Raw genomic sequence first — 115,343 nt, 5'->3', positions numbered from 1 at the left:
CCCGGCTGGCCGGGCTGCTGCGGTGCGCGGCCGAGTCGATGGTGCGCCGCCGCGGCCTGCCCGGCTCCGAGCGGCACACCGCGTTGCGCCGGGGCCAGGCCGAGCAGGCCGCGCTGCCCTCGCACCACGCGCTGGCCCGGCTGCTGCTGACCCGGCTCGCCGGACTGCCCCGGCACGACGGGCTGGCCGATCCCGCGAGCGTGCTCGCCCCGGCCGGCCCGGCCGAGGCGCGGCAGTACGGCGTCCCGGTCGGCACGGCGTTCCCGGCCGAGCTGCGCAGGCCGGTGCTGGCCGCCACCAGCGCCCCGGTCGAGACCCTGGTCGACCTCGGCCTGGTGCCCTCGGCCGAGGTACTGGCCGAGCTGGCACCGCAGTTGGCCTCGGCCGCGGAGGCGGACGCCTACCGGGACGGGGCGCTGGGCGCCCTCGCGGCGGCCAACCACCGCGCCTTCGCCGGGCGGCGCTCGCTCCTGCTGCTCGGCTACGCGCGCCAGGTGCGGTCCGAGGAGCTCCCCTGGGTGCGGGCCGCCGAGGCGCACCGGGACGCGGGCGGGGGCGAACTCGCCCTGCTGCGGCGGCTGGGCGGCCTCGCGGTCAACGCCTTCCCCGGCACCATCCTGCCGAACCCGCTGGTGAGGGAGCTGGCGGCGCTGGGCCGCCGGGCCGGCCTCGACGCGCCGTTCGTGGAGGAGTTGGCGGCCGACATCTTCATGGGCGGCTTCACCCCGAAGTACCTGGCGGCCGCCGGGGTCGCCGCCGACCTGCTCGGGGGGACGCTGTACGAGCGGTACTACGGCATCGACTACGCGGCCGTCCGCGCCCTGCCGCTGGACGAGTCGGCCGGCGGCCGGCGTTCCGCCGCCTCGGCCGGCTTCTCGGCCCTGTGCCGGGAGCGGACCGGCCGCACCGGCTCCTCCAGGTCGGTGGCCGACAACGGCACGGTGATCGAGCAGGCCCAGATCCTCACCACCCACAACCTGGCCACCCTGGTCGGGCCGGTCGGCGTCACCTCCGTCGACGGCTGGGACGTGCTCGCCCTCGGCGCGTTCACGACCGCCGCCCGGCTGGTGGCCCGGGCCGAGCGGCTCCCACGCCCGCTGGCCACGGTGAAGAACGCGGCCTTCGCCTGGCGGCAGATGGTCTTCCACCTCTCGCTCTGCACGCCGCAGGACCGCCGGGCGGTGCTCGACGTGCTCGTCGCGGACCATCCCGCCCGGCTGGCCCCGGCCGTGGCCGGGCTGGCGCTGGTCGCCGCCGGCGGGGAGTTCGAGGACGACGGCACCGCCGGGAAGGGCAGCGCGCGCCGCCTGCTCGGGTGGACGGTCGGCCCGCACTGGCTGCTCCGCCGCCCGTGACGCCCGGCTCCCCCGGGCGCCGGGGCCACCGACGGAACGGCCGGGCCTAGATGTAGCCCTCGCGCAGGGCGTAGGCCACCGCGTGGGCGCGGTTGCGGAGGTGGAAGCGGGTGGTGACGGTGTGGATGATGTTCTTGATCGTCCGCTCCGAGTAGAGGAGTTTGCCGGCGATCTCCCCGGTGTCCATGCCGTCGGCGACCAGGCGCAGCACGTCGACCTCGCGGGGCTGCATGCCGTGGTCGGCGGGGGCGCCGTCCGGGCCGTCGCCGGTGCGGCGGCGGCCCATGCAGCCGATCAGCTTGCCGAGCAGGTCGGGCGGGAGGTCGCCGTGGCCGCGGACGGCGGTGCGGACGGCCTGGCGCAGGCGTTCGCCGGTGACCTCGCGGCGCCACAGGATGGTGCTGACGCCGAGCGAGACGACGTCGAGCAGTTCGGGCTCCTGGATCCGGTCCAGGACCAGTACCACGCGCGTCCGTTCGGCCTTGACCAGCCGGGTGAGTCCGGCCAGCGCGGCCTCGTCGAAGGTGTCGGCGACCAGCAGGGCCACGCCGGTGCCGGCCTGCTGGTGGTGGTCGTCGACGAGCGTGATCTCCGGGCACTGCCGCAGGTAGCTCACCACGCCGGCCCGGGAGAGCGGGTCCAGGGCGTGGACGGCGACCGGGATCGGCCGGGTGGGCTGCGGCGGGATCGTCCGGGTGGTCGATCGGGTCGTCGTACGGACGTCGTCGGCGTACTGGAGCACGGCGCTGATTCCTTTCGTTGCGCTCGGCGGTGCGCCCACCGCCCCCCACAGGCGGCGGCGCACCGTCAGAACCGGTCGGCCGGCGTCGTCCGCACGCGACGCCGTCCCTCCTCCTCCCCCGGCCGGCTGGCACCGCGGGAGTTCCCCGTGCCCGCCGGAGGTTCGGCGGACGGGATCCACGCTATCCGCCTCCGATCAATAAAAGATTGACGGATGCGCATCTGCGCCGGCGGTTCCCGTTGCGCGGGAAGTTTTTTCCCTTTCCCGCCGCCGGGAGGGCGGTCGGCGCGGCGGAATCGAATGCGCGGGGCGCTCGGATGGCAAGTCCGGCCCGGGCCGGTCGAATTGCACCCGCCCCGGCGCCGCGGTCGCAGAGACCGAACCGCTACCTTCTGACGGTGACGGAAATCGGAGAGCCCAGCGGAACGTCGGCCCCGGAACCGGACGGCGGGGAGCGGCTGCGGCTGTGTCTGCTCGGGCCGGTGCAGGCGTGGTGCGGGGAGCGCGAGTTGGAGCTCGGGCCGCCGCAGCAGCGGGCGCTGCTGACCGCGTTGGCGCTGCGGGCGCGCCGGATCGTGTCCGTCGACGAGCTGCTCGACGCGCTGTGGGAGGAGCCGCCGGCCCGGGCCGCCGCCATCGTGCGCACGTACGTGTCGCGGCTGCGGCGGGTGCTGGAGCCGGACCGGGTGCACCCGTCGGTGCTGGTGTCCTCGGGCAGCGGCTACGTGCTGCGGCTCCCGGCGGACTGCGTGGACACCGAGGTGTTCGAGGACCGGGTCGCGGCGGCGGGCCGGGCCCGGGCCCGGGGGGACGCGGCCGGGGCGCTCGGGCTGCTGCGGGAGGCGTGCGGGCTGTGGCACGGCGAGCCGCTGGCCGGGCTGCCGGGGCCGCTCGCCCAGGCGCACCGGGCCCGGCTGGTCGAGCGCCGGCTGAACGCCGTCCAGGCTTGGCTGGAGGCCGAGTTGGAGACCGGGCGGCACGCGGAGGTGATCGGCGAGCTGACCGTGTGGGTCAGCCAGTACCCGCTGCTGGAGCCGATGCGCGAGCTGCTGATGCTGGCGCTGTACCGGGGCGGCCGGCAGGCCGAGGCGCTGGGCGTGTACGCGGACGCCCGGCGCGCGCTGCTGGAGCAGCTGGGGGTGGACCCGGGGCCGCGGCTGCGCGAGCTGCACCTGGGCATCCTGTCGGGCGATCCGAAGCTGGCCGCGCCCGCCGTGCCGGTCGGGCCGGCGGCACCGGTGGCGCCGGGGTCCGGGCCGGGCGGCGAGCCGGGCGGTCCGGCGCCCGTCCCGCCGGCCCAGCTGCCCGCCGACGTCTCCGACCACACCGGCCGGGACGCGCTGTGCGCGGCGCTCGGCGCGGACCTGGCGCCCGGCGGTCCGGCGATGCCGGTGGTGGGGCTGTCGGGCCTGGGCGGGGTGGGCAAGTCGACGCTCGCGGTGCACGTCGCGCACGCGGTGGGCGGGCAGTACCCGGACGGGCAGCTGTACGTGAACCTGCGGGGGGCGGGGGCGCTGCCCGCCGACCCGGGCGAGGTGCTGGCCGGTTTCCTGGGCGCGCTGGGGGTGGCCGACGCGGCGCTCCCGTCGGGGACGGCGGAGCGGGCCGCGCTGTTCCGGTCCCGGGTGGCGGGCCTGCGGGTGCTGATCGTGCTGGACGACGCCCGGGACAGCCGGCAGGTAGGGCCGCTGCTGCCCGGCAGCCGCTCGTGCGCGGTGCTGGTGACCAGCCGGGCCTGGCTGTCGGGGCTGCCGACGACCCGGCAGGTCGCGCTGGAGCCGCTGACGCCCGGGGAGTCGGTGCGGCTGCTGGCGGTCATCGCCGGGCCGGAGCGGGTGGCGGCCGAACCGGCGGCGGCCCGGCGGCTGGTGGCGGCCTGCGGGTTCCTGCCGCTGGCGGTGCGGACGGCGGCGTCCCGGCTGGCGGCCCGTCCCGGCTGGCAGCTGTCGCACATGGCGGACCGGCTGGCCTCGGAGCGGCGGCGGCTGGCCGAGCTGGAGTCCGGGGAGCTGGCGGTCGCCGCCTCGTTCCGGCTCAGCTACGACCAGTTGGAGCCGGAGGCCGCCCGCGCGTTCCGGCTGCTGTCGCTGGCGGACGGCCCGGGGGTGTCCTCGGCGGCGGCCGCGGTGCTGCTGGGGCTGCCGGAGCCGGCGGCGGAGCGGCTGGCCGAGGCGCTGACCGACCTGGGGCTGCTGTCCTGCCCGTTCCCGGGCCGCTACCAGTACCACGACCTGCTGCGGCTGTTCGCCCGCGAGCTGGTCCGGGAGGTGGACGGGGAGGCCGCCGGGCGGGCCGCGGTGGAGCGGCTGCTGCGGCACTACCTGGCGAGGGTGGCGGGCCTGTACCGGGTGGTCCGGCCCGGCTACCCGTTCCCGGACCTGGTGGCGGCGCGGATCGCCGAGCCGGGCACCACCGGGCCGGGCACCACCGGGCCGGGCTCCGCCGAGCCGGGCTCCGCCGAGCCGGGCTCCGCCGAGCCGGAGTTCACCGGGCCGGCGTTCGCCGAGCCGGGCTTCGCCGGGCCCGCCGAGGGGCTGCGCTGGGCCCGGCAGGAGGTGCCGGCGGTGCTGGCGGTCGCCGGGCAGGCCGTCCGGGACCCGCAGGGCCCGCTGGCGCTGGTCGCCGACCTGACGCTGGTGCTGATCCAGCTGATCGACCTGGGCACGGCCGTCCCGGAGCTGTGCGAGCTGGCCGGCCGGGTGGCCGAGGCGGCCGCGGCGGCGGGCCTGGCGGAGGGCGAGGCGCGGGCCCGGTACACCCTGATGTGGGCGCAGCGGGAGTTCCAGCGCACCCGGCAGGCCCGGTCCGAGGCGGTCCGGGTGGTGGCGCTGGCCCGACGGACGGGGCAGGCGGCGCTGCTGCCCGGGGCGCTGATCGTGCTGGCGCTGACCGGCCTGCCGCACTGCACGGACGAGGAGGTCGCGGCCTGGTGCGACGAGGCGGTGGCGCTGAGCGCCGAGTCGGGCAACCGGTCCGCGCGGGCCTTCGTGGAGGGGATGGCGGCGCTGGCGGACCTGGCCGTGGACCGGCCGGAGTCGGCGCTGGACCGGGCCGAGCGCGCGCTGGCGGCGTTCAAGGGCCTCGGTGACTTCGTCGGCCAGGTGCACGTGCTGTACGCCCGGGCGACGGCGCTGCACGGGCTGGGCCGGTTCGAGGCGGCGTGCCGGGACTACGAGGAGTGCCTGGGGGCGCTGCGGGCGCTCGGTTCGCGGGACCGGATGCCGGGCGTGCTGGTGTCGCTGGCCGAGTCGCTGCGGGCGGCGGGGCGGCCGGCGCAGGCGCTGGAGGCGGCCGAGCAGGCGCTGGCGATCGCCGAGCGGGTGGGGCTGGAGCACCGCCGGGCGGACGCGCTGAGCGCGGTGGGCCGCGCGCTGTCCGACCTCGGGGAGCAGGACCGCGGCCGGGCCTGCCTGGCGTAGTGCGGCCAGGACCGCGGCCGGGCCTGCCTGGCTTAGTGCTGCGCTCCCGGGGAAGGGCGGCCGCGCACTCCCGGAACGTTTTCCCCGCAATTCCGTTATCTCGCCGAGATACTGCGCGCAGGGTGCGCAACGATCATCACGGTTCTATTTCGGGGTGAACCGGCGGGCGGCGAATGGGCGTCCCGGGGTTCATTCGGCCGGGCCGGGTTCCGGTGCGGTGGACTTCGCGGTCACGGAAGTCGGCCTGCCGGCCCGGGGGGATTCCGGGGCGGATTCCGTCCGCCCGTTCCCGGTCCGTCCGCGGGGCCCGGAGCGCACCCGGGGCGTTCCGGGCCGGCGCCCCGGCGGGGCAGCGGCCGCTGCCCCATCGGGCACTGTCGGCGGGCGGCGGGGACGGCCCTCCGGCGGCGCGTTGACACCCCCTCCGGGGCTGGACCAGGGTGAGGCGGGCCGGGCCGGGCGCCCTTCTGCTCGCTCGACTGCCGGGCGCCGCGCCGAATCCGACGATCCGACGGAGATCCCCACACCATGCAACGAGTCTGCCTCGCCCTGCCCACCATGCGGGCCTGTCCCGGCACCATCGTGGACCTCGCCGAGGAGGCGGCCTACGCCGTCGAGACCTTCGGGGCCGAGGTCCACCTCCTCGTCCTGGACACCACCGAGGGCGCCGAGTTCGCCAAGAACGCGGACGCCGTGGCCGCGCTGGTGCCGGCCCCCGGCGTGTTCGTCCACCACCTGGGCAACGCGGCGCAGCGCGCGTTCTTCCTCGACGTGGCGCGGCGCTCCGGCGGGGCCGACCCCGAGCTGCTGCTGGACCTGATGCTCCCGCAGGACGTCGCGTACGGCTCCTGCGTGAACCGGATCTTCCTGGGCGCCGCCGCGCTCGGCTGCACCTCGGCGCACCTGCGCAACGACGACTTCGACTACCAGGTGGTCGACGGCGCGAAGATGTTCCCGATCCACCACGAGCTGCTGTCGCTCGGCAAGCCGGCCGGCGAGGCGCTGGCCGGGGTGGCCCGCTCCGAGCTCGACCCGGCGGACGCGGAGAAGCCGGTGATGCTGGTCAGCGCCGCCTTCATGGGCGAACTCAACGTGGACATCGGCGAGATCAACGAGCTGGACCCGGAGGTCTACCGGGACCTGGTGCGGCTGTGGACCCCGCGGGTGTGGACCCTGGAGCAGCAGGACGAGATGGTGGACGTCTCCTTCAAGGGCGCCGAGCCCGACTCGTTCGACCCGGCCGACTCGGTGCTCGGCGTGCCGGACATCTGGGACGTCTACATGTGCAACGTCGCCATCGACCACCGGGGTTACGAGGTGCTGCCGCTGGTGCCCTCGCTGCGCACCATCGGCGCCGACTACGCGCTGCTGCACGCCCTGGTGCACGCCAAGCTGCCCGCCGTCATCCACAAGCGGCACATCGTCAACTACTACACGCCGGAGCGCCGGATCGGCGCCGGGTTCGTCTCGTACCAGCTGCGTTTCGTGAAGATGCTGCTCTCGATGCTGTACCTGTACCCGGTCTACGGTCAGATGATCGACCTCGGCACCGGGCTGCTGGACGAGCGGCACGAGCTGCGGGTGGAGCCGATCCTCGGCCTGGTGCGGAGCACCGTCGACCTGGACCGGGACGTCAACGAGACCTGCCTGGACGAGGTGGACCGCCTCTACCGCAAGCTGGGCGGCAAGTACGCCGAGCTGGCGGACGTGGTGGCCGGGCAGCGGCAGCAGCTGCTGGACGAGGCCCGGGAGGACACCCTGCGCTGGGTCGCGCTGATCGAGAACTGGGCGCCGATGGTGGCCGCCGCCCGCGAGCGGGGGCTCGCCGGGTGAGCGGGGAGTTCCTGATCCGGCAGCTGGCCGACGGGGACTGGGACGCCGTGGTCGCACTGGAGCACGCGGCCTACGCGGCCGACGGCCTGTCCGAGGGGCGGGAGGCGCTGGAGTCCCGGGTCGCCTGCTCGCCGGGGACCTGCTTCGTGCTGGAGCAGCGCGACACCGGCGCCGTCCGCGGCTACCTGCTGAGCCTGCCGTACCCGCCGCTGCGCTGCCCGGACCTCGCCGTGGCGGAGGCCGGGGCGTTCGAGTCGGACAACCTGCACGTGCACGACCTGGTGCTGGCCGAGGAGCTGCGCGGCCGGGAGCTCGCCGCGAACCTGATGGAGCACCTGCAGGAGCGGGCCGCGGCGGAGGGCTTCGCGCGGATCTCGATGGTCGCGGTGCGCGGCTCCGACATCCTGCTGCGCTTCTACGGCTACCGCGCGCACCGGGAGGTGGCCGTGCCGGCCTCCTACGGACGGCGGGCGGTCTACATGTCGCGGCCCGTGGACTGACGGCGCGTCAACAGCGTTGAGCCCGACCGGCGTGGCTGCCGGTCGGGCCCGACGTGCTTCCCGCGCAAGGGAGTTCAGGCGGTCCAGGTGCGGTGCCGGACGGTGAAGGGGCGGTCGCCGTCGGCGGCGACCGCGGCGCGGAACGGGCCCGGCACCGGGACGTCGGCCAGCCGGAGCGGGCCGGGGCCGAGCGGGGCCGGGTCGGCCAGCCGCAGCGGGGAGGGCCCGGCGAGCGGGAGACCGAGGCCCTGGGCGAGCCGGCCGCCGTACACCTTGACGCAGGCTTCGCGGCGGCACCACAGCCGGGTGAAGCGGTCGGCGCCCTCGGCGGGGGTGGGCGCGTCCAGGACCAGGGCCGCGTCGGCGGGCGGGAAGTGGCGGCGGGCGATCCGGGCGCCGGCGCCGGGCCGGACGAGCCGCTCGACGTCCGCGCCGACCCGGCGCCCGACGGCGAGGGCCAGCAGCGCGAGCGCCCCCGACCCGGACCAGTTGACCTGGATCCGCGCGGCGGCCGGGGGCAGGACGGGGGCGGGCTTGCCGTGCGGGCCGTAGCGCCACGCCAGTTCGGCGGGCGCGGCGCCGAGCCGTTCGGCCACCAGCAGCCGGACGGCGCCGCGGGCCACCACGAACCGGCCGCCCCCGACCGGGTCGCGGCTGCGGTCGGCCCGCGCCCGCTCCTCGGCGTCGAGCAGGCCGTACAGCCGGCGGACCACGGCCGGGGGCTGGTCGGTGGGGATGCTCCAGACGTAGACGACGTCGACATCGTCGGGGGCGGCGGGGGCGGCGGTCACGGCGGGGTCGGTCACGGCAGGGTCAGGGTGCTGAGCCGGCCCAGCCGGCGGTCGTGGTCGGCGACCAGCAGCGGGCCGTCCTGCCCGGGGAGGCGGTCGGCCAGCAGGCTCCAGACGCCGGTGAACGGCTGTCCGGGGCGGGCCGCCGCGATGCCGTCCGGGGTGCCGTCGGGGCGGCTGTCGGAGCGGCCGTGCGCGGCGAGGTCGGCGGCGAGCAACAGCCCGGCGCCCGGCCCGAGTCGGCGGTGCTCGTCGAGGACGGAGCGCAGCGCCGCGGCGCCGTCCGGCCGGTCCTGCCCGCGCACCCGCAGGCCCTCCCCCGGTGCCTCCTCGCAGACCAGGACGACGGCGCGGTGCTCGGCGGGCAGTTCGACCGGTTCGGGGGTCTCGTAGTGCAGGGCGCTCTGCTCGGCGAGCACGATCACGGCCCGCCGGCAGCCGCCGGTGCGGTGCTGGACGGCGGCGAGGCGCAGCGCGGTGAAGGCGGCGGCGCTGCCCTGGTCGCAGACGGCGAAGGCGGTGGGCTGCCCGGGGCAGTGGCGGCTGAGCCGGAGCGAGCTCGGCGCGGCGGGCCGGACGTCCGGGGAGGAGAAGGCGAGGATCAGCAGGTCCGCGGGTTCGCCTCCGGGCAGGGCCCGTTCGAACAGGCCGGCGGCCATCTCCGCGTAGTCGTGCCCGGCTCCCGCGGTCAGCAGGTCCTCGCGCAGCGGCAGGCCGTACGGGCGGACCAGGTCGCCGGTGAAGGTGCGCAGGTCGGGGTGGAGGGCGGCCTCGGAGTGGCCGTCGGCTCCGGCGGCGACCGCCCTGGTCACGCGCAGGCCGCGGGTCTCGGCGGGCACCGGGTCAGTCCTCGTCGACGTGGTGTCCGACCACGTAGTCGGTGAGGCTGTCGACGGTGCGGAGGTCGTCGGTGCCGAGGCGCTCGACGTCGACCTGGATGGCGAGCGTCTCCTCGATGTCCAGGACCAGTTCGACGATGCCGGAGGAGGTGAGGCCGTAGTCGTCGAAGAAGCAGGCGTTCGCGGGGACGTCGGCGAGCTCGACGCCCAGGATGCGCGGCAGGACGTCCTCGATGCCGCGCCGGATGCGGGCGCGCACCTCGGGGTCGACCGGCTCGGCGGCGGGACCGGCGGCGGGACCGGTCGGCTCGGCGGCGGGACCGGCGGCGGGCAACTCGGTTGCGGGCAGGGCGGATTCAGGCAGGGCGGATTCAGACATGGGTGGACCGTCCGGTGGTGGGTGGTGGGGCGGGCGGGGGCGTCAGTGCTGCAGGACCATGGCCGCGAAGGTGGCGCCGATGCCCGCGGCGGCGATCAGGTAGTGGTCGCCGGGCCGGAGCGCTCCGCCGGTGGTGGCGGTGCGGAGGTTGACGAAGGCGTCCGCGGCGAAGCTGTGTCCGACCGCGGGCACGTTCTCCAGGAGCACCCGCTCGACGGGGTGGCCGAGTTGGCGGCAGATCATCCGCCAGGACGCCTGGTTAACGTTGTGCGGGAGCAGCAGCGCGAGGTCGGAGAGCTCCAGGCCGGCCCGGTCGAGCGCGGCCTCGATGGTCTCGATCATGGTGGGCTGGTACTCGCGCTGGTAGCGGACCATCAGTTCCGGGTCGTCGACCGGCCGGCCGTCGAACTCCGGTCGCTGGCGCACCTCGTAGGAGAGCACGCGGTTGCGGTCGCCGTCCGGGCTGACCAGGCAGGCCGTCGACGCCTCGGCGAAGATCGTGGTGCCGGGCAGCAGTTGGGCGTCCCGGGTGAAGGTCTTCTCCCCCGCGACCACCAGGGCCAGCGCCGACGGGTCGCCGTCGTCCGCGAGCAGCCGCCCGGCCAGGTCGACGGCCAGCAGCGAGGCGGCGCAGGCCTGTTGGGTGACGGTGAACGCCTCGGCGTTGGTGAGGCCGAAGCGTTCCCTGAGCTGGTGCAGGGGGTTGAGCGGGTAGGGCGCGGCGACCGGGGTGCTGCGGGCGTGCAGCAGGTAGCGGACGCGGTGTTCGTTGCCGCGCAGTTCGGGCAGCGCCCGGACGGCGGCGTCCAGCAGGTCGAGCAGCGTCCCGTCCGGGTCCAGGCGCACCTGGTCCAGGCCGTGGAAGCGGCGGAAGAGTCGGAGTTGACGTGGGGTAAGGCCGATCCTGGCGCCCACGTCCTCGATCGGTTCGAGTCGCGGGGGGAGGTGGACGGCCACTGCCTCCAGTGCGGTCACCCCGGTTAGTATTCCCACGCTCCGCGGGTCGCACAAGCGATCACCGCCCTGGAGCCCCCTCCCTCACCCCCGTTGCCGTCGAGCCGGTGGAGCCTTCCGATGACCGATTCCCCGCATTCCTCCGTACACCCAGGAACCGCCCCCGGCCTGGCCTCCGGGCCACCCGCCGGGCTCGATCCGGGATTGCTGGCCGCGCTGGCCGAGGCCGCCGACGCTCTGCCCGAATGGGCACAGTCGCTCGCCCCCGCGGACCGACTCGACGGCGATCTCGCCCTGGACGAGCGCGAGTTCGCCGTGCTGGACGCGCTGCTGCGGGAGCGCTTCGGCGCCGACCTGGGCGCGCTGCGGGCCGGCCTGGACGTGGCCGGCCTGGCCGCGCTGACCGTCGGCGACCTGGCGGAGCTGGTGCGCCGATGAGCCGCTTCCTGCTGGTGGTGCCCCCGCTGGCCGGGCACGTCCACCCGGCCGCCGGGATCGCGGACGAGCTGGCCGCGCGCGGCCACCAGGTGGCCTGGACCGGCACCGAGACGATGTTCCGGCCGCTGCTGGGCCCGGACGCCCGGGTCTTCGGCACCGGCAACCGGATGTTCCGGGCGATGGGCGGCCACGGCCTGGCCTCGCTGCGCTCGCTCTGGGAGGGCTTCGTCGTCCCGTACGCCAAGTTCACCCTGAAGCCGCTGGACGCGGTGGTGCGGGAGTTCCGGCCGGACGCGCTGCTGGTGGACCAGCACACCCCGGCGGGCGCACTGGTCGCGCACCGGCACGGGCTGCCGTGGGCGACGCTGGCGCCGGGGGCGATGGAGCTGGGCCGCCCGTACCGGCACCTGCCGCGGGTGGAGGCGTGGACGGCGGGCCTGCTGGCGGGGCTGTGGGAGCGGGCCGGGCTGCCGGCCGGGGAGTTCACCGACCCGCGGTTCTCCCCGCACCTGGTGCTGGCCACCTCCGGGCGGGCGCTGCTCGGCGACCTGGAGCCGATGCCGCAGCTCGCCGCGGTGGGGCCGGTGCTGACGGCGCGTCCGGGGGGTCCGGCGTTCCCGTGGGAGCGGCTGGCGGGCGGCCGGCGCACCGTGCTGGTCACGATGGGGACGATGTCGGACACCGTCGGCGCGGACTTCCTGCACCGCACCGTCGAGGCGCTGGCGCTGCTCGGCGGGGAGGGCGTCCGGGCGGTGGTCGCCTCGCCCCGGGGGGCACTGCCGGCTGCCCTTCCGGACTCCGTCCTGGTGGTCGATCGGGCACCCGTGCTGGAGCTGCTGTCCGGCGGCCGGTTGGACGCGGTGCTCTGCCATGGTGGGATGAACACCGTGGTCGAGTCGCTGGCGCACGGTGTCCCCGTGCTGGCGGCGCCGATCCGCAACGACCAGCCGTTCGTGGCGCAGCGGGTCGTGGAGGCCGGGGCCGGCCTCCGGATCCCGTTCGCCCGGGTCAGTCCGCCGGTGATCGCCGAGCGGCTGCGACGGGTGCTCGACGAGCCCTCCCTGCGGACGGCCGCCGAGCTGATCGGTCGTCAACTGCTGTCCGGTGGCGGGGCGTTGGCCGCCGCCGACCGGATGGAAGCGCTGTCCGCCCCCTGACGGCGCTCCGCGTCCGCCAATTGCCGTCCCATGAGCGGTGGTTGGCGGGCGCGGCCCCCCGCACCCCACTCCAGCACGGGAGTTCCGGATTGATCGAGACCAAGGGACTTCGCAAGTCCTACCCGTCCGGGAAGCACGGCCGGACCGTGGTCGACGCCGTCCGCGGCATCGACCTGGACGTCCCGGCCGGTGAGATCTTCGGATTCCTCGGCCCCAACGGCGCCGGGAAGACCACCACCCTGCGGATGCTCGCCACGCTCATCCGCCCGGACGGCGGCGAGGCCCTGATCGCCGGCGCCGACCTGCTGGCCGACCCGGCCGCGGTCCGCCGCCGGATCGGCTACGTCGCCCAGGGCGGCGGCACCGCCGACGCGGTCACCGGGCGGGAGGAGCTGGTCATGCAGGCCCGGATGTACGGCGCCCGCAAGGCCGAGGCCCTGCAGCAGGCCGCGGACGCCCTCAAGGCGTTCGACCTGACCGAGTTCGCCGACCGCCACTGCAGCACCTACTCCGGCGGCCAGCGCCGCCGGGTGGACATCGCCCTCGGGGTGATCCACTCCCCGAAGGTGCTGTTCCTGGACGAGCCGACGGTGGGCCTCGACCCGGCCAGCCGCGGCCAGGTGTGGGCCGAGATCAAGCGGCTGCGCACCGAGGGCATGACGGTGGTGGTCACCACCCACTACCTGGACGAGGCCGACGCGCTCTGCGACCGGGTCGCCATCGTCGACCACGGGCGGATCGTGGTGGAGGGCACGCCCGAGGCGCTCAAGCGCGAGATCTCCGGCGACGTGGTGCTGCTCGGCCTCACCGCCGAGGAGACCGGGCCCGCCGCCGACGCCCTGCGCGACCGGCCGTACCTGCACCGGCTGGAGCCGGGCGAGGACGGCCTGCGGCTCTACCTGGACGACGGCGCGGCGGCGGTCCCGCAGCTGCTGAGCGTCCTGAACGGGGCGGGCATCGTCCCCGGGACGGTCCAGCTCCAGCGGCCGAGCCTGGACGACGTGTTCCTGGCCCGCACCGGCCGCTCCATCGAACAGTCCTGACGAGAAAGCCCTGGAGTCCCTTCCGTGAAGCTCGCCCGTGACACCTGGCTGGTCTTCCAGCGGCAAGTACTGCTGATGTGGCGCACCCCGATCTGGATCGTGATCGGCGTCACCCAGCCGGTGTTCTACCTGCTGCTGTTCGCCCCGCTGCTGAAGCAGGTGCTGGGGCCGATGGGCGCCACCAGCTACGCCGAGGCGTACCAGATCTACGTTCCCGGCCTGCTGGCGGTGCTCTGCATCTTCGGCGGCCTCTACACCGGGTTCAGCCTGCTCGGCGAGCTGAAGGCCGGCATCATCGAGCGCTCCCGGGTGACCCCGGTCAGCCGGCTCGCCCTGCTGCTCGGGCGGGCGCTGCGCGAGACGCTCGGGCTGATCGTCCAGGCGGTCATCATCACGCTGGTCGCGCTGCCGTTCGGCCTGCGGGTCGACCTGCCCAGCCTGCTGCTGGCCTACCTGCTGCTCGGCCTGCTGGCGCTGATGACCTCCGCCATCTCGTACGGCATCGCCCTGGCGCTGCCCAACGACGCCGCGATGGCGCCGGTGGTGAACACCATCGCCCAGCCGATCGGCCTGCTCTCCGGCACCCTGCTGCCGATGGCGCTGGCGCCGCTGTGGCTGCAGACGGCGGCCGAGTGGAACCCCTTCTACTGGGCGGTGGAGGGCATGCGGGCGCTGTTCTCCGGCCACCCCGGGGACAGCGTGGTGTGGCAGGGGCTGCTGATCGTCACGGTGCTGACCGGCGCGGCGATCGCCTACTCGGCCCGGCTGTTCTCCACCCGGATCCGGTAGTCACCCGCGGGTGCGGGAGGGGAGGGGCCTCGGCCCCTCCCCTCCCGCGTGGTGCTCAGCGCGCGGCGGCCCGGACGAAGGCGGCCAGCCGGGCCACGCCCTCCTCGATCTGCCGCCCGTCCAGGGCGCTGATCGACAGCCGCAGCCACTGCTCGCCGCCGCCCGCCGGGTAGAACGGGGCCATCGGCGTCCAGAGCACCCCGTGCTCGCGGGCGCAGCGCTCCATCGCCGCCTCGTCGGCGGTGAACGGCACCCGGAGCACCGCGAAGAAGCCGCCCTCCGGCTCGTTCCAGGACACCCCGAGGCGCTCCCGCTCGGCCGCCGGGAAGTGCCGCTCCAGTTCGCGCAGCAGGACGTCCAGGTTGGCCGCGTAGTGGGCGCGGGCGGGGGCGTTGGCGGTGCGCAGCCGGCAGCCGTGGCGCAGCAGCATGCCGCCGATCACGGCCTGGCTGAGCGCCGGGGTGTTGACCGTCGTCATGCTCTTCAGCTTGGCGAGCTCGTCGGCGAGCAGCGTGGTGCGGCCGTCGGGGGCGGTCACCCGCTGGTCGGCGACGACGTAGCCGAGCCGGGCGCCGGGGAAGCAGGTCTTGGCGAACGAGCCGAGGTGGACCACCCGCCCGCGGTTCCCGTCCAGCGCCTTCAGGGTGGGGCGTTCGCCCTCCTGGCGGCTGAAGAAGCCGTACGGGTTGTCCTCGATCACCAGCAGCCCCTCCTCGGCCGCCACCGCCAGCAGCCCGGCCCGGGCCGCCACCGGCATGCTGGTGCCGGACGGGTTGGCGAAGTCGGGGACGACGTAGAAGGCGCGCGGGCGGCGGCCGGCGGCCCGGACGGCGCGGGCGGCCGCGCGCACGGCCTCCGGGTCCGGGCCGCCGCCGGGACCCTCCGGGACGGGGACGGTCGTCAGGTCGAGCAGCCGGGCGGCGCCGGTGACGCCGACGTAGCAGGGCGAGCTGACCAGCAGCACGTCCTCGGGCGTCGCGCACAGGGCGCGCAGCACCAGCAGCATGCCCTCCTGGGCGCCGACGGTGAGCACCAGCGACTCGGGGGCGACGTCCAGGCCCTCGTCGTTGGCGAGGGTGCGGGCGAGCAGGTCGGCGATGATGCCCTTGGTGGGCCCGTACTGGAACAGCGCGGTGCGCACCGCGCTGTCGCTCAGGCCGCGCTCCTCGCGCAGGTGGCGCAGGTAGGTGTCCAGGTCGGCGTGGACGTCCCCGGGTTCGAAGAAGCCCTCGTGCGGGCGGCCGGGGGCGAAGGAGAGCGCGTCCGGGTAGCGCTCGGTGACCTCGTTGAGGAAGGTCATCGCGTCCAGCAGCGGGTCGGCGAGGCTGGCGTGCAGGTCGTCCAGCGGGATGGTGGCGGTGCCGGCTTCGGCGGTCGTGGTCATCGGAGGGCCTCGCGCAGTCGGTCGGCGGCGTACTGCTGGGCGGCGCGGCCGTCGTCCAGGACGCCGGACATCGCGAAGAAGCCGTGCGGCATGCCGTCGTAGCGGCGCAGTTCGACCGGGACGCCGGCGGCGCGCAGGGCTTCGGCGTACTGCTCGCCCTCGTCGCGCAGCGGGTCGTACTCGGCGGTGATCACGGTGGCGGGCGGCAGCCCGGCCAGCGAGGGGGCGCGCAGCGGGGAGGCCAGCGGGTCGGCGCCGTCGGCCGGGTCGGCCAGGTAGTGGCCCCAGTACCAGGCCACCGAACGGCGGTTGAACAGCGCCGGGTCGTCGTGCTCGCGGACGGACGCGGTGTCCGCGGCGTGGTCGGTGTTCGGGTAGACCAGCAGCTGGTGCCGGATCGCCGGGCCGCCGCGCTCGCGGGCCAGCAGGGTGAGCGCGGCGGCCAGGTTGCCGCCCGCGCTGTCCCCGGCGACGGCCAACCGCCCCGGGTCGGCGCCGAGTTCGGCGGCGTGCGCGGCGGCCCACTCGGCGGCGGCGAGCACGTCGTGCACGGCGGCCGGGAAGGGGTGCTCGGGGGCGAGCCGGTAGCCGGCCGCGACGGTGACGCAGCCGACGGCGTTGGTGAGGCGGCGGCAGATCGCGTCGCCGGTGTCGAGCGAGCCGAGCGTCCAGCCGCCGCCGAACAGGTAGAGCAGAACCGGGAGTTCGGCCTCCGCCCCGGCGCCGTCCGCCGGGCGGTAGACCCGCAGCGGCAGCGGGCCGCCGGGGCCGTCGACGGTGAACTCCTCGACCGCGCCGACGGGTTCCGGGTTCCCGGCGGCCGCCCGGATGTCGGCGAGGTCGGCGGCGCGGGCCTCGGCGAGGGTGCGGGTGTAGAGCGGGGGCGTGCCGGCCGCGACGCGCTGCCGGCGCAGGGCCTCGGCCTGGGGGTGCAGTGGCAAGGGACGTTCCTGGGTTCGGGCCGCCGGGCGGCGGCGGGTCGGTGCGGGTCCTGGCGTACGGCGGTGGCGCGGGAGCGTGGTGGCGCGCACGAGGATACGGGGCGCGGGCGGCCCCGGGGAGGTGACTACCCGTCAACCACCGTGCGGTCGAGGTCTGTCAGTCGGGGGCGGCCCAACAGGGCGAGGGTGTCGTCGAGTTCGGCCTTCAACAGGTCGAGGACCCGGGCGACGCCGTGCTCGCCGTCGACGGCCAGGCCCCACAGCACCGGGCGGCCGATCAGGACGGCCCGGGCGCCGAGGGCGACCGCGAGGGCAACATCCGTGCCCGTCCGGACACCGCCGTCCAGGAGGACGGGCAGGCTCGGCGGTACCGCGGCGGCCACTTCGGGCAGCGCGTCGAGGGACGCCGGGGCACCGTCGAGCTGGCGGCCGCCGTGGTTGGAGACCACGACGGCGTCGACGCCGTGCTCGGCGGCGAGCCGGGCGTCCTCGGCGGTGAGGATGCCCTTGAGGACGATCGGCAGGCTGCTGCGTTCGCGCAGCCAGGCCAGGTCGGACCAGGTCAGGGTGGGGTCGAACTGCTCCCGGGCGTGGTCGGCGAGGCCCGAACTCCCTTCGTCCGCGCGGTGGCTGGCGGCCATCAGGGCCGGGTCGAGGTTGACGGCGCGGACGTGCGCGGGGATCGCGAAGCCGTTGCGGGCGTCGCGCAGCCGGCGGCCGATCCGGGGGGCGTCCACGGTCAGCACCAGGGCGCGGTAGCCGGCGGCTTCGGCGCGTTCGACCACGGCGGCCAGCGCGTCGCGGTGGCGCAGCCAGTAGAGCTGGAGCCAGAGCGGGCCGGTGGCGGCCTCCGCGATGGATTCCAGGGTGCGGCTGGCGAAGATCCCGGCGACCATGAGCGCCCCGGCGCGTCCGGCCGCGCGGGCGGTGGCGACCTCGCCCTCGGGGTGGAACAGCCGGTGGTAGGCCATCGGCGCGATGCCGACGGGGGTGCTCAGCGGGCTGCCGAGCAGAGTGAGGCCCTGGTCGGTGGCGGAGACGTCGACCATGGTGCGCGGGCGCAGCCGGTGCCGTGCGTACGCGTCCCGGTTGGCGGCGAGGGTGCGTTCGGCGCCGCTGCCGCCCTGGACGAAGTCCCAGAGCTCGGCGGGGAGCCGGCCCCGGGCCGCGCGTTCGAAGTCGGCCAGTTCGAGTGGTCCCACGGGGTTGCCTTTCCGGGCAGGCCGCGCTCGGGCCCGCTCCGGCCCGGCAGCGTAGGAGGCCGCGCGCTCAATGGTCTAGACCTTGCTTCGGTTCGATCGCCTGTGCCATCGTCAGGAAGTCGAACCGACCCCTCGGTTGCGACCGCACGACCATCCGACCTCCCCTTCGTGGAGTGGCGTTGACCGGCTCTTTCGCACCTTCCCTCCCGCCTGCCCAGGCCCCGGACGACTGGGTGGACCGCTTCCTGCTGGCCGGCCCGGACGACCAGGAGTGCCTGCGCTTCGGCACCCCCGTGGACCGCGCCGCGCTGCGCGCCCTGGTCGCCGAGCAGGCCGGCCGGCTCACCGCCGCGGGCCTCTCCCGCGGCGGCACGGCCGCCCTGCGGCTGGCGCCCTCGCTCGGCTACACCGCCGCGCTGCTGGCCTGCTGGCAACTGGGCGCCCAGGCCGTCCTGCTGGACCACCGCCTCACCGACCACGAGGTGGCGCTCGCCGTCGAACGGCTGGCCCCCCAGGTGCTGGTGGAGTCGGCGCACGGCCCCGCGGCCGCGATGCGCGGCTTCGCCGAGACCGACCCGGTGCCGGTGGCGCGGCCGGACGGCCGCCCGGCCGCGACCGGCCACGCCCTGGTCCAGCTGAGCTCGGGCTCGACCGGCCCGGCCAAGGTGATCGCCCGCACCGCCGCCGACCTGCTGCGCGAACTCGACTGCTACGCACGGCTGGAGGCGTTCCCGAAGGCCGGCGAGCGGGTCGTCCTGCTCTCCTCGGTGGTGCACGTGCTCGGCCTGGTCGGCGGGCTGCTCAACAGCCTGCACGCCCGGGTGCCACTGACCGTGCCCGCCCGGATGACCACGGCGGGCGTCCTGGCCGCGATCGGCGAGGACGACCGGCCGACCACCGTGATCGGCGTCCCGTTCCACGCCGAGCTGCTGGCCGGCGCGGCCGACCCGCCGCCGCTGCCGCAGCTGCGCCGGATGATCGTGGCCGGCGAACTGGTCCGGCCCGGGCTGCCCGCCGCCTTCACCGCCCGCTACGGCGTGCCGCTGGGCACCATGTACGGGATGACCGAGCTCGGCGTCATCGCCACCGACCTCGACGGCACCGGGCACCCCGAGGTGGTGCCCGTGCACGGCATGGACCTGCGCGAGGACGGCGGCGAACTGCACATCGCGATGGCCGCCTCCCCCTACCCGGGCCTCACCGACCCCACCCGCTGGTCGGACGGCCGCCTGCACACCAGGGACGCCGGGCGGGTCGACCCGGTGACCGGCCGGGTCACCGTGCTCGGCCGGCGCGACTCGCAGGTCTCGATCGGCGGCCTCAAGGTCGACCTCAACGAGGTCGAGCACACCCTCGCGGCCCTGCCGGAGGTCCGCGAGGCCGTGGTGGTCTTCGCGGACGGCGCCATCGAGGCGTACCTGGCCACCGAGGGCGCCGCCGCTGGCGCCAATGCCGACGCCACCGCCGATGCCGATGCCGTCCGGGCGGCGCTGGCCCGCGAGCTGGCCGCCTTCAAGCGGCCCCGGCAGCTCACCTTCCTCCCGGCGCTGCCCCGCACCGCCACCGGCAAGCTCGTCCGCGACAGCGCCGCGCTGCGCGCCGCCGCCGGCCGCTGACCGCCGGCCTGCCGACCGCTGACCGACCGCACACCCGTACCGAACCCCCGACCAGCACGAGGAGCACCACCATGCAGGAGCGCATCCAGGAGTTCGTCATCGCGGCACTCGCCGGGATGAACTACGACGTCGACGGGATCACCGGCGACACCGACCTCGGCCCGGCCGGGCTCGACCTCGAATCGCTGGCGCTCGCCGAGCTCTCGGTCCAGGTCGAGGACGAGTTCGGGATCAAGTTCGACCTGGACGAGATGGAGACCACCGCGCTGATGACCCTCGACCAGTTCACCGCCGACGTGGCCGGCCGGATCGCCACCACCACCGCCGGAACCGCCGCGTGAGCAGCACCGTGCTGCCGGACCGGGCCGCCGTGGTGGCGATGCTCGCGGCGTTCGGGCAGCGGGCCGCGGAGCAGGTGCCCGACACCCTCGGCTCGCTCGAACTCACCTGGCTGACCGCCGAGTTCGAACAGCGCTACGGCATCGAGCTGGAACTCTCGGACGAGCAGTTCGCGGCCGTCCGCACGGTGGACGACGCCGTCGCGGTGCTGCGCGCCGCCGTCCTGGCCACCGCCCCGGCCGCGCCCGGCGCCGACGCCGATGCCGCCCCCGACGCCGCCGCCGTCTCCGGTGGGGTCGCCCGGTCATGAGTTCCAGCGCACCGCCGGCCGACCGGCCGGTGTTCACCGGCCTCGGGGTGCTCAGCGCCTTCGGCCCCGGTCTCGCCCCGCTGGCGGCCGCCGCCACCCGGGGCGGGACCGGCTTCGCCGAGGTGACCCGCTTCGACGTCGGTCGGCGCGGCACCCGGCGGGCGGCCCTGCTGGCCGACCCGCCGCCGCTCGCCGACGCGGTGCTCGGCGCCGTCGCCGACGCCGGCCGACAGGCCGAACTCCCGCCCGGCGCACCGCTGTTGCTCGCCCTGCACAGCGACCTGCAGACCCGCGAGGTGGCCCGGCGGGTGTCGGAGGGCGCCGCCGCGCTCGGCCTGGCCGGGGTGCACCGGGTCTACACCGGCGCCTGCGTGGCGGCCGCCACCGCGGTGGCCGACGCCGCCGTCCTGGTCGGCTCCGGCCGGTACCCCCGGGTGGTGGTCGCGGCCGGACACCTGGTGGAGCCGGGCGTCTTCGCGGCCTTCGACGCGGGCCGGGCCCTGGCCCGCGACGGCGCACTGCGACCGTTCAGCGCCGGGCGCAGCGGCACCCTGCTCGGGGACGCCGCGGTGGCCGTGGTGGTCGAGGCGGCGGACGCCGCCGCCGCGCGCGGCGCCCGCCCGCTGGCCCGGCTGGCCGGCTGGGGCCGTTCCGGGGACGCCCACCACGTCTGCCGCCCGCGGCCCGACGGCGCGGGCGTGGCCCGGGCCGTCCGGTCCGCACTGGCCCGGGCCGGGGTCGTCCCGGCCGGGGTGGACTACGTCAACGCCAACGGCACCGGTTCGCCGATGTCCGACCTGGCGGAGGCACGGGCGCTGCGCGAGGTGTTCGGCGCGGCCCTGGCCACCCTCCCGGTGAGCTCCAGCAAGTCCGTCCACGGGCACGCCCTGGAAGCCTCCGCGCTGCTCGAACTCGCCGTCACCATCGGTGCGTTGGGCGGCGGAGGACTGCCGGTCAACGCCGGCTGGCTGGGGCCGGACCCGGAGGTCGAACTGCACCTCGTCCTGCCGGAGGGCCGGACGGACGACCGGACGGACGACCGGACGGACGACCGGACGGAGGACTCGGCGGAGGGCCGGACGGAGGACCGGGGGGAGAACTCGGCGGGGGGCCGAGCGGCCGACCTTCCGGGCACCCGGCCGCGCTGCGCGCTGAGCCTCAACTCGGCGTTCGGCGGCGCCAACACCGCGCTCCTGGTGGCCGCCGCGTGAGCCCGCTGCGCACCCTGGCCGCCGCGCACTGGCCGCCCGGCGAACCACCGCCCCCGCTGCCCGGCTTCGCCGCCTCGATCTTCAACCCGCTGGTCGCGGCCGTCGCCGAGCGCTGCCTGGCCGCCCACTACGGCGAACCCGGAGCGCCCGGAGCACCCAGCGGCCCCGGGGAATCCGGGGAATCCGGGGAGCCGCGCCGCACCGGCCTGCTGCTGGCCAGCGCCGGGGGCGACCGCGCCACCGCACTGGCCATCGACACCGCCGCCGCGGGGCACCGGATGCCGCCGCTGCTGTTCTTCCAGTCCAACCCGAACGCCGTCCTCGGGCACGTCGCCGCCCGCTGGCAGCTGACCGGCCCGGTCGTCGCGATCAGCCCGTTGGAGGCCGCCGCTCCCGGTGAACTCCCGCCGGACGCACTGGAGTCGGCCGCCCTGCTGCTGGCCGACGGCGACGCCGACCAGGTCCTGGTGATCACCGCCGAGTTGGCGGAGCGAACCGAACGGCCCGCCGGGGAGCCCGGTGCGGCCGGGGGCACCGGCCACGCCACCGCCGTCCTGGTCACCGCCGGCTGACCGCGCGCACCCCGCCTTCCCGACCGCCCGCCTTCCCGACCGTCCCGCTTTCCGACCGTCCCGCTTTCCGCGCGTCTTTCCGACCGCCCGCCTTTCCGACCGCCCGTCCGTACGCGTCCCCGGACGCCGCACCGCACCCGCACGGCCAGCGCCGTGGTCCGTGGGAGGGATCCACACCGTGAGCATCCGCAGTATCCGCAGCCTCCTGGCGAACGACCCGGACGTCGGCGCCGGGAACGTGCTGACCAGCAGGATCGCCCTGGGCCTCGGTCTCGACGTCCCGCTGCTGTCCTTCGACACCCCGGTGGACGGCCGCCCGGCCGGGCAGGCACTGACCCTGCGCGAGCTCGACCGCGCGGTGCGGGCCCGGGCCGCCGCGCTGCACGCCCTCGGGGTCGGCGAGCGGGACGCGGTGGTGGTGTACGCGACCGCCGCCGCCGACCAGGTGCTGTCCTTCCTGGCGCTGGCCCGGCTCGGCGCGATCCCGGCGCTGCTCAACCCCGGGGTCGAGGGCGAGCGCGCGGCCCGCTACATCGCCCGGCTCGGCGCCGTCGGCATCCTCACCGACCCCGCGCACCGGGCCGAACTGGCCGGGCACGACCCGGCGGCCCCGGTGCTCGCCGACGCCGCCGACCTCGGCTCCGCCGACCCGGACGCGGCGCCCGCCCCGTACCGGCACCACGCGGACGACCCGATCGCGATCACCCACTCCTCCGGCACCACCGGGATGCCCAAGGCGGTGGTGCACTCGCACGCCAGCCTGTACGCGTCGATCCGGCACCGCGCCGCGCTGCCCCGCCCGCAGGGCATCGACCGGGTGCTCAGCGCGCTGCCGGCCGCGCACGCCGCGACGCTGATCACGCTCAACCTGGCGCTCAGCTTCGACTCCCGGCTGCACCTGATCTCCCGGCAGACCGGCCCGGCCGTGCTGGACGCGATCGAGGGCTGGCGGCCGCAGAGCGTGTTCGGCTTCGCCACCACCTGGGCCGACCTGGCCCGGCAGGACCTCGCCGCCCGCGACCTGTCCTCGGTCGGCCTGTGGTGGAACACCGGCGACTGCGCGCACGAGGCGCACATCCGCCGGCTGATCGCGCAGGGCTCGCGCGAGACCGTCACCCGCGAGGGCCGCGGCCGGCTGGCGGGCTCGGTGTTCGTCGACGGCCTGGGCTCCACCGAGATGGGCCACTCGCACTTCCACATCACCCACGCCCCCGGCACCGAGAAGTACGGCCGCTGCGTGGGCCGCCCGCACACCTTCGTGGACTGCGAGGTGGTCGGCCCGGACGGCGCGCCGCTCGGCCCGGGCGAGGTCGGCGAACTCGCCACCGCCTCACCGACGTTGGCGCCCGGCTACTGGAACGACTCGGTCACCACCTACCGGACCCGGCTGCGCGGCCGCTTCCTCACCGGCGACCTGATGTACCGGGACGAGGACGGCTACTACTACCACGTCGACCGGCTGGTCGACGCGGTCGACCTGGGCGACGGGCGGCGGCTGTACACCGCGATGTCCGAGGAGCGGGTGCTGGCCGACGTCCCCGGCGTGCAGGACTGCACCGTGGTCTCCTTCCGGGACGGCGAGCGGGTGGTCACCGACGTGCTGCTGATCCTCGCGGACGGCGCCGACCGGGACGCCGACCGCACCGCCGAGGTGCTGGCGGCGCTCGACGGGCCCACCGCCGCCACCGTCCGCTCGGTCCTGGTGGTCGGCGACGAGGACCTCCCGCTCGGCCCGACCGGCAAGGTCCGCAAGGTGCTGCTGCGCGAGCGCCACCTCGCCGCGATGACCTCGGCGGGGGCCCGGTGACCCGGGCCGGACGGCCGGGCGCCGTCGTCACCGGCATCGGGATGGTCACCTCGCTCGGCCGCGAACCCGGCGAGGTCTTCGAGGCGCTGACCTCCGGGCGCAGCGGCATCACCGCCGTCCCCGAGGGCCACGTGGCGCACGGCTGGCTGCCCGCCGCCGGGATCGCCCCGCACGTCGACGGCCGGGAGGTGCTGCCGCCGACCGAGACCCGCTGCGTGGACCGCTTCGCGCTGCTGGCGATGGCCGCCGCGGACGCCGCACTGGCCGACGCCGCGCTGGTGGTCGGCCGGGACGCCGACGCCCGGCGCACCGCCGTGGTGCTGGGCACCGGCGGCGGTGGCCTGGAGACCTACGAGGAGCAGGCGCGCCGCCGCCAGGAGCGCGGCCGTCCCGGCGTCAGCCCGTACCTGCTGCCCGGGATGCTCTCCAACATGGCGACCGCCCGGATCGCGATCAAGCACGGCATCCGGGGCTTCAGCACCGCGATCGTGACGGCCTGCGCGGCCGGCGCTCAGGCGGTGGCCGAGGGGCTGCGGCTGATCCGGGCCGGTGACGCGGACGTGGTGGTGTGCGGCGGGACGGACGCCTCGCTGCACCCGACGATCGTCTCGGCCTTCACCAACGCCCGTGCGCTGTCCCAGGGTTGGGACGATCCGGCGCAGGCGTCCCGGCCGTTCGACGCCCGCCGCAACGGCTTCGTGCTGGGCGACGGCAGCGCCGTGCTGGTGCTGGAGAGCGTCGAGCACGCCGAGGCCCGCGGCGCGGCCGGGTACGCCGAACTGGTCGGCTGGGGCTCCAGCACCGACGCCCACCACCCGACCATGCCGCGCCCGGACGGCTCGGGCGCCGCCGACGCGATGCGCGCCGCCCTGGCCAACGCCGGGCTGGCCGCCGCCGACATCGGCTACGTCAACGCGCACGGCACCGGCACCAAGCTCGGCGACCTCGCCGAATCGGCCGCGCTGAACGCCGTGTTCGGCGCGCACCGGCCCGCCGTCAGCTCCACCAAGGGCGCCACCGGCCACCTGCTGGGCGCGGCCGGGGCGGTGGAGGCCGCCGTGACCGCGCTGGCGGTGGCCCGCGGCCTGCTCCCGCCGACCCTCAACCTGGACGAGCCCGACCCGGCCTGCGACCTGGACCACGTCCGCGGCGCCGCCCGGCCGGTCCGGCTGCGGGCCGCGCTCAGCAACGCGTTCGCGTTCGGCGGCCACAACACCAGCCTGGTCTTCGGACCGACGCCCACCCGCACCGCCAAGTAGGCCGACCGGACGGCCCGTTCGCCCCGGCCGGCCACTCCGCTCTCCACTCCGCTTTCAGGGAGTCACGTTGTCGATCCAGACGATCACCCATGTCGAGTACCACTGCGCGGACGCCGCGCGGACCGCCACCGAACTGCAGACCGGCTTCGGCTTCCGGCGCGACGCCGAGCAGCCGGCGTGGAAGCCCGGGGTCCGGGCCGTCCACCTCCACCAGGGCAGCATCCGGATGCGGCTGCACTCCAGCGAGAACACCGACCACCCGGTGGCCCGCTACGTCGAGCGGCACGGCGAGGGCGTGGCCGTGCTGGCGCTCGGCTGCGCCGACCCGGCGGCCGCGCTGGAGCGCGCCGAGCGGCACGGCGCCGAGGTGCTGGACCGGGACGGCGCGCTGATCGCCGGGTTCGGCGACACCGCGCTGCGCTTCGTCCCGCTGCCGGACGCCCCGGAGTCCGCCGGCGGTGAACTGCTGGACGCCCTCGACCACGTCGCGGTGTGCGTCCCCGCCGGGGAGCTGGCGCGGGCCGTGCTGTTCTGCGAGGCCGCGCTCGGCATGCACCGGATCTTCGGCGAGTACATCGCGGTCGGCGAGCAGGCGATGGACTCCAGCGTGGTGCAGAGCCCCTCCGGGGACGTCACCTTCACCCTGATCGAGCCGGACACCGGCCGCCGGGCCGGGCAGATCGACACCTTCCTGGCCGACCACGACGGCGCGGGCGTCCAGCACCTGGCCTTCCGCACCGATGACATCGCCACCGCGGTCCGCACCGCGAGCGCGCACGGCGTCGAGTTCCTCAGCACCCCGGGCGCCTACTACGACGGCCTGGCCGAGCGGCTCGGCGGCACCGCGATCCCGGTGGAGACGCTGCGCGAGCTGAACGTCCTGGTCGACCAGGACCACGGCGGCCAGCTGTTCCAGATCTTCGCCCGCTCCACCCACCCCCGGCGGACCTTCTTCCTGGAGGTGATCGAGCGCCAGGGCGCGGGCACCTTCGGCACCGCCAACATCAAGGCCCTCTACGAGGCCGTCGAGCGCCAGCGCGCCACCGCCACCGCCTCCGCCTGACCCAGCCCGACCGCCCCGACCGCCCCGACCACCCCGCCGAGGAGGCACGCCCCGTGACCACCGCCCCCGCGTTCGTCCTGACCGAGGCCGAGACCGCCCTGCTGCCCACCCCCGAGGAGGTGGCCGGCTACCGCGAGCACGGCTGGTACCTCTCCGGGAAGCTGTTCACCGACCAGGAGGTCGACACCCTCCGGGCCGCCACCGACGACTACTACGAGGGCCACCGGGACCGCACCCTGCCCGTCCGGCCGCCACGGCTGGCCGCCTGGGAGCCCGCGCACGGGCCGGTGCAACGGCACAACGACTACGTGCACTACGAGAGCGACGCGATCGCCGCGATCCTGCGCAAGCCGCTGGTCGGCGCGGTCGCCGCGGTGCTCGCCGGGGCCGAGGAGATCCGGATCTTCCAGTCGACCCTGATCCTCAAGCCGCCGGTGCCCGAGGAGCCCTCCAACCAGGTGCCGTGGCACTTCGACAAGCACTACTGGCACACCTCCTCCTCGGAGGAGATGCTGACCGCGTTCATCCCGTTCCACGACTGCGGGGTGGAGATGGGCACCATCACCATGGTCGACGGCAGCAACCGCTGGGAGGAACTGCCCTCCCGGGAGGACGCCACCCGGCACTTCGCCCAGCGCGACCGCTCCGAACTGGAGTCGATCCTGGCCGCCAACGCCGCCCACAACGGCGCCGAGGTCCGCAAGGTCCCGGTGGTCATCCCGAAGGGGCACGTCAGCTTCCACCACTGCCGGACCTACCACGGCAGCGGCGCCAACCTGGCCGACGTTCCGCGCCGGGCGATCTCGCTGCACCTGCAGGACGGCGCCAACGAGTACCGGCCCGCCACCCGCCCGGACGGCTCCCCCGCCTCCTACAACCACGACGTGCTGGTCCGGCGCACCGCCGACGGCCGCCCCGACTACGCCGACCCCGAGTTCTGCCCGGTGATCTGGCGGGGAGCCCGGTGACCCAGCACGCCCCCGCCGACCTGGACTCCCCCGCCGGGCGGTACCGGATGCTGCGGCTGATCCGCGGCTTCGAGGAGCTCGCGCTCGGCCTGGTGCGGTCCGGGGAGATCACCGGCGGCATCCACCCGTACATCGGGCAGGAGGCGGTGGCGGTCGGCGTCTGCGCGGCGCTGCGCCCGCAGGACCGGATCACCTCCACCCACCGGGGCCACGGCCACGTGCTCGCCCGGGGTGCCGCCCCGGACCGGCTGCTGGCCGAACTCCTGGGCCGCACCGGCGGGTTGAACAAGGGCCGGGGCGGCTCGATGCACGCCGCGGACTTCTCGCTGGGCATCCTGGGCGCCAACGGCATGGTCGGCGCGGGCGGCGCGATCGCGGTCGGCGCGGCCTGGTCGGCCCGGCAGGCCGGCGAGGACCGGGTCGCGGTCGCCTTCTTCGGCGACGGCGCGCTCAACCAGGGCGTCCTGCTGGAGTCCTTCAACCTGGCCGCGATGTGGCGGCTGCCGGTGCTGTTCGTCTGCGAGAACAACGGGTACGCGACCACGCTGCCCGCCGCCACCGCGGTGGCGGGCAGCGCCACCGGCCGGGCCGCCGCCTTCGGGATCCCGGCCGCCGAGGTGGACGGGATGGACACCGAGGCGGTCCGCGCGGCGGCCGCCGAGGCCGTCGAGCGGGCGGCGCACGGCGGCGGTCCCGGCTTCCTGGAGTGCCACACCTACCGCTTCGAGGGCCACCACACCATGGAACGGCTGATGAAACTGCGCTACCGCACCCCCGAGGAGGTCGCCGACCGGCGCACCCTCGACCCGCTGCCGCGCGCCGCCGCCCTCCTGCCGCCCGGCCTGGCCGGGCAGTTGGACGCCTCGGTGCAGGAACAGCTGGACGCCGCAAGGGAGTTCGCCCTCGCCTCCGAACACCCGGCACCGGAAAGGGCGTTGGACCACCTGTACGCCGACGGGCTGCGTCCGAGGGCGGGGTACGGCGGATGAGGCTCTCCTACACCAAGGCGCTCAACCGGGCGCTCGCCGACGCCCTCGCCGCGGACCCGGCGGTCTGCGTGTTCGGCGAGGACATCGGCGCCGGCCTGGCCGGCCCCACCCTCAACCTGCTCGACCGCTTCGGTCCCGGCCGGATCGTCGACACCCCGCTCTCCGAGCAGGCGTTCACCTCGATGGCGATCGGCGCCGCGCTGACCGGGCGGCGGCCGGTGATCGAGTTCCAGATCCCCTCGCTGCTGTTCCTGGTCTTCGAGCAACTCGTCAACCAGGCACACAAGTTCTCGCTGATGACCGGCGGCCAGGCCGGCGTCCCGCTGACCTGCCTGGTGCCGGGCTCCGGCTCCCGGGACGGCTGGGCCGGACAGCACTCCGACCACCCCTACGGCCTGTTCGCGCACGCCGGGGTGAAGACCGTCGTCCCGGCCACGCCCACCGACGCCTACGGGCTGCTGCGCTCGGCGATCGCCGACCCGGACCCGGTGGTGGTGTTCGCCCCGGCGGCCGCGCTGCCGGTGCGGGAGACCGTCACCTGGGAGCTGGCGCCGGTCCCGCTCGGCGAGGCCCGGATCCACCGCGCCGGCACCGACGTCACCGTGGTCGCCGTCGGCCACCTGGTGCACGACGCGCTGGCCGTCGCGGCGGAACTCGCCCCCGAGGTCTCCGTCGAGGTGTTCGACCCGCGCACCCTGTACCCCTTCGACTGGACGGCGCTGGCCGCCTCGCTGGAACGCACCGGGCGGCTGGTCGTCATCGACGACTCCAACCGCAGCTGCGGCATCGGCGCCGAGGTGCTGGCCACCGCCGCCGAGGGCATGCGCCTGGTCGCCCCGCCCCGGCGGATCACCCGGCCGGACGGCACCGTGCTGCCGTTCGCCCCCGCGCTGGACCGCGCCCTGCAACCGCACCGCGACCAACTGCGCGACGCCGTACGGGAAGTGGTGAAGCACCCGACCACGGTGACCCCGCACCGCGAGGACCGGCACCGGTGAACCTGACCGCCGAACCCGGCTCCCGCGCCGACGACACCCGCTCCCCCGGCGCCCTCAGCCCCGCGCTGCGCTCCGCGCTGGCCGGGGCCACCGACGACCGGATCTTCTACGACCTGGCCGGCATCGCCCGCGCCTACACCGCGCTGCTGGACGAACTCCCGGGCGTCGACGTCCGGTTCGCGCTGAAGGCGTGCCCGGTGGACGAGGTGCTGGCCGGCTTGGCCGCGCTCGGCGCCGGCTTCGACGCCGCCAGCCCGAACGAGATCGTCCAGGCGCTCCGCACCGGCGTGCCGGTCGACCGGGTGCACTTCGGCAACACCGTCAAGTCTGACCAGGGCATCGCCGAGGCGTACCGCCTGGGCGTCCGGGACTTCGCCACCGACAGCCTCCCGGACGTCGCCGCGATCGCCGAACACGCCCCGGGCGCCCGGGTGTTCTGCCGGATCGCGACCAGCGGCGAGGGCGCGCTCTGGGGCCTGAGCCGCAAGTTCGGCTGCTCCCCGGCGGACGCCGTCGAGGTGCTGACGGCTGCCCGGGCGGCCGGGCTGACCCCGGCCGGGCTCTCGGTGCACGTCGGCTCGCAGCAGCTGACCGCCAAGGCGTGGACGGCGGCCTTCGAGCTGATCGGCGAGGTGCTGGTGGAGCTCCGGCGGCGCGGGATCAGGCCCGACCACGTCAACCTCGGCGGCGGCCTGCCCGCCCTGGGGTACGTGGACCGGCACGGCACCGCCCTGGAACCGCCGCTCGCCGAGATCTTCCGGACCGTCCGGCAGGGCCTCGACGGGCTGCGCCGACTGCACGGCGGCGACCTCGACTTCGTGCTGGAACCCGGCCGCCACCTGGTCGCCGACCAGGGCGCGATCCGCACCCGGGTCTACCGGCTGACGGACCGCCAGCAGCCGGACGGCGAGCGGGAGCACTGGCTCTACCTGGGCTGCGGCAAGTACAACGGGCTGTACGAGATGGACCAGTTGCAGTACCGGCTGGTCTTCCCGACCCACCCGGCCCCGGAGTGCGTCCCGGCCGTGGTCGCGGGCCCGACCTGCGACAGCGACGACGCGTTCCCGCACGGGTACGCGACCGGCCGGGTGCCGGTGCCCCGGGCGGTGGCCTCCGGCGACCCGGTGTGGATCCTGTCCAGCGGCGCCTACGCGGTCAGCTACCTGACGCAGGGCTTCAACGGCTTCGACCCGCTGCCGTACACGGTGCTCCCGGCCGGGGCCCGGCTCCCGCGCCGGTGAAGCCCCGGGCCGGTGAAGTCCCGTGTCAGCGCGGCCCGTTGCCGGTGCTCGCCCGGCAGGTCAGGATCTGCTTGGGCGAGGCGCCGGTGAACGGGGAGCCGTCGTAGTCCCCCTGGCGGTGCACGACGTCCAGGCCGGCCAGCCGGCACAGGGCGAGCAGTTCCTCGGGGAAGAAGCAGCGCATGCTGACCTTCTTGGTGCGGACGCTCTCGCCCTCGCGCAGGTAGTCGAGGGTGAAGTGCAGCACCTGGGTGGCCGCGTCGTAGCGGGTGGCCGCCCGGACGTCGAGCCGGGTGCCGTCCAGGTCGGTGACCGACTTGTGGTGGTAGGGCGCGTCGGGGAGCCGGGTGAGCTTGGCCGGGGCGGGGTTGAACACGTCCAGGACCAGCGTGCCGCCGGGGCGCAGCACCTCGCGCGCGGAGGTGAGGAAGGCGAGCACGGAGTCCAGGTCGTGCAGGTGCTGCATCGCGTTGGTGGCGGAGAAGACCAGGGCGTAGCGGCGGTCGGTGCGGATGGCGCGGCAGTCCTGTTCGAGCCACTCGACGGGCAGGCCCTCTGCGGCGGAGCGGCGGCGGGCCAGCGCGAGCATGCTGGGCATCACGTCGAGGCCGGTGACGTCGACGCCCGCGCGGGCGATCGGCAGGGTGATCCGCCCGGTGCCGCAGGCGACCTCCAGCACCGGGCCGTCGGCCCGGACGGCCCGGTCGAGGAAGAACGGGACGTCGTGGCCGCGGGTGGCGAACTCGTGGTCGTAGAACTCCGCGTCGTCGTACACGGCGAGGTCCTGCAGCGGTTTCATCGGGCGTTCTCCGGAGCGGGGGCGGTGATGGCGGTGGCGGCGGGGGAAGGATCGGGATCGGGGGCGGGGGCGAAGGGGTCGGCGAGGCTGGTCAGGACGGAGCCGGTCCAGGGGGTGTCGCCGAAGACGGTGGCCGGGATCGCGAGCAGGCCGTGCTCGGCCAGCAGGATCCCGGCGGGGGTGTCCACCGGGAAGAAGTAGTTGCCCGGGCTGGTGCGGGCCGCCTCGGGGATCCCGGCCCGGACGTCGGCCGGGAGCCGCCCCAGCAGCCGTTCGGCGCGGGCGGCCAGGGCGGCGGCGACCTGCCGCGGGGTGTCCGCGTGCTCGGTCAACAGGCTCTCGGCCAGCCGGAGTCGGGCCTGGCTGGGCGGGTCGCCGCGGAACGCCTCGGCGATCGCGGTGTCGTCCGGGCCGAGCAGGACGATGCCGAAGGTGCGGGGGTGCAGCCAGCCCTTGGTGACCGAGTGCAGCAGGACGGCGCGGCCGGTGTCCAGCAGCCGCCGGGTGCCGGGGGCGAACGGGGTGTCCAGGTCGTAGACGGTGTCGATCAGCAGGCGGCGGTGCGGGGAACCGCGCAGCCAGTCGGCCAGTCCGGTGCACTCGGGCTCGGTGAGGTACCGGCCGAGCGGCTTGCTGGGGTTGGCCAGCAGCAGGTACTCGGGGCGCTCGCCGTCCGGCGGGGCCTGCGGCAGGACGGGGGCGGGCAGCGTCGGGTAGCTGTCGGGAGCCAGCCCGGCGGCGCGGGCCAGCTCGAAGTAGACCGGGTAGACGTCGGCGGGCAGCCAGAGCCGGGCCCCGACCGCGTCCAGGTGCCGGAAGACCAGGTCGAGGCCGTGCCGGACGCCGCGGCTGACCAGGGCGCGGCGCGACCACTGCTCGGGCAGGCCGTAGCGGCGCAGCCAGGTGCGGGCCAGGTCGCAGCGGTACACCGTGCGGACGGTGCCCCCGTCCGTCCCGTCCGCCGGGTCCGCTCCGTCCGCCGGATCCGCCGGTTCGGGGCGCAGCGGGGCGAGCGCCCGGTACAGGTTGGTCTCGGCGGCGTCCAACAGCGACGGGTCGGCTTGCAGCCGCTGCTGCCGGAACGCCTGGTGCTCCTGGTGGTTCACGCCGTCACGCCTTCCGCGCCGGTCCCGCCGGCGGTCCCGATGCTGGTTCCGATGGTGATCACGCTGCCGGCCACGCCACCGGTCACGGCACCGGCCATGCCGCCGCTCGCGCCGGTGACCCCGCCGCCGCTCGCGCCGGTGATCTCGCTGGCCCGGTCCTCCAGCGAGGCGTAGCAGCGGCCGTCGGCGAGCACGTTCCAGCTGCGGACGAGGCCGTGGGTGCGTTCCCAGAGCAGGCTGGGCTCGGTGTAGGCGGCGATCCGGATCGGGTGGCCGTCCCATTCGCCGGCGAAGACGGGGGCGCCCCAGGGCAGGCTGTCGGTCCGGGTGAAGCCGTGCCGCTCGGCGAAGCGGGTGACGACGGCGAGCGGGACCTGGTGGTCGCGGCTCCAGCGGTTGGCGGCGTGGTCGTGGTAGAGCGATTCGGTGCTGGTGGAGACGTACAGCTCCTTGAAGCAGACTTCCCCGACGCCGTGCGCGGCGGCCCAGGAGAGGTAGTCGGCGACGCCCACCTCGTCGGCGACGCCGCCGTGCTGGAGGACGCAGATCAGTCGCAGCCGCAGTCCGGGCCAGCGTTCGCGTCCCGCGCGCCAGGTGTCGACGACCTCGCCGACGGGGGTGCGCAGGGCCATCAGCCGTTCGCTGACCTCGTCGTCCTGGTGGTGCCGGGAGACGGCGAGGACGCTCAGGCCGGCGGCGGCGAGGTCGGCCAGCCGGTCGGCGCGCTCGGCGGGGGCGAGCTTGGCCAGGTTGTGGGCGTTGCTGATCAGGACGGTCTTGGGGAAGGCGGCGGCGCAGGCGGCGACCAGTCGCACCTGCTGGTCGAACGGGAGCAGGGTGGGTTCGCCGCCGCCGGTGATCACCGCCCGTTCGGCGCCCGCGGCGCGGCCGCGTTCCAGCCAGGCGCCGACCGTCTCCCAGGGGACGCGGGCGGGCGGCTGGTCGCTGGAGATGGAGGCGGCGGAGAAGCAGAACGCGCACTTGGCCTGGCAGGCGGCGGCGACCGGCAGGACGGAGACCGAGCGCGGCCGCAGGTCGGCGTAGTCGCCGAGCCGCGGGTGCAGGCTCAGCGAGGCGGCCATCGCGTCCTCGACGGTGGTGGGGCGCAGGGCGGGCCGCGTCCCGTCCGGTGCGGCCGGGTCGAGTTCGTGGACGGCGGTCAGCCGGATCCGGTCCTCGCGCAGTTCCGCGCCGAGGCCGGTGCCCTCGTTGGGGCGCAGCTCGGCGGGGTCGACGTCGGTCTCCAGCACCAGCAGCCGGTCGCCCGGTATCGCCAGCCGTTCCAGCAGCCGGCCGGCCTTGGCGGTGCCGATGCCCAGTTCCGCGCGGGTCAGCAGGTGGAACCGGTCCGGGAAGGTGCTCTCCGGGATGCCCGCCTTGCCGTAGCTGAGCGCGTACTTGTCGAAGCCCCGGGCGAAGTTCGACAGCACGATGACGTGGAAGCGTTGGCGGGAAAGCTGCTGGTCGGTGCGGTTCATCCGGTCATCATGCCCCCGACCCGGCGGTCGGGGGAACGGGTTTCCGCGGCGGACGCCCGAGGGGCGGCCCCCGCGGCGGGTCCGGTGCGGGTCCGGCGCGGGGCCGGTGCGGAGTCAGGAGACGTTGACGTTGACGTCGTCGAGGACGAAGGAGGTCTGCTTGGTGTAGTCCTCGGTGCCGGTGAACTTCAGCGTGACGCTCTGGCCCGCGTAGCCGGCCAGGTTGAAGGTGCGCTGCTGGTAGCCGGCGGCGGCGTTGGTGTTGTTGTAGCCGGCGAGGGTGGTGCCGTTGGCGGTGACGGTGAGGGTGTCGAAGGCGCTGGTGGTGGAGGCGGCGCTGTCGATGTGCAGCCAGAAGCTCAGCGTGTAGGCGGCGCAGCCGGCCGGGAGGGTGACGGTCTGGGCGAGGGTGTCGGTGGTGGTGGCGCCGTAGCCGTCGAGCCAGGCGTCGTAGCTGCCGCTGTGGGCGGGCTCGCTGCTGCTGGAGTTGATGGTGCTGGTGCCGTTGCTGTTGGTCTCGGTCCAGCCGGAGGTGGAGCCGGTCTCGAAGCCGGGGTTGGTGATCAGCTGGGCGGCGGTGCAGCCGGTGCCGCCGCCCGTGCCACCACCGGTGCCGCCGCCGGTGCCGGTGCCGCTGCTCTGGGCGAGCCAGGCGGTGGCGTTCAGGGCGAGGGCGGCGTCGGTGCCGGCCGGGTCGTTCCAGCCGTTGTAGAGGGTGTTGCCGGACTGGCCGGTGCCGTCGTCGATCGGGGAGGAGTCGCCCCAGATGGCGACCCGGCCGCTGCCGAAGGTGGAGGTGACGAAGGCGGCGCCGGTGTTGCCGCTGTAGCCGGTGCGGTAGAGCAGGCCCTTGACGGCGGGGTTGTCGGCGGGCTTGAGGGTGAAGGTGGTGCCGTTGCGGATGATCGAGCCGGTGACCTTGCCGAAGGAGCCGTTCAGCACCGGGTCGGTGGTGTCGGTGATCGCGCGCGGGTTGTCGGTGGTGATGTTCAGCAGGTCGACGGAGAAGCCGAACGGGTCGGTGTTGTCGACGCTGTTGGTGGTGAGCAGGTCGTTGATGATCGCCGGGGAGTCCCAGCCGTCGTTGTTGCGGTCGCTCTGGGTGTGGTCGGAGATCAGGAACAGGCCGCCGCCGTTCTGGACGAACTTCATCACGGCGGTCTTCTCGGCGTCGCTGAGCTTGACGTTGGGCTCGGGGAGCACGAACTCGTCGAAGTTGGCGAGGTCGAGCGCGCCGCCGGTGCCGTAGGTGATGGTGTTGCCGGCCGGGAGGGTCTTGAGGCTGTAGTTGCCGGTCTTCTGCAGGGCGACGCCCCAGGCGGAGACGGCGCCGGTCCAGGAGGTCTCGCCGGCGGGGTTGGCGTTCTGGACCAGCGGGTCGGGCTGGCTGGTGGAGATGATCCAGTCGGCGTTCCCGGCGGTCTCGCCCTTGCTGTTGTCGAACAGCACCCGCTTGGGCGCGGTCACGGTGGTGGCGGTGCCGGCGGTGGTGGCCGCCGAGGCGGGGTGCGGCTGGACGGTCGCGGCCGTGGCGGCGAGCACCAGGCCGGCCGCGGCGAGGGCGGCCGGGCGGACGGCCTTCGAAGCCCTGATCATCTGTCAATCTCCTCGTACCGTGGGAGGGGAGCGGCACAGACGTGCTGCGCTACGCGCGTAGGCGCACCGGCACGGTCCCATGGTGAGGTAAGCGGGGCTTGAACGGAACACGTCGACTCGGCGGAGTCCCGCCCGGTGTCGCCGCACGGAAGACGGCTGGAACATCCGCTCGATGCGCGGGACCGGCATCGTGGAACTGGTCATCGGCAACGGCCTGCGACTCCGCGCCGGTTCGCACCGGATCGAGGTGCACGGCCCCGCCGAGCTGACCACGGACCACGGGACCGTGCCCGTCGACGTCTCCACCCGGACCGACCTCGCCCGGCTGCCGCACCTGCTCGATCAGGTGATCGCCGAGGTCCACGCGTCCGATGCGGGCGGCCTGCGGGTGCGCTTCGCCAACGGCTGGCGCCTGGACGCACCGGTTCCTCCCGACGCCTCCGGCTGGAGCATCGGCCGGCCGACGCGGTGGGGGAAAGGGTGGGGTGCCCGCCGCGGCGCTCAGGCGTCGTCCGCGGCGGGCACCCCGTGGGGCGGTCCGGTCCACCAACCGGCCGCCCCCGTCAGGGGGTCGGGCTCACTGCGCGGTCAGCCGGAAGGACTGCGCGGAGCCGCCGGTGCAGGTCCACTGCTGGAGGCGGGCGCCGTCCGCGGTGGAGACGTCGGTGACGTCCAGGCACTTGCCGCTGTTCCGGTTGACCAGGGTCCAGCTGCCGTTGGCCTGCTGGACCGGCTTGAACTGCTGGTTGGCGCCCGAGGACCACTGCCAGGTCTGGAGCTTGGCCCCGTCGGCGGTGGCGGCCCCGGTCACGTCGAGCACCTGGGCGGCCGCGGCGGCGTTGCGGTTGGTGACCCGGTAGTAGCCGCTGTCGGTGGGGGTGAACTGCCACTGCTGGTTGGCGCCGGTGCCGCAGGCCCACTGCTGGACGGCGGTGCCGTTGGCGGTGCCCCAGCCGGTGGCGTCCACGCACTTGCCGGAGTTGGCGTTGGCCAGGGCGTACCAGGCCGCGGTGTCGATGCTCCCGCCCGTGCCCCCCGTGCCGCCGCCGGTGGGCGTGCCGGGCCAGGTGAAGGTGGCGACCGCGCCGGCCGGGAGGTCGTAGACCAGCGAGCGTCCGCCGTCGCTGATCGAGAAGTGCTGCGAGCCGCCGGTGGCGTTGAGCACCACCGCGCCGCGCGAGCCGTCCGGGTTCAGGAAGGCGACGTCCTGCAGGCCGCCGCTGCCCTGGCTGGTGGAGCCGATCCGGTGGGCGCCCGGCCGGACGAACTTGGAGACGTGGCCGAGCACGTAGTACTCGGCGTTCTTGCTGTACGTGCCGCCCGCGACCTCCAGCACGCCGTTGCAGGTGGTGGAGCAGTTGCCGTACTGCGGGCCGCCGTTGGCGTCCAGCGCGACGTTCCACAGCACGGCGGTGCGGCCGCCGCTGCGCAGGTTGCGGATGATCAGGTTCTCGGTCTGCCACTTCAGCGTGTTGCTGAAGGTCTGCGCCGGGGTGGCCGAGTCGGTACCGGTGCACTCGGTGAAGAACACCGCCTTCCCGGTGTTCGCGACCTGCTGCTCGGCCTCGGGCTGGCCGCCGTAGCAGTGGAACGCGGCGCCCTTGAGCCGGGCCACCGAGGCGTCCTGGGAGAGCACGCCCAGCGGGAACGAGGTGTCGTCCCAGTTGTGGTCGTACGCGTAGAGGTCGGTGGACAGGCCCGCTGCGGTCAGCTTGCCGTCCAACACCTTGATGAAGTCGGCCTGTTGGGCGGACGTCATCCCGGTCGAGGGGTAAGTGGTCTGGAACTTGGGCTCGTTGGCCACCGTCAGGTCGCTGATCGGGGCGCCCGCCGCACCGTACGCCTGGATCGCCTTGACCAGGTAGTCGGCGAAGTCCCCGTAGTTCTCCGGCTTCAGGCTGCCGCCGTTCAGCGAGTTGGAGGTCTTCATCCAGGCGGGCGGCGACCACGGGGTGCCCATGATCCGGATGTTCGGGTTGACGGCGCGGGCCTGGTTGATCGCGGGCAGGATCTCCTGCTGGTCGCGGGCGATCGAGAACGAGCCCCTGGTGTCCTCGTACGAGTAGAACGGCAGGTGGGAGACGAAGTCGGAGGCGCCGAGCGGCTGGCGCAGGTAGTTGAGGCCGATGCCGCCGCCCGCGGTGGAGAACAGGTCGTTCATCAGGTTGGCCCGGGTGGTCGCGGACAGCCCGGCCACCAGGTGGGCGGAGGACTCGGTGAACGCGGCGCCGAAGCCGACCAGCGGCTGCTGGACGTCGGCCGCGTTCACCGCGATGTCCTGCGCCTGCGGGGCGGTGGCGGAGAACGGGACGGAAGCGGCCTGCGCCAGCCGGCTGTTGCCGTCGGCGGTGGTGATCCAGACCTGGGCGGTGGTGTCGGCCGCCTGGGCGGCCGTTCCGCCGGCGGTGGCCAGGCCGGCGGCGGCCAGCGCGAGGGCCACGGCGAGGCGGACGGGACGGTGCGGTCCGTGCATGGGACTGCTCCTCGTGGGGGGGTGGGGGTGTTGGCACTACGGGGTGGAGCGGTGCGAGGTGGTGCGGTGCGGGGTGGGGCTCGCGGGGCGTCGGGTGCTGCGCGGGCCGGTGGGGGTCAGCGGTAGAGCCGGACGTCCGCGAGGCTCCACCAGCCGGGCGCGGCGGCCGTGCCGGTGATCCGCAGGTAGCGGGCCCGGGTGTCGCGCGGCAGGTCGACGGTGGTCAGCTGGCCGGTGCCGGCGCCGGTGGCGAGGGGGCGCCAGCGGGCGCCGTCCTCGCTCGCCTCGATCCGCCAACCCCGGGCGTAGTCACCGGTGTTGTCGCCGCTGTCGAGGGCGATCCGGTCGAAGGCGGTGCGCCGTCCGAGGTCGATCCGCAGGTACTGGCCGGGGGCCTGGGCCTGGCCGGTGCTCCACCGGGTGGAGGCGTCCGCGTCGATCGCCAGCCGGGCGTCGGCGGCGGCCGGCTGGGCGGTGGCGGTGGCGCCGGTGAGCGGCACCTCGCGCCGGTCCGGCTTCGGCGCACCGGACTTCGGCCAGCGGAAGGTGGCGAGCGCGCCGCCGGGCAGGGTGTACTCGAAGCTCTGCCCGCCGACCGCGACGGCGAAGTCGCGCGGCGCGTCGTTCTCGTTGTGCACCACCAGCACGGTCGACCCGTCCGGGTCGGTGAACGCGACGTCGGTCACCTGCCCGTTCCAGCCCGGCGTTCCGAAGCTGGTGCTGGCGATCCGGACGGCGCCGGGGCGGACGAACTTCGACAGGTGGCCGATGGTGTAGTACTCGGCGCCGGTGGTCACGCCGTGGTCGTCGTGCACGGTCAGCAGCGCGGTGCAGGTGCCGCAGCCGCCGTTGTGCGGGCCGTCGTGCTCGTCCAGTGCGATGTTCCAATTGAGCACGGACTTGGCCCAGTTGCGGGTCGCGCCGACGGTCAGGTTGCGGGCGTGCCAGGTGAGCGTGGACCGGAAGGTCTGCGCGGGGGTGTCGTCGGGGCCGTGCGAGCCGGAGCACTCGGTGAACCAGATGCCCTTGTCCGGGTGCGCGTCGTGCAGCGCGCTCTGCGCGGACGGGTCGCCCGCGTAGCAGTGGTAGGCCGTCCCGGCCAGCCACTCGGCGGCGTCGCCGTCCAGCAGCCGGTAGGGGTAGTCGGTCTCCGGGTCCTCGCCGGGCGGCGTGTTGCGGACGTCGTCGGGGTGGGTGGCCCAGTTGTGGTCGTACCCGAGGATCTTCGTGCGCGGGCTGGCCTTCTTCAGCAACGGCCCGAGCGCCTCGATCACCTTCTCCTCCTGCTCGGCGGTCAGGTCGGTGCCCGGGTACGCGTTGGGCTTGCGGTTCTGCGGCTCGTTCTGGACGGTCAGGTAGTCCACCGGGACGCCCGCCGCCGCGTACGCCTGCACGAACTTCACCAGGTAGCGGGCGTAGGCGTCGTAGACCGCCGGGTCGTCCTTGAGCTTGCCCTCCAGCAGTGAGTCGCCGGTCTTCATCCAGGCCGGCGGGCTCCACGGCGTCGCCACCACGGTCAGCTCCGGGTCGAGTTGCCGGGCCCGGCGCAGCAGCGGGAGGATCTGCCGTTCGTCGTGGGCGATCGAGAAGTGCGCCAGCGCGAAGTCGCTCTGCCCGGCGGGGACGTCGTCGTAGGTGTAGTGCGCGGCGGCGGCCGTGAAGTCGGAGGAGCCGATCGGCTGGCGCAGCATGCTGATGCCGATCCCGTCGGCGGGGTCGAAGAGGCGGCGCAGCGCGGCGTCCCGGTCGGCCGGGGGCAGCGAGCTCAGCACGGCGGCGGCGGAGTCGGTGACCGAGGCGCCGAAGCCGTCCATCCGCTGGAAGGTCTGGGTCGGGTCGACGGTGATGGTGGCGCGGGCGGAGGCGCCCCGGTGGAACGTCACCGAGGGGCGCTGGTGCAGCAGTTCGGCGCCGTCGGGGGTGGTGACCCAGACCTGGACCTCGGCGGTCCGGTGCGAGGGCGCGGGGGCGGCTCCCATCAGGCCCAGGGCCACGGCGGCGGCCGTGGCGGTGCCGAGCACGCGTCGGTACATCGGGTTCCTCTCGCCTTGCCTTCATGAAACAAAATGAAACGTTTCTGACATCTTTGCGTGCGTTCAGGAAACGGCACCGACTTTCCCCCTGTCAAGATTCCTGCACCCCTTGCGAATTGAGAGTTGTATGATCGCTTACATGAAACGAAACGGTGAAACACATGGGTAGACCGAAGTCGACGCGGGTCACCGTCCGGGAGATCGCCGCCGCCGCCGGGGTCTCCCCCGCCACCGTCTCCCGCGTCCTCACCGGTCAGGCCACCGTCTCCGAACGGACCGAGGCCGCCGTCCGCGACGCGATGGAACGCCTCGGCGCCCCCGGCCCCCACCCCGCCGCCGCCAAGCGGACCGCCCGGCCCGGCGCCGTCTTCGTCCGCTGCCCCTACCTGCTCACCGACTACTTCGGCACCATCGTCACCGCCGTCGCCGAGGCGCTCGACCGGCACGGCCGGGAACTGATCCTCAGCGCGGGCAGCTCCGCCCAGCACAACGGGGCCCTCGCCGGGCTCCCCCGCCGCCGCGACCTCGCCGGGGCGCTGCTCGTCCTCCCGGTCGAGGACGGCGCCGAACTGGAGCAACTGCGCCGCCAGGACTTCCCGTTCGTCGTCATCGACCCGCGCACCCCCGTCCCCCGCGACATCGCCGCCGTCTCCGCCTCCCACTTCACCGGCGCCCGCAACCTCACCGCCCACCTGGTCGCCCTCGGCCACCGCCGGATCGGCTTCATCAACGGCCCGGAGGACTGGCTCGCCTCCGCCTCCCGCTTCGCCGGCCACACCGCGGCCCTCGCCGAGGCCGGCGTCCTGATCCCGCCGGAACTCGTCACCAGCATCGAACCCACCAGCGACTGGGGCCACACCGCCGCCGGCCGCCTCCTCGACCTCCCCGACCGCCCCACCGCCCTGGTCGCCTTCAACGACAAGGCCGCCATCGGCGCCCTCCGCGCCGCCCACGTCCGCGGCCTGCGCGTCCCCCTGGACCTCTCCGTCGTCGGCTTCGACGACGAGTACCTCAGCCGCACCTCCGTCCCCGCCCTCACCACCGTCCGCCAACCCCTCGAAGAACTGGGCGGCCTGGCCGTCAGCCTCCTCCTCCGCCTCCTGGAGGGCACCGCCGTCGAAGCCCTGCACGTCGAACTCGCCACCGAACTCATCGTCCGCGACTCCACCGGCCCGGTGCCCGGCAGCTGAGAACGCCCTGCGGGCGGGCGCGGAGGAGGGGAGGAACCCGAGCCGCCGACACCGCCGGAACCCCGTCTGACGGACCGTCAGGAAGCTGCCGTGTTTGCCGATCCGCGGACGGGTCACCCGATGCCGGGAGCGAACCGAACCGGGGGCGGCCCCGGGCGGGCGCCCCTCGTGTCAGGAGGCAGAGCATGTCCAGCGGTCTGATCGTGGCGGTCGTCGTGATCGTCCTGGTGGTGGCGGCGCTCGGCGCGTTCGCCTTCCACCGCCACCAGCAGCAGCACCCCAGCCTGAGCCGCCGGTTCGGGCCCGAGTACGAGCGCACCGTCGCCCGGCACGGCGGTGACACCGCCGCGGCCGAGCGCGAGCTCGCCGAGCGGGTGGAGCGGCACCGGGAGTTGACCCTGACCCCGCTGAGCGCGGCCGAGCGTGCGCGGGCCGAGGAGCAGTGGGCGCAGGTGAAGGCGCGCTTCGTGGACGATCCCCGGCAGGCGCTGGCCAACGCGGAGGCGCTGCTGGCCCGGGTGGCCCGGGACCGCGGCTACCCGGACTCCGACGTGGACGCGCAGATCGACACCATCTCGGTCGACCACGGCGAGCACGTCGAGTCCTACCGGACGCTGCGCGCGCTCTCCCGGCCGGACGGCGCCGGAGGCTCCTCGGCGACCGAGGAGCAGCGCGCGGCCCTGGTCCGGGCCCGGGAGCTGTTCACCGCGCTGGTCGGCGGCGGCGAGCCGGAGCGCGTCCCCGCCGGCCGGACGGCCGGGGCCGGAACGCCGTCCGCCGGGCGGGTGCCGACCCAGCACGGGCACCACGCCTGAGCCCCCGCCGGAATCCCCCGCCGCCCCACCGTTCCCCGAGGAGGAGGACAGCATGACCACCAACGACCGCGCCACCGACCACACCACCGACCGCGCCCCCGGCAAGGGCCCGAACCCCGCCCGAGGCCGCTTCGTCTCCACCACCGGCCCCAACAACGGCACCGGCACCGGCCCCAACAACGGCACCGGCACCGGACAGGACCTCGGCCCGGCGCCTTCGACCGGGTCCCCCCGCCCGGCGCCCGTGCCCGCCCCGGCGCCGGCCTCCGAGCGGGCCGACGTCCTCGACTCCGCCCTCGACCCCGCCACCGCCGACCTGTCGAAGGCCGCCGTCCCCGCCCGCCCGCGCTCCACCGCCGGGATCCCGTCCGCCGGGAACCCGTCCGTCGGGAGCGACGCCGACCCGCTCCTGCCGCCGGAGCTCACCTCCCGGCTGACCGGCCGGCTCGACCACGCGGTGGGCAGCTTCGTCGACGACCCGGACCAGGCCGTACGGGAGGCGGACGAGGCCCTGGACGAGACGGTCCGCGAACTGACCGGCCGCCTGCAGGAGCGCCGTGCCTCGCTGCGCGACGCCTGGCGGACCGACGGCGACCGGTCCCCCGCCGACGCCCCCTCCCGCACCGAGGACCTGCGGCTGTCCCTGCGCGCCTACCGCGACCTGCTGCAGCACCTGCTCGCGGCCTGACCCGGCCGCCCCTCCCGGGAGCGACGGCAACGGCGAAGGGCCCGACCACCGCACGGGTGGTCGGGCCCTTCGCCGCAACGGACCAGAATCGACCAGAATCGACCGGAAGCGGCCGGAACGGCTACCCGACCGACGAGTACGCGATGATGCCGCGCCGCATGCCGTCGACCGCCTTGCGGGCGGTCTTGCGCAGGTCGGCGTTGTCGCCCGCCGCGTCCTGGATCTGGCCGAGGACGTCGATCAGCTGCTTGGTCCAGCGGACGAAGTCGCCGGCCGGCATGTCGGCGTCGCGCAGCACGGCGTCGAGGTCGTGGCCGAGCGCCCAGCGGTAGGCCGTCCAGGCGAAGCCGAGGTCGGGTTCGCGCTGGCCGACGCCCTCGGCGGTGGAGATCTTGTGCTGCTCCTCCAGGTCGTCGAGCCGGCTCCAGATCCGGACCATCTTGCCGAGCGCGTCCTTGGCGCCGCCCTCGGGGACGCGCGGGGCGGTCGCGTCGTCGGACTGGCGGGCCTCGTAGACCAGCGCGGAGGCGCAGGCGGCGAGTTCGGCGGCGGCCAGGCCGTCCCAGACGCCCTCGCGGATGCACTCGGAGGCGAGCAGGTCGAGTTCGCCGTAGAGCCGGGCGAGGCGCTTGCCGTCGGCGGTGACGGTGTCGGCGCTGAGGTAGCCGAGGTCGGCGAGCAGGCCGCAGACCCGGTCGAAGGTGCGGGCGATGGTGTGGGTGCGCGAGCGCATCCGGCGTTCGAGGAGTTCGGTGTCGCGGTGCAGGCGGTGGTAGCGCTCGGACCAGCGGGCGTGGTCCTCGCGCTCGTCGCAGCCGTGGCAGGGGTGCTGGCGCAGGGCGGTGCGCAGCCGGCTGATCTCGGGGTCGTCGGCGGCGGCGGCGCGGCCCTTGCGGTGGCGCTCGGGTTCGAGGTGGCCGGCCTTGGTGCGCAGCGCGGAGGCGAGGTCGCGGCGGGACTGCGGGCTGCGCGGGTTGAAGGACTTGGGGATCCGCATCCGGTCCACCGCGGTGACCGGGTACGGGAAGTCGATCATCGCGAGGCGCTTGACCTGGCGTTCGGCGGTGAGCACGACGGGGCGCGGCCCGTCCTGGAAGTCGGGGTGCCGGTGGTGGCCGCCGCGGCCGCTGCGGCCGTCCGGCGGGAGGCCGGGGTCGAGGACGAGCGCGAGGCCGGCGAACTTGCCGGTCGGGACGTGGATGATGTCGCCGGGCCTGAGCTGCTCGATCGCCTCGACGGCGGCGTTGCGGCGCTGGCTGGAGCCTTCCCGGGCGAGCGCGTTCTCGCGGTCCTTGAGGTCGCGGCGCAGCTGCATGTACTCGTCGAAGTCGCCGAGGTGGCAGGTCATCGACTCGCGGTAGCCCTCCAGGCCCTCCTCGTTGCGCTGCACCTGGCGGGCGATGCCGACCACCGAGCGGTCGGCCTGGAACTGCGCGAAGGAGGTCTCCAGCAGTTCCCGGGAGCGGTGCCGCCCGAACTGGCCGACCAGGTTGACGGCCATGTTGTACGAGGGGCGGAAGGAGGACTTGAGCGGGTAGGTGCGGGTGCCGGCCAGGCCGGCCAGCGCCTCCGGGTCGAGGCCGCGCTGCCACAGGACCACGGCGTGGCCCTCGACGTCGATGCCGCGGCGGCCGGCCCGGCCGGTGAGCTGGGTGTACTCGCCGGGGGTGATGTCGGCGTGGGTCTCGCCGTTCCACTTGACCAGCTTCTCCATGACCACCGAGCGGGCGGGCATGTTGATGCCGAGGGCGAGCGTCTCGGTGGCGAAGACCGCCTTGACCAGGCCCTGGACGAACAGCTCCTCGACGACCTCCTTGAACCGGGGCAGCATGCCGGCGTGGTGGGCGGCGATGCCGCGCTCCAGGCCGTCCAGCCACTCGTAGTAGCCGAGGACGTGCAGGTCCTCGTCGGGGATGTCGCGGCAGCGCTCCTCGACGAACTGGCGGACCTTGAAGCGGTCGGCGTCCCGGTTCAGCCGCAGGCCGGAGTTGAGGCACTGCTGGACGGCGGCCTCGCAGCCGGCCCGGCTGAAGATGAAGGTGATCGCGGGCAGCAGGCCCTCGGCGTCGAGCCGGTCGATCACGTCGACCCGGCTCGGCGTCCAGACCCGGCCGGGGCGGCCGGTGGGCATCGAGCGGCCGCGGCCGCGGGCGAACCGGTCGCGGCCGCGGTCGGCCTCGGAGCGGGCGAGCCGGACGAGTTCGGGGTTGACCGCCTTGGCGGGGTTCTTCAGGCTGCCCTTGGGGCGGCCGTCCCGGTCGGGGCTGGCGAACAGGTCGTACATCCGGTTGCCGGCCATCACGTGCTGCCAGAGCGGGACGGGGCGGTGCTCGGAGACGATCACCTCGGTGCCGCCGCGGACGGTGTCCAGCCAGTCGCCGAACTCCTCGGCGTTGGAGACGGTCGCGGAGAGCGACACCAGGGTCACCGACTCGGGGAGGTGGATGATGACCTCCTCCCAGACGGCGCCGCGGAACCGGTCGGCGAGGTAGTGCACCTCGTCCATCACCACGTAGCCGAGGCCGTCGAGGGCGTTGGAGCCCGCGTACAGCATGTTGCGCAGGACCTCGGTGGTCATCACGACGACCGGCGCGTCCCCGTTGACGGAGTTGTCGCCGGTGAGCAGGCCGACCTTGGCCTGGCCGTAGCGCTTGACCAGGTCTCCGTACTTCTGGTTCGACAGCGCCTTGATCGGCGTGGTGTAGAAGCACTTGCGGCCGCCGGCCAGCGCCAGGTGCACCGCGAACTCGCCGACGATGGTCTTGCCGGAGCCGGTGGGGGCGGCGACCAGGACGCCCTTGCCCTCCTCCAGCGTGCGGCAGGCGCGGAGCTGGAAGTCGTCGAGCGGGAAGTCGTACAGCTGCCGGAAGCCGTACAGGGCGGTGGCCTGCTCCTTGGCGCGCTCGCGCGAGGCGGCGTAGCGCTCGGCGGGGCTGAGCTCCTCCTCCGCGCGGTCGGCGGCGGCGCGGGCCGCGGGGTCGAGCTGCTCCTCGGGCGTGGGGCTGGTAGGCACTGGCGTCACCTGTTCTTCCCGTGAGTGTGGCCGGACGAGAACGCAGACGGCGACGCCTGCGGCTGCGGGGCCGTGGCCGCGGACGGCGACGGGGCGCAGCGGGTGCGTGGGGTGTGGTGATCGAGCATCTCAGCCTGAGATTACCCGTCTGGAGTGACATCAACATCAGACTTTTCCGGCAGTTCTCCGATGATGTGCCCACGTCAGGCGAGGGTCGGCGCCCGGCCCGCACCGCGGTCGGCACCGCGCCCCGGACCGGGTTCCCCGACGGCGGCCGCAGGAATCGTGCACGCGTGAACTGTTCACATCCTGAGTTGCAAATGTCTTCATGTGGTCAGCGAATCGGCACGGACCGATCAGAGAAGAGCCAGAAGCGGAAGATTCCGATCAACACTCGGCCGCAGTGCGATCCCGTTCCTACAGTCGTGCCGAACCGATCACGACCAGGACAGGAGACACGGCGATGGCGAACCTCGAAACCTCGCTCAAGGAAGCCATGACCATCGAAGGAGCCATCGGGGTCGCCCTGGTGGACTACGGCAGCGGCATGGCGCTGGGCACCCTCGGGGACGGCGGCGAGATCGACCTGAACGTCGCCGCGGCCGCCAACACGGACCTGGTCCGTGCCAAGATGCGGGCGATGGAAATGCTCAATCTCCACGACGACGGCATCGAGGACATCCTGGTCACCCTGACCGGCCAGTACCACCTGATCCGGCCGCTCACCACGTCCAGCGGGCGCGGCCTGTTCCTGTACCTCGCGCTCAACCGCAGCCGGTCCAACCTGGCGATGGCCCGGCACCAGTTGAAGCGGATCGAGTCGACGCTGGAGGTCTGAGCGCGGGGCGGCGGCCCGGGTGCCGCCGGAAAAGGGGAGGAAGCATGCCCGTACCGCTGTACCAGGCCAAGGCCGAGTTCTTCCGGATGCTCGGCCACCCGGTGCGAATCCGGGTCCTCGAACTGCTCCAGGCCGGACCGACCCCGGTGCGCGACCTGCTGCCCGAGCTGGACGTCGAACCGTCCAGCCTCTCCCAGCAGCTCGCCATCCTGCGCCGCTCCGGCCTGGTCACCGCCACCCGCGAGGGTTCCACCGTCGTCTACGCCCTGGCCGGCGCGGACGTCGCCGAACTGCTCCGGACGGCCCGCCGGATCCTCACCGAACTGCTCGCCGACCAGGGCATGCTGCTGGAGGAGCTCCGCGCCGCCCGCTGACCGGCCGGCTCCGGCCCCGGGGCGGCCCGCCGGCGCCCCGGGGCCGGCCCGTCGGGGGAGCTTCCGCTCGGCCCGGCGGCCCGTCAGGGGAGCTTCTGCTCGGCCCAGATGACCTTGCCGTCCTCGGTGTACCTGGTGCCCCAGCGCTGGGCGATCTGCCCGACCAGGAACAGTCCGCGCCCGCCCTCGTCGGTGGCGGCGGCGAGCCGGACCCGGGGCGAGGTGCTGCTGGCGTCCGCGACCTGGCAGATCAGGGTCCGCCCGTACAGCAGCCGCACGGCGACCGGGGCGGCCCCGTAGCGGATGGCGTTGGTGACCAGTTCGCTGAGGATCAGCTCGGTGCCGGTCTCCAGTTCCTCCAGGCCCCAGCGGCGCAGCTGGGCGGTGGCCGCGGCGCGGACGGCGGCGACCGCCGAGGGGTCGCTCGGGACGCTCCACTCGGCGGTCCGGTCCGCGGGCACCGCCCGGGTGCGAGCGACGAGCAGCGCCACGTCGTCGCCCGAGTCGGTGGGGAGCATCGCGTCCAGGACGTTCCGGCAGGTCTGCTCGGGGGTGCGCCCGGGGTGGGCGAGGGCCGCGCGCAGCCGGTCCAGGCCGACGTCGATGTCCTCGGTGCGGGACTCCACCAGCCCGTCGGTGTAGAGGACCAGCCGGCTCCCCTCGGGGATGTCGAGCTCCACGGTGGTGAACGGCAGTCCGCGCAGGCCGAGCGGCGGGCCGGTCGGGGTGTCGGGGATGTCGACCGTGCCGTCGGGGCGGACCAGGACGAGCGGGAGGTGTCCGGCGCGGGCGAGCTGGCAGCGGCGGGTGACCGGGTCGTAGATCGCGTAGAGGCAGGTCGCGCCGATGATCGCGCCCTCGCGGCCGCCGGCCGTCTCCTCCTCGTCGATCTGGGCGACGACCTCGTCGAGGTGGGTGAGGAGTTCGTCGGGCGGCAGGTCGAGCATCGCGAAGTTCCGCACGGCGGTGCGCAGTCGGCCCATGGTGGCGGCGGCGTGCAGGCCGTGGCCGACCACGTCGCCGACGACCAGGGCGACCCGGGCGCCGGAGAGCGGGATGACGTCGTACCAGTCGCCGCCGACCCCGGCGTGCGCGGGCAGGTAGCGGTGGGCGGCCTCGACGGCCTCGTGCTCGGGGAGGTCGCGGGGCAGCAGGCTGCGCTGGAGGGTGACGGCGAGCGGGTGGCCGCCGCTGATGGCGGCGGCGAGCTGTTCCTGACTGGTGTACCTGGCTTCGAACAGGCCGTTGTTGCGGCCCAGGCGGAGGACGGCGATCCGGTCGGCGACGGCCTGGACGTCGTCCAGGTTGTGGCTGACCACGATCACGGCGCGGCCCTCGTCCCGCAGCCGGCGGATCAGGCCGAGCACCCGGACGGTCTGCTCCACGGTGAGCCCGGTGGCGGGCTCGTCGAGGACGATCAGGTCAGGCTCGGTGAGCACGGCCCGGGCGATGGAGACCGCCTGCCGCTGGTCCATGGTGAACGTCCCGACCGGGGTCCGGACGCTGGGGAGGCTGATGGAGAGCCGTTTCAGCAGTGCAGAGGAACGTTTCTCCATCTCGATCTCGCGGAGCACCCCGAACCGGCGCAGCTCCCGGCCGAGGTACAGGTTGGCCACGGTGTCCAGCCGGTCGACGAGCGACTGGTCCTGGTGGACGGTGGCGATGCCGAGCCGCTGGGCGTCGGCGGGCCGGCGCAGGACGACCGGGCGGCCCTGCCACTCGGCGCGCCCCGCGTCGGCCGGGGCGGTCGCGGAGACGACCTTGACCAGGGTGCTCTTGCCCGCCCCGCTGTCGCCGACCAGACCGAGGACCTGGCCGCGCTCCACCTGGAGGTCGACCGCGTCGAGGGCCCTGACCACGCCGTAGTGCTTGGTGATCCCGCGCAGGGACAGCAGCGGCACCCGGGGCACTGGCCCACCTCCACATCCTCCGCGGCCCGCCGGTGCGGACCGGCCCGGCGCCCCCGCCCGGACGCCGGTCCGGGGGTGCCCGCGGCACGGGCTCTCCACCCTGGCACCGGCGGCCCGGACGGCACCGGCGGGACACGCCCGGGCAACCCGTTCAGCGGCACGCCGCGGTGCCCCCGGCCGGACGCCCACCGGCTGCCCGCCGCGAAGCCGCCCCACGGGAGGCGGGCGCCCGCGGCGCCGGTCCCGACCGGGCCGGCGCGGCCCCTGTGATAGCCACCGTCGGACGCCTCGTGGCAGTCGCCCCACCGCTCGACGTTCCGGGCACGGCTGTTCGCTTCGGCTTCCGGTACGACGGCCGTGGCCCCGGACGCGGACCCGGCCCCGCTACCGGGTGATCAGCCCCGCCAGTCCGTCCGCCAGCCGCAGGTACTCCTCGGGGCGGTTGTAGAGCTGGGCGCTGATCCGCAGGATGCCGCCACCCTGCCAGGGGCGGACCGCGATCCGGGTGTTCAGGCCCTTGTGGACGGCGACCATCAGGGCCTTCGCGGCGTGCTCCCGCTCGGCGACGCCGGACGGGAGGCGGACGGTGCGCATGCCCAGGCCGGGGACGTCCGGCAGGGCCCGCAGCCCGGCCCGTTCGACCAGCAGCCGCTGGCCGTGCGCGGCCAACCCGGCGTTGTGGGCGCGCAGTTGCTCGGCGCCGATCCGGTTCAGCAGCGCGAAGCCGGCCGGGGCGGCCAGCCAGGGGGTGTAGTCGAAGGTGCCGCGCCACTCGACCCGCCGGGGGAAGCCGCGGTCGTGCTCCCAGGAGAACGTCAGCGGGCGCACCCGCGGCCGCCAGGGCCGGTCGACGGCGAGGACGGCGGCGGCGCGCGGGGCGAAGGCCCACTTGTGCAGGTTGCCGACCCAGAAGTCGGCGCCGCCGGCCGCGCCGCCGAGGTCGACGGGCAGCGCGCCGGGGGCGTGCGCGGCGTCGACCACGGTGACCACGCCGCGCGAGCGCAGTGCGGCGAGCAGCGCGGGGGTGGCGACGGTGCGGGCGGTGGGCGAGGTGACCAGGTCGAGGACGGCGACCCTGGTGCGCGGGGTGACGGCGGCCAGCACGCGTTCGGCGACGGCCTCCGCGTCGGGGGCGTGCGGGGAGATCCGCACGCAGCGCACCGCGGCGCCGGCCTCGGCGGCCCGGCGTTCGGCGGCCCGGGTGACCACGCCGTAGCCGTGGTCGGTGACCAGGACCTGGTCGCGTTCGCCGAGCGGGATCGAGTCGAGGGCGACGGCGACGCCCTCGGTGACGTTGGTGACCAGGGCGAGCCGGGCGGGGTCGCCGCCGAGCGCGGTGGCGATCTCGGCGCGGGCCCGGCCGACCCGGTCGGGGGCGGTCAGGAAGAAGCCGTCGGGGTCGCGTTCCATCTCGGCGCGCAGTCTGGCCTGGTAGCGCTGGACCGGGACGGGGACGGCCCCGTACGAGCCGTGGTTGAGGTGGGCGGTTCCGGGGTCGAGGGTGAACAGGGTGCTGCTGCCGCGCAGCGGGGCGGGCCGGTCGGCGCCCCCGGCGGGCCGGTCGGCGTCGTCGGCGGGCCGGTCGGCGTCGTCGGCATGGGCGCCCGGGCGTTCCGGTGCCGTGCGCGGGTTCCCCGGATTCTTCATCTCCACCATCCAGATGCTGTGTGACATTTCACACTGCATACTTCTAGCCGAAGCGGGCCCGGCACGGCAACCATCGGCGGGTGACCCACACCGACCCCTACCTCGCGCTGAGCGCCGCCACCGGCCGCTTCAGCTACGGTGCCCCCCGCGCCGTCACCCTCTCCACCGACGCGGACCGCGCGCTGTTCCTGCGCTCGACCGGCGCCACCGACCCGGTCGAGCGCCTGTGGCTGTACGACCTGGCCACCGGCCGGGAGCGGCTGGTGGCCGACCCGGCGGCGATCGATCCGGCCCGCACCGGCGCCGCCTCGGCGCTGCCGCCGCTGGAGCGCCGGCTGCGCGAGCGGATCCGGCTCTGGGCGCCCGGCATCGGCTCGTTCGCGGCCACCGGCGACCTCGGGCGGGCCGTCTTCGCGCTGGACGGCCGGGTCTTCCGGTGTGACACCGCCACCGGCACCAGCACCGAACTCCCGGTGGTGGCACCGGCGTTCGACCCCCGCCCGAACGCCGACGGCTCGGTGGTGGCGTACGTCGCCGACGGGGCGCTGCACCTGACCCCGGGCGGCCGGATCAGCCCGGCGGACGGCGCGCTGTGGGGCGTGGCCGAGTTCGCCGCCCAGGAGGAGCTGGGCCGGCTGCGCGGCCACTGGTGGGCGCCGGACGGCACCGCCCTGCTGGCCGCCCGGGTGGACGAGTCCGCCCTCCCGCTGCGGCACTTCGCCGACCCGGCGCACCCGGAGCTGGCCCCGGAGTCCTTCGCCTACCCGCAGGCCGGCGGCCCGAACGCGGACGTCCAGCTGTGGGTGCTGCGCCCGGGCGGCACGGCGACCCGACTGCGCTGGGACACCGCCGGGTTCCCGTACCTGATGGCGGCCGGCTGGGAGGGCGGCGGCGAGATCCTGCTGACCGTCGCGGACCGGCTGCAGCAGAACGTGCTGCTGCTGACCGCCGATCCGGCCACCGGCGCGACCCGCGAACTGAGCCGCACCGAGGACGAGTTCTGGGTCGACCCGCTGCCCGGCACCCCGCTGCGACTGGCCGACGGCCGGGTGCTGACCTCCGCCGACACCCCGGCGGCCCGCGGCGTCGCGCTGGACGGCAAGATCCTCACCGACGAGCGCCTGCAGGTGCGCCGGGTGGTCGGCCCCTGGCGCGACGGCCGGCTGCTGATCGAGGCGGGCGACGGCGACCCGGCCGACCAGCACGTCTTCCTGCTCGACCCGGACACCGGCGCGCTGGAGAAGCTCACCGCGGGCGCGGGCGTGCACGCGGTGGCGGCCCACGCCGGGGACGTGCTGCTGCTCACCTCGGCCTCGCTGGACGGGATCCACCGCGAGCTGCGAACTCCGGCCGGCAGCACCGACTTTCCCGACCTGACAGCCGAACTCCCCTACCGACCAAAGCCGTTGCTGGCCCGGGTGACCGAACTCGGCCTGCCCAGCGCGGTGCTGTACCCGCGCGGCCACCGGGCGGGCCGCAAGCTGCCGGTGCTGCTGGACGTGTACGGCGGCCCGGGCTTCCAGGTGATCGCCAACGAGCCGCGCCGCTGGCAGCCCAAGCAGTGGTGGGCCGACCAGGGCTTCGCCGTGGTGACGGTGGACAACCGGGGCACCCCGTTCGTCTCGCCGGACTTCACCCGGGCGATCTTCCGCCGCTTCTCGCAGGTCGCGCTCGACGACCAGGTGGCCGCGCTCCGGGCGCTCGGCGCCGCCCACCCGGACCTGGACCTGGAGCGGGTCGGGGTGCGCGGCTGGTCGTACGGCGGCTACTTCGCGGCGCTCGCGGTGCTGCGCCGCCCGGACGTGTTCCACGCGGCCAGCGCGGGCGCCCCGCCCACCGACTTCCGGCTGTACGACACCGCGTACACCGAGCGCTACCTGGGCCTGCCGCAGGACAACCCGCAGGGGTACGCGGCGGACTGCCTGATCGGCGACGCGCCGGGGCTGAGCCGTCCGCTGCTGCTGGTCCACGGCCTGGCGGACGACAACGTGCACCCCGCGCACACCCTGCTGCTGTCCGAGGCGCTGACCCGGGCGGGCCGGGAGCACGGCCTGCTGGCGCTGCCGGGGGTGAGCCACATGGCGCCGGACGGGGTGCTGGAGCAGATCGCCGTCCAGGAACTCGCCTTCTTCAACGAAAAGTTGGGGCTGCGCCGGGAACTGGGCGCCACCCCTTCCCAGTAGTGGATGACATGTGAAATATTACTGGCCGTCCATCCGTTCACCCTGCAGAGGAGCGGGTCACTTGCGCAGACTTCCCACAGCCCTCATGGCTGCGCTGACCACCGGTGCGATAGCACTGACCACCACCCCCGCGTTCGGCCAACCCACCAAGCCCGCCGTCGAGTTGACGGCCCAGCAGGGCGCGGACGGCCGGGAGGCGCCGCCCTCCCCGGTGCCGCCGCAGGAGAGGGCCCGGCAGGCCCTCAAGGCCCGGGCCCTGGAGCAGGTCAACCAGGGCGGGGTCGCCAAGGACGGCAAGGCCGCGCCGGCCAAGGTGAAGATCGGCAACGACTACGTCCAGCTGGCCAGGCAGCGCACCGACCAGGTGTTCGTGATCCTGGCCCAGTTCGGCGACCAGGTCGACAGCACCACCCAGTACGACGGCCGGGCCCGCTACGGCGGCGCCCCCGGCCCGAAGCACAACGCCATCCCGAAGCCGGACAGGAGCGACACCCACACCTACTGGGAGAGCGACTTCGGCCGCGACTACTACCAGAAGATGTTCTTCGACGACGCGCCCGGCGCGAACTCGATGCGCAACTTCTACCGCACCCAGTCCTCCGGCCGGTACGACCTCCAGGGCACCGTCTCCGACTGGGTGACCGTGCCGTGGAACGAGGCCCGCTACGGCTCCAACAAGGGCCCGCAGGGCGGCGGCGCCTGGACGCAGGCCCAGGAGTTCGTCCGGGACGCCACCGAGGCGTGGTACGACGGCGAGCTCGCCAAGGGCCGCACCCCGGCCGACGTCAAGGCGGAGCTCGCGCAGTACGACACCGAGGACCGCTACGACCACGACAAGGACGGCGACTTCGACGAGCCGGACGGCTACCTCGACAACGTGGTCGTGGTGCACGCGGGCGTCGACGAGACCTGGGGCGGCGGCGCCCAGGGCGCCGACGCCCTGTGGGCGCACCGCAGTTGGGCCTTCCCGGACCCGACCGGCCGGACCGGCCCGGAGGGGAACAGGATCGGCGGCGCGCCGATCGGCGACTCCGGCTTCTACGCCTACGACTACGTGCAGGCGGGCGAGAACAGCGGCGTGGGCCTGTTCGCCCACGAGTTCGGCCACAACCTCGGCCTGCCCGACCTGTACCCGACCACCGGCGGCGACAACTCGGTCGGCTTCTGGTCGCTGATGTCCTCCGCCTCCTACCTGGGCAAGGGCAAGAACAGCACCGGCGAGTACCCGGGCGACCTGGACGCCTGGAGCAAGCTGCAGCTGGGCTGGCTCGACTACGACGAGGCCCGGGCGGCGACCCGCTCCAGCCACACCCTGGGCGTCAGCGGCTACCAGACCGACCAGGCGCAGGCCGTCCTGGTGCACCTGCCGCCGAGCACCACCACCACCTCGCTGGCCACCCCGTACGAGGGCGGCAAGCAGTGGTGGAGCGACACCGGCGACAACCTGGACGCCGCGCTGTCGCGCACCGTCGACCTGACCGGCGCCGCCGGCTCGGCCGCGCTGGACGCCGCCGCCTGGTGGGACACCGAGCAGGACTACGACTTCCTCTCGGTCGAGGCGTCGGCCGACGGCGGCCGGAGCTGGACGCCGCTGCACGGCACCGTCGACGGGCAGCCGATCGGCGACACCACCGCGCTGACCCCGGGCCTGAGCGGCAGCTCGGGCGGCTGGCGGCAGCTGCACGTCCCGCTGGACGCCTACCTGGGCACGAGCGTGCAGGTGCGCTTCCACGCCACCTCCGACACCAACACCCACGGCCGGGGCGTGCTGGTCGACGCGGTGAAGCTGACCGCCGACGGCGCGGTGCTGCTGAGCGACGGCGCGGAGCACGGCGGCGACGCCGGCTGGGCGCAGGCCGGCTTCTCGGTGATCGAGGGCGCGGACGCGGTCAAGCAGCACCCGCGGGCGTACCTGGTGGAGAACCGCCGCTACGCCGGTTACGGCGCCTTCCTGAAGACCGGCCCGTACAACTTCGGCTACTCGGGCGTCGCCGGGAAGAGCAACGTGATCGACACCTACCCGTACCAGGAGGGCGTGCTGGTCTGGCTGTGGGACACCGCCTACGGCGACAACAACACCGCCGACCACCCGGGCGGCGGCCTGATCCTGCCGGTGGACGCGCACCCGGCGGCGCTGCGGTTCGCCGACGGCTCGGTCACCAACGGGCGCTCGCAGCCCTACGACGCGGCCTTCTCGCGGAAGCCGACCACCTCGTTCACCCTGCACAAGGCCGGCCTGGCCACCGTGGTGCCCGCCGAGCCGGCGGTGCCGGTGTTCGACGACCGCGGCGGGGTGTACACCGACCCGGCGATCCCGCAGCTCGGGGTGAAGGTGCCGGACACCGGCACGAGGATCGAGGCCGTCCGGGAGGCCCAGGGCGGCAGGCTCACCACCATCGAGGTGGGTCCGACCGCCTGACCGGAGCGTGATCTACTGGAACCTCGCAGGTCGGCAGCTTGTAAAGACTTCTTTCTAAAGCTAGCTTTAGAACATGAGCGAAGAGCTGCCGGCCGTCCGGCTCACCGACCCGCGCGCCCTGCGCGCCTACGCCCATCCCACCCGGATGGCACTGGTGGGCCTGCTCCGTCTGCACGGGCCGCTGACCGCGACCCGGGCGGCGGAGCTGCTCGGCACCGAATCGGTGGCGAGCTGCTCCTTCCACCTGCGCCAACTGGCCAAGTACGGCCTGGTGGAGGAGGCGGGCGGCGGGCGCGGCCGGGAGAAACCCTGGCGCGCGACCGCCGCCTTCACCAGCTGGGACGCCTCCCCCGCCGACCCCGAGCAGGCCGCGGCCGCCGAGGCCCTGCAACGGGCCGTGCTGGACGGCTACTTCGCCCGCGCCGCCGACTGGCTGCTGCACCGCGGCGCCGACGCCCCCGAGTGGCGCGAGGCCGCCTCCTTCGACGACAGCGCCGTCCTGGTCACCCCGGCGGAGCTGGCCGAACTCACCGCCCGCATCGAGGAGTTGACCCGCCCCTACGTGGAACGGCTGGGCGGCTCCGGCCCGCCCCCCGAGGGCGCCCGCCCGGTCCAGCTGATCCGGCTCGCCGTCCCCTTCGGCACCCCGGAAGGACAGCGGCCGTGACCCTCCTCGACGCCCGCCCGGCCGCCGCCGTCCGCCGCCGGATACCCGAACTGCTGCGCGAACCGGCCTTCCGCCGCTACTGGACCGGCCAGACCGTCTCCTCGCTCGGCGACCAGATCACCCTGCTGGTCGTCCCGCTGATCGCGGTCTCCGCGCTGCACGCCGACGCCGCCCAGATGGGCTACCTCTCCGCCGCCGGCTACCTCCCCTACCTGCTGCTCTCGCTGCACGCGGGCAGCTGGGCCGACCGCTACGGGCGCCGCCGCCGGGTGATGATCGCCACCGACCTGGCCCGCGCCGCCGTCCTGCTGACCGTCCCGCTGGCGTACGCCGCCGGGGTGCTGACCCTGGTCCAGCTGTACGCGGCGGTGCTGGCCGTCGGCACGCTGTCGGTGTTCTTCAACGTCTGCAACCCGCCGCTGTTCGTCGCCCTGGTCCCCGCCGACCAGTACCTGCGCGGCACCGCGCTGATCAACGGCAGCCGGGCCGCGACCTACGTGGCCGGACCCGGCCTCGGCGGCCTGCTGGTCCAACTCCTCGCCGCCCCGCTGGCGCTGGTCGTCGACGCGCTCTCCTTCCTGGTCTCCGCCGCCTTCCTGCGCCGGATCGACCCGGCCGAACCGCCGCCCGCCGACCGGGAGCACGGCGGCACCGCCGAGGGCATGCGCTGGATCCGCCGCGACCCGGTGATCCGGGCCACCCTGCTCGGCACCGCCACCGTCAACCTGTTCACCTTCGTCATCGGCGCGCTGTTCGTCCTCTACGCCACCCGCGAACTGCACTTCAGCGCGGGCCTGCTGGGCGCCGTGATGGCCGCCGCGGCGGTCGGCACGCTGCTCGGCGCGGCGGTCACCGGACGGCTGTCGGCCCGGATCGGCGTCGGCCCGGCGCTGCTGTTCGGCCTGGTGCTCTTCCCCGCCCCGCTGCTGCTGTTCCCGCTGGCCGGCGGCTCGGTCACCGCTTCGGCGGCGCTGCTGTTCGGCGCCGAGTTCCTCTCCGGCGTCGGCGTGATGATCCTCGACATCACCGCCGGCGCGGTCTTCGCCGCCTGCATCCCCGACGCCCTGCGCTCCCGCGTCTCCGGCGCCTACCAGGCGGTCAACTACGGCGTCCGGCCGCTGGGTTCGCTGCTCGGCGGCCTGCTCGGCAGCGCCCTGGGCCTGCGCCCCGCGCTGTGGATCGCCGCCGTCGGCGCGGTCTGCTCCGGCCTGTGGGTGCTCTTCTCGCCCATCCCCCGGATGCGCGAACTCCCCGTCCAGGACGGGGAGGAGGGCTCGGAGGGCTGAACCGCCCGCGCCGCGCCGCCTTCACCTGAACACTTCAAAATCCGCGAACCATAGCGCATTCGTGCATATGCCCGAGGGATATGGCGGAAAGTCTCGCCCTCACGTGGCGCCACCGGTAGCGTTGCGTCCTGGTCAGACTACCGCAGGTGAAGGCGGTGACGGCGACGCACCGTGCCCCCGCACGGTGGGGAGGGAACGCGGTTCGTGCCCGGGATCGAGGAGTGCCTTGCGGAAGCCATGGGGATCGGCGGCGCCCTGGGGGTCAGCCTGGTCGACTGGACCAACGGCCTGGCCATAGGCACCGCCGGACTCGGCCCCGACGGCGACCACGAGGTCGGGGCGGCCGACGCCACCGAGCTCGCCCGCGCGGTCACCCAGACCCCCTCGTTCGCCGACCCGGACACCGGGGCGCCGCCCGCCGAGGACGTCATCGTCACCTCCGGGGGCAACTACCACCTGCTGCGCTTCATCCCCGCGTCCTTCGACGCCAACGTCTTCCTCTACCTGCGGCTGGACCGGGACCTCGCCAACCTGGCGATGGCCCGGCTGCGCCTGGCCGCCATCGCCGACCGGCTGGTGCTCTCCTGATGTGGTCCGCCGACACCCTCGCACCGACGACCCCCGCGCCGCCGCTCCCCCCCGTGCCGTCCGTGCCGCCGCTGCTGGTCGCCTCCCCGGTCTCGGTGCACCGACTGGTGCCCGCGGCCGGGCAGTTCGGGGCCGCCGCGGCCGTCCCCGGCCCGTACCTGACGAACGGACCGGTCACCGGCGAGTCCGTCCTCCCCGGGCCGGCCACCACGAGCGTCACCACCACGCCCGTCACCGCCGCGCCCGTCACCGCCGAGAGCGTCACCGCCGAGAGCGTCTCCGCGCCCCCGGCCCCCCGACCGCGGCGGGCCCACGCCGCCCCGCTCCCCCGGCGCCGGCGCTCCAGCTGCGCGCCCGCCACCACCTTCGAGGCCGCACTGACCGACCTCGCCGCGGACGGCTCCACCGGCGCCCTGCACGGCCCGGGCGGCGCGGTGCACCTGGCCGGCGGGCTGGTGGTGCACGCCGAGGCACCGGGCGCGGCGACCGTCGGCCACCTGCTGACCGGCGCCGGGCGGATCACCGTCCGCCAGTGGGAGGACGGCCTGCCGCTGGGCGCCGGGCGGCTCGCCGAGCACCTGCTGGGCAGCGGCCTGGTCGGCGCTGGCGAGCTCGAACTCGCCCGGCTGGCCGCCACCCTGGACGGCGCCCAGGAGGCGCTGGCCCAGCACGACGGGGAACTGCGCTTCGACCCGGCCGCCGTCCCGGCGTTCCGGCTGGCCCGCCCGCTGTCGGTGCTGGAGCTGCGCGGCGCGATCGGCCGCCGCCGCTCGCTGCTGGACGGCTGCTGGCCGTCCGCCGACCTGGACCGCGCCCCGCTGCTGGCCACCGGCGCCGCCCCGACCCGCCGCACCGCGGTGCCGCGCCGCCGCCGGCAGGCGCTGCTGGCCGCGGCGGACGGCACCCGCACCGCGCCCGAGCTGGCCCGGCTGCTGGGGCGCTCCACCTACGGCACGCTGCTGGACGTCCGGCAGTTGGCCGCCGCGGGGCTGCTGACCGCCCCCCGGCCGGCCGCCGTCCCCGACCCGCCCCCGGCCGCCGTGCCGCAAGCCGCGCCGCCGGACGTGCTGTTGCCGCCCGGCCCGCGCTCCTACGACTCCTCGGACCCGGAGGTGGGCCTGCTGCTCCGACTACGCGCTGCCCTGGAGGCCCTGTGACCGCCCCGCTCGCCCGCCCCGTCCCGCCGACCGAGTCATGAAGCGGACCTTTCGACAACTGACCGCGAGGAGGACCCCCGTGCTGCCGGAAGCCGAGGTGCAGGCCGAACTGCAGGGCCTGCGGGCGAGGATTCCGCACCTGACCGGTTCGCTGGTGGCGACCATCGACGGTCTGGTGGTGGCGCACGACGCGTCCGCGCTGGAGGCGGAGAGCGTGGCCGCGCTGACCGCCGCCGCGCTCGGCGTGGGCTCCCGGCTCACCGAGGCGACCGGGCAGGGCGCCTTCCGGGAGCTGATCACCCGCGGCGAGCGCGGCTACACCGCGACGTACGCGGCCGGCGCGTACACCGTGCTGACCCTGCTGGCCGGTTCGCAGGCCAACGTGGGGCGGCTGCACCTGGAGGCCCGCCGGGCCGGGGCCCGGATAGCGGCCCTGGCCGACGCCGACCTCGACCGGACGACCTTCTGACCCCCGCCCCGGCCTCCGCCCCACCCCCCGACGCTCATCTCACCATGCAACACACCCGTCGCAGCAAGGATCTGACGGGTCGTCAATTCCTTTCACGGAAGAGGTACTTGAAAAAAATGGCTGCTGTGGAAACCGCGCTGAAGGACATCATGAGCGCGATCGAGGGCACCATCGGTGTCGCCCTGGTCGACTACAACAGCGGAATGGCGCTGGGCACCATCGGCGGCGGGTCGGACCTCGACCTGAACGTCGCGGCCGCGGGCAACACCGACGTGGTGCGGGCCAAGCTGCGCGCGATGGAGCTGCTGAACCTGAACGAGGCGATCGAGGACATCCTGATCAGCCTCTCCACCCAGTACCACCTGATCCGGCCGCTGACCTCGCGCACCGGCAAGGGCCTGTTCCTGTACCTGGCGCTGGACCGGAACCGGGCCAACCTGGCGATGGCCCGGCACCAGCTGAAGAAGGTCGAGGCCGACCTGGAGGTGTGACCCTCCGGCTCGGCCCCGACCGGCTACCTGCGCAGGGTGAGCAGACCCCCGGTGGGGACGTGGACGGACAGCTCCGTCCCGCCGACCGGGGTCTGCGCCCGGGCGACCGTGCCGCCCAGGCAGTCCTGCACCAGCAGGTCGACGGTGCCGGGCGCGCGGTCGAACCCGATCCGCACCAGGGTGTCCTGGTCGGCGTTGGCGACCAGCAGCAGTTCCCACCCGCCGTCGGCCCGCAGCGGCAGCGGCGCGTAGCGGCCGAAGGCCCGCCGGGCACCGCTTTGGGCCTCGATCACCGGGTAGGCCAACTCGGGCCGGTGCGGGCGCAGTTCGCCGCGCTGGAGCAGCTCGCGGTGCTCCTTCATGACGCTCAGCCAGAACGCCAGGGCGGTCAGCTGGTCGGCGTTCTGGGCGGTGAGGTCGACGGAGACCTGGGCGGTGGCGAACAGCACCGACTGGAGCAGGACGGCGATCTGCTCGGGGCTCTCCCGCGGGTGCCAGGTCAGCGGGTCGGCGTGCACGGCGAGCGGTCCGGCGGTGAGCCGCAGGTCGGCGGTGCGGACCCGGTTCTCGACCGCGCCGTGCGGGCAGTCGGCGGCCCGGACCATGGTGGCGTAGGGCCACAGGCCGGGGCCCGTGTAGTCCTGGCGGTGCTCGACCAGGACGTCGGGGCGGGTGGCCCGCAGCCGGGCGTCGAGTGCGGCGAGCAGCTTCCGCACGCCCTCCGCGACGGTGGCGCAGTCGGCTTCCGGGGAGGCGGTGTCGGGTGCGGCGCCGGGTGCGGGCCTGCGGGCGAAGGTGTCGACGAAGTCGATCTTGAGGCCGTCCACGCCGTGCTGTTCGACGGCGGCGGCGAGCCGTTCCACCTGGTGGGCGCGGACGGTGGGGCTGCGCGGGTCGAGCAGGGAGGTCTCCAGCAGCGGCAGGTGGGCGAGGGTGTGCCCGGCCAGCCGCTGGGCGGCGGCGCTGCGGTCGCCGGCGAACGGGATCGCGTGCCAGAGCAGGTAGCTCAGGCCGAGGTCCTGGATCCGGCGGACGTGTCCGGCGAAGTCGGGGAAGTCGTGCGGGGCGGGCTGCCAGTCGCCGGTGGTGGCGTAGGAGCGGGTGCGTTCGTCGGTCTGCCAGCCGTCGTCGACGATCAGCGAGCGGAAGCCGAGCGGGGCGGCGAGTTCGGCGAGCCGTTCGACGTCGGCGGAGGTCATCGCCAGGTGCAGCGCGTACCAGGTGCAGAACACCGGCTCGAAGGCCCGGCCGGGGACGGGCCGGACGGGGGTGAGGGTGGCCCACCAGGCGGCGGACTCCCGTACGGTGTCGGCGAAGTGGCGTCCGCTGAGGTCGAGGCGGAGCGCGGCGCGCGGGCCGTCCTGTTCGATCCACCAGCTGTACCGGCCGGTCTCCTCGACGGCGCCCTCGCCGATGGTGACGGGGCGGACGGGTTCGCCGACCGCGAAGGTGCACAGGGCGGCGTCGCCGGGGCCGACCAGGCTGCCGACGGGGGCGCCCTTGGGCAGTGAGGCTTCCCGGGGTCGAGACCAACTCGGCGGCAGCCAGCGGGCGTTGGTGTTCGGCGTCCAGTAGCCGGTGGCGCCGGTGCAGGGCAGCTGCCATTCGATCCGCAGCCGGGCGTCCGGGGTGTCGGCGGTGGCTTCGACCAGCAGCACGCCGGGGCCGGCCGGTTCGGTGACGGTGACGGCGGGTTCGGTGTCGCTGCCGATGGCGGTGACCCGCAGCACGAGCGGTCCGGCGTCGACGGTGCGGGAGGTCTCGGTGCGGCCGGACGGCGGTGCGGAGCCGTCCCAGGACAGCGCGGCGTTCTCTTCCACGGGGCGGTGGTTCCTTTCACGGGGTGGACCCGCCCCGGCCGGCCGCGGAAGCGGTCGGACGGCCGGTCGGGGCGGGAGCGCGGTGGTGCTACTCCGGGAAGTGGCAGGCCGCTTGGCGGCCCGGGGCGGTGAGGGTGAGCAGCGGCGCTTCGGTCCGGCAGCGGGCCCGGGCCTTGGGGCAGCGGGGGTGGAAGGTGCAGCCGCTGGGCGGGTTGGCGGGGCTGGGCGGGTCGCCGAGCAGGACGATGCGTTCGCGGGTGCGTTCGGCGACCGGGTCGGGCAGCGGGACGGCGGACAGCAGCGCCTTGGTGTAGGGGTGCGCGGGGTGGTCGTAGACCTGCCGCTTGTCGCCGATCTCGACGATCCGGCCGAGGTACATGACGGCGACCCGGTGGCTGATGTGCTTGACCACGGCGAGGTCGTGCGCGATGAACACGTAGGCGACGCCGAGTTCGCGCTGGAGGCGTTCCATCAGGCCGACGATCTGGGCCTGGATGGAGACGTCGAGCGCGGAGACGGGTTCGTCGGCGACGACGAGTTCGGGGCGGGTGGCGAGGGCGCGGGCGATGCCGATGCGCTGGGCCTGGCCGCCGGAGAACTGGTGCGGGTAGCGCTCCAGGTGTTCGGGGGCGAGGCCGACCAGCTGGACCAGGTCGCGGACCTCGGCGCGGATCCTCGCCCTGGACTCGCCCTGGGCGCGCAGCGGTGCGGCGATGATCTGCTGGACGGTCTGCCGCGGGTTGAGCGAGGCGAACGGGTCCTGGAAGATCATCTGGAACCGGCTGCGCAGCGGCCGCAGTCGGTGCTGCGAGGTGCGGGTGATGTCCTGGCCCCGGAAGCTGACCCGGCCGGCGGTCGGGTCGAGCAGCCGGACCAGCATCCGTCCGGTGGTGGACTTGCCGCAGCCGGACTCGCCGACCAGGCCGAGCGTCTCGCCGGGGCGGACGTCGAAGGTGACGCCGTCGACGGCGCGGACGCCGGGCCGGCGGCGCAGGGTGCCGCGCGGGCCGGGGAAGGTCATGCCGAGGTCGTGGACGCTGAGCAGGGCTTCGGGCGTGCCGGAGTCCGCGGCGTCGGCGAGGGGGGCGGTCTCGGTGGTCATGCGGTCACCTCGTCGAGGACGCACGCGCTGCGGTGGCCGTCGGCGACGGTGCGCAGCGGCGGGCGGTCGCCGGTGCAGCGGGCGTCGGGTTTCGCGGCGTGGAGGGCGCAGCGCGGGTGGAAGGCGCAGCCGGCGGGCGGGGCGAGCAGGGAGGGAGGGCTGCCGGGGATGGAGCGGAGTTCGGCGCCGTCCTCGGCGTCGAGGCGGGGCAGCGAGTCGAGCAGGCCGCGGGTGTAGGGGTGCCGGGGGGTGGTGAAGAGGGTGTCGGCGGGGGCCTGTTCGACGGCGGATCCGCCGTACATGACGAGGACGTCGTCGGCGACCCGGGCGATGACGCCGAGGTCGTGGGTGATCATGACGATGCCGAGTCCGCGTTCCTGCTGCAGGCGCATCAGGAGTTCGAGCACCTGGGCCTGGACGGTGACGTCGAGGGCGGTGGTGGGTTCGTCGGCGATGACCAGGTCGGGTTCGCAGGACAGCGCGAGGGCGATCATGGCGCGTTGGCGCATGCCGCCGGAGAACTGGTGCGGGTACTCGCCGGCCCGGCGGGCGGGTCCGGGGATGCCGACGTCGCCGAGGACGTCGACGGCGCGGGCCAGGGCGGCCCTGCGGCTGCCGCCGAAGTGTTCGCGGTACGCCTCGGCGATCTGGTCGCCGACGGTGAAGTAGGGGTGCAGGGCGGTGAGGGCGTCCTGGAAGACCATCGCCATCCTGCGGCCGCGGAGCTTGCGCAGGTGTTCGTCGGGGGCGCCGATGAGTTCGGTGCCGTCGAGCCTGGCGGAGCCGGTGACGGTGGCGCCGCGGTGCAGGCCCATGACGGCGAGCGAGGTGACGGACTTGCCGGAGCCGGATTCGCCGACGATGCCGAGGGTGCGGCCGCGTTCGACGGTGAAGTCGACGCCCTTGACGGCCCGTACGGTGCCTTCCTCGGTGGTGAACTCGACCGCGAGGTCGTGCACGTCGAGCAGTGGGTGGGAGGTCATGACAGCCTCGCCCTCGGGTCGATCCAGGCGTAGACGAGGTCCACGACCAGGTTGGAGCTGATGATGAAGAAGGAGGCGAGCAGCGTGATGCCCATGATCACCGGCTGGTCGGCCTTGTTGAGCGAGTCGGCGAAGAGCTTGCCGATGCCGGGGAGGCTGAACAGCGATTCGGTGATGAGCGCACCGGCCAGCAGTCCGCCGAGGTCCATGCCGAGCATGGTGGCGACGGGGGTGAGGGCGGGTCGCAGTCCGTGCCGGCCGACGACGCGGCGTTCGCGCAGGCCCTTGGCGCGGGCGGTGCGGACGTACGGTTCGGCCATCGTCTCGATGACGGAGTTGCGGGTCATCCGGGCGTAGAGGGCGGCGTTCAGCAGGGCGAGGGTGATCCAGGGCAGGATCAGGTTGGTGACCCACTGGCCGGGGTTCTCGCCGAAGGCGATGTAGCGCGGGTAGGGGAGGATCCCGGCGACCGTGACGACCAGGTAGAGCAGGATCATCGCGGTGAAGTAGACCGGCAGGGCGGCGATGCCGATGGTGCCGATCATCAGGGTGCGGTCGAGCCAGCTGCCGCGGCGCAGCGCGGAGAGCACGCCGGCGCCGACGCCGAGGAGGAGCCAGAGCACGGCGGCGCCGAGGGCGAGCGAGACGCTGGTGGGCAGCCGGTCCGTCATCAGGTCCCAGACGGGCTGGGCGGACTGGAAGGAGTAGCCGAAGCAGGGGAAGTCGCACTGGACGGCGTACGGGCCGGTGCCGTAGGAGCGGCCGGCGAAGATCGCGGTGACGTAGTGCCAGAACTGGACGATCAGGGGGTCGGCCAGGCCGAGTTGCTGCCGGACGAGTTCGATCCGGTCGGCGGAGCAGTCCTTGCCGCAGAACTGGGCGGCGGGGTCGCTGGGCAGCAGGTAGAAGACGGCGAAGGTGAGGGCGCAGACCGCGAGCAGGGTGGCGGCCATCGCCAGGACGCGCCGGAGCAGGAATCCGATCACGTCCGGCTGCCCTTCGGGTCGAGGGCGTCCCGCAGGGCGTCGCCGACCAGGGTGAAGGCCAGGACCACCAGGAACAGGCAGGCGCTGGGCAGGATGAAGAACATCGGGTCGACCTTGTAGTAGAGCACCGCGTCGGAGATCATCTGGCCCCAGGAGGGGGTGGGCGGGCGGATGCCCACGCCGAGGAAGGACAGCGCCGCCTCGGTGCCGATCAGGCCGGGGACGGCGAGGGTGACGTAGACGATGACGGTGCCGGTGAGGTTGGGGAGGATCTCGCCGAACAGGATGCGGCGGTTGGTGGTGCCGCTGGCGCGGGCGGCCTCGACGTACTCGCGGTGCTTGAGCGAGAGGGTCTGGCCGCGGACGACGCGGGCGATGTAGGGCCAGGAGAAGAGCGACATCACGCCGATGAGCAGGAGCACCCGGTTGACGTCCCGGGCGACCGAGAGCAGCGCGATCATGAAGATCAGGCTGGGGAAGGACATCATGATGTCCATGAAGCGGCTGATCACGGCGTCGACGCGGCCGCCGAAGTAGCCGGCGGTGATGCCCAGGACGGTGCCGATCAGGGTGATCAGCAGGGCGGAGACGAAGGCGACCAGCAGGCTGATCTGGGCGCCGTACAGCAGCCGGGCGAAGATGTCGCGGCCGAGCATCGGTTCGACGCCGAGCCAGTGTTCGGGGCTGATGCCGCCGAGGGAGCCGCGGGGCAGGCCGCCGAGGTAGGGGTCGACGGCCTTCTTGTCGATGGTGTCCGGGCCGGTGCCGCTGATCGCGGTGAGGACCGGGGCGAGGACGGCCGCCAGGACGAAGAAGGCGATGATCGCGGCGCCGACGGTGGCGGTGCGCTGGCGGCGCAGGCGGTGCAGGGCGAGGGCCCGGGGGGAGGCGGGGGCGGCGGGTGCCTGGGGGGCGTCCGGGGCCCCCGCTCCCCCGGCCGGGGCCGGGGCGAGCGGGGTGGTCATGTGGGTAACTCCCGCCTTACTTCACGGACTTGAGGCCGATGGTCGCGTAGTCGATCTGCGCGGACCAGATCGGCGAGCCGAAGGCGCCGGCGATGTTGGAGCCGACCAGCAGCGGCTTCTTCTGCCAGACCAGCGGGACGGCGGGCGAGGCGTCCATGATCTTGGCGTCGAGGGCGAGCCAGGCGGCGTTGGCCTGCTGGAGGTCCGACAGGCCGGCGATCCGGTCGAGTTCGGCGTTGACCTCGGGGTCGTTGAACCGGGTCATGTTGCCGTTGTTGCCCTTGTCGCGGATCTGCCGGCCGTCGTAGATCATCGGCAGGAAGGTGCCGGCCGACGGGTAGTCCGGACACCAGCCGAGCTGGGCCAGGCCGGGCTGCTTGTCCTTGTCGCCGACGATGGAGTTGACGGCGGTGGGGTCGACGGTGGTGATGGTGACGTTCACGCCGACCCGCTTGAGGGCGGCCTGGACCGCCTCGGCCTGCTGCTTGCCGCCGGTGGAGGTGACCATCTCGGTGTCGAAGCCGTTCGGGAGGCCCGCCTCGGTGAGCAGCTGCTTGGCCTTGTCCGGGTCGCCCGCGGGCTTGATCATGAAGTGGTCGACCGGGGCGCCGTTGGTGAGCACCGGCGGCAGGTAGGTGGTGGCGATGTCGTTGAACGCCGGGCCGCCCATGGCGGCGGCGAAGGACTCCTTGTCCACCGCGTACTGCATGGCCTGGCGCACCTTGGCGTTGTCGAACGGCGCCTTGGTGGTGTTCATGTCGAGCATGGTGGTGCAGCCGCCGTTCTCGCTGATCAGGCGGCTCTTGACGTCCGGGTTGGTGAGCACCTCGGAGATCTTGGCCGGCGTCAGGTCGACGTAGGAGACGGCGTTCTTGTCGTCGCCCTGGTCGGCGATCAGGCGGTCGGCGATGCCGGTGCCCTTGAGGGTCTGGTCGACGACGATCCGGTCCGGGTACGCCTTGCGCACCGGGTCGGTGCTCGGGTCCCAGTTGGTGTTGCGGACGAGGACCATGCGCTTGCCGCGGTCGTAGCTCTCGATCTTGTAGGGGCCGGAGGAGACCGGGTGGTTGGAGTAGTTGGCGCCGGTCTCCTTGGCCTGCGGGACGGGCGAGAAGGTCGGCAGGGTGACGGTCTGGCCGAACTCGGCGACCGGGCGCTTGAGGTGGAAGACGATGGTCTTCGCGTCCGGGACCTCGATGGACTCCTTGCCCAGCCGCTTGCCGCCGAGCGGGCCCTGGTAGCCGTCGACGCCGGCCAGGTAGCGGGCCGCGTAGTCGGGGCCGCCGGCCAGTTCGGCGGAGAACGAGCGCTCGACGTTGTACTTGATGTCGTCGGCGACGATCGGGGTGCCGTCCTCGTACGTGAGGCCGTCCTTCAGGTGGAAGGTCCAGGTCCTGGCGCCGTCGCTGGGGGTGCCGAGGTCGGTGGCCAGGTCGGGCTCGACCTTGAGGCCCTCGGCGCCGGGGGCGGCCTTGAAGGTGGTCAGGGTGCGGTAGAGCATCCGGACGCCGACGTCCATGACCGGCATGGTCCAGTTGCGGGCCGGGTCGAGCTGGTCGAAGTCCTGGTTCGACAGGATGGTGAGGGTGCCGCCCTTCACCGGCGTGCCGCCGATGATGCCGTTGCCCTGGGTGGTCACGCCCTGCTGGTCGCCGCTGCCGCCGTCACCGCCGCCGCTGTCACTGCCGCACGCACCGAGGCCGAGGGTGAGGGATGCCGCGATGGCCGCCGCCAGGGCGACGTGGGAACGCCTGTTCATGTGCAACTCCGGGAATGGGGGCCGGTCTGCCGTTCAACGGGGAATCCGTGCCGCCCGGAGTCTGGCCCGCTCTGAGGTGTGACCCGTAACATAGTAATGTGAAATTGCACTGCGCAACGAGGGAGCGGGACCGTTATCGACCCGTGTCATTGCGGCGCCCGCCCCCGCGCGGCGAGTTCTTTTCCCACCAAGCACGTTGTCCCAGCTCAACCAGGTCTCAGGAGCCCAGACGATGGCCGACCAGCCCACCCTGAACACCGGCAGCCACGACCTCCCGGTCACCCCCGCGCTGGAGGCCTACATGGCCGGCCAGTGGGCCGCCACCCCGCTGCCCGCCGACGAACGCGTCCCCGGCTACGCCCACTTCCCGGCCCGGCGCGCCAAGCTCGCCGCCGCCTTCCCCGGCGAGCGCCTGCTCGTCCCCGCCGGCCGGTTGAAGGTCCGCAGCAACGACTGCGACCACCGCTTCCGCCCCCACAGCGCCTACGCCCACCTCACCGGCCTGACCGGCGAGGAGCAGGTCGGCCACGTCCTGGTGGTCGAGCCGGACGGCGAGCCGGTCCTCTACCTGCGCCCCCGCTCGGACCGCTCCGGCGGCTCCGCCGAGTTCTACCGCGACCGCCGCTACGGCGAGTTCTGGGTCGGCCGGCGCGCCGACCTCGCCGAGGCCGCCCGGCTCACCGGCCTGCGCACCGCCCACCTCGACGACCTGCCCGGGCTGTTCACCGGCTCCGTCCCCACCCGCCTGCTGGCCGGCGTCGACCCGGCCCTGGACGCGCTGGCCGGCCGACCCGGCGCCGAACACGCCCTGCCCGACGGCCGGTTCGCCGCCGCCACCGCCGAACTGCGGCTGGTCAAGGACGCCTGGGAGGTCGAGCAGCTCCAGCTCGCCGTCGACCACACCACCGCCGGCTTCCAGGACGTCGTGCGCGCGATCCCCGCCGCGCTGCGCCACCACCGCGGCGAGCGCCGACTGGAGGGCGCCTTCAACAGCCGCGCCCGCGCCGAGGGCAACGGCACCGGCTACGAGACCATCGTCGCCTCCGGCGCGCACGCCTGCGTGCTGCACTGGATCCGCAACGACGGCCCGCTCGACCCCACCGAGCTCCTCCTGCTCGACGCCGGCGTGGAGACCGACAGCCTCTACACCGCCGACATCACCCGCACCCTCCCGCTCTCCGGCACCTTCACCCCCGCCCAGCGCGACGTCTACGAACTCGTCCTGGCCGCGCAGAGCGCGGGCATCGCCACCCTCCGCCCCGGCGCCTCCTTCCGCGAGTTCCACCGGGCCGGCATGCGCGTCATCGCCGAGGGCCTCGCCGAGTGGGGCCTGCTCCCGGTCTCCGCCGAGGAGGCCCTGCACGAGGACTCCGGCCTCTACCGCCGCTACACCCTCTGCGGCAGCGGCCACATGCTCGGCCTCGACGTGCACGACTGTGCCAAGGCCCGCGCCGAGACCTACCTGGACGGCGTCCTGGAGGAGGGCATGGTGCTCACCGTCGAGCCCGGCCTCTACCTCCAGCCCGACGACCTCACCCTCCCCGCGGAGCTGCGCGGCATCGGCGTCCGGATCGAGGACGACCTGGTCATCACCGCCGACGGAGCCCGCCTGATGTCCGGCGCCCTCCCCCGCGAGGCCGCCGCCGTCGAGTCCTGGATGGGCGACCTGCTGGGCTGAGCCGCTACCCCCGCAGCGCCTCCCGCCACAACTCCCGGGTGACGTCCGCCGCCGAGCCCTCGCGGGCCGCGCGGTGGGCGGTGCCCGCCCACAGGTGCATCGCCGCCAGGTCCTCCCGGCGCCCGGCGGCCGCCCTGAGCGGCTGGGTCAGGTGGTGCACCTCCGGGTACGCCGCCGGCGCCCGCCCCTCGTGCCGCTCGGTGAACGCGTTGCGCAGCGCGCGGGCCGGGCGCCCGGTGAAGGCCCGGGTGACGGTGGTGGCGTCGAGTTCGACCAGGGCCCGGCGGTGCGCGGCCGAGGCCCCGGACTCCGCGGTGCGCAGGTACGCGGTGCCGAGCTGGGCGGCGACCGCCCCCGCGTCCAGGGCGGCGGCGACGGCCGCCCCGTCCCCCAGCCCGCCGGCGGCGATCAGCGGGAGCGGGGTCACTTCCCGCACCGCGGCCAGGAGTTGCAGCAGCGGCAGGGTCCCGGGCTCGTCCCGCGCCCGGTGGGTGGCGCGGTGCCCGCCCGCCTCGGGGCCCTGGACGACCAGCGCGTCGAGGCCGAGCGCGGTGGCGGCGCGGGCCTCCTGGGGGCTGGTGACGGTGCCGAGTTGGCGGATGCCCGCGGCCCGGAGGGCGGTGACCTCGGCGGCCCCGGGCAGCCCGAAGGTGTACGACACCCAGGCGACGCCCGGGGTGGGGCCGTGCAGCAGCGCGTCGAGTTTGGCGTCCCAGTCGTCCCGGTCCGGCGGGATCGCGGCGGGCAGCTCGACGCCCCACCGCCGGGCCTCCGGCAGCAGCCGCTCCCGGTAGGCGGCGACCGGCCCGGGATCGGCCGGCGGCCCGGGGACGAACAGGTTGACGCCGAACGGCCGGTCGGTCGACTCCCGCGTCCGGGCGATCTGTTCGACCATCCCGCCGGCGTCCCGGTAGCCCGCGGCGAGGAAGCCGAGGCCGCCCGCCCCGTTGACGGCGGCGACCAGCGCGGGCGTGCTCGCCCCGCCCGCCATCGGCGCGGCCACCAGCGGGACCGTCCACCCGAAGTCCATTGCGTGCTCCTCGAAGAAACCGTCCGGCGCTCCTGCGCGTCCACCCTATGTCCGTGCACCGGCCGCCCGCGGGAGCTCCCCCGCGCGGTGGCCCGCCGGCGGCACGGGAACACACGGGGGGTGCGGTGAGGATCGACCGCTTCGGGCGCTTCGGGCGCTTCGGGCGCTTCGGGCAGCTCGGGTCGAAGGCGCGGGCCGCGCTGGTGGGCACGGCGCTGGGGGCGGTCACGTTCCTGGAACTGTGGGTGGCGGTGCGCTCGGAGGACAGTTGCGGGGTCGATTCCTGCCTGTCGGACACCGAGCTCTGGCTCCTGCTGACCGCGCCGCCGCTGTTCCTGCTGCTCGGCGGGCTGCTGCTGCGCCTGGCCGGGCTGATCCGCCCCTGGAGCACCGCGCTCCTCGCGGGCGTGCTGGCGCTGGCCCTGCTGCGCCCGCTGGCCCTGGCCACCTTCGACCTGCCGCACGCCTGGCTGCTGGCACCCCCGTACCTGGCGGCCTGCTTCGCCCTGGCCGCCCACCTGTGCGGCCGTTCCGCCTCCCGCCGCGCCCGCCTACTGCTGACGGTCGGCCTGGCCGCAGCCGTCCTGCTGGCCTTCCGGATCCCCTTCCCCGACCGTTCGCACCCCGTCCCCGTCCCCACCCCCACCAGCGCCGAAGCCGACCCCCTCCCCCGGTGACCGCCCCCGGGCGGCTTCACCTACTCGGCGGTGTTCCGGCGCTGCACCGGCTGCGGGGAGGTTTCACTGGTGCGGGAAGGGTTCTTCGTGTGCGTCTTCTACGAGGCCGATCTGCCGGAGCACTGGAACGTCACCCCCTCGGGGGTGTGACCGGCGTCACATCCACGGCCTGTCACACCGGCGGTCGCGGCGGGGTCAACCTTTCGGAAGCGCGGAACACACCGGCGCTGAACACCAAGGAGTCACCCACCGTGAACGCTCGTCTCAACTACTTCGGCAACCCGCTCGGCGCGAAGTTCCTGAAGTACATCAACTCGGCCGGCCACGCCCTGGGCCTGTCCGCGCTGCCGGCGGCGACCCAGGAGCTGGTGAAGATCCGCGCCAGCCAGATCAACGGCTGCGGCTTCTGCACCGACATGCACACCAAGGACGCCGCGCACGCCGGGGAGACCCAGACCCGGCTGAACCTGGTCGCCGCCTGGCGCGAGGCCAACGTCTTCACCGAGGCCGAGCGGGCCGCCCTGGAGCTCACCGAGCAGGGCACCCGGATCGCGGACGCCGCGGGCGGGGTCAGCGACGCCGCCTGGGCCGAGGCCGCCAAGCACTACGACGAGGACCAGCTGGCCGCGCTGGTCAGCCTGATCGCGCTGATCAACGCGTACAACCGGATCAACGTGACCATCCAGCAGCCCGCCGGGGACTACGTCCCGGGCCAGTTCGCCTGATCCACCCCGCCGGGTCGCCGGACGCCCAGGCCCCCGCCCCTCCGGGGCCAGGGCGTCCGCCCCGCCTTCCCCGCCCAGGATTCACCGCGGCCCCGGAACCAACGGCCCTCGGGGCCGCCGTCGCCTTCGCCGTACCCCGCCCACACCGCCGTGCCGCAGCCGGCGCCCCGGTCGGACGGCGGCACCCGGCCGTCCCCGGCCCGGCGGGCCACCTCCGCGACCCGCGCCGCCCTCGGGCGCCCGGCGCCGAACAGCTCCACCGCCCCGGCCCCCTCCACCGGCCGGACCGCACCGGCCCGCTCCTCGTCCGCCGGGCCGCGCACCACCCCGACCACGTCGAGCACGCCGTACGTGCGGCCCTCCTCCTCCCGCCGGTCCAGCGCCCGCCGCGGGTCCGGGTGGTACGGCGTCGGGTGCGCCCGCAGGCTCACCCCACGCCGCTACGCCTCCCCCCGGGCCGCCGCCCCTGCGGCCGCCGACACCGCCGCCTCCAGCCCGGCACCTTCGCGCGCCGCGGCCTCCCGTCCAGCCCGGTCGCAGCCGGCCAGCCGCAGCGCCGCGTCGGCGACGGCCGCGCCGACTTCCGCGGTGTCGTAGCCGCTGCTCTCCGGTCGGCCGCGGACCACCGCGACACCGCCCTCGACCAGGCCCAGCAACAGGTCGCAGCGCAGCTCGCGGCCGGGCCCCGCCGGGTCGATCAGGTGCAGCAACTCGCCGTAGGCGGAGCGCAGTTCGGCGCGGGACCGGCGGAACCCGGCGAAGCGTTCGCCGCGCACCTCGGGGAGCTGGTAGAGCGCGCCGAGGTTGTACAGGCCGCGGTGCAGCAGCGCGGCGTCCGCGGCGGCCAGCGCCCACAGCCGGGCGGCCGGGTCGAGCGCGGGCCGGGCGAGCAGCGCGGTGGCCAGCAGCAGCGAGGGCTCGACGGTGGACTCCAGCAGGGTGGCGAGGATGTCCTCCTTGCGCGCGAAGTAGTGGTACATCGACGCCTGCCGCAGTCCGGCCTTCTCCGCCACCGCGCGGGTGGTGGTGGCGGCGTACCCGTTCTCCGTGAACAGTTCCGCCGCCGCCGCCAACACCTCTTCGCGCGGCGTCAGTTCACTCTCCGAGGGCCCCGCCACCCGGGGCCGGCCGACCCGCGCGGACGGGCGGGAATGCTGGGTGACCATGCCCCGGATCCTGTCACACGCCGGAGCCCGCCCACTCCCCCTCCCCTCACTCCCCCTCCCCTCAGACCCCCTGCCTACGCCGGGGTCCGGACCACCGGGATCCACAGCTGCGCGGTCGACTGCTCCGGGTCGTCCGGTACGGGCCGGACGCGCAGGATCTCCGGGCCGGGCCGGTACTCGTACGGGTTGGAGGGGATCCACCGGGCCGCGACCTCGGCCCACATCTGCTGCAGTGCCTGCGGGAACGGCCCGGTGTTCTCGAACACCGCCCAGCTGCCCGCCGGGCACTCCAACACGTCGAGGTCACCGGGCGGTTCGGCGGCCCCGCTCACCACCGCGTGGTAGTAGTCGAGCAGGCTGCCCTCCGCGAAGCCGTCCGGCCCGTCCGGCCCCTCCTCCGGCAGCCGGACCGTCGCCGCCACCACGCCCTCCGGCTCCTGGTCGGAGAGCGCGACGATCCGCGCCGTGGTCTCCGGCGGGACGCTCCGCACGTGCTCGACGATGTGCGGGTTGACCCCCTGGTGGATCAGCGGGACCCGGGCCTTCCTGCCCACCACCCGGAACGCTTCCTTCTCCACGATGCGGTACCGCATGGTGGCACTCCCTTCGACGACGAGACGGAAGGAGAGCCGGGGCTGCGCGTTCAGCACCGCGCCGTTGCGCCGCGCCTCCCCGGGCCCGACCCCGTGCAGGGTGCGGAACGCCCGGGCGAAGGCTTCCCCGGAGGTGTAGCCGTAGCGCACCGCGACGTCCAGCAGCGACGGCTGCCCGGCGAGCACCTCGGCCGCCGCGACGGTCAGCCGCCGGCGCCGGACGTACTCCGACAGCGGCATCCCCGCCAACGACGAGAACAGCCGCCGGAAGTGGTACTCCGACGTGGCGGTGATCCGGGCCAGCTCGGCCACGTCCAACCGCCGGTCGAGGTGCTCCTCCACGTGGTCCATCGCCTGGTTCAGCCGCTCCAGCACCCCGGCTCCCTTCCCTTTTCCTTGTCCCCGAGCCTAGGGAGGGCCGCCCCGCCCGCACCCGACGTTCCCGGCCCGCTCCGATCGGGTCCCGGCCCCGCCACCGGGCGACCCGCGCGGGGGAATCCCGGTCAGCGTTCCGCGGCGCGGATGATTCCGGCGGAGAGGCCCGCCGCGATCGCCGAGGTGCGGGAGTCGACGCCGAGTTTGTCGTAGACGTGCACCAGGTGGGTCTTGACGGTCGCCTCGCTGATGAAGAGCCGCTTGGAGATCTGCCGGTTGGGCAGGCCCTCGGCGAGGAGTTGCAGGATCTCGGCCTCGCGCGGGGAGAGCGTGGGGCGTCCGGCCCGGACCCGGCCGAGGAGGCGGGCGGCGACGGGCGGGGCGAGGACGGTCTCGCCGCGGGCGGTGGCGTGGACGGCGGCGGCGAGGTCCTCGGGCGGGGCGTCCTTGAGCAGGTAGCCGGTGGCTCCGGCTTCGACGGCGGCGAGGATGTCGGCGTCGGTGGAGTAGGTGGTGAGGACCAGGACGGCGGGCGGTTCGGGCAGCGCGGTGATCCGGCGGGTGGCTTCGACGCCGTGCATGCCGGCGCCCATCTGGAGGTCCATCAGGACGACGTGCGGGCGCCGGTCGGCGGGCAGTTCGGCGAGCAGGGCGAGTGCGGCGGCGCCGTCCGCGGCCTCGCCGACGGCGGTGACCCCGGGCAGCTCCTCGACGATGGCGCGCAGGCCGCGCCGGACCACGGGGTGGTCGTCGACCACCAGGACCCGGATCACCGCCGCACCCCGGCGAGGACGAGCGCGAACCGTCCGGCCGTCCGCCGCGCCGCCCCGGGCGGCTCCTGCCCGGGAGGCGCGGCGGTCTCCTCCGCGGCACCGGCCGCGGGCCGTTCGACGGCGCGCAGCGGGAGCGTCGCGGCGACCGCGGTGCCCTCGCCGGGGGCGGATTCGACGGTGAGGGTGCCGCCGAGGGCGGCGATCCGCTCGTGCATGCCGTGCAGGCCGAAGGAGTCGGGGGCGGGCGCGGTGGCGGGGTCGAAGCCGGTGCCGTCGTCGTAGACGTCGAGGGTGACGGCGTCGTCGAGGTAGGCGAGGGTGACGGCGATGTGCGCGGCGGCGGCGTGCCGAACGGCGTTGGCGAGGGCTTCCTGGGTGAGCCGCAGCAGGGCGACCTCGGCTTCGACGGGCAGCGGGTGGGGGTCGCCGTCGCGGTGGAAGGCGGCGCCGGCGCCGTCGGCGAGGCGGCGCAGCGCGTCGGTGAGGGTGGTGCCGTCGAGCGCGGGCGGGGTGAGGGCGTGGACGAAGCGGCGGGCCTCGGCGAGGTTGGCGGAGGCGGTGCGTTCGATCTCGTCCAGCAGCGGCACGGGGTCGGGGGCGCCGCCGGCCTCGCGGGCGAGCAGCACGATCCCGGCCAGGCCCTGGGCGAGGGTGTCGTGGATCTCCCGGGCCAGCCGCTGGCGTTCGGCGAGCCGGCCGGCCTCGCGCTGGCTGGCGGCGAGTTCGTCGCGGGTGCGGACCAGGTCGTCGATGAGCTGCTGGCGGGCGCGGCTCTCCCGGTAGAGGGCGGCGTAGCCGTACGCGGTGAGCAGGGCGACGGCGAGTCCGGCCAGCGGGCCGAGGACCTTGGCGGTGGTGAGGCCGCCGGGGGTGGTGCTCTGGGCGGCGACGACGGCGGCGGTGAGCGCGAGGACGGCGGGCAGGGCGAGCCGGGGCGGCAGGGCGTGCAGGCAGACGAAGTACAGCGGGAAGGCGAGGTAGCTGAACTCGGGGTGCTGGAGGGTGAGTCCGATCCACAGGGCGGCGACGGCGAGCAGCCAGCAGGCGCCCAGCGGCCGCGACGCGCGGATCCGCCGCAGCGCGCCCCCGGCGGCGTACACGGCGGCGAGCGCCCCGGCGGTGGCCCAGCCGCCCGGTCCGAGTGTCCCGTCGGCGGCGGCGCGGGCCAGCAGGACGGCGAGCAGGGTGAGGAACAGGCCGTGCACGGCGAGGTTGGCCAGGCGCAGCGCGGGCGTCGGGCCGGCCGGGGAGGGGTGGGGTTCGGTACGGGGCACGCTGTCCGAGGGTACGGGGCGCCGGCGCCCGCGCACGCCGCCGCGGCATCAACCGTTCGGTGGATTTCCGGGTGCACCGCCCGGCGGGTGTCCGCTCCCTCCCTCTCCCCGATGTCGGCGGGGGCCGCGCGGACCAGGCTGGGACCGTCCCGCCGTCCGTCCTGCGAAAGGTCTCCCGTGTTCGTCGCTCTGCGTGACATCCGTTTCGCCCGAGGGCGGTTCGCCCTGATGGGCGCGGTGGTCGTCCTGATCACGACCCTGGTGGTGTTCCTGTACGGCCTGACCGGGGGCCTGGCCTCGGCGGCGTCCTCGGCGATCGCGGGCCTCCCGGCGGACGGCGTGGTGTTCGGCGCCCCGGCGGGCGGGGAGGCGGAGGTGTCGTTCGCGTCCAGCACGGTCTCGCCGGGCCAGCGCGCGGCGGTGGCGGGCGCGGGGGCGGGGGCGGTGCACCCGCTGGGCGTGGCGATGTCGCGCCTGACGGCGGACGGCGGCGGCGCGGCCTCGGTGAGCGTGCTGGGCACCGACGCGGACCTGCTGCCGCCGCTGCTGCGGGGTGCGGCCCCGGTGGACGGCGAGCTGGCGGTGGGGGCCGACACGGCGGCCGCGCACCACCTCGCCCCGGGCAGCCGGGTGACGCTCGGCGCGCGGGAGTTGACGGTCTCGGCGGTCACCGCGCAGCGTTCGCTCTCGCACGCCCCGAGCGTGTGGACCACGCCGTCGACCTGGCAGTCGGTCTCCGGCCAGCGGCAGCCCACGGCGCTGGCGGTGCGCGGCGGCCTGCCGCACGGCCTGCCCGCCGACCTGGCGGCGGTGTCGCTGGACGACGCGCTGGCGGGCATCAACGGGTACGCGGCCGAGCAGGGCAGCCTGCGGCTGATCCAGGGGTTCCTGTTCGCGGTGAGCGCCCTGGTGGTGGGCGCGTTCTTCACGGTGTGGACGGTGCAGCGCCGCCCGGACATCGCGGTGCTGAAGGCGGTGGGCGCCTCCAGCGGCTACCTGGTGCGCGACGCGCTGGCCCAGGCGGCGGCGGTCCTGCTGGCGGGGGCGGTGCTGGGCGGGGCGCTGGGCGCGCTGGGCGGGGCGCTGGCCTCGGCGTCGGTGCCGTTCGACGTGGGCGCGTCGACGGTCGCCGTCCCGGTGGCGGCGATGGTGCTGCTGGGCCTGCTGGGCGCGGCCCTCGCGGTGCGCCGGATCACCGCCGTCGACCCGCTGGCCGCCCTGGGCGCCCACCGATGACCCCCCGTCCCCCTGCTCCGGAAGGCCCCGCCGTGACTGCTCCGACCACCGACACCTCCCTGCGCACCGGCCTGGCGCTGCGCGGCGTGACCCTCAGCTACCCGGACGGCGAGAACCGGCTGGTCGCCCTGGACGACGTCGAACTGTCCGTCGCCCCGGGCGAGTTCGCGGCCGTCGCGGGCCCGTCCGGCTCCGGCAAGTCCAGTCTGCTGGCGGTCGCCGCGACGCTGCTGCGCCCGGACCGCGGCGAGGTGCTGGTGGACGGGGTGGACGCGGGCGCGCTGGGCGAACGCGAACGGACCGCGCTGCGCCGCGAGCGCCTGGGCATCGTGTTCCAGCAGTCGAACCTGCTGGCCTCGCTGACCGCCGTGGAGCAGTTGCTCGTCCTGGAGTCGGTGCGCGGCCGCCGTCCGGCCCGGGCCCGCGCCCGGGCCGGGGAGTTGCTGGAGTCGGTGGGCCTGTCGGGGGCCGAGCAGCGCCGCCGCCCGCACCAGCTGTCGGGCGGCGAGCGCCAGCGGGTGAACATCGCCCGCGCCCTGTTCGGCAGCCCGTCGGTGCTGCTGGTGGACGAGCCGACCTCGGCGCTGGACCACGAACGCGGCGCCCAGGTGGTCGAGTTGCTGGCCGAGGTGACCCGGACGCACCGCACCGCCACCGTGATGGTCACCCACGACCGCGACCTGCTGGGCCGGGCCGACCGCGTCCTGGAGATGCACGACGGCCGGCTGTCCCGGGCGCGTTAGGGAATCGGGACCCGGTCGAGGAGCTTGCCGCCGTTGAAGAGCTGCTCGGCGGGCGGCTGCGCGGCCGGCACCGGCGCGTCGAACTCGCTGAACGCCACGGCGAGGGGGTCGCCGCCCACCGAGAGCAGGTGGGGTTCGGCGTCGCGGGTGACGGCGACCTCCACCGTGTCGTAGCCGTGGGTGGTGTCCAGCATGGTGAAGGTGAGGGCTTCGGTGCCGTTGACCGTCTTGGGCACCGCCGGGCCGAAGGTGCTCGCTTCGGCGCCGCTGTCCGCCAGACCGGCCTGCTCCTGGGCTTCCAGGCCGAGGTCGCAGAAATCGGCGAACTTCGCGGCGGTGGTGATGCCGTGGGCGGAGTAGGCCAGCCACTTGTCGCCGATGCGGTCGGCCGAGCCGAGCGCGATCCTGGCCTTGAGCCGGGCGTCCGGCTTCATCCACACGGTGGTGCCGCTGCGGATGATCTGCGCCCCGCCCGTGCCTTCGACGTCCAGCGTGCCGACGCAGTTGCCGTCCCGGTCCGCCGACACGCTGCCGGTGACCTGCCCGTCGCCGTGGCCGGTGTAGGTGGCCTTGACGGAGGTGAGCACGGCCCCGGCCGTCCGCGCCCTCCGCAGTAGCTCCACGGGTTCGGGAACGGCCGGGCTGCTCTTCGCGAGCGGCGAGGCGGGGGCGGCGGGAGCGGAGGCCGCGGCGTCCGACCCGCCGGACCCCTCGGGTCCGCAGGCCGTCAGGATCACCAGGGTGAGCGTGGACAGCAGGACGGCCGTGGACAGCCGGTGGGTGCGCATGGGAGATGGTTCCTGTTCGAACGGCTCGCTGACCGCGCGAGCCTGACAGGGAGTCAGCGCGCTCCGCCCGGCACCCCTGTCTTCTTTACCGTCCCTTTGCCATCGGAGTGACGGCCCGTCAGCGCCCCGACAGCCGCAGCGCGCTCTCCGGCTCGCCGGACTGCCCGGCGGGCTTGTCGCCGACCGCCCACAGGTGGCGGATGTGGCCGAGGTGCCGGGTCATGCACTCCTGGGCGGCCTCGGCGTCGCCGGTCAGCAGCACGTCGAGCAGCTCCAGGTGCTCCTCGGCGGAGCTGACCAGCTCGCCCTGCTGGTCGAGCCGGTTGAGGCCGTAGAGCCGGGAGCGCTTGCGCAGGTCGTTGACGGTCTCCACCAGCCGGGCGTTGCCCGCCAGCGCGAGCAGGTCGAGGTGGAACTGCCGGTCGGTCTCCAGGTAGCCGATCAGGTCGTGCTTGCGGGCGGCCGCGACGATCGCCCGGGCCTGCGGGCGCAGTGCTTCGAGCTGTTCGGCGGTGGCGGTCCGGGCGACCTGGCCGACGGTGGGGACCTCGATCAGGGCGCGGATCTCGGTGAACTCGTCGAGGTCCCGGTCGGAGAGCTCGGTGACCCGGAAGCCCTTGTTGCGGACGGCCTCGACCAGGCCCTCGCGGGCCAGGTCGAGCATCGCCTCGCGGACGGGGGTCGCGGAGACGCCGAAGTCGGCGGCCAGCGTCGGGGCCGAGTAGACCACCCCGGGGCGCAGTTCACCGGAGATGAGCGCCGCACGCAGGGCGTGGGCGACCTGGTCGCGCAGCCGCTCCTGGACGGAGATGAGGTTGCGGGGCTTGAGGTCGGCCATGGTGTTCCTCCGGAGGTTCAAACAGAACCCCATTGTACAATGTCACGTTGCGGAGAGTGAATGCCCTACCTGCGACTGTCGCCGTCCGTGTCCGCACCCGCGCGGCCCGCCCGGCCTACCCGCCGGTCCGCTGCCGCGCCGAGACGTACTGCGCCGCCGCCACCGCAAGATCCTGCCACGCCATGCCCACGCTCTTGAAGAGCCTGGGTCGATCATGGCGGACGACGGCCTTCCGGGTGACCAGTTCGGCCAGATTGGCGAGCCGTTCGGCCCCGGCCCCGGCCATCAGCAGGTCCCCGGCCTCGCGCAGCGCGACCTCGCGGGCCTCCACGAACAGGTCGGCGCGGTCCACCAGGCGGGCGTCCACCTCGCGGGCCGTCGGCTCGTGCGAGCCGACCGCCGCGACCACCGCCCGGTCCGGCACCAGCGCGCCGTCGAACAGCGGGGTGCGGGCGGTGGTGCAGCACACCACCGCGTCCGCGCCGGCCACCGCCCCGGGCGTGCCGACGGCCGCCGCCAGGCCCAACTCGGCCGCGCGGGCGACCAGTTCCGCGGCCGGCCCGGGCCGGCGGGCCACCACGGTGACCCGGTCCAGCCCGGGCAGCACCGCGTTCAGCGCCTCCAGGTGCCCGAGCGCCTGCGGCCCGGCGCCGAACAGCACCAGGTGCCGGGCGTCCGGCCCGGCCAGCGCCCGCAGCGCCAGCGCGGTGACCGCGGGGGTCCGCAGCGCGGTGAGCGCCGCCCCGTCCAGCAGCGCGAGCGGCCGCAGGGTCGGCCCGTCCAGCAGCAGGTACGACCCGGTGATCCGGGGCAGCCCGGCCGCCGGATTGCCCGGCGCCACCCCCGCGACCTTCACCCCGGCGTACTGGTCCGTCGCGGCCGGCATCAGCAGCAACTCCCCCGCCGGCACGGCCACGTTGGACCGCGCCGGACACGCCTCCACGTCCAGCCCCTCCACCAGCGTCCGCTCCAGCGCGGCCACGGCGGCCGGGAAGTCGAGCGTCAGCTCCAACTGCGCGGTCACAGCAGGAACCCCGCGCCGAGGGTGTCCTCGCCGTCGAGGACGAAGCGGTGCTCGCCGGTGCGGTGGGCGGTGCCGGTGACCTCGGTGATCACGCCGCCGGCCTGCGGCTCGCGGACCCGGCCGGTGAAGACGGTGCCGATGATCGAGTCGTGGCGCAGCACCCGCCCGCCGGTGAGGGCGCCCTGGTCGGCGAGCAGGGCGAGCCGGGCGGAGGTGCCGGAGCCGCACGGGGAGCGGTCGATCTGGCCGTCGGCGAAGACGGTGACGTTGCGCTGGTGCGGGCCGGTCGGCGTGTCGGGCAGTTCGTCGTGCAGGATGACGCCGTAGACGCCGTCGCGGTGCCCGGCGAGCGCCTCGTGGCCCTCCAGTGCGGCGCGGATCTCCCGCCCGGCGGCGGTGAGTTCGGCCAGCCGGTCGGGGACGACGGACAGGCCGAGCGCGGCGGCGGGCAGCGAGGCGTAGACCGCGCCGGAGTGCGCCAGGTCGACCCGGACCGTCCCGAGCGGCGTGGACAGCTCGACCCCGCGGGCCAGCACCCGGGTCGGCACGTTGCGGAAGGTCACCGCGGTGGTGCGGCCGCCGCTGCGGTGCACGGTGGCGCTGACCCGGCCGGAGGGGACGTCGATGCGCACCAGCGCGGTGCCGTCGTCGGGGGCGGCGACCAGGCCGGTGTCGACGGCCCAGGCGCCGAGCGCCATGGTGCCGTGGCCGCAGGCGGTCGAGTAGCCGTCCTTGTGCCAGAACAGGACGCCGAAGTGCGCCTCGCCGTCGTCCGCGGGCACCACGAACCCGCCGTACATGCCCGCGTGCCCGCGCGGTTCGCGGGTCAGCAGGCGGCGCACGTCGTCCAGCGCGCCGGGGCGCGGCGCGTTGGCGCTGCCGCCCGCGCCGATCGCGATCGAGCGGCGTTCGGCGACGGTGTCGCCGGGGATCGGCGGCAGCCCGGCGACGACGATCCGGAACGGTTCGCCCGCGGTGTGGTAGTCGGTGGTGGAGACCTGGTTCACCAGTGCTCCCCGCTTGGCCGGTGCTCCCCGGTCCATCGCTGCTCCCCGCTTGGTCAGTCCTTCCCGGTCCATCAGTACGCCCCGGCGGGCAGCACGCTGACGGTGCGCGAGGCGGTGTAGAAGTCGAGCGCGGTCTGACCCTGCTCGCGGGAGCCGTACGAGGCGCCCTTGGCGCCGCCGAACGGCAGGTGGAAGTCGACGCCGCTGGAGGGCGCGTTGATCCGGATCATGCCCGCGTCCAGCCGGTCGGCGGCGGCCAGCGCCACGTCCAGGCTGCGCGAGTGGACGGAGGTGGAGAGGCTGTGCCGGGTGTCGTTGGCCAGCGCGATCGCCTCGTCCAGGTCGGCGGCGGGCAGCAGCACGGCGAGCGGGCCGAAGAACTCCTCCTCCAGCAGCGGGTGCCCGGCCGGGACGTTCTCGACCAGGGTCGGCTCCAGGAACCAGCCCGCCCGGTCGGCCCGGCCGCCGCCGGCCAGCACGGTGGCGCCGCCCGCGCGGGCGGTGTCGATCGCCCCGGTCAGCCGTTCCAGCGCCTGCCGGTTGATCACCGGGCCGCAGGCGGTGGCGGGCGCGGCCGGGTCGGCGGCCGGGGTCCGCCCGAGCGCCTTCGCCAGTGCTTCGGCGAGCGGCTCGTAGGCGTCGCCGACGGCGATCACCCGGCTGGTGGCGGTGCACTTCTGGCCCGCGTAGCCGGCCACGGCGCCCGCCAGGTGGGCGGCGGCCTGCGCGATGTCGGCGTCCGGGAGGACCAGGGCGGCGTTCAGGCCGCCCATCTCGGCCTGCACCGGGATGCCGCGTTCGGTCGCCCCGGCGATCACCGAGCGGCCGACCCCGGTGGAGCCGGTGAAGGAGACGACGTCGGCGCCGCCGATCAGTGCCGTCCCCGCCTCGGCACCGCCCGGCACGATCGTCAGCACGCCCGTGGGCAGGTCCGCGAGTTCGGCCAGCCGCAGCGCCACCGCCACCGCCTCGGAGGACGGCTTGAGCACCACCGCGTTGCCGACGGCCAGCGCGGGCGCGGCCTTCCAGGTCGGGATCGCCAGCGGGAAGTTCCACGGGGTGATCAGCCCGGCCACCCCGTACGGGCGGCGGCGGGTCAGCAGCAGGCCGGGACCGGCGGCGGGCTCGTGCACCTCGCCGGCGGCGGCGAACGGCGCCTGCGCGTAGTAGCGCCAGATCGCCACCGTGCGGGCGACCTCGCCGCGCGCCTCGGCGACCGGCTTGCCGACCTCGCGGACCACCAGGGCGACCAGTTCCTCGGCGGCCGCCTCGATCGCCGCGGCGGCCCGGGTCAGCGCGAGCGACCGGCCGGCCGCCCCCAGCTCCCACCAGCCGCGCTGCGCGGCCCGCGCGCCCGCGAGTGCCGCCGCGACGCCGTCGGCCCCCGTCGACGGCACCGAGGCGACCAGGTCGTCGGGGTCGGCGGGATTGTACGAGTCGATCGTGGTCATGCTCAGGAACCTTTCACAGAAGGGGAGTTGACGGAGGCCGCCGAATCCGGGAGGGGCTGCGGACGGGTGTGGTCCGGGCACGGGCGGCGGCCGGTGCGCCCGGTTCCGCCGAACCGGGCGGGCCCCCTCTCCGCCCGTGCCCCGAACACGCCCGCCCGCGGCGCCGCTACAGCAGGAAGCCGGTCGGGAACGGGTCCGTCGGGTCGAGGAAGTACTGCGCGGTGCCGGTCACCCAGGCCCGGCCGGTGACGGTCGGGACGACGGCGGGCCGGCCGGCGACCGTGGTCTCCTCGACCAGGCGGCCGGTGAAGGTCGTCCCGATGAAGGAGTCGTTGCGGAAGTCCGCGCCGATCGCCAGCTCGCCGCGGGCGTGCAGCTGCGCCATCCGCGCGGAGGTGCCCGTCCCGCACGGCGAGCGGTCGAACCAGCCGGGGTGGATGGCCATCGCGTGCCGCGAGTGCACCGCGTCCGAGCCGGGCGCGAGCAGCTGGACGTGGTGGCAGCCGTGAATGGACGGGTCCTCGGGGTGCACCGGCCGGTCGTCGGAGGCGTTGATCGCGTCCATCAGGGCCAGCCCGGCGGCCAGGATCTCGTCTTTGCGCCCGCGCTCGAACGGCAGCCCGAACCGCTCCAGCGGCAGGATCGCGTAGAAGTTGCCGCCGTACGCGAGGTCGTAGCCGACCGTCCCGTAGCCGGGCACCGCCAGCTCCCGGTCCAGCGCGACCGCGTACGAGGGCACGTTGCGGATGGTGACGCCGACCGCGGCGCCGTTCTCCACCGCGACGTCGGCGACCACCAGTCCGGCGGGGGTGTCCAACCGGACGGTGGTGACTGGCTCGACCACCGGCACCATGCCGGTCTCCACCAGCACGGTGGCGACGCCGATGGTGCCGTGGCCGCACATCGGCAGCAGTCCGGAGACCTCGATGTACAGCACGCCGAAGTCGGCGTCCGGCCGGGTGGGCGGCTGCAGGATCGCGCCGCTCATCGCGGAGTGGCCGCGCGGTTCGTACATCAGCAGCGTGCGGAACCCGTCCAGGTGCTGCTGGAAGTGGGCGCGCCGCTCGGCCATGGTGGCGCCGGGGACGGTGCCGAAGCCGCCGGTGATCACCCGGGTGGGCATGCCCTCGGTGTGCGAGTCGACGGCGTGGAAGACGTGACGGGTCCGCATCGCGGTGCTCTCTCCAGTCGGCTGACGGCGGGTCGGGTGGTGCGGCGGTCCGGACCGGCTCCCCCGGAGCCGGTCCAGGCCGCCTCGCCGGGTGGTTACCGGTGGCCCTCGGCGAGCGCCTTCTCGGTCGCGGCGCGCACCGCGGCCTCGATCTCCGGGACGAGCGGCAGCCGCGGCGCGCGGGTCGGGCCGCCCGGGCGCCCGGCGATGTCCATGGACAGCTTGATGGACTGCACGAACTCGGTCTTGGAGTCCCAACGCAGCAGCGGGTGCAGCGACTTGTAGAGCGGGACGGCGGTGGCCAGGTCGCCGGAGACGGCGGCGTGGTACAGCGCGGAGCTGGCGGCGGGCAGCGCGTTCGGGTAGCCGGCGATCCAGCCGACCGCGCCGGCGACGGCCAGTTCCAGCAGCACGTCGTCGGCCCCGATCAGCAGGTCCAGGCCGGGGGCCAGCTCGCCGATCTCGTAGCCGCGGCGGACGTCGCCGGAGAACTCCTTGACCGCGACGATCGAGCCGTCCGCGTGCAGCCGGGCGAGCAGCGCCGGGACGAGGTCGACCTTGGTGTCGATCGGGTTGTTGTACGCGACGACCGGCACCCCGGCCTTCGCGACCTCGGCGTAGTGGGCACGCACCGCGGCGTGGTCGGCGCGGTAGGCGTTCGGCGGGAGCAGCAGCACCGAGCCGGCCCCGGCCTCGGCGGCCTGCTCGGCCCAGCGGCGGGACTCGGCGCTGCCGTAGGCGGCCACGCCGGGCATCACCCGGGCGCCGTCCCCGGCCGCCTCGACCGCGGTGGTGACGACCTTGGCGCGCTCCTCGGGGGTGAGCGTCTGGTACTCGCCGAGCGAGCCGTTCGGGACGACGCCGTCGCAGCCGTTGTCGATCAGCCAGCGGACGTGCTCGGCGTAGGCGTCGTAGTCCACCGTGAGGTCGTCACGGAAGGGCAGGGTGGTGGCGACCATGATGCCGCGCCAGGGACGGGCGGGGTCGTGGGGGGTGCGGTTCACGGGGGTCTCCCTAGATATGATGTGTGACATTTTACAAGTGGGCGAGCAGGGTCCACAAGAGCGACCCAGCCGGCCCGGCCGACGGCGCCGAACGGAACAGCGGCCAACCGCCCGGCCCGAGCCGGAGGCGACGACTCCCGCCCCGGCAACGGCCCCGGCACCGCGTCGGACAGCCCTCACCGTCGAGGAGCAGCAGGCCGCTGCGTACTCCCGACGGACCGAGACCACCCGAGCCGGAGGCGACGACTCCCGCCCCGGCACCGGCCAGACCACCGGCCCACCAACGGCCCCGGCCCCGGCGCCGCGTCGGACAGCCCTCACCGTCGAGGAGCAGCAGACCGCTGCGTACTCTCGACGGACCGAGACCACCCGACGCGACCTCAGTACCGGCCCGACCGCTCCGGCCCCGGCTCCGGCCCCGGCTCCAGCCCCGACCGCTCCGGCCGAGGTTCGGCCAGTTGCGCCAGCGGCACCGGGCAGGACAGCGGTCGGCTGTCCGGCCGCCCCGCGCCGCCACCGGACAGGCAGGCCACCGCGGGCCCGCACATCCGGCCCTGGCACCAGCCCATCCCGGCCCGGGTGAGCAGCTTGACCGTCCGGGCGTCACCGGCGCCGAGCTCCTCGACGGCCGCCCGGACCTCCCGGGCCGGGACCTCCTCGCACCGGCAGACCTCGGTGTCGTCGGTGACCCAGCCGGTCCAGTCCGGCCCGGGCACGTGCGCGGCGGCCATCAGCGCGGCGAACGCGCGCCGCCGCCGCCGGACGGCCGTCTCCCGGGCCGGGGCCGGACGCCCGGCCACCGCGTGGGCGGCCAGCACGCCCTCGGCGAGCGCCAGGTCCGCGCCGCCGACGCCGCAGGTCTCCCCCGCCGCCCACAGCCCGGGCACGCTGGTGCGCTGCTCGGCGTCGACCTTGAGGGCGACCGCGCCGTCCGGCCCGGTGACCGTCTCGGCGCCCAGCTCGGCGGCCAGTTCGATCTGCGGGACGAGTCCGTGCCCGATCGCCAGCGCGTCGCACGCGATCCGCCGCTCGCTGCCGGGCACCGGCTTCCAGCGGGCGTCCAGCCGGGCCACCGTGACGGCGGTGATCCGGTCGGTGCCGTGCGCCTCGACCACGGCGCTGCTGCGGCGCAGCCGCACGCCGTGCCGCAGCAGCCTGGCGCCGTGCGCGGCGCCCTCGGCCAGCTTCGCGGGGTTGCCGGCCAGCACCGGCAGCCCGCGGACGTAGCCGAGGTAGGAGGTGGCCTCCACGATCGCGGGGACCTCCGCGCCGGCCGAGACCAGCGAGGAGGCGGCGGCCAGCAGCAGAGGGCCGCTGCCGGACACCACGATCCGGTGGCCGGGGAGCACCAGCGAGGACTTGAGCATCGCCTGCGCGCCGCCCGCGGTCACCACTCCGGGCAGCGTCCAGCCGGGGAAGGGCAGGTGCCGCTCGTGAGCGCCGGTGGCCAGCAGGACGGCGCGGGCCAGGACGGTGGCCCGGTCGGCCGCCCCGGGGCCGCGGGTGGCGTGCAGGTGCCAGGGGCGCTCCCCGTCGCCGGGGACGCCCGCCTCGACCGCCCACACGTGGTGGCCGGCCAGGTGCTCCACCAGCGGCGAGGCCGCCAGCCGTTCGCGCAGCCGGGCGAAGACCGCCCAGCCGTGGTGCAGCTTCTCGGGGTGCGCCGCGCCCAGTTCGGGCCCGGGGTGCCGGTAGTACTGGCCGCCGAGCCGGCTGCCGGCGTCCACCAGCGCGACCCGCAGGCCGAGCCGGGCGGCGGCGTCGGCCGCGGCCAGTCCGGCGGGGCCGGCGCCGATCACCGCGAGGTCGTGGACCTCCCCGGCGCCGTCGCGCGGCTCAGACTTCGAGGTCGGCACGGCCGTGGCCCTCCTGGGTGCTGACGGTGTCGCCGTGCTCCGCGGGCAGCAGGCACAGGCGCTGGTTGGGGCGGCCGTTGACGGTGGCCAGGCAGTCGAAGCACTGGCCGATCCCGCAGAACGCCCCGCGCGGACGGCCTCCGCCGCGGGTGGTGCGCCAGGCGGCCACGCCGTCGGCCCACAGCGCGGCGGCCAGCGTCTGGCCGGGCAGCGCGGACACCGGGCGGCCGTCGAACAGGATGGTGCGGGCGGGGCCGGGTTCGGCGCCCACCAGGTCGAGCGGGTCCATCGCTACTCCTCGCTTCACGTGCTTCGTACCGCCCGACGGGAAGCCCGACCCGCCCGGCCGGCGCCCCGCCCCCGACCCGCGCGCGGGGTCCGCCCACCGGGCAGGAGAGTCCGACGCGGCCCCCGCCGAGCAGCGCGAACCGCTCCCGCCGGAACGGCCACGAGATCGAACTCCGTTTCCCCACAAGCCAGTTGTCAACCGACCAGCAGCCCGATGGCGGGCGCCGAACCGATCCCCGCACCCCCGTGCCCGCAGGCGCCGTAGCAGCCGGACACCCCGGCACCGCACCCCACCCGCCGCGACCGCCAGCCCCCACCGCCCCGCACTCACGACCCCTCCCCCGCACCCACGAACCGCTCCGGCCGAAACGGCGCAAGGTCGAACTCCAATTCCACCCCGGCCAGCTGCCAGCCGATCAGCAACCCGGTAGCGGACGCCAGACCGATCCCCGCACCCCCGTGCCCGCAGGCGCCGTAGCAGCCGGACACCCCGGCACCGCACCCCACCCGCCGCGACCGCCAGCCCCCACCGCCCCGCACTCACGACCCCTCCCCCGCACCCACGAACCGCTCCGGCCGAAACGGCGCGAGGTCGAACTCCGATTCCACCCCGGCCAGTTGGCGGCTGATCAGCAGCCCGGTGGCGGGTGCCAAGCCGATCCCCGCGCCCTCGTGCCCGCAGGCGTGGTAGAGGCCGGGCACCCGGGCGTCGCGCCCGATGGCGGGCAGGTGGTCGGGCAGGTACGGGCGGAAGCCGCGGTAGCAGCGCTGCACCTGGACGGTGCGCAGCACCGGGAAGAGGGCGGCGGCCTGGGCGGCGAGCCGGTGCAGCACCTCGGGGGCGAGGGTGCGGTCGAAGCCGACCCGTTCCCGGCTGGCGCCGATCAGCACCGGCCCGGCGGGGGTGCCCTCGACCACGGCGGAGGACTGCAGGTCGGCCGAGCCGGAGGCGACGTCGGCGACGTAGTCGGCGGCGTAGACCTTGTGCCGGACGATCCGCGGCAGCGGTTCGGTGACCAGCACGAAGCCGCGCCGGGGCAGCACCGGCAGCCGCACCCCGGCCAGCGCGGCGAGTTCGCCGCCCCAGGTGCCGGCCGCGTTGACCACGGCGGGCGCGGCGAGGGTGCCGCGTTCGGTGCGCACGCCGGTGACGGCGCCGCCGGGGCCGCGCAGCAGGCCGGTGACGGCCTCGCCTAGGTACCGGTCGGCGCCGGAGGCGCGCAGCAGGTGGGCGGCGGCCAGCGCGGGCTGCACCTGGGCGTCCTGCGGGTACAGGTAGCCGCCGGGCAGGTCCTCGGCCAGGTGCGGTTCGAGGGTGCGCAGTTCGTCGGCGGCGACCGGGACGGCCTGCACGCCGGCGGTGCGCTGCTTCGCGGCGAAGCCGTGCAGCAGGTCGAGTCCGGCGGCCCCGGTGGCGACCACCAGGCCGCCCTTGGGCTCGTACTCGACGCGGTCGCCGAGCTCCTCGGCGAGGTCGTGCCACAGCCGGGTGGAGAGCAGGGCGAGGTCGAGTTCGGGGCCGGGTTCCTTGTCGGAGACCAGCAGGTTGCCTTCGCCCGCACCGGTGGTCCCGCCGGCCACCGGGCCGCGGTCCACCACGGCGGCCTTCAGGCCGGCGCGGGCCGCGTAGTACGCGCAGGCGGCGCCGACGACGCCGGCGCCGACCACCACGACGTCGTAGGGGGTTCGCTTGAGCACGTCAGTAATATGTCACATGGCCCGAACCTCGGGCAAGCCCCCCACCAGCGCTGATCGACCCCGTCCCCACCAGCGCGGATCGGCCCCGCTCCCGGGAACGCGGACGGCCCCGGACCACAGGGGTCCGGGCCCGTCCGTCGGCGGGGCCGATCAGCGCTTCAGCGGCTCAGCGGCTCATCAGGTGATGTCGTCGTCGATCTGGTCGCGGCGCGCGGCCGGGATCGGCGCGGGGGCCTCCACCGGCTCCACCCCGCCGACGGACTCGGCGCCCGCCACGCTCTCGACCGTCAGGTCGACCTCGGAGGCTTCCTCGTCGCTCAGCCCGGCGTCGGGGTTGCGGGCCGCCTTGCGCTTGTCGTTCATCAGCGAGATGCCGACCGCGATGAAGTACAGCGCCCAGATCGGCGCGGCCAGCGCCAGCATCGACACCGGGTCGGCGGACGGGGTCGCGAACGCGGCGAACACGGTGATGCCCATCACCATGGCGCGCCACCAGCCCAGCATCCGCCGGCCGGTGAGCACCCCGACCAGGTTCAGCATCACCAGGAACAGCGGCAGTTCGAAGCCCGCGCCGAACACCAGCACCATGCGGGTGACCAGGTCGAGGTAGTCCTCCACCGGCACGATCGAGGTGACGCCGTCCGCGACGAAGCTGATCAGCATCTGCGCGGTCATCGGCATGACCAGGTAGGCGAACGCCGCCCCGGCGAGGAAGAGCGGGGTGCCGATGGCCAGGAAGGAGATCGAGTAGCGCTTCTCGTGCTGGTGCAGGCCGGGCGCCACGAACTTCCACAGCTGGTACAGCCAGACCGGGGTGGCGGCCACCACGCCGGCGGTGAGGCTGACCTTCAGCACCAGGGTGAACGGCGTCAGCAGACCGATGTTGGACACCTGGGCGCAGTGCTCGTCGCCCGGCACCGGGTGCCCGTCCGGACCGCAGGCCGGCAGCGGGGCGATCAGGAAGTCCAGCAGCCGCTTGTTGAAGAACGCCGCGATGATCGTGAAGAAGATGATCGCCAGCAGTGACTTGACCAGCCGGTTGCGCAGTTCGCGGAGATGGTCGGCGAGCGCCATCCGCCCCTCAGGGTCCTTGGCCGCTTTGGTCGTCTTGCTCAACCCGGTCCTCGAATCGTGCGCTCGTCGTAGTCGGAGTGGTGCGGGAGCCCGACGGTGGTGCTCAGGGGGAAGACCCTCAGGCCACCCGGTCGGAGCGGGAGGCGCCGGGGGCCGCCTTGACCACCCGGTCAGGTTCGGCGGCGGGCCGCGCGGCCGGGGCCACGGGGCTCGCGGGGGTCGCGCCCTCGCGGCCGGAGTCGAACTCCCGGCGCAGCGCCTTGCCCTCGCTCTTGAGGATCCGCAGGGAGCGGCCGAGCGCCCGCGCCGCGTCCGGCAGCCGCTTGCCGCCGAACAGCAGCACCGCGAACACCGTGACCAGCAGCAGCGAGCCGGGCGACAGGAGTCTCATCTCCGGGGCACCGCCTTCCTTGTCCGGGAGGCAGGGCTCCCCCTCTGCGGGCGATGGTAGCCGCTCGGGGTGTCGCGGCGGGAACCCGGTACCCAACGATCGGATACCGGTCACCCCCACCGCGCCGCACCGCACCGGTCCGCACCGCACCGGTCCGCACCGCACCGGTCCGCACCGCGCCGGTCCGCACCGCTCCCCCGGCGCGCCGCGCCACTCGGAGCCGCTCCCCCGGCGCGCCGGATCAGTCGGAGCCGCTCGCCCGCTGCAGCGCGCCGACCGCGCCGTCCACCTCGCGGGCCAGCGCCCGGGCGTCCAGCCACAGCCGCAGCGCGAGCACCCCGAGCACCAGCAGGCCCGCGGTGGACAGCAGGACGGCGCCGACCAGGGTCCAGTTCACGTGCGGGGCCTCCCCTATCCGTCCACCGGCAGCAGCCGCATGGTGTGCACGCCGGCCTCGGTGAGCGCGGCGACGATCTTCTCCCCGGCGATCTTGCGGACGACCGCTCCGCAGGCCGGGCAGGTGAAGCTGTAGAAGGTGCGTTCCTTGCTGGCGCCGAGGGCCAGCCGGAACTCGCCGGCCGGGAGTTCGACCTTCTCCCGGCACTGCGAGCAGTACACCTTGAATCTGGTGCCTTCGGTCACGTGGTTCAGACCTGTCCGTCCCGGTAGTGCTCCAGCGCGGCCAGCGCGGCGGTGCGGGCCTGTTCGGCGAGCTGGGCGGGGGCGGTGATCCGGCCGTCCCGGCCCAGGCGCAGCGCGAGGGTGCGCAGCCCGGCCGGCTCGGCGGAGCGCAGGGTGATCCGCAGGCCGCCGTCGGGGAGTTCCTCGGCGCTGTCGTGGGTGTAGTACTCGGCGACCCAGCGGCCGCCGGGGCCGACCTCGACCACCACCTGCGGGTCGTCCGCGGTGGGGGCGACCAGTCCGGCGGACAGGTCGCGGGGCTGGAGGCGGGGCGGGTTGGCGGGTTCGTCCAGCACCTTGATCTCGGCGATCCGGTCGAGCCGGAAGGTGCGCCGGTCCTCGGAGGTGCGGCACCAGCCCTCCAGGTAGGTGTGGCCCTCGGTGACCAGCCGGATCGGGTCGACCTCGCGCTCGGTCAGCTCGCCGCGGCCGTGCGACCAGTAGCGCAGCCAGATCAGCCGGCCCTCGCTGAGCGCCCGGTCGATGTCGGCGAAGACGGTGCCCTCGGCCTCGAAGGTGACGCCGATCCGGGCGGCGGACTCGGCGTTCTCGCCCGCCGCGTCCTCGATCTTGGAGACGGCCCGGGTGAGCGCCTGCCGGTCGCGCTCGCGCAGCCCGGGGAGCCCGGCGACGGCGCGGGCGGCGACCAGCAGCGCGGTGGCCTCGTCGGCGGCCAGTCGCAGCGGCTGGGCGACGTCGTCGACGTTGTGCCACCAGATCCGCTCGCCGTCGGTGTCGATGTCGAGCAGGTCGCCGCCGCGGAAGGACGTCCCGCACATCGGCAGCACGTTCAGGTCGCCGATCAGCTCCCGCTCGGTGATCCCGAACGCCCGCGCCACCTCGGCCACCTCGGCCCCGGGGCGCTCGCGCAGGTAGGTGACCAGCGACAGCATCCGCCGCGTCTGGTCGATCGCGTTACTCATGCCTGAACCTCCGCGAGACCGGCGACGGCGCGCAGCCGGTCGATGACGTCGGCCCGCAGGTCCTCGGGGCCGATCACGATGACGTCGGGGCCGTACTCGGCCAGGTCGGCGCCCAGACCGTTGCCGTAAGGGATGTCCAGCTCGTCCCAGTCGGCGTTCACCGCACGGGTCTCCAGCGCCCGCTGGCGCAGCGGGTAGGCCGCGCCGGAGCGCACCTCGACCTTCGCCACCGCGGTCGCGCCCTCGCCGGCGAACCGGGCCACCACGGCCCGGACGTCCACGTGCTCGGGCACCTCGCCGGTGAACGCGCCGGCCCGGGAGCGGACCTTTCCGGTGATCCGGGAGAGCCGGAACACCCGGGCCGAGCCGCGGTCGCGGTCGTAGCCGGCCAGGTACCAGTGGCCGCGCCAGCACTCCAGCGCCCAGGGCTCGACCGAGCGCGGCTCGGCGGTGGCGGCGCCGGCCTTGCGGTAGTCGAAGGTGACCGGGCGCCGGTCGCGGGCGGCGGTGAGCAGCGGTTCGAACGCGGCCTCCCGGCCGGGGATCCGCGGTTCCAGCGCGCCGTGCTCGGGCTCCTCGGCGAACGGGACGCCCGCGGCGCGGAGCTTCTGCAGGGCTCCGCTGGCGGCCCCGGACATCTTGGCCTGCTGCCAGACCCGGGCGGCCAGCGCCAGCGCGGCGGCCTCCTCGGCGTCCAGGGCGATCTCCGGGAGGCGGTTGCGGTCGCGGCGGGCGAGGTAGCCGATCTCGCCGTCGAGCGCGTTCTCGTCCACGTCGATGATCAGTCCGAGTTCCCGCAGGTCGTCCTTGTCGCGCTCGAACATCCGGTTGAAGGCGTCCTCGGAGCCCTGCTGCCAGGCCTCCCGGTACGCCTCGACGGACTCGCGCAGCTCTTTCTTGGAGAGCGGACGCCGGGTGTTCATCAGGCACAGGGCTAGGTTCATCAGCCGCTCTGCCTTGGCGATCGCCATCGCTGACCCTTCCTCCGATCGGGGGTGACCCGCCTGACCGTACCGGTACGGACGCGTCCAGAGAAAGCCGAACCCCCGGCTCCTGGCGGAACCGGGGGTGTCGGTGGTACGTCCGAGGTCAGACGCCCAGCAGGTCCACCACGAAGATCAGGGTGGAACCGGCCGGGATGAGCGGGCTCGGCGACTGGTTGCCGTAGGCCAGCGCGGGCGGGATGACCAGCTCGCGGCGGCCGCCGACGCGCATGCCCTCGACGCCCTGGTCCCAGCCCTTGATGACCCGTCCCTTGCCGAGCGGGAACTTGAAGGTCTGGCCGCGGTTCCAGGAGGCGTCGAACTCCTCGCCGGAGGCGAAGGTGACACCCACGTAGTGGACCTCGACGGTCGCCCCGGCCTTGGCCTCGGCGCCGTCGCCGACCACGATGTCGCGGATCTGGAGCTCGCTCGGGGCGTCGCCGCCCGGGAAGTCGATCTCCGGCTTGGTCAGGCTCACGATTGCTCTTCTCGTTCGGTTGCGTGAACGCCACTCATCCTAGGCGCACGGACGAGCCGTCAGCTGTCGCCGCCGACGCCCGCGTCCAGGATGTCCACCACGAACACCAGGGTGGAGTTGGCCGGGATGCTGTCGCTGGCCTTGTCCTTGTAGCCCAGCGAGGCGGGGATGACCAGCTCGACCCGGCTGCCGATGTTCTGGCCGGTGATGCCCTGGTCCCAGCCCTCGATGACGCTGCCGGCACCGGTGGTGAAGGTGAACGCCTGCCCGCGGTCGAGCGAGGAGTCGAACTTCTTGCCGTCCTTGTACAGCACGCCGGTGTACTGGACCAGCACCTTCTCGCCGGCCTCGACCTTGCGGCCCTTGCCCTGGATCAGCACGTGGCTCTTCAGCTCGGTCGGGTCGGCGGCGTCCTTGACCGGGGTGATCTCGGCGGCCTTGCTGCCGTTGTCCTTGACCTGCGGGAAGTCCGCGGGCGGCGGGGTCACGTCACCGGAGAGCACCGCGTTCGGGGCGGTGGACTGCCGGATGTCCAGCACGAACACCAGGCTGTCGGTGCCCGCGATGCCCAGCTGGCTGTTGCCCTGGGCGCCGAACGCGGCGGCGGGCGGGGCGACCACCAGCAGGCGGCTGCCGGCCTTGTGGCCCTCGACGGCGCTGTCCAGCGCGGGGATCAGCGAACCGGCGCCGGCCTGGTAGAGCTGCGGCTTGCCGTTCTGCTCCCCGTACGAGCCGGGGATGTCCTTGCCGGTCTGCCAGTCCATCGCCGTGTAGTCGACGGAGACCCAGTTGTTCTTGTCGACCTTCGGGCCGCTGCCCTCGGACAGCACCTTGACCACGAACGTCCCGTCGGGGGCGTCCTTGGGCAGGGTGATGCTCGCCTTGGTGCCGAAGTCGCCGGAGACCGAGGGCAGCACCTTGGCGCTGTCCTTGATCGGCGGCACCGGCTCCTGGCTGGGCGCCGCCTCCGAGGCCCCCGCGTCGGGGCTGGGGGTGACCGCGGCCGAGTCCGACTTGGCCGCGGGCTTGCTGCCGCCGTCCTTGTTGACGTAGTACATCGTCACGCCGGAGGCGACCAGCAGGACCGCGAGGACCGAGCCCAGGATGACGCCGAGCCGGCCCACCCCGCCCGGGTCCTCGTTGTACCCGGCCTCGGAGAGCGGGACCTTGCGCTGGTTGGACGCGAAGACCTGCGGCGCCTGCTCGGCCTTGGCGTCCGGGCTGACCGGGTTGGTGGGCGGCGCCCAGCCGGCCTGGGTCAGGATCTCGGCGGGGACGACGATCGACTCGCGGTCCACGACGGGCTTGTTCCCGGTGCTGTCGGCCTCGCCCGGGCTCGACGCTTTCTCAGACATGACTCCCCATTCGACTCGCCCGACGACGCGTGTACCACTGGTGCGGGGCAGCAGTATGTCAGGTCGGCATGAGAGCCGTTCAGTCCGGTCCGCGCCCCGCTGTCAGGCGCTTCTCAGACGGCTTCCAGGATGTCGATCACGAAGACCAGGGTGGAGTTGGCCGGGATCGACCCGCTGGCCTGGTCCCCGTACCCCAGCGAGGGCGGCACCACCAGCATCACCCGGCTGCCGACGTTCTTGCCGACCAGCCCCTGGTCCCATCCCTTGATCAGGCTGCCGGTGCCGACCTGGAGGGCCTGCGCGCCGCCGTGGTTCCACGAGGAGTCGAACTGCTTGCCGTCCGCCCAGGTCACGCCGGTGTACTGGACCAGCAGCGTCTGCCCGCTCTGCACCTCGGGGCCGGTGCCCTTGACCAGCACGTACTGCTGCAGGTCGGCGGGCGGCTGCTCGCCGGAGGGGACGGTGATGGTCGGCGCGGCCTTGCCGTTGTCCTTCACCTGCGGGGCGTTCGCCGGCGGCTGGGTGAGGTCCCCGGGGATGGTGGTGTCCGGCGCGACGGAGTTCATCACGTCCAGCACGAACACCACGGTGTCGTCCTTGCCGACGCCCAGCGCGGTCGACCCCTGGCTGCCGAACCCGGCCGCGGGCGGCGCCACCACCAGCACCCGGGAGCCGACCTTCTTGCCGACCACGCTCTGGTCGAAGGCGGGCACCAGCTGCCCGCTGCCCGCCTGGTACAGCTGCGGCTTGCCGCCGGAGTCGTAGGAACTGGACAGGTCCTTGCCGGTGGTCCAGTCCTTGACGGTGTAGTTGACCGTCACCCAGTCTTCCTTCTTGACCTCCGCCCCGGAGCCCTCGCTCACGGTGCTCACCACGAACTGGCCGCCGGGCTGCTCGGAGGGCAGCGTGATCGTCGCCTTCGAGCCGAACTCGCCGCTGACGGTCGGCATCGGCGAGGCGGACGCCACCGGGCTCGGCACCTCGACCGCGGAGGCCGAGGAGGCCGGGGCCGTCGTCGCGGCGGACTTCCCCGAGCCGCCCGAACTACTGCATCCGGCGATCAGCGCGACGGTCAGGGAGACGGTGAGCAGGCAGGCGGTTCGACGCATGGCGTCAGCCTATGACCCGATTCGTCCGGTCCGTCGGAGGCGCTCGGCGCGCCCCCGACGGACCGTCGGCCGCCGGTGGCTCACATGCCGGCGATCAGCTTCTCCACCCGCTCGTCGACCGAGCGGAACGGGTCCTTGCACAGCACGGTGCGCTGCGCCTGGTCATTCAGCTTGAGGTGCACCCAGTCGACGGTGAAGTCGCGGCGCTGCTCCTGGGCGCGCCGGATGAAGTCGCCGCGCAGCCGGGCCCGGGTGGTCTGCGGGGGCACCGACTTGCCCTGGAAGGTCAGCAGGTCGGTGGTGACCCGCTGGGCCTGGCCGTTCTTCTGCAGCAGGTAGAACAGGCCGCGGCGGCGGTGGATGTCGTGGTAGGCGAGGTCGATCTGGGCCACCCGCGGGTTGGACATGGTCATCTGGTGCTTGGCCCGGTACTTCTCGATCAGCTGGTACTTCATGATCCAGTCGATCTCGGTGCCGACCTTGGCCAGGTCCTCGCTGCGCACCGCCTCCAGGGTGCGGCCCCACAGGTCCAGCACCCGGGCCACGGTGCCCTCGTTGAGGCCCTTGCGGTCGGCGAACTCCAGCGCCTTGGTGTAGTACTCCTCCTGGATCTCCAGGGCGGACGCCTCCCGGCCGTTGGCGAGCCGGACCTGGTGGGTGCCGGTCAGGTCGTGGCTGACCTCGCGGATCGCCCGGATCGGGTTCTCCAGCGTCAGGTCGCGCATCACCACCCCGGCCTCGATCAGCCGCAGCACCAGGTCGGTGGCGCCGACCTTGAGCAGCGTGGTGGTCTCCGACATGTTGGAGTCGCCGACGATGACGTGCAGCCGGCGGTAGCGCTCGGCGTCGGCGTGCGGCTCGTCCCGGGTGTTGATGATCGGCCGGGAGCGGGTGGTGGCGGAGCTGACGCCCTCCCAGATGTGCTCGGCGCGCTGGCTGACGCAGTAGACCGCGCCGCGCGGGGTCTGCAGCACCTTGCCGGCGCCGCAGATCAGCTGCCGGGTCACCAGGAACGGGATCAGCACGTCCGCCAGCCGGGAGAACTCGCCGTGCCGGGCCACCAGGTAGTTCTCGTGGCAGCCGTAGGAGTTCCCGGCCGAGTCGGTGTTGTTCTTGAACAGGTAGACGTCCCCGGCGATGCCCTCCTCGTGCAGCCGCCGCTCGGCGTCCACCAGCAGCCCTTCGAGGATCCGCTCGCCGGACTTGTCGTGGGTGACCAGCTCGGTGACGTCGTCGCACTCGGGGGTCGCGTACTCGGGGTGGGAGCCGACGTCGAGGTAGAGGCGGGCGCCGTTCTTCAGGAAGACGTTGCTGCTGCGGCCCCAGGAGACGACCCGGCGGAAGAGGTAGCGGGCGACCTCGTCCGGCGAGAGCCGGCGCTGGCCCCGGAAGGTGCAGGTGACGCCGTACTCGTTCTCGATCCCGAAAATTCGACGGTCCATGGACGCCTCTTCTCTGTTCGAAGCTCGGTGGAACCCCTCGGTGGCGGTGGTGGACCGGGCGGGCGGCCCGCCGCGTTCGGCGGGCCGCCCGGGCCGGTCATTCGGTGTCGGCGCCCTCGTCGTCGCCGTCCTCGGCGGCGGCCGACTCGTCACCGCTGAGCAGCCGGGCCAGCTGGCCGCCCAGGATGCGCTTGAACTTCCGCTGCTGGGGCCGCTGGCGGTCCAGCACCGCGACCTCCAGCTGCTCCGGCGTCAGCGTCCGCGGGGTGCCGCCGTTCGGGTCGCGGGCCAGGCCGTCGACGGCCAGCTTGAGCGCCTCCGCGAGGCCCAGCCCGGCGCGGTGGCGCTGGCCGAGGTAGCTGCCGATGGAGTCGGCGTTGCCGCCGACCACCACGGCGTTCTTCTCGTCCACCACCGAGCCGTCGGGGGTGAGCCGGTAGATCTGGTCGTCGGCGTCGCTCCGGCCGACCTCGGCGACGATCAGCTCGACCTCGTAGGGCTTCTCCCCGACCGAGGAGAAGATGGTGCCGAGGGTCTGCGCGTAGACGTTGGCCAGGCCGCGGGCGGTGACGTCGGCCCGGTCGTAGGAGTAGCCGCGCAGGTCGGCGTAGCGGACGCCGCCGATGCGCAGGTTCTCGAACTCGTTGTAGCGGCCGACCGCGGCGAAGGCGATCTTGTCGTAGATCTCGGAGACCTTGTGCAGCGCGCGGGAGGTGTTCTCCGCGACGAAGACGATGCCGTCGGCGTAGGTGAGCACGACCACGCTGCGGCCGCGGGCGATGCCCTTGCGGGCGTACTCCGCGCGGTCCGCCATGGCCTGCTGGGGCGAGACGTAGAACGGCGTGGACACCGCCGGTCTCCCTTCGGTGGTTGGGGCGGACTCAGAGGAGCGGGGCCTGCGGGCCGTTCGGGTGCTGGCGGCGCTGGTCGGTGATGGAGACCGCGATCGCGGAGACCTCGTCCTCGGTGAGCCGGCGGAAGCCGTCCTCGGTGATCAGCGTGACGATCGGGAAGATCTTGCGGGCCAGGTCGGGACCGCCGGTCGCGGAGTCGTCGTCGGCGGCGTCGTAGAGCGCCTGGACGGCGAGGGTGGCGGCCTGCTCGCCGGTCAGCCCGTCCCGGTAGAGCTTCTTCATCGAGCCGCGGGCGAAGACCGATCCGGAGCCGGTGGCGGCGAAGCCGGCCCGCTCCTCGGAGCGGCCGCCGGTGACGTCGTAGGTGAAGATCCGGCCGCGGCCGAGGTCGAGGTCGTAGCCGGCGAAGACCGGGACGACCGCGAGGCCCTGCATGGCCATCGCCAGGTTGGAGCGGATCATCGTGGTGAGCCGGTTGGCCTTGCCCTCGAAGGAGAGCACGGCGCCCTCGATCTTCTCGTAGTGCTCCAGCTCCAGCTGGAACAGCCGGACCATCTCGACCGCCAGGCCCGCGGTGCCGGCGATGCCGACCGCGCTGTACTCGTCCGCCGGGAAGACCTTCTCGATGTCCCGCTGGGCGATGACGTTGCCCATGGTGGCGCGGCGGTCGCCGGCCAGCACCACGCCGCCGTCGAAGACCGCGGAGACGATGGTGGTGCCGTGCGGCGCCTCGACCGTCATCCCCTCCGGGAGGGGGCGCCGGCCGGGGAGCAGCTGGGGCGCGTGGCTGTCGAGGAAGTCGAGGAACGAGGAGGAGCCGGGGGTGAGGAAGGCGGCCGGCAGACGCCCGGTGCCACTGAGGTTGGCTTCCACACGTGTCCTTCCGGATCGAAGATCGAAAGTTGCTTGGTGCCCCGGACCCTACCCGCTTCCGGGGCCGGTTCCACGCGCTGCGCACGGGAGCTTGCGGGAACACGAGGCCGCAGGCGCGCTCAGGGCACACCTGCGGCGCTCGTGGTGCTGTTTTCGGTGGCGGAGGGGATTCTCCCTCTCACTCGCCGCCCTTCTGCACGAATCCGCGCACGAAATCCTCCGCGTTGGATTCCAGTACCTCGTCGATTTCGTCGAGTACCGAGTCGACGTCGTCGCTGAGCTTTTCCTGGCGCTCCTTGAGCTCGTCCGAAGCCTGCGTTTCCGCGGCCTGCTCCTCGACCTCCTCGGAGGAGCGGCTCGCCCGCTGCTGGCCGCCGCCGTTGTCCTTCTCCGCCATTTCCCTCACCCCGCTCGTTCGGTGTTCTCGTTCAACGCTGGCTGCTCACCGGAATGATTCCCCGCTGGGGAAATGTTCACCCCCGGTGATCGAAAAGTTACCCGCCGGAGAGGACCCGGACCAGGTCCTCGGCGGTGCGGCACCGGTCGAGCAGCTCCTTGACGTGCTCCCGGGTGCCGCGCAGCGGCTCCATGGTCGGGACGCGCTGGAGGCTGTCGTGGCCGGGCAGGTCGAAGATGACGGAGTCCCAGGAGGCCGCGGCCACGTGGTCGGCGTACTGCTCCAGGCAGCGGCCGCGGAAGTAGGCCCGGGTGTCGTCGGGGGGCTGGGTGACGGCGCGGCGCACCTCGTCCTCGGTGAAGAGCCGCTCGAACCGGCCGCGCGCCGCCAGCCGGTTGTACAGGCCCTTGTCGGCCCGCACGTCGCTGTACTGGAGGTCGACCAGCTGGAGCCGGGGGCTGTCCCAGTCCAGGCCGTCGCGCTGCCGGTAGCCCTCCAGGATCTCCTTCTTGGCGATCCAGTCGAGCTGCCGGGACAGGCTCATCGGGTCGCGCTCCAGCCGGCCCAGCACGTCCTCCCAGCGGGCCAGCACGTCCAGGGTCTGGTCGTCGGCGTCCTGCCCGTGGCGGTCCTCGACGTACTTGCGGGCCAGCTCGCAGTACTCCATCTGGAGCTGGACGGCGGTCAGCCGGCGGCCGCTGCGCAGCTGGACCAGCTGCTTGAGGTCGGGGTCGTGGGAGATCCGGTGCAGGGTGCGCACGGGCTGGTCGACGGCGAGGTCGACGGCGATGAAGCCGTCCTCGATCATCGACAGCACCAGGGCGGTGGTGCCGAGCTTGAGGTAGGTGGAGACCTCCGACAGGTTGGCGTCGCCGATGATGACGTGCAGCCGGCGGTACTTCTCGGCGTCGGCGTGCGGCTCGTCGCGGGTGTTGATGATCGGGCGCTTGAGGGTGGTCTCCAGGCCGACCTCGACCTCGAAGTAGTCGGCGCGCTGGCTGATCTGGAAGCCGTGCCCGCCGCCCTCCTGGCCGATGCCCACCCGGCCGGCCCCGCACACCACCTGGCGGGAGACGAAGAACGGGGTGAGGTGGCGGACGATGTCGGCGAACGGGGTGGTCCGCTGCATCAGGTAGTTCTCGTGGGTGCCGTAGGAGGCGCCCTTGTTGTCGGTGTTGTTCTTGTAGAGCAGGATCCGCTGCCCGCTGGGCAGTTCCAGGGCGCGCTCGGCGGCCTCCGCCATGATCCGCTCGCCGGCCTTGTCCCAGAGCACCGCGTCGCGCGGGTTGGTGACCTCGGGCGAGGAGTACTCGGGGTGCGCGTGGTCGACGTAGAAGCGGGCGCCGTTGGTGAGGATGACGTTGGCCAGGCCGATGTCCTCGTCGGTGAGCTGGCTGGCGTCCGCCACGTCCCGGGCCAGGTCGAAGCCCCTGGCGTCGCGCAGCGGATTCTCCTCCTCGAAGTCCCAGCGGGCGCGGCGCGCCCGGTGCATCGCCGCGGCGTACGCGTTGACGATCTGGGACGAGGTGAGCATGGCGTTGGCGTTGGGGTGGCCGGGCACGGAGATGCCGTACTCGGTCTCGATCCCCATCACGCGCCGTACGGTCATGCGGCCCTCCTGACCTGTGGGTACTGCTGGGTGCTGCCGGTGCAGACGCGCCGTCCGGCTGCGGAGCCCTGCCGAGCGCCGCAGCCGGACGGGGTCGTGCGCGTGCTACAGGTACTGCCCCGTGTTGGCGACGGTGTCGATGGAGCGGCCGGACTCGGCGCCCTGCTTGCCGGTGACGAGGGTGCGGATGAAGACGATCCGCTCGCCCTTCTTGCCGGAGATGCGGGCCCAGTCGTCCGGGTTGGTGGTGTTGGGCAGGTCCTCGTTCTCCTTGAACTCGTCCACGCAGGCGGCGAGCAGGTGGGAGACGCGCAGACCGCGCTGGCCGTGGTCGAGGTAGTCCTTGATGGCCATCTTCTTGGCCCGGTCCACGATGTTCTGGATCATGGCGCCGGAGTTGAAGTCCTTGAAGTACAGGACCTCCTTGTCACCGTTGGCGTAGGTGACCTCCAGGAAGCGGTTCTCCTCGGTCTCCGAGTACATCCGCTCGACCACCGACTGGATCATGGCGGCGACGGTGACCGACACCGAGCCGTCGTGCTCCTTGAGGTCGTCCGGGTGGAACGGGAGGGTGTCGCGCAGGTACTTGGAGAAGATGTCCTTGGCCGCCTCGGCGTCCGGCCGCTCGATCTTGATCTTGACGTCCAGGCGGCCGGGCCGCAGGATCGCCGGGTCGATCATGTCCTCGCGGTTGGAGGCGCCGATGACGATGACGTTCTCCAGGCCCTCCACGCCGTCGATCTCGGCGAGCAGCTGCGGGACGATGGTGTTCTCCACGTCCGAGCTGACGCCGGAGCCGCGGGTGCGGAACAGCGACTCCATCTCGTCGAAGAAGACGATGACCGGCGTGCCCTCGCTCGCCTTCTCCCGGGCCCGCTGGAAGACCAGGCGGATCTGCCGCTCGGTCTCGCCCACGTACTTGTTGAGCAGCTCGGGGCCCTTGATGTTGAGGAAGTAGCTCTTGCCCTGCGGGCGGCCGGTCACCTCGGCGACCTTCTTGGCCAGCGAGTTGGCCACCGCCTTGGCGATCAGCGTCTTGCCGCAGCCGGGCGGGCCGTAGAGCAGGACGCCCTTGGGCGGCCGGAGCTCGTACTCCTTGAACAGGTCGGCGTGCAGGTACGGGAGTTCGACGGCGTCCCGGATCTGCTCGATCTGGCCGGAGAGGCCGCCGATCTGCCGGTAGTCGATGTCCGGGACCTCCTCGAGGACCAGCTCCTCGACCTCGGACTTCGGCACCACCTCGTACACGTAGCCGGAGCGGGGCTCCAGCAGCAGGGCGTCGCCCGGGCGGAGCGTCAGGCCGTGCAGCGGTTCGGCGAGCCGCACCACGCGCTCCTCGTCGGTGTGGCCGGTGACCAGCGCGCGGTCACCGCCCTCCAGCACCTCCTTGAGGGTGACGATCTCGCCGATCCGCTCGAACGCCATCGCCTCGACGACGTTGAGCGCCTCGTTGAGCATCACCTCCTGGCCGCGGCGCAGCTCGTCCAGCTCCACGCTGGGGCTGACGTTGACCCGGAGCTTGCGGCCCCCGGTGAAGATGTCGGCGGTGCCGTCCTCGTTCTTCTCGAGGAAGGTGCCGAATCCGGCCGGCGGCTGGGCGAGTCGGTCGACCTCCTCCTTGAGGGCCACGATCTGGTCGCGGGCCTCGCGCAGGGTGGCGACGAGCCTCTCGTTCTGGGCGGTCACACCGGCCAGGCCGGTCTGCAGCTCGGTGATCCGCTCCTCGAGGATCCTCGATCCGCGCGGGGAATCCGCGAGCCTGCGCCGAAGGACGGCGATCTCCTGTTCGAGGTAGGAGACCTGCGCGGCCTCGTCGGACCCCCGTGCGGGCCTGCCGGCGCTGCGGTCGTACTCGTCATCGTGGGCTGCCACGGTCCTCACCTCCTCCTGGGGGAGCTGGACGACCCAAACCTACCTGGGACCAGGGCGATGTAAACCCCTTAGTGATCAGAAAGGCGGGTCGGGCGTGTCCGGTTGTTCGCCCTGCGTGCTTCCCCTCTTGGTAGAGGAGATGCCCACCGCTCAACGGTTCAAAGCAGCGCGGATGTATCGTGACAGGAATGTCCCCGAATGCGGGGCGACCGGAGCAGAAACGGCAGGGGCAATGGCGGGGACTGGCGAGGCACTCGAAGTCTGGATCGACCAGGATCTGTGCACCGGCGACGGCATCTGCGCGCAGTACGCGCCCGAGGTCTTCGAGCTCGACATCGACGGGCTCGCCTACGTCAAGGGCGCGGACGACGAACTGCGCCAGCAGCCGGGCGAGAGCGTGCCCGTGCCGCTGACGCTGCTTCAGGACGTGGTGGACTCCGCCAAGGACTGCCCGGGCGACTGCATCCACGTCCGCCGGGCGGCGGACGGCGTCGAGGTCTACGGGCCGGACGCCGACTGACGGCCGCTCAGGCGCCGTGCACCGGCGTGCGGGTCTCGTTCCCGGTCCACGTCCCGGCGGTCCGGGTCCAGGTCAGGTCGACCCGCAGGTCGGGCGAGAAGCGCGGCACGTCCGGGGAGGAGTAGCCGCGGGCCGTGCCGCGGACCGAGCCGTCGCTGCGGATCGCCAGCTCGGTGACGGTCAGGCCCTCGCTGTCGGGCAGCAGGGTGACCGGGGCGCCGTCGGCGGCCAGCAGGAACACCCCGTCCGGCGGAGTGCCCATGTCCGCCTGGCAGTGCGCGGCGGCGACGGTCACCGGGGCGCCGTCCAGCACCGCGGCGGCCTTCAGGCTCACCGCGACCGGGAACGGGCCGCACTCCAGCGGCAGGTCGGCCTTGGCCGGGTCGACCTCCGGCAGCGGCGTCGCGGCCGGGGGCGCCGGCTCCGCGGTCGGCCCGTCGGCCGCCTGACCCGCCGTCACCGCCCCGGTCGCCGAGGTGGCGCCCAGCGCCCCGCCCACCACGGCCGCGCAGCCCGCCGCGACCAGCACCCAGTGCTTCAGCCCCGACCGCGCGTGCCCGGGTATCCGACGCTCCGTCACCACGAGACTCCCCTCTTTCCGGTCCGGGCATCCTTCCACACCGGGTGCCGGGGCGACCCCTCAGGGGCGCGGGGACCGCGCGGGGCGGGAGACGCCGACAGCCGGGTCGCGGGGCGGGCAGTGACCTGCCGCTCCCCCGCGACCCGGCTGTCGGCGGGTGCGTGCCGTGCGTGCTACTCCGGGAGGTCCCGGGCGTCGTGCGAGGCCGCCTGGCGCTGCGCCTTGCGGATGGCCGCGCGCTCGACGAGCGAGAGCTCGGTCTCGGGACCGGTCTCGTAGTCCTCGCCGTAGGAGCCCTTGGCGGGGCGGCGGCGGCGCAGCGGGGGCTCGACGCCGTCGGCGAGGCGGCGGGCGGTGAGCAGGAAGCCGGTGTGGCCGATCATCCGGTGGTCCGGGCGGACCGCGAGGCCCTCCAGGTGCCAGGTGCGGACCATGGTCTCCCAGGCCTGCGGCTCGGTGAAGGTGCCGTGCTCGCGCAGCGCCTCGACGGTGCGCGACATCTGGGTGGTGGTGGCCACGTAGCAGCAGATCAGGCCGCCGGGGACGAGCGCCTTGGAGGCGACGTCCAGGCACTCCCAGGGGGCGAGCATGTCGAGGATGACCCGGTCGACGTCGGTCTCGATCAGGTTGTCCTGGAGGTCGCCGACGGTGAGCTTCCAGGCCGGGTGCGGGCCGCCGAAGTAGCGCTCGACGTTGCCCTTGGCGATGTCCGCGAAGTCCTGCCGGCGCTCGTAGGAGGCGAGCGAGCCGGTGTCGCCGACGGCGCGCAGCAGGTAGGTGGAGAGGGCGCCGGAGCCGACGCCCGCCTCGACCACCTTCGCACCGGCGAAGATGTCGGCCATGGCGAGGATCTGGCCCGCGTCCTTGGGGTAGATCACCGCCGCGCCGCGCGGCATGGACAGGACGTAGTCGGGGAGCAGGGGGCGCAGCGCGAGGTACGGGACGTTGCCCGTCGTGCGGACGACCGTGCCCTCGGGAGCGCCGATCAGCTCGTCGTGCGGGAACATACCCTTGTGGGTGTGGAACTGGTTCCCGGCCTGGAGCGTGAACGTGTAGTGGCGGCCCTTGGGGTCGGTCAGCTGGACCTGGTCCCCGACCTGGAAGGGCCCGCGTCGGCGGGTGGCACCGGTCGGTTCGGACATGGGGGCCATCCTACGGGAGCCGGGGGGCTGCCCCCGACCACATGATCAGTTCGCGCCCGCGGCCCGGCCCTGGAGCGCGGCGGTGAGCTTGCGTTCGAGGTCGGCGAGGGAGAGCACGCCGTAGACCGAGCCGTCCGGGCGGACCACCAGGTACTCGGTGGCGGGGGCCCGGCGCAGGGTGTCGAGGATCTGTTCGCCGGCCAGGTCGACGGGGACGGTGAGGCCGGGTCCGAGGTCGCGGGAGACGGCGGTGACGGCGATCCAGGGCCGGCGGTGCTCGGGGACGGCGCTGACCGCGGACTCCTTGACCACGGCGACCGGTTCGCCGCGCCCGTCGACCACCACGATCGCCCCGGCGTGGGCCTCGCGGGCCCGGCGCATGGCCTCGCCGAGCGGGGTGTCGGCGGGGACGTCGATGCTGCGGCGGGCCATCTCGCGGACCTTGAGCCGGGGCAGCACCTCCTTGAGCCGGGCGTTGCGCAGCGAGTTGCCGGCGCCCTGCCAGATGATGAAGCCGAGGATCGCGGCCAGCACGCCGTCGACCATGGCCTCGGTGGAGGTGCGCTCGACGTCCTGGGAGGAGCTGAGGATCGGCAGGCCGAGGACGACGGCGACGGCCAGCAGGCGGCCGGCCCAGACCGCGGCCAGGGTGCCCTTCATCGGGTTGCCGGTGACCGCCCAGACCACGGCGCGCAGCATCCGGCCGCCGTCCAGCGGGAGGCCGGGGAGCAGGTTGAAGGCGGCGACGACCAGGTTGGAGACCATCAGCCCGGCGAGCAGCACGCCGGGGACGGTGGCGGGTTCGACGGCGCGCAGGCCGAGCCAGAAGGCGCCGCCGAGCAGCAGCGAGAGCAGCGGGCCGACGAAGGCGAGCCAGAACTCGCGCCAGGGGCGGTCGGCCTCCTTCTCGATCTCGGAGACGCCGCCGAGGAACTGGAGCTGGATCCGGCGCACGCCGAGCTTGTAGCGCAGCCCGACCACGGTGTGGGCGAGCTCGTGGACCAGCACCGAGGCGTAGAAGGCGACGGCGAAGGAGAAGGCGAGCAGGTAGCGGCCCGCGCCGAGGTCGGGCAGCACGTCGGCGAGCCGGCTGCCGAAGACCCAGGTGATCAGGGCCGCGACCAGGAACCAGGACGGGGTGACGTAGACGGGCACGCCGAACGGACGGCCCATCAGGATGCCGCCGCGCGGCTGCTCCCCGGGCTTCGGCTCCTGTGGTGCCCGCCCCTCGGTGTCGTTCACCGTGCTCCTTCCGTTCCGCCGTCCGCTGGTGCCTCGTACGCTACGTGATCTCGTCCCGGGAACGGCGGTGCCCCCGCCCTCCCCTTTGCTTGTACCCACCTCCGCGACCCGTCCGCCCGTGCTGTCGCTCCGGTGCAATAGGGTCGTGGCATGCAGCAGACCGACCCCTCGCCCGCCCCGCGTCCGGCCGCCCGGCCGACCGGGCTGTCGCCGTCCCGGGCGGGTGACTTCATGACCTGCCCGCTGCTGTACCGGCTGCGGGTGATCGACCGGCTGCCGGAGCCGCCGAGCGCGGCCGCGACCCGGGGGACGCTGGTGCACGCGGTGCTGGAGCGGTTGTTCGACCACCCGCCGGCCGAGCGCACGCCGGAGCGGGCGCTCGGGCTGCTGGGCCCGCAGTGGGAGCGGTTGCTGGGGGAACGGCCGGAGCTGGCGCAGCTGTTCCCGGGCGAGCCGGAGAAGTTGGCCGACTGGCTGGCGGACGCCGAGAAGCTGGTGCGGAAGTGGTTCCGGCTGGAGGACCCGGTCCGGCTGCACCCGGTGGAGCGCGAGCTGTACGTGGAGACCGCGCTGGAGTCGGGCCTGCTGCTGCGCGGGTACATCGACCGGGTGGACGTCGCGCCGTCCGGCGAGGTGCGGCTGGTGGACTACAAGACCGGCCGGGCGCCCTCGCGGGACTTCGAGGGCAAGGCGATGTTCCAGATGAAGTTCTACGCCCTGGTGGTGTGGCGCTGGAAGGGCGTGGTCCCCAAGCGCCTGCAGCTGGTCTACCTGGGCGGCGGCGGGGACGTGGTGACGTACGACCCGGACGAGGCCGACCTGCTCGCGGTGGAGCGGAAGCTGGAGGCGCTGTGGGAGGCGATCTCGGCGGCGGTGGCCACCGGTGACTTCCCGGCGACGCGCAACCGGCTGTGCGACTGGTGCGACCACCAGGCGTCCTGCCCGGAGTTCGGCGGCACTCCCCCGCCGTACCCGCTGCCCCTGACCAGTGTGACCATTCCCGGCGAGGAGTCCTAGGTTGACGATCCGTGTGCTGCTGGTGGACGACCAGCCGCTGCTGCGTACCGGTTTCCGGATGATCCTGGAGGCGGAGTCCGACCTGGTGGTGGTCGGCGAGGCGGGCGACGGGCAGCAGGCGCTGGACCAGGTCCGCGCCCTGCAGCCGGACGTGGTGCTGATGGACATCCGGATGCCGCGGATGGACGGCGTGGAGGCGACCCGGCGGATCGCCGGACCGGACCGGGACGGCCCGGCGAAGGTGCTGGTGCTGACCACCTTCGACCTGGACGAGTACGTGGTGGAGGCGCTGCGCGCGGGCGCCAGCGGCTTCCTGCTGAAGGACGTGCCGGCCGAGGAGCTGGTGCAGGCGATCCGGGTGGTGGCGGACGGCGCGGCGATGCTGGCCCCCTCGGTGACCCGCCGGCTGCTGGACATGTACGCCACCAAGCTGCCCTCGGGGGACGAGACGCCGCCGCAGGCGCTGACGGTGCTGACCGAGCGCGAGGTGGAGGTGCTGCGGCTGGTGGCGCGCGGCCTGTCGAACGCGGAGATCGCCGCCGAGCTGTTCGTCTCGGAGACGACCGTGAAGACGCACGTCGGCCACGTGCTGACCAAGCTCCAGCTGCGCGACCGGGTGCAGGCGGCGGTGTACGCGTACGAGAGCGGCCTGGTGCGCCCGGGCGCGCTGTAGTCCGCCGCAGCGCCGAACGGCCCGCCGCCCCGAGGGGGTGGCGGGCCGTTCGACGTTCGCGGCCGGGCGTCACTGCGAGGTGCGGCCGATCGCCCAGAAGCGGAACACGCCGGTGTTGTCCAGGGTGCCGTCCACGCCGGTGATGCCGGGGCGGTAGACGTAGAAGGACTTGTTCTGGAACAGCGGGACCATCGGGACGGCGTCGGCCAGGATCTTCTGGATCTGCTCGTAGGCGCCGCCGCCGGTGCGGTCGGTGAGCTTGATCGAGTCCGGCACCAGCTGGTCGCTGATCTGCGGGTTGTTCCAGCCGTTGTGGTAGGCGCCGCCGTTGACCACCAGGGGGCTGATGTAGTCGTCGGCGTCGGCGTAGTCGGGGGTCCAGCCGACGGTGTACGCCTGGTAGCTGCCGTTCTTCCAGCCGGCCTGGTAGGCCGTCCAGTCGGGCTCCTGCTGGACGGTCACCTGGAACAGCCCGCCGTTCTCCAACTCCTCCTTGACGGCCTGGAGTTCGGCCTCGCCGGCCCGGGCCCGGGACCAGGTCAGGGTGAGCTTGACCGGGGTGGTGACGTGCGCGTTGGCCAGGATCCGCTTGGCCTTGGCCGGGTCGGGCTCGCCGTACTTGTCGAAGAAGGCGGTGCTGTGGCCGGCCACGCCCGCCGGGACGACCGAGTACAGCGGCTGCACGGTGCCCGCGTAGACCCCCTGGGAGATCGCCTTGCGGTCGATCAGCTGGGCGGCGGCCTGCCGGACGGCCTGGTTGCCGCCGGTCTCGTCCTTGGTGTTGAAGACCAGGTAGCGGGTGTCGCCGGAGGCGCCCTCGGCGACCCGGAGGGCGCCGGTGCCGGCCAGGTCCGCGTCCTTGATCTCGGCGGCCTGGGCGGGGTCGAGGCTGTTGTCGGTGAGGTCGACGGCGGCGCTGTCCAGGGCGGACTTCAGCTCGGCGGGCTTGTCGAAGTACCGGACCGTGAACTTGGTGTTGCGGACCTCGGCGGTGCCCCGGTAGTTCGGGTTGGCGCTGAGCTGGACCTTGCTGGGGGCCTTGCCGTTCATCTCGACCGAGTCGATCCGGTACGGCCCGGAGCCGACCAGGGAGGTGTTGCCGAGCAGCTTGTCGGCCGGGAAGACCTGGTGGTCGACGATCGACCCGGCCGCGGAGGCCAGCTTGGCCGGGAGCACCGCGTCGGGGCTCTCCAGGTGGAAGGTGACCTCGCGGTCGCCGGAGGTCTCCACCGAGGCGATGGTGGACAGCAGCGGGCTCGGGCCGGACGGGTCGGCGATCTTCTTGACCCGGTCGATGGAGAACTTGACGTCCGCGGCGGTCAGCGGGTGCCCGTTGGAGAACTTCAGGCCGCTGTGCAGCGTGCACTGGTAGGTGAGCGCGTCGGTGTCGGTGAAGCGGCAGGACTCGGCGGCGTCGGGCTGCGGCTCGGTCGCGCCGGCCGGGAAGCTCAGCAGCGACTGGAAGGCGTTGTTGAGGATCAGCCAGGAGCCCGCGTCGTACGCGCCGGCCGGGTCCAGCACGCTGGTCACGTTGGTGGTGCCCATGGTGATGGCGGCGTCGCCGCCGCCGGCGGCCTTCTCGACGGAGGCGCAGCCGGCCGCCGTGGTGGCGACGAGGGCGGCGCAGCTGAGTGCGGCCAGGCGGTTGGGCGTCGTCATGCGGGGTGGTCTTCCTCACTGCGTGCGGCCGGCTGTCGCCGGTGCCCGCCGCCCGGCGCCGGGGTGGGGCGGGGCCGCGGGTCTGCTGCGGCCGTGCGCGCCCGTCGTCCCGGGTTTCCGGGGTGGGCGTCGGCACGGCACGGGGACTGAGACGCCTTAGCGTGCCACATCGCCCCCGGACGGTCACCGAGGGTCCGGCCGGGGCGGTCGCGCGGGGTTCGGACGATCTTGTCCGAGCACCCGACGAGTTGTCAGCCAATGCCCGTTTTCATCCGCGCGGCCGGACACGTTCCGCGTACCACCGGACGCGGAACGAAACCGGCAAAGCGGTGCGAGGGAGACGAACCTCACACCCGGGCGCCGGCCAGGGTTCGCAGCAGGCCCAGGTCGACGTGCTCCAGCGAGGGCAGCACCAGGCGGCCGGGGGCGGGTTCGATGGCGGCGATGGAGGGGACGGCGATGACCGGACAGCCGGCCGCCTCGGCGGCGGCCACCCCGGTGGGGGTGTCCTCGACGACCACGCAGCGGGCCGGGTCGGCGCCGAGCCTGGCGGCGGCGGCCAGGTAGGGGTCGGGGTGCGGCTTGGTGCGGGCGACCTCGTCCCCGGCCACGGTGAAGGCGAAGTGCTGGGCGCCCAGGCTGCGCAGCACGATGTCGATGATGTGCCGGTGCGAGGCGGACACCAGCGCGGCCGGGACGCCGTGCGCGCCCAGGGTGTTGAGCAGCCGCTCGGCGCCGGGCATCAGCGGGACGCCGCCGGCCAGCAGGTCGACGAAGCGCTGGTTGATCAGCACGGTCAGTTCGGCGGGGCTGAGGGTGACGCCGGTGCGGCCCAGCAGGTAGTCGATGACCCGGGTCATCGGGCCGCCGACCACGTGGGTGCGGTCCTCGGCGGTGAGCCGGTGGCCGAGTTCGGCGAACAGGTCGACCTCGGCCTGCCACCAGAAGTCCTCGGTGTCGACCAGCGTGCCGTCCATGTCGAGCAGGACGGCGTGCAGGCCGCTGTCCTCGCCGTCTCCGCCGATGCGGACCGGGGTCGAGACCGTCGTCATGCGCGCCGTCCTTCCGGGTGGGTGGCCGGGCGCGCGGGCGCGTCCGGGGCCGGGCGCGGACGCGTCCGGGGATGGCACGGGCCGGCCCGCTGGTCAGCGGACCGGCCCGTTTCAGGATCATCAAGAATACGCCCGGCCGGTGGGATTGCACCGGTCGGCGGTGCGGCGAACGGATGATCTCCGGTTGAAGACCTACCGCGCGTTGAAGTACTTGGCCTCGGGGTGGTGCAGCACGATCGCGTCGGTCGACTGCTCGGGGTGCAGCTGGTACTCCTCGGAGAGGACCACGCCGACCCGCTCGGGCTTGAGCAGCTCGGCGATCTTGGCCCGGTCCTCCAGGTTGGGGCAGGCGCCGTAGCCGAGCGAGAAGCGGGCGCCGCGGTACTTGAGGGCGAACATGTCCCGGACGTCCTGCGGGTCCTCGTCGCCGAAGCCGAGCTCGTAGCGGACCCGGGCGTGCCAGAACTCGGCCAGCGCCTCGGCGAGCTGGACGGACAGGCCGTGCAGCTCCAGGTAGTCGCGGTAGGAGTCGCCGGCGAACAGCTCGTTGGCGGCCTCGGAGATCCGGTTGCCCATGGTGACCACCTGCAGGCCGACCACGTCGCGCTCGCCGGACTCCTCCGGGCGGAAGAAGTCGGCCAGGCACAGGCGGCGGCCGCGGCGCTGGCGGGGGAAGGTGAACCGGGTCAGCTCGGAGCCGTCCTCGCGGTAGAGGATCAGGTCGTCGCCCTTGGAGTTGGCCGGGTAGTAGCCGTAGACCACGGCGGGCTCCAGCCAGCCCTCGGTCTGCAGCCGGTCCAGCCAGCCGCGCAGCCGCGGCCGGCCCTCGGTCTCCACCAGCTCCTCGTACGTCGGGCCGCCGGAGCGCCCGCCCTTGAGGCCCCACTGGCCCTTGAACAGCGCGTCCTCGTCCAGCCAGGAGGCGTAGTCCTGGAACGGGACGCCCTTGATGATCCGGTCGCCCCAGAACGGCGGGGTCGGGACCGGGTTGTCGGTCGCCACGTCGGAGCGGATCTGGCCGAGGTTGACCTCCTCCGGCTCCTCCACCTCGACCCGGGCGTGCCGGCGCTTGCGCAGCTCGGGCAGGGCGGCGCCGGGAACGCCGCGCTTGACGCCGATCAGGGCGTCCATCAGGCGCAGGCCCTCGAAGGCGTCCCGGGCGTAGCGGACCTCGCCCTGGTAGATCTCGTGCAGGTCCTGCTCGACGTAGGCGCGGGTGAGGGCGGCGCCGCCGAGGATCACCGGGAAGTCGGCGGCCAGGCCGCGCTGGTTCAGCTCCTCCAGGTTCTCCTTCATGATCACCGTGGACTTGACCAGCAGGCCGGACATGCCGATCACGTCGGCCTTGTGCTCCTGGGCGGCCTCCAGGATCGCCGAGACCGGCTGCTTGATGCCGAGGTTGACGACGTTGTAGCCGTTGTTCGACAGGATGATGTCGACCAGGTTCTTGCCGATGTCATGGACGTCGCCCTTGACGGTGGCCAGCACGATGGTGCCCTTGCCCGCGCTGTCGGACTTCTCCATGTGCGGTTCGAGGTGCGCGACGGCGGCCTTCATCACCTCGGCGGACTGCAGCACGAAGGGCAGCTGCATCTCGCCGGAGCCGAACAGCTCGCCGACCACCTTCATGCCGGACAGCAGCGTGCCGTTGATGATCTCCAGCGCCGGGCGCTCGGCCAGGGCGGCGTCCAGGTCGGCCTCCAGGCCGTTGCGCTCGCCGTCGATGATCCGGCGTTGCAGGCGCTCCTCCAGCGGGAGCGCGGCCAGCTCCTCGGCCTTGGAGGCCGCCGAGGAGGCCGCGGAGACGCCCTCGAACAGCTGCAGCAGCTTCTGCAGCGGGTCGTAGCCCTCGGAGCGGCGGTCGTAGACCAGGTCGAGGGCGGTCTGCCGGCGGTCCTCCGGGATCCGGTTCATCGGGAGGATCTTGGCGGCGTGCACGATCGCCGAGTCCAGGCCGGCCTCCACGCACTCGTGCAGGAAGACGGAGTTGACGACCTGGCGGGCGGCCGGGTTGAGGCCGAAGGAGATGTTCGACAGGCCCAGGGTGGTCTGCACCTCCGGGTGGCGGCGCTTGAGCTCGCGGATCGCCTCGATGGTCTCGATGCCGTCGCGGCGGGACTCCTCCTGGCCGGTGGCCAGGGTGAAGGCCAGGCAGTCGACCAGGATCGAGCTCTCGTGGATGCCGTACTCGCGGCCCAGCTGCTCGATCAGCCGCTCGGCGATGGCGACCTTGTGCTCGGCGGTGCGGGCCTGGCCCTGCTCGTCGATGGTCAGCGCGATCAGGCCGGCGCCGTGCTCGCGGGCCAGCGCGGCGATCTTCCCGAACCGGGTGTCGGGGCCGTCGCCGTCCTCGTAGTTGACGGAGTTGAGGACGGCCCGGCCGCCCAGCATCTCCAGGCCGGCCTGCAGCACGGGCGGCTCGGTGGAGTCCAGCACGATCGGCAGGGTGGAGGCGGTGGCGAGGCGGCCGGCGATCTCGCGCATGTCGGCGACGCCGTCCCGGCCCACGTAGTCCACGCACAGGTCCAGCAGATGGGCGCCCTCGCGGATCTGCTCGCGGGCGATCTCCACGCAGCTCTGCCAGTCCCCGGCGATCATCGCCTCGCGGAACTTCTTCGAGCCGTTGGCGTTGGTGCGCTCGCCGATCGCCAGGTAGGAGGTGTCCTGCCGGAACGGCACCGACTGGTAGAGCGAGGCGGCGGACGCCTCGGGCCGCGGGTCGCGCGGGGCGAGCGGCCGGCCCTGCACCCGCTCGACCAGCTGCCGCAGGTGCTCGGGGGTGGTGCCGCAGCAGCCGCCGACCAGGGCCAGGCCGTAGTCCCGGACGAACACCTCGTGCGCGTCGGCGAGTCCGGCCGGGCTGAGCGGGTAGTGCGAGCCGTCCTTGGTGAGCACCGGCAGGCCGGCGTTCGGCATCGCGGACAGGCCGACCTTGGCGTTCTTCGCCAGGTAGCGCAGGTGCTCGCTGTACTGCTCGGGGCCGGTGGCGCAGTTCAGGCCGATGAAGTCGATGCCGAGCGGCTCCAGCGCGGTCAGCGCCGCGCCGGTCTCCGAGCCCAGCAGCATGGTGCCGGTGGTCTCGATGGTGATCTGCGCGAAGATCGGCAGGTTCACGCCCGCCTCGGCCAGCGCGGCCTTGCAGCCCAGCACCGACGCCTTCACCTGGAGCAGGTCCTGGCTGGTCTCGATCAGCAGCGCGTCCACGCCGCCCGCGATCAGGCCCGCCGCGTTCTGCCGGAAGCCCTCGCGGACCACCGCGAAGGTGGTGTGGCCCAGCGTCGGCAGCTTGGTGCCCGGTCCCATCGAGCCCAGCACCCAGCGGAGGCGGCCGTCCTTCGCGGTGAACTCGTCGGCCACCTCGCGGGCGATCCGGGCACCGGCCTCGGACAGCTCGAAGATCCGGTCGGAGATCTCGTACTCCCCCAGCGCCCAGTGGTTGGCGCCGAAGGTGTTGGTCTCCACGCAGTCCACGCCGACCTCGAAGTACGCCTCGTGCACCGAGCGCACGATGTCGGGGCGGGTCACGTTCAGGACCTCGTTGCAGCCCTCCAGCTGCTGGAAGTCCTCCATCGACGGGTCCTGCGCCTGGAGCATCGTGCCCATCGCCCCGTCGGCCACCACGACTCGGGTGGCGAGGGCCTCTCGCAGGGCGTCGGCGCGGTCCTGCTGGGCGGACGTGGGTACAACGGTGGCCATGTGGCTGCTCCCTGAGTGCGACGGCTGTCGGCTATGCGTCCCGCCTGGACCGGGGGCGCACCCCGCCAGGGTATCGGTCCCCCGGGGTGCGGACGGAACCCGTTCCGCATCCTGGGCGTCCTTCTCCTCCGGAAGGGAGCACGATCATGCCCACTTCGGGGAAGCGGAGCCGGTGGAAGCACGTCCGGCACGCCCTGCGCGCGTCCGAATGGCGGACACTGCCCGCCCGGGCGCGCCGCCGCTGGCGGGAGCGGACCCGCTGGAGCCGGCGCCGGCGCGCCCTCACCGCGCTCGGCACCGCGCTCGCCCTGCTGGTCCTGCCGGTGCTCGGCGCGGCCGCGGCGCTGCGCTGGGAGTACGCGGGCGAACCGGCCGCGGACGCCCGCACCCGCGGCAGGGACGCGATCTGGCTCGGCCACGCCTGGGTCGACGGGCGGCGCACCCCGGAGGAGCTGACCGCGCTGGCCGCGAAGGTGCGCAGCACCGGCATCCACGACCTGTACGTGCACACCGGGCCGCTGGCGCACGACGGCTCGCTCGACCCGGGGCTGGCGCCCGGCGCGGCGGACTTCCTGGCCCGGGCGCACGCGGCGATGCCCGGGGTGCGGGTCCAGTCCTGGCTGGGGGACGTGGTGGCGCCCGAGAAGGAGGGCCTGCACCTGGACCGGGCCGACGTCCGGGACCGGATCACCGCCTCCGCGCGGCAGGTCCTCGACCTGGGCTTCGACGGCGTCCACTTCGACCTGGAGCCGGTGCACTCCGGCTCGGCCGGCTTCCTCGCCCTGCTCGACCAGGTGCACGCGCTCACCGCCGCCCGGGCGGTCCCGCTGTCCGTCGCCGCCCCGCAGATCGACCCCGTCCCCGGGCTGGGCCGGGTCACCTTCGCGCTCAGCGACCACGGCAAGTACTGGTCCGCCGGGTACTTCGCGGCGGCGGCCCGCCGGGTCGACCAGGTCGCGGTGATGTCCTACGACACCTCGATGCCGGTGGAGTCGCTGTACGGCGGCTACGTCGCCCGGCAGACCTCGCTCGCCCTCGCCAACACCCCGCCGGACGTCGACCTGCTGATGGGCCTGCCCGCGTACTGGGCGGACACGCCCTCGCACCGGGGCGACGCCGAGACCGTCCGCGCGGCGGTCCGCGGCGCCCGGCTGGGCCTCGGCCCGGGCGGACGGCAGAACTTCGGGCTCGCGCTGTACGTGGACTTCGCGGCGACGCCGGACCACTGGGCGGCGTACCGGGACGGCTGGTGCGACTAGGGCTCGTATTCTGTTGTGATCATTCTGGGAAGTTGCCCTCGCGGCGCGGCCTGATCCGGTAGACCGTGTTCCGTGACGCGAGTGCAACTTTCC

At 74.2% G+C, this 115,343-nt stretch carries 102 protein-coding genes and 1 pseudogene (1 of these 103 running past the window's edge); 43 read left to right on the top strand and 60 right to left on the bottom strand.

What is annotated here, in order from left to right:
- Positions 1–1,355: the 3' portion of a hypothetical protein gene (locus ABD345_RS16170; protein WP_344552822.1), read on the top strand. 913 nt of this gene lie to the left of the window's left edge; the window shows 1,355 of its 2,268 coding nt (coding positions 914–2,268); its start codon lies beyond the left edge, outside the window; it ends in the stop codon at positions 1,353–1,355.
- A 46-nt stretch (positions 1,356–1,401) separates the two neighbouring features.
- On the opposite strand, the gene ABD345_RS16165 is transcribed toward ABD345_RS16170, so the two are convergent.
- On the bottom strand, positions 1,402–2,097 hold the full coding sequence (locus tag ABD345_RS16165; RefSeq protein ID WP_380275669.1) for a helix-turn-helix transcriptional regulator: 696 nt from the start codon (positions 2,095–2,097) through the stop codon (positions 1,402–1,404).
- Positions 2,098–2,495: 398 nt separating this feature from the next.
- On the opposite strand from ABD345_RS16165, the gene ABD345_RS16160 reads away from it, so the two are divergent.
- The 3 genes from ABD345_RS16160 (at position 2,496) to ABD345_RS16150 (ending at position 7,849) form a co-directional block, all read left to right on the top strand.
- Positions 2,496–5,516 carry an AfsR/SARP family transcriptional regulator gene (locus ABD345_RS16160; RefSeq protein WP_344552821.1) on the top strand — a complete coding sequence of 1,007 codons (3,021 nt, stop codon included), beginning with the start codon at positions 2,496–2,498 and terminating at the stop codon, positions 5,514–5,516.
- Between the two features lie 528 nt (positions 5,517–6,044).
- Positions 6,045–7,349, top strand: coding sequence for a DUF6271 family protein (locus ABD345_RS16155; RefSeq protein WP_344552820.1), 1,305 nt, complete (start codon positions 6,045–6,047; stop codon positions 7,347–7,349).
- Positions 7,346–7,849, top strand: a complete 504-nt coding sequence (locus ABD345_RS16150) for a GNAT family N-acetyltransferase (protein WP_344552819.1) — start codon at positions 7,346–7,348, stop codon at positions 7,847–7,849. The genes ABD345_RS16155 and ABD345_RS16150 overlap by 4 nt, the downstream gene beginning before the upstream one ends.
- A gap of 74 nt (positions 7,850–7,923) precedes the next feature.
- Here the strand turns inward: ABD345_RS16150 and ABD345_RS16145 are convergent, their stop codons facing one another.
- Genes ABD345_RS16145 through ABD345_RS16130 form a run of 4 tightly spaced genes read right to left on the bottom strand, consistent with a single transcriptional unit; the run spans position 7,924 to position 10,833 of the window.
- Positions 7,924–8,655, bottom strand: a complete 732-nt coding sequence (locus ABD345_RS16145; protein WP_344552817.1) for a 4'-phosphopantetheinyl transferase family protein — start codon at positions 8,653–8,655, stop codon at positions 7,924–7,926.
- Positions 8,652–9,479: a hypothetical protein gene (locus tag ABD345_RS16140; RefSeq protein WP_344552816.1), complete on the bottom strand. Its 828-nt coding sequence runs from the start codon at positions 9,477–9,479 to the stop codon at positions 8,652–8,654. Before ABD345_RS16140 ends, ABD345_RS16145 begins: the two co-directional genes overlap by 4 nt.
- Before the next feature lie 4 nt (positions 9,480–9,483).
- Positions 9,484–9,858 carry an acyl carrier protein gene (locus ABD345_RS16135; protein WP_344552814.1) on the bottom strand — a complete coding sequence of 125 codons (375 nt, stop codon included), beginning with the start codon at positions 9,856–9,858 and terminating at the stop codon, positions 9,484–9,486.
- Between the two features lie 42 nt (positions 9,859–9,900).
- Complete coding sequence (locus ABD345_RS16130) at positions 9,901–10,833, bottom strand: 3-oxoacyl-[acyl-carrier-protein] synthase III C-terminal domain-containing protein (protein WP_344552813.1); 933 nt, start codon at positions 10,831–10,833, stop codon at positions 9,901–9,903.
- Between the two features lie 99 nt (positions 10,834–10,932).
- Here ABD345_RS16130 and ABD345_RS16125 point away from each other — a divergent pair, with 99 nt between their 5' ends.
- The 4 genes from ABD345_RS16125 (at position 10,933) to ABD345_RS16110 (ending at position 14,239) form a co-directional block, all read left to right on the top strand.
- On the top strand, positions 10,933–11,250 hold the full coding sequence (locus ABD345_RS16125; RefSeq protein ID WP_344552812.1) for a hypothetical protein: 318 nt from the start codon (positions 10,933–10,935) through the stop codon (positions 11,248–11,250).
- Complete coding sequence (locus ABD345_RS16120; RefSeq protein WP_344552810.1) at positions 11,247–12,407, top strand: glycosyltransferase; 1,161 nt, start codon at positions 11,247–11,249, stop codon at positions 12,405–12,407. Before ABD345_RS16125 ends, ABD345_RS16120 begins: the two co-directional genes overlap by 4 nt.
- Positions 12,408–12,496: 89 nt before the next feature.
- Entirely contained in the window at positions 12,497–13,450 is a 954-nt protein-coding gene (locus tag ABD345_RS16115; protein WP_344552808.1) for an ATP-binding cassette domain-containing protein, read from the top strand.
- A 24-nt stretch (positions 13,451–13,474) separates the two neighbouring features.
- Entirely contained in the window at positions 13,475–14,239 is a 765-nt protein-coding gene (locus ABD345_RS16110; RefSeq protein WP_344552807.1) for an ABC transporter permease, read from the top strand.
- A gap of 55 nt (positions 14,240–14,294) precedes the next feature.
- On the opposite strand, the gene ABD345_RS16105 is transcribed toward ABD345_RS16110, so the two are convergent.
- From ABD345_RS16105 to ABD345_RS16095, 3 genes are all read right to left on the bottom strand, one after another.
- Positions 14,295–15,623: an aminotransferase-like domain-containing protein gene (locus ABD345_RS16105; protein WP_344552806.1), complete on the bottom strand. Its 1,329-nt coding sequence runs from the start codon at positions 15,621–15,623 to the stop codon at positions 14,295–14,297.
- Entirely contained in the window at positions 15,620–16,564 is a 945-nt protein-coding gene (locus ABD345_RS16100; RefSeq protein ID WP_344552805.1) for an alpha/beta hydrolase, read from the bottom strand. The genes ABD345_RS16105 and ABD345_RS16100 overlap by 4 nt, the downstream gene beginning before the upstream one ends.
- A gap of 125 nt (positions 16,565–16,689) precedes the next feature.
- Positions 16,690–17,766 carry an alpha-hydroxy acid oxidase gene (locus ABD345_RS16095; RefSeq protein ID WP_344552803.1) on the bottom strand — a complete coding sequence of 359 codons (1,077 nt, stop codon included), beginning with the start codon at positions 17,764–17,766 and terminating at the stop codon, positions 16,690–16,692.
- 173 nt (positions 17,767–17,939) lie between these two features.
- Here ABD345_RS16095 and ABD345_RS16090 point away from each other — a divergent pair, with 173 nt between their 5' ends.
- From ABD345_RS16090 to ABD345_RS16035, 12 genes are all read left to right on the top strand, one after another.
- Positions 17,940–19,382 (top strand): class I adenylate-forming enzyme family protein, encoded by a 1,443-nt coding sequence (locus ABD345_RS16090; RefSeq protein ID WP_344552802.1) that lies wholly within the window; start codon positions 17,940–17,942, stop codon positions 19,380–19,382.
- A gap of 71 nt (positions 19,383–19,453) precedes the next feature.
- Entirely contained in the window at positions 19,454–19,723 is a 270-nt protein-coding gene (locus ABD345_RS16085) for an acyl carrier protein (RefSeq protein ID WP_344552801.1), read from the top strand.
- Positions 19,720–20,031: an acyl carrier protein gene (locus ABD345_RS16080; protein WP_344552799.1), complete on the top strand. Its 312-nt coding sequence runs from the start codon at positions 19,720–19,722 to the stop codon at positions 20,029–20,031. Before ABD345_RS16085 ends, ABD345_RS16080 begins: the two co-directional genes overlap by 4 nt.
- Positions 20,028–21,242, top strand: coding sequence for a beta-ketoacyl synthase N-terminal-like domain-containing protein (locus ABD345_RS16075; protein WP_344552798.1), 1,215 nt, complete (start codon positions 20,028–20,030; stop codon positions 21,240–21,242). The genes ABD345_RS16080 and ABD345_RS16075 overlap by 4 nt, the downstream gene beginning before the upstream one ends.
- Positions 21,239–21,814, top strand: a complete 576-nt coding sequence (locus tag ABD345_RS16070; RefSeq protein WP_344552797.1) for a hypothetical protein — start codon at positions 21,239–21,241, stop codon at positions 21,812–21,814. Before ABD345_RS16075 ends, ABD345_RS16070 begins: the two co-directional genes overlap by 4 nt.
- 178 nt (positions 21,815–21,992) lie before the next feature.
- Positions 21,993–23,621, top strand: coding sequence for a class I adenylate-forming enzyme family protein (locus ABD345_RS16065; protein ID WP_344552796.1), 1,629 nt, complete (start codon positions 21,993–21,995; stop codon positions 23,619–23,621).
- Entirely contained in the window at positions 23,618–24,880 is a 1,263-nt protein-coding gene (locus tag ABD345_RS16060) for a beta-ketoacyl-[acyl-carrier-protein] synthase family protein (protein ID WP_344552794.1), read from the top strand. The genes ABD345_RS16065 and ABD345_RS16060 overlap by 4 nt, the downstream gene beginning before the upstream one ends.
- Before the next feature lie 67 nt (positions 24,881–24,947).
- Positions 24,948–25,943, top strand: coding sequence for a 4-hydroxyphenylpyruvate dioxygenase (hppD, locus tag ABD345_RS16055; protein WP_344552793.1), 996 nt, complete (start codon positions 24,948–24,950; stop codon positions 25,941–25,943).
- Between the two features lie 53 nt (positions 25,944–25,996).
- The gene (locus ABD345_RS16050) at positions 25,997–26,911 is read left to right on the top strand and encodes a phytanoyl-CoA dioxygenase family protein (RefSeq protein WP_344552792.1); all 915 of its coding nucleotides are present in this window, start codon (positions 25,997–25,999) and stop codon (positions 26,909–26,911) included.
- The gene (locus ABD345_RS16045) at positions 26,908–27,900 is read left to right on the top strand and encodes a thiamine pyrophosphate-dependent dehydrogenase E1 component subunit alpha (protein ID WP_344552791.1); all 993 of its coding nucleotides are present in this window, start codon (positions 26,908–26,910) and stop codon (positions 27,898–27,900) included. Before ABD345_RS16050 ends, ABD345_RS16045 begins: the two co-directional genes overlap by 4 nt.
- Complete coding sequence (locus ABD345_RS16040; RefSeq protein WP_344552790.1) at positions 27,897–28,898, top strand: alpha-ketoacid dehydrogenase subunit beta; 1,002 nt, start codon at positions 27,897–27,899, stop codon at positions 28,896–28,898. The genes ABD345_RS16045 and ABD345_RS16040 overlap by 4 nt, the downstream gene beginning before the upstream one ends.
- Positions 28,895–30,139, top strand: a complete 1,245-nt coding sequence (locus ABD345_RS16035) for a type III PLP-dependent enzyme domain-containing protein (protein ID WP_425556829.1) — start codon at positions 28,895–28,897, stop codon at positions 30,137–30,139. The genes ABD345_RS16040 and ABD345_RS16035 overlap by 4 nt, the downstream gene beginning before the upstream one ends.
- A gap of 25 nt (positions 30,140–30,164) precedes the next feature.
- Here ABD345_RS16035 and ABD345_RS16030 read toward each other — a convergent pair whose 3' ends face one another.
- The 4 genes from ABD345_RS16030 to ABD345_RS16015 all read right to left on the bottom strand — a co-directional run bounded on the left by ABD345_RS16030 (position 30,165) and on the right by ABD345_RS16015 (position 35,118).
- Positions 30,165–30,938, bottom strand: coding sequence for a class I SAM-dependent methyltransferase (locus ABD345_RS16030; RefSeq protein WP_344552789.1), 774 nt, complete (start codon positions 30,936–30,938; stop codon positions 30,165–30,167).
- On the bottom strand, positions 30,935–32,044 hold the full coding sequence (locus tag ABD345_RS16025) for an aminotransferase class I/II-fold pyridoxal phosphate-dependent enzyme (RefSeq protein WP_344552788.1): 1,110 nt from the start codon (positions 32,042–32,044) through the stop codon (positions 30,935–30,937). Before ABD345_RS16025 ends, ABD345_RS16030 begins: the two co-directional genes overlap by 4 nt.
- Positions 32,041–33,522 (bottom strand): radical SAM protein, encoded by a 1,482-nt coding sequence (locus tag ABD345_RS16020; RefSeq protein ID WP_344552787.1) that lies wholly within the window; start codon positions 33,520–33,522, stop codon positions 32,041–32,043. The genes ABD345_RS16025 and ABD345_RS16020 overlap by 4 nt, the downstream gene beginning before the upstream one ends.
- Positions 33,523–33,636: 114 nt before the next feature.
- Positions 33,637–35,118 (bottom strand): hydrolase, encoded by a 1,482-nt coding sequence (locus ABD345_RS16015; RefSeq protein WP_344552785.1) that lies wholly within the window; start codon positions 35,116–35,118, stop codon positions 33,637–33,639.
- 172 nt (positions 35,119–35,290) lie between these two features.
- On the opposite strand from ABD345_RS16015, the pseudogene ABD345_RS40300 reads away from it, so the two are divergent.
- Positions 35,291–35,572, top strand: a pseudogene (locus ABD345_RS40300) (DUF6188 family protein); the annotation flags it as partial.
- Positions 35,573–35,695: 123 nt separating this feature from the next.
- On the opposite strand, the gene ABD345_RS16010 reads toward ABD345_RS40300, so the two are convergent.
- Positions 35,696–37,591 carry an RICIN domain-containing protein gene (locus tag ABD345_RS16010; protein ID WP_344552784.1) on the bottom strand — a complete coding sequence of 632 codons (1,896 nt, stop codon included), beginning with the start codon at positions 37,589–37,591 and terminating at the stop codon, positions 35,696–35,698.
- Between the two features lie 116 nt (positions 37,592–37,707).
- Entirely contained in the window at positions 37,708–39,624 is a 1,917-nt protein-coding gene (locus ABD345_RS16005; protein WP_344552783.1) for a discoidin domain-containing protein, read from the bottom strand.
- A 161-nt stretch (positions 39,625–39,785) separates the two neighbouring features.
- Between ABD345_RS16005 and ABD345_RS16000 the strand changes: the two genes are divergently transcribed.
- From ABD345_RS16000 to ABD345_RS15990, 3 genes are all read left to right on the top strand, one after another.
- Complete coding sequence (locus tag ABD345_RS16000) at positions 39,786–40,814, top strand: LacI family DNA-binding transcriptional regulator (protein WP_344552782.1); 1,029 nt, start codon at positions 39,786–39,788, stop codon at positions 40,812–40,814.
- Positions 40,815–40,999: 185 nt separating this feature from the next.
- The gene (locus ABD345_RS15995; protein WP_344552781.1) at positions 41,000–41,629 is read left to right on the top strand and encodes a hypothetical protein; all 630 of its coding nucleotides are present in this window, start codon (positions 41,000–41,002) and stop codon (positions 41,627–41,629) included.
- Between the two features lie 52 nt (positions 41,630–41,681).
- The gene (locus tag ABD345_RS15990) at positions 41,682–42,317 is read left to right on the top strand and encodes a hypothetical protein (protein ID WP_344552780.1); all 636 of its coding nucleotides are present in this window, start codon (positions 41,682–41,684) and stop codon (positions 42,315–42,317) included.
- Between the two features lie 121 nt (positions 42,318–42,438).
- On the opposite strand, the gene ABD345_RS15985 is transcribed toward ABD345_RS15990, so the two are convergent.
- Positions 42,439–45,330, bottom strand: coding sequence for a DEAD/DEAH box helicase (locus tag ABD345_RS15985; RefSeq protein ID WP_344552779.1), 2,892 nt, complete (start codon positions 45,328–45,330; stop codon positions 42,439–42,441).
- 463 nt (positions 45,331–45,793) lie between these two features.
- Here ABD345_RS15985 and ABD345_RS15980 point away from each other — a divergent pair, with 463 nt between their 5' ends.
- Complete coding sequence (locus ABD345_RS15980) at positions 45,794–46,168, top strand: hypothetical protein (RefSeq protein ID WP_014139772.1); 375 nt, start codon at positions 45,794–45,796, stop codon at positions 46,166–46,168.
- 44 nt (positions 46,169–46,212) lie between these two features.
- Positions 46,213–46,542, top strand: a complete 330-nt coding sequence (locus ABD345_RS15975; RefSeq protein ID WP_033212866.1) for an ArsR/SmtB family transcription factor — start codon at positions 46,213–46,215, stop codon at positions 46,540–46,542.
- An 83-nt stretch (positions 46,543–46,625) separates the two neighbouring features.
- Here ABD345_RS15975 and ABD345_RS40295 read toward each other — a convergent pair whose 3' ends face one another.
- Together ABD345_RS40295 and ABD345_RS15960 are read right to left on the bottom strand one after the other, a co-directional pair.
- Positions 46,626–48,401, bottom strand: coding sequence for a SpoIIE family protein phosphatase (locus ABD345_RS40295; protein WP_380276571.1), 1,776 nt, complete (start codon positions 48,399–48,401; stop codon positions 46,626–46,628).
- Between the two features lie 435 nt (positions 48,402–48,836).
- Entirely contained in the window at positions 48,837–50,126 is a 1,290-nt protein-coding gene (locus ABD345_RS15960; protein ID WP_344552778.1) for an aminotransferase class V-fold PLP-dependent enzyme, read from the bottom strand.
- A 53-nt stretch (positions 50,127–50,179) separates the two neighbouring features.
- On the opposite strand from ABD345_RS15960, the gene ABD345_RS15955 reads away from it, so the two are divergent.
- From ABD345_RS15955 to ABD345_RS15920, 8 genes are all read left to right on the top strand, one after another.
- The gene (locus tag ABD345_RS15955; protein WP_344552777.1) at positions 50,180–52,282 is read left to right on the top strand and encodes a S9 family peptidase; all 2,103 of its coding nucleotides are present in this window, start codon (positions 50,180–50,182) and stop codon (positions 52,280–52,282) included.
- A gap of 85 nt (positions 52,283–52,367) precedes the next feature.
- On the top strand, positions 52,368–54,701 hold the full coding sequence (locus ABD345_RS15950; RefSeq protein ID WP_344552776.1) for an immune inhibitor A domain-containing protein: 2,334 nt from the start codon (positions 52,368–52,370) through the stop codon (positions 54,699–54,701).
- Positions 54,702–54,774: 73 nt separating this feature from the next.
- Positions 54,775–55,368: a winged helix-turn-helix domain-containing protein gene (locus ABD345_RS15945; protein WP_344552775.1), complete on the top strand. Its 594-nt coding sequence runs from the start codon at positions 54,775–54,777 to the stop codon at positions 55,366–55,368.
- The gene (locus ABD345_RS15940; RefSeq protein ID WP_344552774.1) at positions 55,365–56,654 is read left to right on the top strand and encodes an MFS transporter; all 1,290 of its coding nucleotides are present in this window, start codon (positions 55,365–55,367) and stop codon (positions 56,652–56,654) included. Before ABD345_RS15945 ends, ABD345_RS15940 begins: the two co-directional genes overlap by 4 nt.
- Positions 56,655–56,858: 204 nt before the next feature.
- Positions 56,859–57,242 carry a hypothetical protein gene (locus ABD345_RS15935; protein ID WP_344552773.1) on the top strand — a complete coding sequence of 128 codons (384 nt, stop codon included), beginning with the start codon at positions 56,859–56,861 and terminating at the stop codon, positions 57,240–57,242.
- A 53-nt stretch (positions 57,243–57,295) separates the two neighbouring features.
- On the top strand, positions 57,296–58,399 hold the full coding sequence (locus ABD345_RS15930) for a hypothetical protein (RefSeq protein ID WP_344552771.1): 1,104 nt from the start codon (positions 57,296–57,298) through the stop codon (positions 58,397–58,399).
- A 79-nt stretch (positions 58,400–58,478) separates the two neighbouring features.
- Entirely contained in the window at positions 58,479–58,868 is a 390-nt protein-coding gene (locus ABD345_RS15925; RefSeq protein ID WP_344552770.1) for a roadblock/LC7 domain-containing protein, read from the top strand.
- Positions 58,869–58,984: 116 nt separating this feature from the next.
- On the top strand, positions 58,985–59,359 hold the full coding sequence (locus tag ABD345_RS15920; protein ID WP_014139762.1) for a hypothetical protein: 375 nt from the start codon (positions 58,985–58,987) through the stop codon (positions 59,357–59,359).
- A gap of 23 nt (positions 59,360–59,382) precedes the next feature.
- Here the strand turns inward: ABD345_RS15920 and ABD345_RS15915 are convergent, their stop codons facing one another.
- The 6 genes from ABD345_RS15915 to ABD345_RS15890 all read right to left on the bottom strand — a co-directional run bounded on the left by ABD345_RS15915 (position 59,383) and on the right by ABD345_RS15890 (position 66,974).
- Positions 59,383–61,179, bottom strand: coding sequence for a glycoside hydrolase family 36 protein (locus tag ABD345_RS15915; protein WP_344552769.1), 1,797 nt, complete (start codon positions 61,177–61,179; stop codon positions 59,383–59,385).
- A gap of 88 nt (positions 61,180–61,267) precedes the next feature.
- Positions 61,268–62,281: an ABC transporter ATP-binding protein gene (locus ABD345_RS15910; RefSeq protein WP_344552768.1), complete on the bottom strand. Its 1,014-nt coding sequence runs from the start codon at positions 62,279–62,281 to the stop codon at positions 61,268–61,270.
- Positions 62,278–63,264 carry an ABC transporter ATP-binding protein gene (locus tag ABD345_RS15905; RefSeq protein WP_344552767.1) on the bottom strand — a complete coding sequence of 329 codons (987 nt, stop codon included), beginning with the start codon at positions 63,262–63,264 and terminating at the stop codon, positions 62,278–62,280. The genes ABD345_RS15910 and ABD345_RS15905 overlap by 4 nt, the downstream gene beginning before the upstream one ends.
- Positions 63,261–64,250 (bottom strand): ABC transporter permease, encoded by a 990-nt coding sequence (locus ABD345_RS15900; RefSeq protein ID WP_344552766.1) that lies wholly within the window; start codon positions 64,248–64,250, stop codon positions 63,261–63,263. The genes ABD345_RS15905 and ABD345_RS15900 overlap by 4 nt, the downstream gene beginning before the upstream one ends.
- Positions 64,247–65,215, bottom strand: a complete 969-nt coding sequence (locus tag ABD345_RS15895; RefSeq protein ID WP_344552765.1) for an ABC transporter permease — start codon at positions 65,213–65,215, stop codon at positions 64,247–64,249. Before ABD345_RS15895 ends, ABD345_RS15900 begins: the two co-directional genes overlap by 4 nt.
- Positions 65,216–65,231: 16 nt before the next feature.
- Positions 65,232–66,974 carry an ABC transporter substrate-binding protein gene (locus ABD345_RS15890; protein ID WP_344552764.1) on the bottom strand — a complete coding sequence of 581 codons (1,743 nt, stop codon included), beginning with the start codon at positions 66,972–66,974 and terminating at the stop codon, positions 65,232–65,234.
- 232 nt (positions 66,975–67,206) lie between these two features.
- On the opposite strand from ABD345_RS15890, the gene ABD345_RS15885 reads away from it, so the two are divergent.
- Entirely contained in the window at positions 67,207–68,652 is a 1,446-nt protein-coding gene (locus tag ABD345_RS15885) for an aminopeptidase P family protein (protein ID WP_344552763.1), read from the top strand.
- A gap of 4 nt (positions 68,653–68,656) precedes the next feature.
- Here ABD345_RS15885 and ABD345_RS15880 read toward each other — a convergent pair whose 3' ends face one another.
- Positions 68,657–69,682, bottom strand: a complete 1,026-nt coding sequence (locus ABD345_RS15880; protein ID WP_344552762.1) for a nitronate monooxygenase — start codon at positions 69,680–69,682, stop codon at positions 68,657–68,659.
- Between the two features lie 125 nt (positions 69,683–69,807).
- Here ABD345_RS15880 and ABD345_RS15875 point away from each other — a divergent pair, with 125 nt between their 5' ends.
- Both ABD345_RS15875 and ABD345_RS15870 read left to right on the top strand, forming a co-directional pair.
- Complete coding sequence (locus tag ABD345_RS15875) at positions 69,808–70,359, top strand: hypothetical protein (RefSeq protein WP_344552761.1); 552 nt, start codon at positions 69,808–69,810, stop codon at positions 70,357–70,359.
- 251 nt (positions 70,360–70,610) lie between these two features.
- A complete protein-coding gene (locus ABD345_RS15870; protein ID WP_344552760.1) occupies positions 70,611–71,084 on the top strand; it encodes a carboxymuconolactone decarboxylase family protein in 474 nt (157 codons plus the stop codon).
- Here ABD345_RS15870 and ABD345_RS15865 read toward each other — a convergent pair.
- From ABD345_RS15865 to ABD345_RS15845, 5 genes are all read right to left on the bottom strand, one after another.
- On the bottom strand, positions 71,060–71,515 hold the full coding sequence (locus ABD345_RS15865) for a hypothetical protein (RefSeq protein ID WP_344552759.1): 456 nt from the start codon (positions 71,513–71,515) through the stop codon (positions 71,060–71,062). The genes ABD345_RS15870 and ABD345_RS15865 overlap by 25 nt on opposite strands.
- Before the next feature lie 9 nt (positions 71,516–71,524).
- Positions 71,525–72,250: a TetR/AcrR family transcriptional regulator gene (locus ABD345_RS15860; RefSeq protein WP_344552758.1), complete on the bottom strand. Its 726-nt coding sequence runs from the start codon at positions 72,248–72,250 to the stop codon at positions 71,525–71,527.
- Between the two features lie 74 nt (positions 72,251–72,324).
- On the bottom strand, positions 72,325–73,218 hold the full coding sequence (locus ABD345_RS15855) for an AraC family transcriptional regulator (protein ID WP_344552757.1): 894 nt from the start codon (positions 73,216–73,218) through the stop codon (positions 72,325–72,327).
- A gap of 128 nt (positions 73,219–73,346) precedes the next feature.
- The gene (locus ABD345_RS15850; RefSeq protein WP_344552756.1) at positions 73,347–73,991 is read right to left on the bottom strand and encodes a response regulator; all 645 of its coding nucleotides are present in this window, start codon (positions 73,989–73,991) and stop codon (positions 73,347–73,349) included.
- Entirely contained in the window at positions 73,988–75,265 is a 1,278-nt protein-coding gene (locus tag ABD345_RS15845) for a sensor histidine kinase (protein ID WP_344552755.1), read from the bottom strand. The genes ABD345_RS15850 and ABD345_RS15845 overlap by 4 nt, the downstream gene beginning before the upstream one ends.
- Before the next feature lie 177 nt (positions 75,266–75,442).
- Here ABD345_RS15845 and ABD345_RS15840 point away from each other — a divergent pair, with 177 nt between their 5' ends.
- Both ABD345_RS15840 and ABD345_RS15835 read left to right on the top strand, forming a co-directional pair.
- The gene (locus ABD345_RS15840; RefSeq protein ID WP_344552754.1) at positions 75,443–76,501 is read left to right on the top strand and encodes an FtsX-like permease family protein; all 1,059 of its coding nucleotides are present in this window, start codon (positions 75,443–75,445) and stop codon (positions 76,499–76,501) included.
- Between the two features lie 32 nt (positions 76,502–76,533).
- Complete coding sequence (locus tag ABD345_RS15835; protein ID WP_344552753.1) at positions 76,534–77,244, top strand: ABC transporter ATP-binding protein; 711 nt, start codon at positions 76,534–76,536, stop codon at positions 77,242–77,244.
- Here the strand turns inward: ABD345_RS15835 and ABD345_RS15830 are convergent.
- The 25 genes from ABD345_RS15830 to arc form a co-directional block, all read right to left on the bottom strand.
- Positions 77,241–78,032 (bottom strand): hypothetical protein, encoded by a 792-nt coding sequence (locus tag ABD345_RS15830; RefSeq protein WP_344552752.1) that lies wholly within the window; start codon positions 78,030–78,032, stop codon positions 77,241–77,243. The two genes, ABD345_RS15835 and ABD345_RS15830, sit on opposite strands and share 4 nt — an antisense overlap.
- A 118-nt stretch (positions 78,033–78,150) precedes the next feature.
- Positions 78,151–78,870, bottom strand: coding sequence for a GntR family transcriptional regulator (locus ABD345_RS15825; protein ID WP_344552844.1), 720 nt, complete (start codon positions 78,868–78,870; stop codon positions 78,151–78,153).
- Between the two features lie 115 nt (positions 78,871–78,985).
- The gene (locus ABD345_RS15820; protein ID WP_344552751.1) at positions 78,986–79,894 is read right to left on the bottom strand and encodes an ornithine cyclodeaminase family protein; all 909 of its coding nucleotides are present in this window, start codon (positions 79,892–79,894) and stop codon (positions 78,986–78,988) included.
- On the bottom strand, positions 79,891–80,937 hold the full coding sequence (locus ABD345_RS15815) for a proline racemase family protein (RefSeq protein WP_344552750.1): 1,047 nt from the start codon (positions 80,935–80,937) through the stop codon (positions 79,891–79,893). The genes ABD345_RS15820 and ABD345_RS15815 overlap by 4 nt, the downstream gene beginning before the upstream one ends.
- A gap of 35 nt (positions 80,938–80,972) precedes the next feature.
- Positions 80,973–82,352, bottom strand: coding sequence for an aldehyde dehydrogenase family protein (locus ABD345_RS15810; RefSeq protein WP_344552749.1), 1,380 nt, complete (start codon positions 82,350–82,352; stop codon positions 80,973–80,975).
- Between the two features lie 166 nt (positions 82,353–82,518).
- Positions 82,519–83,523, bottom strand: a complete 1,005-nt coding sequence (locus ABD345_RS15805) for a proline racemase family protein (protein ID WP_344552747.1) — start codon at positions 83,521–83,523, stop codon at positions 82,519–82,521.
- A 95-nt stretch (positions 83,524–83,618) separates the two neighbouring features.
- A complete protein-coding gene (locus tag ABD345_RS15800) occupies positions 83,619–84,557 on the bottom strand; it encodes a dihydrodipicolinate synthase family protein (RefSeq protein WP_344552746.1) in 939 nt (312 codons plus the stop codon).
- Positions 84,558–84,907: 350 nt separating this feature from the next.
- Positions 84,908–86,383 carry an FAD/NAD(P)-dependent oxidoreductase gene (locus tag ABD345_RS15795; RefSeq protein ID WP_344552745.1) on the bottom strand — a complete coding sequence of 492 codons (1,476 nt, stop codon included), beginning with the start codon at positions 86,381–86,383 and terminating at the stop codon, positions 84,908–84,910.
- Entirely contained in the window at positions 86,364–86,672 is a 309-nt protein-coding gene (locus tag ABD345_RS15790) for a (2Fe-2S)-binding protein (RefSeq protein ID WP_344552744.1), read from the bottom strand. Before ABD345_RS15790 ends, ABD345_RS15795 begins: the two co-directional genes overlap by 20 nt.
- A 539-nt stretch (positions 86,673–87,211) precedes the next feature.
- Positions 87,212–88,369, bottom strand: a complete 1,158-nt coding sequence (locus tag ABD345_RS15780; protein WP_344552742.1) for an NAD(P)/FAD-dependent oxidoreductase — start codon at positions 88,367–88,369, stop codon at positions 87,212–87,214.
- A 177-nt stretch (positions 88,370–88,546) separates the two neighbouring features.
- Positions 88,547–89,443, bottom strand: coding sequence for a twin-arginine translocase subunit TatC (gene tatC, locus ABD345_RS15775; protein WP_425556832.1), 897 nt, complete (start codon positions 89,441–89,443; stop codon positions 88,547–88,549).
- A 118-nt stretch (positions 89,444–89,561) separates the two neighbouring features.
- Positions 89,562–89,834 (bottom strand): twin-arginine translocase TatA/TatE family subunit, encoded by a 273-nt coding sequence (locus ABD345_RS15770; RefSeq protein WP_344552739.1) that lies wholly within the window; start codon positions 89,832–89,834, stop codon positions 89,562–89,564.
- 241 nt (positions 89,835–90,075) lie between these two features.
- On the bottom strand, positions 90,076–90,231 hold the full coding sequence (locus ABD345_RS15765; RefSeq protein WP_344552738.1) for a hypothetical protein: 156 nt from the start codon (positions 90,229–90,231) through the stop codon (positions 90,076–90,078).
- Positions 90,232–90,245: 14 nt separating this feature from the next.
- Positions 90,246–90,476, bottom strand: a complete 231-nt coding sequence (locus ABD345_RS15760) for a hypothetical protein (protein ID WP_344552737.1) — start codon at positions 90,474–90,476, stop codon at positions 90,246–90,248.
- Between the two features lie 5 nt (positions 90,477–90,481).
- Entirely contained in the window at positions 90,482–91,438 is a 957-nt protein-coding gene (locus tag ABD345_RS15755) for a helix-turn-helix transcriptional regulator (protein ID WP_344552736.1), read from the bottom strand.
- Entirely contained in the window at positions 91,435–92,409 is a 975-nt protein-coding gene (locus ABD345_RS15750) for a helix-turn-helix transcriptional regulator (RefSeq protein ID WP_344552735.1), read from the bottom strand. The genes ABD345_RS15755 and ABD345_RS15750 overlap by 4 nt, the downstream gene beginning before the upstream one ends.
- A 118-nt stretch (positions 92,410–92,527) precedes the next feature.
- Positions 92,528–92,899 carry an FKBP-type peptidyl-prolyl cis-trans isomerase gene (locus ABD345_RS15745; RefSeq protein WP_344552734.1) on the bottom strand — a complete coding sequence of 124 codons (372 nt, stop codon included), beginning with the start codon at positions 92,897–92,899 and terminating at the stop codon, positions 92,528–92,530.
- A 59-nt stretch (positions 92,900–92,958) separates the two neighbouring features.
- The gene (locus ABD345_RS15740) at positions 92,959–94,254 is read right to left on the bottom strand and encodes an FKBP-type peptidyl-prolyl cis-trans isomerase (RefSeq protein WP_344552732.1); all 1,296 of its coding nucleotides are present in this window, start codon (positions 94,252–94,254) and stop codon (positions 92,959–92,961) included.
- Positions 94,255–94,367: 113 nt separating this feature from the next.
- Positions 94,368–95,363, bottom strand: a complete 996-nt coding sequence (locus ABD345_RS15735; protein ID WP_344552730.1) for an FKBP-type peptidyl-prolyl cis-trans isomerase — start codon at positions 95,361–95,363, stop codon at positions 94,368–94,370.
- Between the two features lie 80 nt (positions 95,364–95,443).
- On the bottom strand, positions 95,444–96,805 hold the full coding sequence (pafA, locus tag ABD345_RS15730; RefSeq protein WP_030458364.1) for a Pup--protein ligase: 1,362 nt from the start codon (positions 96,803–96,805) through the stop codon (positions 95,444–95,446).
- Positions 96,806–96,902: 97 nt separating this feature from the next.
- Complete coding sequence (prcA, locus tag ABD345_RS15725; protein ID WP_344552727.1) at positions 96,903–97,655, bottom strand: proteasome subunit alpha; 753 nt, start codon at positions 97,653–97,655, stop codon at positions 96,903–96,905.
- Between the two features lie 31 nt (positions 97,656–97,686).
- Positions 97,687–98,532 carry a proteasome subunit beta gene (gene prcB / locus ABD345_RS15720; RefSeq protein WP_344552726.1) on the bottom strand — a complete coding sequence of 282 codons (846 nt, stop codon included), beginning with the start codon at positions 98,530–98,532 and terminating at the stop codon, positions 97,687–97,689.
- A 178-nt stretch (positions 98,533–98,710) separates the two neighbouring features.
- Positions 98,711–98,929, bottom strand: a complete 219-nt coding sequence (locus ABD345_RS15715; protein ID WP_344552725.1) for a ubiquitin-like protein Pup — start codon at positions 98,927–98,929, stop codon at positions 98,711–98,713.
- Positions 98,930–99,026: 97 nt separating this feature from the next.
- Positions 99,027–100,538, bottom strand: coding sequence for a depupylase/deamidase Dop (dop, locus tag ABD345_RS15710; RefSeq protein ID WP_344552724.1), 1,512 nt, complete (start codon positions 100,536–100,538; stop codon positions 99,027–99,029).
- Between the two features lie 105 nt (positions 100,539–100,643).
- Positions 100,644–102,410 (bottom strand): proteasome ATPase, encoded by a 1,767-nt coding sequence (arc, locus tag ABD345_RS15705; protein ID WP_344552722.1) that lies wholly within the window; start codon positions 102,408–102,410, stop codon positions 100,644–100,646.
- 232 nt (positions 102,411–102,642) lie between these two features.
- Between arc and ABD345_RS15700 the strand changes: the two genes are divergently transcribed.
- A complete protein-coding gene (locus ABD345_RS15700; RefSeq protein ID WP_033212814.1) occupies positions 102,643–102,930 on the top strand; it encodes a ferredoxin in 288 nt (95 codons plus the stop codon).
- 7 nt (positions 102,931–102,937) lie between these two features.
- On the opposite strand, the gene ABD345_RS15695 is transcribed toward ABD345_RS15700, so the two are convergent.
- From ABD345_RS15695 to ABD345_RS15685, 3 genes are all read right to left on the bottom strand, one after another.
- Positions 102,938–103,510, bottom strand: coding sequence for a hypothetical protein (locus tag ABD345_RS15695; protein ID WP_344552719.1), 573 nt, complete (start codon positions 103,508–103,510; stop codon positions 102,938–102,940).
- 173 nt (positions 103,511–103,683) lie between these two features.
- Positions 103,684–104,652: a tRNA (adenine-N1)-methyltransferase gene (locus tag ABD345_RS15690; RefSeq protein WP_344552717.1), complete on the bottom strand. Its 969-nt coding sequence runs from the start codon at positions 104,650–104,652 to the stop codon at positions 103,684–103,686.
- A gap of 45 nt (positions 104,653–104,697) precedes the next feature.
- Positions 104,698–105,894, bottom strand: a complete 1,197-nt coding sequence (locus tag ABD345_RS15685) for a site-2 protease family protein (protein WP_344552715.1) — start codon at positions 105,892–105,894, stop codon at positions 104,698–104,700.
- 150 nt (positions 105,895–106,044) lie between these two features.
- On the opposite strand from ABD345_RS15685, the gene ABD345_RS15680 reads away from it, so the two are divergent.
- Complete coding sequence (locus tag ABD345_RS15680) at positions 106,045–106,911, top strand: RecB family exonuclease (protein ID WP_344552713.1); 867 nt, start codon at positions 106,045–106,047, stop codon at positions 106,909–106,911.
- 1 nt (position 106,912) lies between these two features.
- Complete coding sequence (locus ABD345_RS15675) at positions 106,913–107,584, top strand: response regulator (protein WP_344552712.1); 672 nt, start codon at positions 106,913–106,915, stop codon at positions 107,582–107,584.
- Positions 107,585–107,653: 69 nt separating this feature from the next.
- Here ABD345_RS15675 and ABD345_RS15670 read toward each other — a convergent pair whose 3' ends face one another.
- The 3 genes from ABD345_RS15670 to metH all read right to left on the bottom strand — a co-directional run bounded on the left by ABD345_RS15670 (position 107,654) and on the right by metH (position 113,991).
- Entirely contained in the window at positions 107,654–109,243 is a 1,590-nt protein-coding gene (locus ABD345_RS15670) for an ABC transporter substrate-binding protein (RefSeq protein ID WP_344552711.1), read from the bottom strand.
- 347 nt (positions 109,244–109,590) lie between these two features.
- Complete coding sequence (locus tag ABD345_RS15665; protein ID WP_344552709.1) at positions 109,591–110,295, bottom strand: HAD family hydrolase; 705 nt, start codon at positions 110,293–110,295, stop codon at positions 109,591–109,593.
- A 192-nt stretch (positions 110,296–110,487) separates the two neighbouring features.
- Positions 110,488–113,991, bottom strand: coding sequence for a methionine synthase (metH, locus tag ABD345_RS15660; RefSeq protein WP_344552707.1), 3,504 nt, complete (start codon positions 113,989–113,991; stop codon positions 110,488–110,490).
- A gap of 146 nt (positions 113,992–114,137) precedes the next feature.
- On the opposite strand from metH, the gene ABD345_RS15655 reads away from it, so the two are divergent.
- The gene (locus ABD345_RS15655) at positions 114,138–115,250 is read left to right on the top strand and encodes a glycoside hydrolase family 18 protein (protein WP_344552706.1); all 1,113 of its coding nucleotides are present in this window, start codon (positions 114,138–114,140) and stop codon (positions 115,248–115,250) included.
- Positions 115,251–115,343: the final 93 nt, after the last annotated feature.

This window comes from Kitasatospora saccharophila (assembly GCF_039529925.1).
Classification (GTDB): Bacteria; Actinomycetota; Actinomycetes; order Streptomycetales; family Streptomycetaceae; genus Kitasatospora; species Kitasatospora saccharophila.
This window is presented reverse-complemented; position numbering and strand designations above follow the sequence as displayed.

Coding starts and splice junctions, on each gene's coding strand:
- ABD345_RS16135 (WP_344552814.1), bottom strand. CDS start 9,858: ATGTCTGAATCCGCCCTGCCTGAATCCGCCCTGCCCGCAACCGAGTTG.
- ABD345_RS15655 (WP_344552706.1), top strand. CDS start 114,138: ATGCCCACTTCGGGGAAGCGGAGCCGGTGGAAGCACGTCCGGCACGCC.
- ABD345_RS16005 (WP_344552783.1), bottom strand. CDS start 39,624: ATGTACCGACGCGTGCTCGGCACCGCCACGGCCGCCGCCGTGGCCCTG.
- ABD345_RS15905 (WP_344552767.1), bottom strand. CDS start 63,264: ATGACCTCCCACCCACTGCTCGACGTGCACGACCTCGCGGTCGAGTTC.
- ABD345_RS15740 (WP_344552732.1), bottom strand. CDS start 94,254: ATGTCTGAGAAAGCGTCGAGCCCGGGCGAGGCCGACAGCACCGGGAAC.
- ABD345_RS16125 (WP_344552812.1), top strand. CDS start 10,933: ATGACCGATTCCCCGCATTCCTCCGTACACCCAGGAACCGCCCCCGGC.
- ABD345_RS16085 (WP_344552801.1), top strand. CDS start 19,454: ATGCAGGAGCGCATCCAGGAGTTCGTCATCGCGGCACTCGCCGGGATG.
- ABD345_RS15800 (WP_344552746.1), bottom strand. CDS start 84,557: ATGTCACACATCATATCTAGGGAGACCCCCGTGAACCGCACCCCCCAC.
- ABD345_RS15680 (WP_344552713.1), top strand. CDS start 106,045: ATGCAGCAGACCGACCCCTCGCCCGCCCCGCGTCCGGCCGCCCGGCCG.
- ABD345_RS15960 (WP_344552778.1), bottom strand. CDS start 50,126: ATGTCACACAGCATCTGGATGGTGGAGATGAAGAATCCGGGGAACCCG.
- ABD345_RS15735 (WP_344552730.1), bottom strand. CDS start 95,363: ATGCGTCGAACCGCCTGCCTGCTCACCGTCTCCCTGACCGTCGCGCTG.
- ABD345_RS15790 (WP_344552744.1), bottom strand. CDS start 86,672: ATGGACCCGCTCGACCTGGTGGGCGCCGAACCCGGCCCCGCCCGCACC.
- ABD345_RS15920 (WP_014139762.1), top strand. CDS start 58,985: ATGGCTGCTGTGGAAACCGCGCTGAAGGACATCATGAGCGCGATCGAG.
- ABD345_RS16000 (WP_344552782.1), top strand. CDS start 39,786: ATGGGTAGACCGAAGTCGACGCGGGTCACCGTCCGGGAGATCGCCGCC.
- ABD345_RS15770 (WP_344552739.1), bottom strand. CDS start 89,834: ATGAGACTCCTGTCGCCCGGCTCGCTGCTGCTGGTCACGGTGTTCGCG.
- metH (WP_344552707.1), bottom strand. CDS start 113,991: ATGGCCACCGTTGTACCCACGTCCGCCCAGCAGGACCGCGCCGACGCC.
- ABD345_RS16010 (WP_344552784.1), bottom strand. CDS start 37,591: ATGCACGGACCGCACCGTCCCGTCCGCCTCGCCGTGGCCCTCGCGCTG.
- ABD345_RS15805 (WP_344552747.1), bottom strand. CDS start 83,523: ATGCGGACCCGTCACGTCTTCCACGCCGTCGACTCGCACACCGAGGGC.
- ABD345_RS15830 (WP_344552752.1), bottom strand. CDS start 78,032: ATGCGCACCCACCGGCTGTCCACGGCCGTCCTGCTGTCCACGCTCACC.
- ABD345_RS16120 (WP_344552810.1), top strand. CDS start 11,247: ATGAGCCGCTTCCTGCTGGTGGTGCCCCCGCTGGCCGGGCACGTCCAC.
- ABD345_RS15945 (WP_344552775.1), top strand. CDS start 54,775: ATGAGCGAAGAGCTGCCGGCCGTCCGGCTCACCGACCCGCGCGCCCTG.
- ABD345_RS16015 (WP_344552785.1), bottom strand. CDS start 35,118: ATGATCAGGGCTTCGAAGGCCGTCCGCCCGGCCGCCCTCGCCGCGGCC.
- ABD345_RS15880 (WP_344552762.1), bottom strand. CDS start 69,682: ATGGACTTCGGGTGGACGGTCCCGCTGGTGGCCGCGCCGATGGCGGGC.
- pafA (WP_030458364.1), bottom strand. CDS start 96,805: ATGGACCGTCGAATTTTCGGGATCGAGAACGAGTACGGCGTCACCTGC.
- ABD345_RS15890 (WP_344552764.1), bottom strand. CDS start 66,974: ATGAACAGGCGTTCCCACGTCGCCCTGGCGGCGGCCATCGCGGCATCC.
- ABD345_RS15670 (WP_344552711.1), bottom strand. CDS start 109,243: ATGACGACGCCCAACCGCCTGGCCGCACTCAGCTGCGCCGCCCTCGTC.
- ABD345_RS15910 (WP_344552768.1), bottom strand. CDS start 62,281: ATGACCACCGAGACCGCCCCCCTCGCCGACGCCGCGGACTCCGGCACG.
- dop (WP_344552724.1), bottom strand. CDS start 100,538: ATGACCGTACGGCGCGTGATGGGGATCGAGACCGAGTACGGCATCTCC.
- ABD345_RS15810 (WP_344552749.1), bottom strand. CDS start 82,352: ATGACCACGATCGACTCGTACAATCCCGCCGACCCCGACGACCTGGTC.
- ABD345_RS15950 (WP_344552776.1), top strand. CDS start 52,368: ATGGCTGCGCTGACCACCGGTGCGATAGCACTGACCACCACCCCCGCG.
- ABD345_RS15895 (WP_344552765.1), bottom strand. CDS start 65,215: ATGACCACCCCGCTCGCCCCGGCCCCGGCCGGGGGAGCGGGGGCCCCG.
- ABD345_RS15825 (WP_344552844.1), bottom strand. CDS start 78,870: ATGGCCGACCTCAAGCCCCGCAACCTCATCTCCGTCCAGGAGCGGCTG.
- tatC (WP_425556832.1), bottom strand. CDS start 89,443: ATGGCGCTCGCCGACCATCTCCGCGAACTGCGCAACCGGCTGGTCAAG.
- ABD345_RS15715 (WP_344552725.1), bottom strand. CDS start 98,929: ATGGCGGAGAAGGACAACGGCGGCGGCCAGCAGCGGGCGAGCCGCTCC.
- ABD345_RS15815 (WP_344552750.1), bottom strand. CDS start 80,937: ATGGACCGGGGAGCACCGGCCAAGCGGGGAGCACTGGTGAACCAGGTC.
- ABD345_RS15665 (WP_344552709.1), bottom strand. CDS start 110,295: ATGACGACGGTCTCGACCCCGGTCCGCATCGGCGGAGACGGCGAGGAC.
- ABD345_RS16030 (WP_344552789.1), bottom strand. CDS start 30,938: ATGAAACCGCTGCAGGACCTCGCCGTGTACGACGACGCGGAGTTCTAC.
- ABD345_RS16075 (WP_344552798.1), top strand. CDS start 20,028: ATGAGTTCCAGCGCACCGCCGGCCGACCGGCCGGTGTTCACCGGCCTC.
- ABD345_RS15860 (WP_344552758.1), bottom strand. CDS start 72,250: ATGGTCACCCAGCATTCCCGCCCGTCCGCGCGGGTCGGCCGGCCCCGG.
- ABD345_RS15755 (WP_344552736.1), bottom strand. CDS start 91,438: ATGAGTAACGCGATCGACCAGACGCGGCGGATGCTGTCGCTGGTCACC.
- ABD345_RS16105 (WP_344552806.1), bottom strand. CDS start 15,623: ATGACCACGACCGCCGAAGCCGGCACCGCCACCATCCCGCTGGACGAC.
- ABD345_RS15975 (WP_033212866.1), top strand. CDS start 46,213: ATGCCCGTACCGCTGTACCAGGCCAAGGCCGAGTTCTTCCGGATGCTC.
- ABD345_RS15980 (WP_014139772.1), top strand. CDS start 45,794: ATGGCGAACCTCGAAACCTCGCTCAAGGAAGCCATGACCATCGAAGGA.
- ABD345_RS15690 (WP_344552717.1), bottom strand. CDS start 104,652: ATGTCCGAACCGACCGGTGCCACCCGCCGACGCGGGCCCTTCCAGGTC.
- ABD345_RS15700 (WP_033212814.1), top strand. CDS start 102,643: ATGGCGGGGACTGGCGAGGCACTCGAAGTCTGGATCGACCAGGATCTG.
- ABD345_RS15885 (WP_344552763.1), top strand. CDS start 67,207: ATGGCCGACCAGCCCACCCTGAACACCGGCAGCCACGACCTCCCGGTC.
- ABD345_RS16040 (WP_344552790.1), top strand. CDS start 27,897: ATGAGGCTCTCCTACACCAAGGCGCTCAACCGGGCGCTCGCCGACGCC.
- ABD345_RS15990 (WP_344552780.1), top strand. CDS start 41,682: ATGACCACCAACGACCGCGCCACCGACCACACCACCGACCGCGCCCCC.
- ABD345_RS15995 (WP_344552781.1), top strand. CDS start 41,000: ATGTCCAGCGGTCTGATCGTGGCGGTCGTCGTGATCGTCCTGGTGGTG.
- ABD345_RS16020 (WP_344552787.1), bottom strand. CDS start 33,522: ATGAACCGCACCGACCAGCAGCTTTCCCGCCAACGCTTCCACGTCATC.
- ABD345_RS16155 (WP_344552820.1), top strand. CDS start 6,045: ATGCAACGAGTCTGCCTCGCCCTGCCCACCATGCGGGCCTGTCCCGGC.
- ABD345_RS15750 (WP_344552735.1), bottom strand. CDS start 92,409: ATGGCGATCGCCAAGGCAGAGCGGCTGATGAACCTAGCCCTGTGCCTG.